This is a genomic window from Actinomadura formosensis (assembly GCF_050948385.1).
Taxonomy (GTDB): domain Bacteria; phylum Actinomycetota; class Actinomycetes; order Streptosporangiales; family Streptosporangiaceae; genus Spirillospora; species Spirillospora formosensis.
On the sequence record NZ_CP192011.1, the window covers coordinates 6432534 to 6547876 of the forward strand.

The 115343-nt window shown below is 71.8% G+C and carries 67 protein-coding genes (1 of these 67 only partly in view); 11 read left to right on the forward strand and 56 right to left on the reverse strand.

Annotated features, from left to right (window positions below):
* Window positions 1-57: 57 nt before the first annotated feature.
* From ACQP1N_RS30225 to ACQP1N_RS30350, 26 genes are all read right to left on the reverse strand, one after another.
* Window positions 58-243 carry a type Z 30S ribosomal protein S14 gene (locus tag ACQP1N_RS30225; RefSeq protein WP_018657585.1) on the reverse strand — a complete coding sequence of 62 codons (186 nt, stop codon included), beginning with the start codon at window positions 241-243 and terminating at the stop codon, window positions 58-60.
* Window positions 244-257: 14 nt separating this feature from the next.
* Window positions 258-833, reverse strand: coding sequence for a 50S ribosomal protein L5 (gene rplE, locus ACQP1N_RS30230; protein ID WP_067806129.1), 576 nt, complete (start codon window positions 831-833; stop codon window positions 258-260).
* A 5-nt stretch (window positions 834-838) separates the two neighbouring features.
* Window positions 839-1147 carry a 50S ribosomal protein L24 gene (gene rplX / locus ACQP1N_RS30235; protein WP_067806126.1) on the reverse strand — a complete coding sequence of 103 codons (309 nt, stop codon included), beginning with the start codon at window positions 1145-1147 and terminating at the stop codon, window positions 839-841.
* A complete protein-coding gene (gene rplN, locus ACQP1N_RS30240) occupies window positions 1147-1515 on the reverse strand; it encodes a 50S ribosomal protein L14 (protein WP_021596728.1) in 369 nt (122 codons plus the stop codon). The genes rplX and rplN overlap by 1 nt, the downstream gene beginning before the upstream one ends.
* Window positions 1516-1579: 64 nt before the next feature.
* Window positions 1580-1852 carry a 30S ribosomal protein S17 gene (rpsQ, locus tag ACQP1N_RS30245; protein WP_021596729.1) on the reverse strand — a complete coding sequence of 91 codons (273 nt, stop codon included), beginning with the start codon at window positions 1850-1852 and terminating at the stop codon, window positions 1580-1582.
* Window positions 1849-2088 carry a 50S ribosomal protein L29 gene (rpmC, locus tag ACQP1N_RS30250; RefSeq protein WP_067806123.1) on the reverse strand — a complete coding sequence of 80 codons (240 nt, stop codon included), beginning with the start codon at window positions 2086-2088 and terminating at the stop codon, window positions 1849-1851. Before rpmC ends, rpsQ begins: the two co-directional genes overlap by 4 nt.
* Complete coding sequence (gene rplP, locus ACQP1N_RS30255) at window positions 2088-2507, reverse strand: 50S ribosomal protein L16 (protein WP_067806120.1); 420 nt, start codon at window positions 2505-2507, stop codon at window positions 2088-2090. The genes rpmC and rplP overlap by 1 nt, the downstream gene beginning before the upstream one ends.
* Window positions 2508-2514: 7 nt before the next feature.
* Window positions 2515-3360, reverse strand: coding sequence for a 30S ribosomal protein S3 (gene rpsC, locus ACQP1N_RS30260; protein ID WP_433227772.1), 846 nt, complete (start codon window positions 3358-3360; stop codon window positions 2515-2517).
* Window positions 3360-3746, reverse strand: a complete 387-nt coding sequence (gene rplV, locus ACQP1N_RS30265; RefSeq protein ID WP_067807022.1) for a 50S ribosomal protein L22 — start codon at window positions 3744-3746, stop codon at window positions 3360-3362. The genes rpsC and rplV overlap by 1 nt, the downstream gene beginning before the upstream one ends.
* A gap of 40 nt (window positions 3747-3786) precedes the next feature.
* Window positions 3787-4068, reverse strand: coding sequence for a 30S ribosomal protein S19 (gene rpsS / locus ACQP1N_RS30270; protein WP_067807019.1), 282 nt, complete (start codon window positions 4066-4068; stop codon window positions 3787-3789).
* Between the two features lie 12 nt (window positions 4069-4080).
* Window positions 4081-4914, reverse strand: a complete 834-nt coding sequence (gene rplB / locus ACQP1N_RS30275) for a 50S ribosomal protein L2 (RefSeq protein WP_067807016.1) — start codon at window positions 4912-4914, stop codon at window positions 4081-4083.
* A gap of 46 nt (window positions 4915-4960) precedes the next feature.
* Window positions 4961-5260 carry a 50S ribosomal protein L23 gene (gene rplW / locus ACQP1N_RS30280; protein ID WP_067807013.1) on the reverse strand — a complete coding sequence of 100 codons (300 nt, stop codon included), beginning with the start codon at window positions 5258-5260 and terminating at the stop codon, window positions 4961-4963.
* Window positions 5257-5901, reverse strand: a complete 645-nt coding sequence (gene rplD, locus ACQP1N_RS30285) for a 50S ribosomal protein L4 (protein WP_067807010.1) — start codon at window positions 5899-5901, stop codon at window positions 5257-5259. Before rplD ends, rplW begins: the two co-directional genes overlap by 4 nt.
* Window positions 5898-6548: a 50S ribosomal protein L3 gene (gene rplC, locus ACQP1N_RS30290; protein ID WP_067807006.1), complete on the reverse strand. Its 651-nt coding sequence runs from the start codon at window positions 6546-6548 to the stop codon at window positions 5898-5900. The genes rplD and rplC overlap by 4 nt, the downstream gene beginning before the upstream one ends.
* 15 nt (window positions 6549-6563) lie before the next feature.
* A complete protein-coding gene (gene rpsJ / locus ACQP1N_RS30295) occupies window positions 6564-6872 on the reverse strand; it encodes a 30S ribosomal protein S10 (protein ID WP_018657599.1) in 309 nt (102 codons plus the stop codon).
* Between the two features lie 98 nt (window positions 6873-6970).
* Window positions 6971-8164 carry an elongation factor Tu gene (gene tuf / locus ACQP1N_RS30300; protein ID WP_067807002.1) on the reverse strand — a complete coding sequence of 398 codons (1194 nt, stop codon included), beginning with the start codon at window positions 8162-8164 and terminating at the stop codon, window positions 6971-6973.
* A gap of 83 nt (window positions 8165-8247) precedes the next feature.
* Window positions 8248-10308: an elongation factor G gene (fusA, locus tag ACQP1N_RS30305; RefSeq protein WP_433232866.1), complete on the reverse strand. Its 2061-nt coding sequence runs from the start codon at window positions 10306-10308 to the stop codon at window positions 8248-8250.
* A gap of 91 nt (window positions 10309-10399) precedes the next feature.
* Window positions 10400-10870 carry a 30S ribosomal protein S7 gene (gene rpsG, locus ACQP1N_RS30310; RefSeq protein ID WP_067806994.1) on the reverse strand — a complete coding sequence of 157 codons (471 nt, stop codon included), beginning with the start codon at window positions 10868-10870 and terminating at the stop codon, window positions 10400-10402.
* On the reverse strand, window positions 10870-11244 hold the full coding sequence (gene rpsL / locus ACQP1N_RS30315; protein WP_021597495.1) for a 30S ribosomal protein S12: 375 nt from the start codon (window positions 11242-11244) through the stop codon (window positions 10870-10872). The genes rpsG and rpsL overlap by 1 nt, the downstream gene beginning before the upstream one ends.
* Window positions 11245-11825: 581 nt before the next feature.
* The gene (locus ACQP1N_RS30320) at window positions 11826-13388 is read right to left on the reverse strand and encodes a hypothetical protein (RefSeq protein WP_433227773.1); all 1563 of its coding nucleotides are present in this window, start codon (window positions 13386-13388) and stop codon (window positions 11826-11828) included.
* A gap of 923 nt (window positions 13389-14311) precedes the next feature.
* A complete protein-coding gene (locus ACQP1N_RS30325; RefSeq protein ID WP_433227774.1) occupies window positions 14312-15445 on the reverse strand; it encodes a LuxR C-terminal-related transcriptional regulator in 1134 nt (377 codons plus the stop codon).
* Between the two features lie 455 nt (window positions 15446-15900).
* Complete coding sequence (locus ACQP1N_RS30330; RefSeq protein WP_131732789.1) at window positions 15901-16242, reverse strand: hypothetical protein; 342 nt, start codon at window positions 16240-16242, stop codon at window positions 15901-15903.
* A gap of 496 nt (window positions 16243-16738) precedes the next feature.
* Window positions 16739-17740: a dTDP-glucose 4,6-dehydratase gene (gene rfbB / locus ACQP1N_RS30335; RefSeq protein WP_433227775.1), complete on the reverse strand. Its 1002-nt coding sequence runs from the start codon at window positions 17738-17740 to the stop codon at window positions 16739-16741.
* Window positions 17737-18648, reverse strand: coding sequence for a glucose-1-phosphate thymidylyltransferase RfbA (gene rfbA / locus ACQP1N_RS30340; protein WP_433227776.1), 912 nt, complete (start codon window positions 18646-18648; stop codon window positions 17737-17739). Before rfbA ends, rfbB begins: the two co-directional genes overlap by 4 nt.
* Window positions 18649-19214: 566 nt before the next feature.
* The gene (locus tag ACQP1N_RS30345) at window positions 19215-19370 is read right to left on the reverse strand and encodes a hypothetical protein (protein WP_207394121.1); all 156 of its coding nucleotides are present in this window, start codon (window positions 19368-19370) and stop codon (window positions 19215-19217) included.
* A 69-nt stretch (window positions 19371-19439) separates the two neighbouring features.
* Entirely contained in the window at window positions 19440-20150 is a 711-nt protein-coding gene (locus ACQP1N_RS30350; protein ID WP_433227777.1) for a thioesterase II family protein, read from the reverse strand.
* Window positions 20151-20602: 452 nt separating this feature from the next.
* Here ACQP1N_RS30350 and ACQP1N_RS30355 point away from each other — a divergent pair, with 452 nt between their 5' ends.
* Both ACQP1N_RS30355 and ACQP1N_RS30360 read left to right on the forward strand, forming a co-directional pair.
* Window positions 20603-21766, forward strand: a complete 1164-nt coding sequence (locus ACQP1N_RS30355; RefSeq protein ID WP_131732788.1) for a glycosyltransferase — start codon at window positions 20603-20605, stop codon at window positions 21764-21766.
* Window positions 21767-21804: 38 nt separating this feature from the next.
* Window positions 21805-23121 carry an aspartate aminotransferase family protein gene (locus ACQP1N_RS30360; protein ID WP_067800114.1) on the forward strand — a complete coding sequence of 439 codons (1317 nt, stop codon included), beginning with the start codon at window positions 21805-21807 and terminating at the stop codon, window positions 23119-23121.
* A gap of 127 nt (window positions 23122-23248) precedes the next feature.
* Here ACQP1N_RS30360 and rfbH read toward each other — a convergent pair whose 3' ends face one another.
* Both rfbH and ACQP1N_RS30370 read right to left on the reverse strand, forming a co-directional pair.
* Window positions 23249-24553, reverse strand: coding sequence for a lipopolysaccharide biosynthesis protein RfbH (gene rfbH / locus ACQP1N_RS30365; RefSeq protein ID WP_067800112.1), 1305 nt, complete (start codon window positions 24551-24553; stop codon window positions 23249-23251).
* Window positions 24550-25542: a Gfo/Idh/MocA family protein gene (locus ACQP1N_RS30370; protein ID WP_433227778.1), complete on the reverse strand. Its 993-nt coding sequence runs from the start codon at window positions 25540-25542 to the stop codon at window positions 24550-24552. The genes rfbH and ACQP1N_RS30370 overlap by 4 nt, the downstream gene beginning before the upstream one ends.
* Before the next feature lie 283 nt (window positions 25543-25825).
* Here ACQP1N_RS30370 and ACQP1N_RS30375 point away from each other — a divergent pair, with 283 nt between their 5' ends.
* From ACQP1N_RS30375 to ACQP1N_RS30390, 4 genes are all read left to right on the forward strand, one after another.
* Complete coding sequence (locus ACQP1N_RS30375; protein WP_433227779.1) at window positions 25826-26266, forward strand: type II 3-dehydroquinate dehydratase; 441 nt, start codon at window positions 25826-25828, stop codon at window positions 26264-26266.
* 1 nt (window position 26267) lies between these two features.
* Window positions 26268-27641, forward strand: a complete 1374-nt coding sequence (locus ACQP1N_RS30380; protein ID WP_433227780.1) for an NDP-hexose 2,3-dehydratase family protein — start codon at window positions 26268-26270, stop codon at window positions 27639-27641.
* 82 nt (window positions 27642-27723) lie between these two features.
* On the forward strand, window positions 27724-28989 hold the full coding sequence (locus tag ACQP1N_RS30385) for a cytochrome P450 (RefSeq protein ID WP_433227781.1): 1266 nt from the start codon (window positions 27724-27726) through the stop codon (window positions 28987-28989).
* Window positions 28986-29180, forward strand: coding sequence for a ferredoxin (locus ACQP1N_RS30390; RefSeq protein WP_207394119.1), 195 nt, complete (start codon window positions 28986-28988; stop codon window positions 29178-29180). The genes ACQP1N_RS30385 and ACQP1N_RS30390 overlap by 4 nt, the downstream gene beginning before the upstream one ends.
* A gap of 115 nt (window positions 29181-29295) precedes the next feature.
* Here the strand turns inward: ACQP1N_RS30390 and ACQP1N_RS30395 are convergent, their stop codons facing one another.
* The 4 genes from ACQP1N_RS30395 to ACQP1N_RS30410 form a co-directional block, all read right to left on the reverse strand.
* Window positions 29296-29742 (reverse strand): nuclear transport factor 2 family protein, encoded by a 447-nt coding sequence (locus ACQP1N_RS30395; protein WP_067800102.1) that lies wholly within the window; start codon window positions 29740-29742, stop codon window positions 29296-29298.
* 65 nt (window positions 29743-29807) lie between these two features.
* On the reverse strand, window positions 29808-30692 hold the full coding sequence (locus tag ACQP1N_RS30400; RefSeq protein WP_433232868.1) for a transketolase family protein: 885 nt from the start codon (window positions 30690-30692) through the stop codon (window positions 29808-29810).
* Between the two features lie 23 nt (window positions 30693-30715).
* Entirely contained in the window at window positions 30716-31405 is a 690-nt protein-coding gene (locus ACQP1N_RS30405) for a thiamine pyrophosphate-dependent enzyme (protein WP_067800096.1), read from the reverse strand.
* Window positions 31406-31491: 86 nt separating this feature from the next.
* Window positions 31492-32316 carry an SAM-dependent methyltransferase gene (locus ACQP1N_RS30410; protein WP_067800132.1) on the reverse strand — a complete coding sequence of 275 codons (825 nt, stop codon included), beginning with the start codon at window positions 32314-32316 and terminating at the stop codon, window positions 31492-31494.
* 282 nt (window positions 32317-32598) lie between these two features.
* On the opposite strand from ACQP1N_RS30410, the gene ACQP1N_RS30415 reads away from it, so the two are divergent.
* Together ACQP1N_RS30415 and ACQP1N_RS30420 are read left to right on the forward strand one after the other, a co-directional pair.
* Window positions 32599-33852: a cytochrome P450 family protein gene (locus ACQP1N_RS30415; RefSeq protein ID WP_067800093.1), complete on the forward strand. Its 1254-nt coding sequence runs from the start codon at window positions 32599-32601 to the stop codon at window positions 33850-33852.
* Between the two features lie 113 nt (window positions 33853-33965).
* On the forward strand, window positions 33966-35174 hold the full coding sequence (locus ACQP1N_RS30420; protein WP_067800090.1) for a cytochrome P450: 1209 nt from the start codon (window positions 33966-33968) through the stop codon (window positions 35172-35174).
* Window positions 35175-35342: 168 nt separating this feature from the next.
* Here ACQP1N_RS30420 and ACQP1N_RS30425 read toward each other — a convergent pair whose 3' ends face one another.
* A complete protein-coding gene (locus ACQP1N_RS30425; protein ID WP_306303170.1) occupies window positions 35343-35936 on the reverse strand; it encodes a dTDP-4-dehydrorhamnose 3,5-epimerase family protein in 594 nt (197 codons plus the stop codon).
* Window positions 35937-35989: 53 nt separating this feature from the next.
* Window positions 35990-37195: a phthiocerol/phthiodiolone dimycocerosyl transferase family protein gene (locus ACQP1N_RS30430; protein ID WP_433227782.1), complete on the reverse strand. Its 1206-nt coding sequence runs from the start codon at window positions 37193-37195 to the stop codon at window positions 35990-35992.
* A gap of 229 nt (window positions 37196-37424) precedes the next feature.
* On the opposite strand from ACQP1N_RS30430, the gene ACQP1N_RS30435 reads away from it, so the two are divergent.
* Complete coding sequence (locus ACQP1N_RS30435) at window positions 37425-39029, forward strand: bifunctional 3-(3-hydroxy-phenyl)propionate/3-hydroxycinnamic acid hydroxylase (protein WP_433227783.1); 1605 nt, start codon at window positions 37425-37427, stop codon at window positions 39027-39029.
* On the opposite strand, the gene ACQP1N_RS30440 is transcribed toward ACQP1N_RS30435, so the two are convergent.
* The 18 genes from ACQP1N_RS30440 to ACQP1N_RS30525 form a co-directional block, all read right to left on the reverse strand.
* Window positions 38921-39940, reverse strand: a complete 1020-nt coding sequence (locus ACQP1N_RS30440; protein ID WP_433227784.1) for an ROK family protein — start codon at window positions 39938-39940, stop codon at window positions 38921-38923. The genes ACQP1N_RS30435 and ACQP1N_RS30440 overlap by 109 nt on opposite strands.
* Window positions 39941-39945: 5 nt before the next feature.
* Window positions 39946-40641, reverse strand: a complete 696-nt coding sequence (locus ACQP1N_RS30445; RefSeq protein ID WP_067800081.1) for an HAD-IA family hydrolase — start codon at window positions 40639-40641, stop codon at window positions 39946-39948.
* Window positions 40642-40656: 15 nt separating this feature from the next.
* The gene (locus tag ACQP1N_RS30450; protein ID WP_433227785.1) at window positions 40657-41733 is read right to left on the reverse strand and encodes a Gfo/Idh/MocA family protein; all 1077 of its coding nucleotides are present in this window, start codon (window positions 41731-41733) and stop codon (window positions 40657-40659) included.
* Window positions 41730-42890: a 3-amino-5-hydroxybenzoate synthase gene (gene rifK, locus ACQP1N_RS30455; protein WP_433227786.1), complete on the reverse strand. Its 1161-nt coding sequence runs from the start codon at window positions 42888-42890 to the stop codon at window positions 41730-41732. The genes ACQP1N_RS30450 and rifK overlap by 4 nt, the downstream gene beginning before the upstream one ends.
* Before the next feature lie 145 nt (window positions 42891-43035).
* Window positions 43036-43839 carry a shikimate dehydrogenase family protein gene (locus ACQP1N_RS30460; RefSeq protein ID WP_067800073.1) on the reverse strand — a complete coding sequence of 268 codons (804 nt, stop codon included), beginning with the start codon at window positions 43837-43839 and terminating at the stop codon, window positions 43036-43038.
* Window positions 43840-43869: 30 nt separating this feature from the next.
* Window positions 43870-45090, reverse strand: a complete 1221-nt coding sequence (locus tag ACQP1N_RS30465) for a 3-deoxy-7-phosphoheptulonate synthase (protein WP_433227787.1) — start codon at window positions 45088-45090, stop codon at window positions 43870-43872.
* A complete protein-coding gene (locus ACQP1N_RS30470; protein ID WP_433227788.1) occupies window positions 45087-46148 on the reverse strand; it encodes a 3-dehydroquinate synthase family protein in 1062 nt (353 codons plus the stop codon). The genes ACQP1N_RS30465 and ACQP1N_RS30470 overlap by 4 nt, the downstream gene beginning before the upstream one ends.
* Entirely contained in the window at window positions 46145-46315 is a 171-nt protein-coding gene (locus ACQP1N_RS30475) for a hypothetical protein (RefSeq protein ID WP_433227789.1), read from the reverse strand. Before ACQP1N_RS30475 ends, ACQP1N_RS30470 begins: the two co-directional genes overlap by 4 nt.
* 30 nt (window positions 46316-46345) lie before the next feature.
* Window positions 46346-47122 (reverse strand): arylamine N-acetyltransferase, encoded by a 777-nt coding sequence (locus tag ACQP1N_RS30480; RefSeq protein WP_084263055.1) that lies wholly within the window; start codon window positions 47120-47122, stop codon window positions 46346-46348.
* A gap of 14 nt (window positions 47123-47136) precedes the next feature.
* Window positions 47137-57639, reverse strand: coding sequence for a type I polyketide synthase (locus ACQP1N_RS30485; RefSeq protein ID WP_433227790.1), 10503 nt, complete (start codon window positions 57637-57639; stop codon window positions 47137-47139).
* Between the two features lie 48 nt (window positions 57640-57687).
* Entirely contained in the window at window positions 57688-63147 is a 5460-nt protein-coding gene (locus ACQP1N_RS30490) for an SDR family NAD(P)-dependent oxidoreductase (RefSeq protein ID WP_433227791.1), read from the reverse strand.
* A gap of 55 nt (window positions 63148-63202) precedes the next feature.
* Complete coding sequence (locus ACQP1N_RS30495; RefSeq protein ID WP_433227792.1) at window positions 63203-68677, reverse strand: type I polyketide synthase; 5475 nt, start codon at window positions 68675-68677, stop codon at window positions 63203-63205.
* Window positions 68678-68721: 44 nt separating this feature from the next.
* Window positions 68722-84642: a type I polyketide synthase gene (locus ACQP1N_RS30500; RefSeq protein WP_433227793.1), complete on the reverse strand. Its 15921-nt coding sequence runs from the start codon at window positions 84640-84642 to the stop codon at window positions 68722-68724.
* 33 nt (window positions 84643-84675) lie between these two features.
* Window positions 84676-100704 carry a type I polyketide synthase gene (locus ACQP1N_RS30505; protein WP_433227794.1) on the reverse strand — a complete coding sequence of 5343 codons (16029 nt, stop codon included), beginning with the start codon at window positions 100702-100704 and terminating at the stop codon, window positions 84676-84678.
* A gap of 40 nt (window positions 100705-100744) precedes the next feature.
* Window positions 100745-101938 (reverse strand): cytochrome P450, encoded by a 1194-nt coding sequence (locus tag ACQP1N_RS30510; RefSeq protein WP_067794733.1) that lies wholly within the window; start codon window positions 101936-101938, stop codon window positions 100745-100747.
* Between the two features lie 44 nt (window positions 101939-101982).
* The gene (locus tag ACQP1N_RS30515) at window positions 101983-102201 is read right to left on the reverse strand and encodes a DUF5988 family protein (protein WP_067794853.1); all 219 of its coding nucleotides are present in this window, start codon (window positions 102199-102201) and stop codon (window positions 101983-101985) included.
* A 192-nt stretch (window positions 102202-102393) separates the two neighbouring features.
* Window positions 102394-103398, reverse strand: coding sequence for a Gfo/Idh/MocA family protein (locus tag ACQP1N_RS30520; RefSeq protein ID WP_067794736.1), 1005 nt, complete (start codon window positions 103396-103398; stop codon window positions 102394-102396).
* A gap of 82 nt (window positions 103399-103480) precedes the next feature.
* Window positions 103481-104500 carry a Gfo/Idh/MocA family protein gene (locus ACQP1N_RS30525; RefSeq protein WP_433227795.1) on the reverse strand — a complete coding sequence of 340 codons (1020 nt, stop codon included), beginning with the start codon at window positions 104498-104500 and terminating at the stop codon, window positions 103481-103483.
* Window positions 104501-105199: 699 nt separating this feature from the next.
* Here ACQP1N_RS30525 and ACQP1N_RS30530 point away from each other — a divergent pair.
* Window positions 105200-105724: an RNA polymerase sigma factor gene (locus ACQP1N_RS30530; protein ID WP_433227796.1), complete on the forward strand. Its 525-nt coding sequence runs from the start codon at window positions 105200-105202 to the stop codon at window positions 105722-105724.
* Complete coding sequence (locus ACQP1N_RS30535; RefSeq protein WP_067794745.1) at window positions 105721-106203, forward strand: hypothetical protein; 483 nt, start codon at window positions 105721-105723, stop codon at window positions 106201-106203. The genes ACQP1N_RS30530 and ACQP1N_RS30535 overlap by 4 nt, the downstream gene beginning before the upstream one ends.
* A 128-nt stretch (window positions 106204-106331) precedes the next feature.
* Here ACQP1N_RS30535 and ACQP1N_RS30540 read toward each other — a convergent pair whose 3' ends face one another.
* From ACQP1N_RS30540 to ACQP1N_RS30555, 4 genes are all read right to left on the reverse strand, one after another.
* Window positions 106332-106574 carry a hypothetical protein gene (locus ACQP1N_RS30540; protein ID WP_433227797.1) on the reverse strand — a complete coding sequence of 81 codons (243 nt, stop codon included), beginning with the start codon at window positions 106572-106574 and terminating at the stop codon, window positions 106332-106334.
* A 215-nt stretch (window positions 106575-106789) separates the two neighbouring features.
* Entirely contained in the window at window positions 106790-110662 is a 3873-nt protein-coding gene (locus ACQP1N_RS30545) for a DNA-directed RNA polymerase subunit beta' (RefSeq protein WP_067794751.1), read from the reverse strand.
* A gap of 19 nt (window positions 110663-110681) precedes the next feature.
* On the reverse strand, window positions 110682-114158 hold the full coding sequence (gene rpoB / locus ACQP1N_RS30550) for a DNA-directed RNA polymerase subunit beta (protein WP_067794754.1): 3477 nt from the start codon (window positions 114156-114158) through the stop codon (window positions 110682-110684).
* Between the two features lie 398 nt (window positions 114159-114556).
* On the reverse strand, window positions 114557-115343 hold the 3' portion of the coding sequence (locus ACQP1N_RS30555; RefSeq protein ID WP_433227798.1) for a hypothetical protein. 164 nt of this gene lie beyond the right edge of the window; only the last 787 of its 951 coding nucleotides appear in the window; its start codon lies off the right edge, out of view; it ends in the stop codon at window positions 114557-114559.

The window sequence follows — 115343 nt, forward strand, 5'->3', positions numbered from 1 at the left end:
TTGGTCATTCATTACAGGCCGGTGTCCGCCCCCCGGGGCCGCCCCCGGGGGATGCGGTCACCAGCTGGACTTCGTGATGCCGGGCAGCTCGCCGCGGTGGGCCATCTCCCGGAAGCACACGCGGCACAGGCCGAACTTCCGGTAGACGGAACGCGGACGCCCGCAGCGCGAGCATCGAGTGTACGCGCGCACACCGAACTTCGGCTTGCGCGCCGCCTTGGCGATCAGCGACTTCTTCGCCATGCTCTTTTCCTCGCTCAGCTTTCCTTGAAGGGGAAGCCCAGGAGCTTGAGCAGCGCCCGGCCCTCGTCGTCGGTCTTCGCGGTCGTCACGACCGTGATGTCCATGCCCCGCGTCCGGTCGATCTTGTCCGGGTCGACCTCGTGGAACATGACCTGCTCGGTCAGCCCGAAGGTGTAGTTCCCGTTGCCGTCGAACTGCTTCGGCGACAGGCCGCGGAAGTCACGGATGCGGGGCAGCGCCGTCGACAGCAGCCGGTCCAGGAACTCCCACATGCGGTCGCCGCGCAGCGTGGCGTGCGCGCCGATCGGCATCCCCTCGCGCAGCTTGAACTGCGCGATGGACTTGCGGGCCCGGTTCACCGCCGGCTTCTGGCCGGTGATCACCGAAAGGTCGCGGATCGCACCCTCGATCAGCTTGGCGTCCTTCGCCGCGTCGCCGACGCCCATGTTGACCACGATCTTGGTCAGCGTGGGGATCTGCATGACGTTGGGGTAGCCGAACTGCTCGCGCATCTGCCCCGCGATCTCCTCGCGGTAGCGGACCTTGAGCCGCGGCTTCGGGACGGGGCGCTCGGTAACGGTCTCGGTCATCGGTCTCAGATCTCCTTACCGCTACGGCGCGAGATCCGAACCTTCGTGCCGTCCTCGTTGGTGCGGTAACCGACCCGTACCGGCTTGCCGTCCTCGACGATCGCGACGTTGCTGACGTGCAGCGGCGCCTCGACCGTGACGCGACCGCTCTCCTTGCCGGCACGCTGCTGGTCGGCCTTGATGTTCTTGGTGATGAGGTTGACGCCCTCGACGACCACCCGCTCTTCACGCGGGATGACGCGCAGGACCTTGCCCGTCGCGCCCTTGTCCTTGCCGGCGAGGACGATCACCTCGTCGCCCTTGCGGATCTTCATCAGAGCACCTCCGGCGCGAGCGAGATGATGCGCATGAACTTCTTCTCGCGCAGTTCGCGGCCCACCGGGCCGAAGATACGGGTGCCGCGGGGGTCGCCGCCGTCCTTGATCAGCACGGCGGCGTTCTCGTCGAAGCGGATGTAGGAGCCGTCCGGGCGCCGGCGCTCCTTGCGGGTGCGCACGACGACCGCCTTGACGACGTCACCCTTCTTCACGCCCGCGCCGGGAAGGGCGTCCTTCACCGTCGCGACGATGATGTCGCCGACTCCCGCGTAGCGCCGACCCGAGCCGCCGAGAACCCGGATGCAAAGGATCTCCTTCGCACCCGTGTTGTCGGCGACCTTGAGTCGCGACTCCTGCTGGATCACGTCAACTCCTGTTCGTCACACCGGTTCTGCCGCGTCACCCGCGGCAGCCTGGTGGAACCAGTAATTACTTGGCCTTCTCAAGGATCTCCACCACACGCCAGCGCTTGGTGGCCGACAGCGGGCGGGTCTCCATGAGGCGGACGCGGTCGCCGACGCCACACTCGTTGGCCTCGTCGTGCGCCTTGTAGTTCTTCGTGCGGCGGATCACCTTGTGGTACTTGGCGTGCTTCACGCGGTCCTCGACGGACACGACCACGGTCTTGTCCATCTTGTCGCTGACCACGAGCCCCTCAAGGATCTTGCGGCTGCTCCGCTGCTCGGTCTGCTGCTCGGTCATTCGTTGCCCTCCGCGGCGTCCTCGACCGTGGTGATGCCGAGCTTGCGCTCCTGCATCACGGTGTAGATGCGAGCGATCTCGCGCTTCACGGTGCGCAGCCGCCCGTGGCTCTCAAGCTGGCCGGTGGCGGCCTGGAAGCGGAGGTTGAACAGCTCCTCCTTGGCCTCCTTGAGCTTGGTGACCAGGACGTCCTCGGGTTCGGTCCGCAGGTCGTCGGCGGTAAGACCCTTGGCCATCAGGACTCACCCACCTCTCGCTTGACGATCTTGCACTTCATGGGCAGCTTGTGGATCGCGCGGGTGAGCGCCTCCCGAGCGATCTGCTCGTTCGGGTAGGAGATCTCGAACAGCACGCGGCCCGGCTTCACGTTGGCCACCCACCACTCGACCGAACCTTTACCGGAACCCATGCGGGTCTCGGCGGGCTTCTTGGTCAGCGGACGGTCCGGGAAGATGTTGATCCAGACCTTGCCGCCACGCTTGATGTGGCGGGTCATCGCAATACGCGCGGCCTCGATCTGCCGGTTCGTCACATACGCGGCCTCGACGGCCTGGATGCCGTACTCGCCGAACGTCACCTTCGTGCCGCCCTTGGCCATGCCGCGGCGCTTCGGGTGGTGCTGCTTGCGGTGCTTGACCTTACGAGGGATCAGCATCGGTTACTCAGCTCCCCTCACCCTGCGGAGCAGCCTCGGCGGACTGCGCCGGCTGCTCGGAACCCTGCTGCTGCTGCTTCTGCTCGGCGCCGCCGCGTCCGCCGCGCTCGCCGCCGCGTCCGCCCCGGCCGCCGCGGCCGCCGCCACGGCGCTCACCGCGCCGCTCCCGGCCGCCGCCGCCACCGGCGGCGCGCTGCTGCGCGGCCTGCTGCTCGCGCTCGGCGCGGGTCTGCGCGGCCTCGCCCTTGTAGATCCACACCTTGACGCCGATGCGGCCGAACGTCGTCCGGGCCTCGTAGAACCCGTAGTCGATGTCGGCGCGCAGCGTGTGCAGCGGGACCTGGCCCTCGCGGTAGAACTCCGACCGCGACATCTCGGCGCCGCCGAGCCGGCCGCCGCACTGCACCTTGATGCCCTTGGCGCCCGACTTCATCGCCGACTGGATCGCCTTGCGCATGGCCCGGCGGAACGCGACCCGGCTGGACAGCTGCTCGGCCACGCCCTGCGCGACGAGCTGCGCGTCGATCTCGGGGTTCTTCACCTCGAGGATGTTCAGCCGGACCTGCTTGCCGGTCAGCTTCTCCAGGTCGCCGCGCAGCCGCTCGGCCTCCGCGCCGCGGCGGCCGATGACGATGCCCGGCCGGGCGGTGTGGATGTTGACCTCGACGCGGTCACGGGTCCGCTCGATCTCCACCTTGGAGATGCCCGCCCGGTCCATGCCCTTCTGCAGCATGCGCCGGATCTGGACGTCTTCCTTGACGTAGTCCTTGTAGAGCTTGTCGGCGAACCACACGGACTTGTGGTCGGTGGTGACTCCGAGCCGGAACCCGTGCGGGTTGATCTTCTGACCCACTACCGGGCCCTCCTCGTCTTCTTACCGCCGCCGGACGCCCCGCTGGACGCCTCATCCCGCGACTCCACGACCACCGTGATGTGGCTCGTGCGCTTGTTGATGCGGTAGGCCCGGCCCTGGGCGCGGGGGCGGAAACGCTTCAGCGTCGGCCCCTCGTCCACCCACGCACGGCTCACGACGAGCGTGTCCGAGTCGAGCTTGAAGTTGTGCTCGGCGTTGGCGATGGCACTCGCCAGCACCTTGCCCACCGGCTCACTCGCAGCCTGGGGGGCGAACCGCAGCACCGCCTGAGCCTCCGCGGCAGGCAGGCCGCGGATGAGGTCCACCACGCGGCGGGCCTTCCTGGGCGTGACGCGGATGTACCGCGCCTGGGCCCTGGCTTCCATCGCTGTTCCCTCTCTCCTACGTGCGAACTGCTCTGCCTGCTCAGCCGCGACGGCTGCGGCGGTCTTCCTTGACGTGGCTGCGGAACGTGCGCGTCGGCGCGAACTCACCGAGCTTGTGTCCCACCATCGCGTCGGTGATGAACACCGGGACGTGCTTGCGGCCGTCGTGCACGGCGATCGTGTGACCGATCATGTCCGGCACGATCATGGAGCGCCGCGACCACGTCTTGATGACGTTCTTGGTGCCCTTCTCGTTCTGCACGTCCACCTTCTTCATGAGGTGGTCGTCCACGAACGGGCCCTTCTTAAGGCTACGTGGCATGACGAGCGACTCCTACCGCTTCTTCTTGCTGCGACGACGGACGATCAGCCGGTCGCTCGACTTGTTCGCCTGGCGAGTGCGGCCTTCCTTCTTACCTGCCGGGTTCACCGGGTGCCGACCGCCGGAGGTCTTGCCCTCACCACCACCGTGCGGGTGGTCGATCGGGTTCATGGCCACACCGCGGACGGTCGGGCGCTTGCCCTTCCACCGCATCCGGCCGGCCTTGCCCCAGTTGATGTTCGACTGCTCGGCGTTGCCGACCTCGCCGACCGTGGCGCGGCACCGCACGTCCACCATCCGCATCTCGCCGGAGGGCATGCGCAACGTGGCGTACTTGCCCTCCTTGGCCAGCAGCTGGACACCGGCGCCCGCGCTGCGGGCGATCTTGGCGCCGCCGCCGGGACGCAGCTCGATGGCGTGGATGACCGTACCGGTCGGGATGTTGCGCAGCGGCAGGCAGTTGCCCGGCTTGATGTCCGCGCCCGGCCCGTTCTCCACCCGGTCGCCCTGCTTCAGGCCGCGCGGGGCGAGGATGTAGCGCTTCTCGCCGTCCACGTAGTGCAGCAGCGCGATCCGCGCGGTGCGGTTCGGGTCGTACTCGATGTGCGCGACCTTGGCCGGCACACCGTCCTTGTCGTGCCGGCGGAAGTCGATCACGCGGTAGGCGCGCTTGTGCCCGCCGCCCTGGTGCCGGGTCGTGATGCGGCCGTGGTTGTTACGGCCGCCCTTCTTGGGAAGCGGACGCAGCAGCGACTTCTCCGGCTCGCTGCGCGTGATCTCGACGAAGTCGGCCACGCTGGAGCCGCGACGCCCCGGAGTCGTCGGCTTGTAGTTACGGATGCCCATCTTTTTCGTTCATCCCTTGTCTGTCTTCGGGACGACCCTGGCCTGCTTAGGCCGGGCCGCCGAAGATGTCGATCCGCTCGCCCTCGGCGAGGCTGACGATGGCGCGCTTGGTGTCCTTGCGCTTGCCGTAGCCGAACCGGGTGCGCTTGCGCTTGCCCTGCCGGTTGAGCGTGTTCACGTTCGTCACCTTGACGCCGAACACGGCCTCGACGGCCTGCTTGATCTGCGTCTTGTTGGCGTCCGGGCGGACGATGAACGTGTACTTGTTCTCGTCCAGCAGCCCGTAGCTCTTCTCCGAGACGACCGGCGCGATGATGATGTCGCGGGGGTCAGCGATCTTGTTCACTTCGCCGCCTCCTTCTTGGTCTTGGCCGCACGCGCAACGAACTTGTCGTAGGCGCTCCGGGTGAAGACGACATCGTGGTTCACCAGCACGTCGTAGGTGTTGAGCTGCCCCTGGTCGATCAGGTGCACCTCGGGCACGTTGCGCAGGCTCGTCCAGGCGGTGGCGTCCGGGCCGGGCTCGTTCCCCTGGCCGACGACGTCGAGGACGACCAGCACCCGGTCGGCCTCGGTGACACCGCGGAGGTTCGCGAGCGCCGTCTTCGTCTTCGGGGCGTCGCCCTCGAAGAGGGTGTCGACCACGTGCACCCGGCCGAAGCGGGCCCGGTCGGACAGCGCGCCGCGCAGCGCGGCCGCCTTCATCTTCTTGGGCGTCCGCTGCGTGTAGTCCCGCGGCTGCGGGCCGTGGACGATGCCACCGCCGGCGAACTGGGGCGCGCGGGTCGAGCCCTGGCGGGCGCGGCCGGTGCCCTTCTGCCGGTACGGCTTCTTACCGCCGCCGGAGACCTCGCCGCGGGTCTTGGTGGAGTGCGTGCCCTGGCGCGCGGCGGCCTCCTGGGCCACCACGACCTGGTGGATCAGCGGCACGCTCGTCTTCGCGTCGAAGATCTCGGCGGGCAGGTCGATGTCGAGCTTGGAAGTCACTTGCCCGTCCCCTTCACTGCGTCGCGGACCAGCACCACGCCGCCGTTGGGACCGGGAACCGCGCCCTTGATGAGCAGCAGGTTCTTCTCCGCGTCGATGGCGTGGACGGTCAGGTTCTGCACGGTGGTACGGGCGTTGCCGTGCCGTCCCGCCATGCGGAGGCCCTTGAAGACGCGACCGGGGGTCGCGCAGCCGCCGATCGACCCCGGCGAGCGGTGCTTGCGCTGGGTGCCGTGCGAGGCGCCGAGGCCCTTGAAGCCGTGGCGCTTCATGACACCGGCGGTGCCCTTGCCCTTGCTCGTTCCGGTCACGTCGATCTTCTGGCCGGCCTCGAAGACGCTGGCGGTGATCTCCTGGCCGAGTTCGTACCCGGTGGTGTCGTCGGCCCGCAGTTCGACGAGATAGCGGCGCGGTGTGACACCGGCCTTCTCGAAGTGACCCGTGCGCGGCTTGTTCACCTTGCGCGGGTCGATCTGCCCGAACCCGATCTGGACGGCGCTGTAGCCGTCCTTCTCCTGGGTCTTGAGCTGGGTGACGACACACGGCCCGGCCTGGACGACGGTCACCGGGACGATCCGGCCCTCATCGTCGAAGACCTGGGTCATGCCGAGCTTCTCGCCCAGGACGCCCTTCCTCTGCGTACTCATCTCTCGGTGCGTCCCTTAGAGCTTGATCTCGATGTCAACGCCGGCCGGAAGGTCGAGCCGCATCAGCGAGTCGACCGTCTTGGGCGTCGGGTCGATGATGTCGATCAACCGCTTGTGCGTGCGCATCTCGAAGTGCTCGCGGCTGTCCTTGTACTTGTGCGGCGAGCGGATGACGCAGTACACGTTCTTCTCGGTCGGCAGCGGCACCGGGCCCGCGACCTTGGCGCCCGTCCGCGTCACCGTCTCAACGATCTTCTTCGCGGAGGTGTCGATGACCTCGTGGTCGTAGGCCTTGAGCCGGATGCGGATCTTCTGTCCCGCCATGGTGGCCTCGGTGTCCTTTGCTGTAGTGCCGCTGTTTACTTCGGTTCATAGCGCGGCGGCCCGGCCGTGGCGGCTGGGCCGCCGCGCTACGAGGGGTGTTACTTGATGACCTTGGTGACGCGACCGGCGCCGACCGTCCGGCCACCCTCACGGATGGCGAACTTCAGGCCCTCCTCCATGGCGACGGGCTGGATCAGCTCGACGCGCATCTCGGTGTTGTCGCCCGGCATGACCATCTCGGTGCCCTCGGGGAGGTTCACCACGCCGGTGACGTCCGTGGTCCGGAAGTAGAACTGCGGACGGTAGTTGTTGAAGAACGGCGTGTGCCGGCCGCCCTCGTCCTTGGACAGGATGTAGACCTGCGCCTCGAACTCGGTGTGCGGGGTGTTCGTGCCCGGCTTGATGACGCACTGGCCGCGCTCGACGTCCTCGCGCTTGATGCCGCGCAGGAGCAGGCCGACGTTGTCGCCCGCCTGGCCCTGGTCGAGGAGCTTGCGGAACATCTCGACACCGGTGACGGTGGTCGAGGTGGACTCCGGCTTGATGCCGATGATGTCGACGGTCTCGTTGACGTTCACGACACCGCGCTCGATGCGGCCGGTCACGACGGTGCCGCGGCCGGTGATCGAGAAGACGTCCTCGATCGGCATCAGGAACGGCTTGTCGGTGTCACGCACCGGCTCGGGCACGTTCTCGTCGACGGCGTCCATGAGCTCGATGATCGACTGGGCCCACTTCTCGTCGCCCTGCAGCGCCTGGAAGGCGGACACGCGCACGACGGGGAGGTCGTCGCCCGGGAACTCGTACTCGGAGAGCAGCTCGCGGACCTCGAGCTCGACGAGCTCCAGGATCTCCTCGTCGTCCACCATGTCGCACTTGTTCAGCGCGACGACGATGTACGGGACGCCGACCTGGCGGGCCAGGAGCACGTGCTCCTTGGTCTGCGGCATCGGGCCGTCGGTGGCGGCGACCACCAGGATGGCGCCGTCCATCTGCGCCGCACCGGTGATCATGTTCTTGATGTAGTCGGCGTGCCCCGGGCAGTCGACGTGCGCGTAGTGCCGGGCCTCGGTCTGGTACTCGACGTGCGCGATCGAGATGGTGATACCGCGCTCGCGCTCCTCCGGCGCCTTGTCGATGTCCTCGAACGGCGTGAAGGGGTTGAGGTCCGGGTACTTGTCGTGGAGCACCTTGGTGATCGCCGCGGTAAGCGTGGTCTTACCGTGGTCGATGTGTCCAATGGTGCCGATGTTCACGTGCGGCTTCGTCCGCTCGAACTTGGCCTTCGCCACTGGTTGCTCCTTGTTGCGATCCTCGGCCGTCTAGACGACCGCTTCGATGTACGTCCTTGGTGATCTGTGGGCAGGCCCGGTGCTTACTCGCCCCGCGCCTTGGCGATGATCTCCTGCGCGACGTTCGTGGGAACCTCGGCGTAGGAGTCGAACTGCATCGTGAAAACAGCCCGGCCCTGGGTCTTGCTGCGCAGATCACCCACGTAGCCGAACATCTCGGACAGGGGCACGAGCGCCTTGATGACGCGCATGCCGTGCCGCTCGTCCATGGACTGGACCTGACCGCGGCGGCTGTTGAGGTCGCCGATCACGTCGCCCATGTTCTCCTCGGGCGTGCTGACCTCGACCGCCATCATCGGCTCCAGCAGCGTGGGGGACGCCTTGCGGGCGGCCTCCTTGAACGCCATGGAACCGGCGACCTTGAACGCCATCTCCGAGGAGTCGACCTCGTGGTAGGCGCCGTCCTGCAGGGTGACCTTGACCCCCACCATCGGGTAGCCGGCGAGGACACCGAACTCGGCGGCCTCCTGGCAGCCCGCGTCGACCGACGGGATGTACTCCCGCGGGATGCGGCCACCGGTGACCTTGTTCTCGAACTCGTAGCCGTCGGACCCGCCGCCCAGCGGCTCCAGGTCGATGATCACGCGGCCGAACTGGCCGGAGCCACCCGTCTGCTTCTTGTGGGTGTACTCGACCTTCTCGACCTTGCGGGTGATCGTCTCGCGGTAGGCGACCTGCGGCTTGCCGACGTTGGCGTCGACCTTGAACTCGCGCTTCATCCGGTCGACCAGGATCTCCAGGTGCAGCTCGCCCATCCCGGAGATGACCGTCTGACCGGTGTCCTCCTCGGTGCGGACCTGGAACGACGGGTCCTCCTCGGCCAGCCGCTGGATCGCGGTACCCAGCTTCTGCTGGTCGGCCTTGGTCTTGGGCTCGATCGCGACGTGGATGACCGGCGCCGGGAAGTTCATCGACTCCAGGACGATCGGGTCCTTGTCGTCGCACAGCGTCTCACCGGTGGTGGTCTGCTTGAGACCCATCACCGCGACGATGTCGCCGGCGCCCGCGCGCTCGATCTCGGTGCGCTTGTTGGCGTGCATCCGGTAGATCTTGCCGATGCGCTCCTTGCGCTCCTTGACGGAGTTCATCACGCTGGCACCGGACTCCATGACGCCGGAGTAGACGCGCACGAAGGTGAGCTTGCCCAGGTGCGGGTCGCTCATGATCTTGAACGCCAGCGCGGAGAAGGGCTCCTCCTCGCTGGGCTTGCGCGACAGCGTCTTCTCCTCGTCCCGGACAGCGTGGCCCTCGATGGCCTCGACGTCCAGCGGGCACGGCAGGTAGCGGACGATCGCGTCCAGCAGCGGCTGCACGCCCTTGTTCTTGAACGCGGTGCCGCACAGCACCGGGGTGAGCTTGGCGGCGATCGTCGCGCGGCGGATGCCGGCGTGGAGCTGCTCGACGGTGGGCTCGTTGCCCTCCAGGTACAGCTCCATGATCTCGTCGTCGTTCTCGGCGAGGGTCTCGACGAGCTTGTCGTGCCACTCGCGCGCCTGCTCGGCGTGCGTCTCGGGGATGTCGAGCACGTCGTACATCTCGCCGAGCTTGGCCTCCTCGTTCCAGACGAAGGCCTTCATGGTGACCAGGTCGATGACGCCCTTGAAGTCGGCCTCGGCGCCGATCGGCAGCTGGACCGCGAGCGGCGTCGCGCTCAGCCGGTTCTCGATCATGTCGACGCAGCGGTGGAACTCCGCGCCGACCCGGTCCATCTTGTTGACGAAACACATGCGGGGCACGTCGTACCGGTCGGCCTGACGCCACACGGTCTCCGACTGGGGCTCCACACCGGCGACACCGTCGAACACCGCGACCGCACCGTCGAGCACGCGCAGGTTGCGCTCCACCTCGACGGTGAAGTCGACGTGCCCGGGGGTATCGATGATGTTGATCGTGTGATCGGCGTCGTCCACGGCCCAGTGGCAGGTGGTGGCGGCCGAGGTGATGGTGATACCCCGCTCCTGCTCCTGCTCCATCCAGTCCATGGTGGCGGCGCCGTCATGGACCTCGCCGATCTTGTAGCTCATCCCGGTGTAGTACAGGATGCGCTCGGTCGTCGTGGTCTTGCCCGCGTCGATATGGGCCATGATCCCGATGTTGCGGACCTTGGCCAGGTCTACACCGGTTTTGGTAGCCACTGTCGTCCTCGCGTGTCTCGTCGTTGCAGATCCGCCGGGGTTACCAGCGGTAGTGGGCGAAGGCCTTGTTCGACTCCGCCATCTTGTGCGTGTCCTCGCGCTTCTTGACCGACGCGCCAAGGCCGTTGCTGGCGTCGAGCAGCTCGTTCATCAGCCGCTCGGTCATCGTCTTCTCGCGGCGCTGCCGGGCGTAGAGCACCAGCCAGCGCAGGGCGAGCGTGGTGCTGCGCGCGGGCCGCACCTCGACCGGGACCTGGTAGGTCGCGCCACCGACGCGGCGGCTGCGGACCTCCAGGGTGGGCTTCACGTTGTCGAGCGCGCGCTTCAGCGTGACGACCGGGTCGTTGCCGGTCTTCTCACGGGCGCCCTCAAGGGCGTCGTACACGATGCTCTGCGCGATCGAGCGCTTGCCGTCCAGGAGAACCTTGTTGATGAGCGCGGTGACCAGCGGCGAGTTGTACACCGGGTCAGCGATCAGCTGGCGCTTGCCAGCAGGGCCCTTGCGCGGCATCAGCTCTTCTCCTTCTTCGCGCCGTAGTGGCTGCGCCCTTGCTTGCGGTTCCGGACGCCCTGGGTGTCGAGCGAACCGCGGATGATCTTGTACCGAACGCCGGGGAGGTCCTTCACACGGCCGCCGCGCACAAGCACGATCGAGTGCTCCTGCAGGTTGTGGCCGACACCGGGGATGTAGGCCGTGACCTCGATCCCGCTGGTCAGCCGGACACGGGCGACCTTGCGAAGCGCGGAGTTCGGCTTCTTGGGCGTCGTCGTGTAGACACGCGTGCAGACTCCCCGGCGCTGGGGGCTGCCCTTGAGCGCGGGCGTCTTGTTCTTAGTCACCTTGTCCTGGCGGCCCTTTCGGACCAGCTGCTGGATCGTGGGCACCGCGTCTCCGTCTTCCTCGTACCGAGCCGGTAAGTCTTGTTGCTGGAATCACCACCTCTGGCGAGGCTGTGACCTGCCGGTTTCCCGACCTCTCCGACCCACGCGGTCGGGCGTGTCGCCCCCCCACGGAAGTAGACCGCGAGAAACCGACACAGACCGCCCGGCCCCTGAAAAGGGCCGAATCAAGCCGGGGAGTGAGCCTCCCCCATCCGGCACGTCCCGACGACTCGAAACCGTCAAGCCCACCGAGGATGAAAGAGCCTCATCAGATGCGGCGCTGGGGCTGGCCTGCCGGCCTCGCCGACGCGCACGCATAGTGGCCCGCAGAGCAGGCGCAAGTGAAGAGATTACCGACCCGTGCCTCAAAGTGCAAAACAGAGAGCGCACTACCGTGTGCGCCTCTGTGGCGCAAGCCCGCGGGCCGGCGGGAGGGCTCTGCCCTGCCTGGAACGGCACAATGCCGACGGAAGTTCCCGTCCCGTCCGAGGAGGTTCGAGGGGGAACCCGTCGGCATTGTGTCCCACATTCCCCCTGTTGGGGAAGATGTGGACCGGCTTTTACTCCGGCTGGGACGTACCCGGTTACCGGAGGAAGGCGACGTAGACCACGGCGAGGATCACCAAGAGGGCGACGACCCCGGCGACGATCAAGAGCATGTTCTTGTTGCCCTTGCTCTCCTCGGCGCCGTAACCGGACTGCTGCCCGTACTGACCCTGCTGCCCCTGTTGCCCCTGCTGGCCCTGCTGCTGCCCGTACTGGCCGTAGGGCTGCTGGCCGTACTGCTGCTGCTCGCCGGGCTGGCCGAACTGCTGGCCCTGCTGCCCGTGCTGGCCCTGCTGGCCCGGCTGGTCGTACTGCCCCTGCTGGCCCTGCTGGCCCTGCTGGTCGTACTGCCCCTGCTGGCCATAGCCCTGCTGCTGGTACTGCTGGCCGTACTGTTCGGGCTGCCCGAAGCCGCGCTGCTGCTCGCCACCTGGCTGCTGGCCGTACCCCTGCTGCTGGTCACCGGGCTGGCCGTACCCCTGCTGCTGGCCGAACTGCTGACCGGCCGGCTGCTGCGGCTGCTGGCCCCACTGCTGCTGGCCGATGTCCATTCGGGTGGGGTCGGCGGTGCCGGGCGCCTCGGCGGCGTGCCGTCCCTGGGACGGGTTGAACGCCTCGGTCGGACGCGCGTCCTCGACATTGCTCTCGCCGGGTGGACGGTACAGATCGTCCACCGAGGGCAGGGGACCGGACGACTGCGAACCCGCGCCGAAGCCCGGGTCGGGCGGCGGCACCATCATCGTCCGCTCGTGGTCGACCTTGCCCTGGCCCTGCTGGGGCGCCTCCGACGACCACGGCTCGGGGGTGGACGGCGGCGTCGGCGCCTGCCACGGCTCGGCCGGTGGTTCCTGCCTGCGCTCGGGACCGGTGGCGACCGGAACGTCCGTACCGGGCGACCAGTGCAGCGTGGCCTGGTCGTCCACCACGGGCCGCTGCGGCGGCTCGGGCGCGGCGGCGCCGGGGCCGGGGACGATCACCGTGCGGTCGCCCGAGACGTCCCGCGGCTCGGGCTGCGGCGGCGCCTGCTCGGCGGGCACGCCGGGCTCGGGCGGCGGGAACCCGCCGGGCAGGCCGCCGAACGGCGGCTGCCCGTACTGCGGCGGCTCCGGCGGCGCGCCGTGCATCGGCTGCTGCGGGTATCCGGACTGCTGCTGCGGAGGCTGCCCGTACTGGGGCGGCTGGCCGTAGCCGGGCTGCGGCTGGCCGTACTGCGGCGGCTCACCCGGTGGGACGTACTGCTGCGGGTCCTGCGGGGGCGTGCCGTAGGGCAGCTGCCCGGCGGGCGGCTGCCCGTACTGGGGCTGCTGCTCCTGCGGGCCGCCGTAGGGCGGCTGGGGCGGGGCCGGAGGCTGCTCGCCGAACTGCTGCGGCATCGGCTGCTCGACCATCGTGGGGGGCGGCGGAGGCGGCATGGGCCGCTCCTCCCCGCGCGGCTCCGGCGGTGTGGGGCCGGTCTGGCCGCCCAATTGGGGCGCCCCGAACACCACGGTGCGGTCGCCCAGCGGTCGGGCCGGGGGCTCCTGGCCCTCGGGCGGCCTGGGCTGCCCCTCGTCCTCCGGCAACGGCCGCTGCGGTCCCTGCGTGCCGTCGTTCTCGGTCATCGTCGGGCTCCTTCAGCGCCGTCGTCCCGGGGCTCCTCAGCCCCGGGAGCCCGGAGGCGTATGACGCCGCCTCCGAACCTTCGCTCCTATCACCACGTGGCGGTCTCACCATACGTGGGCGTTCTCGTCCACAGCCTGCCCCGATCGCCCGGAGGATCGCAAATCACCACCTCTGAGACGCCGGACGTCCCCGGTCCGTTCCGCCACGGGCCGTCCGAGCAGCCATGCGAGCGCCACCTGCGCTACCCTGCGCCGCCGGCGCGCCGCGCTCCCCCACGACCTCCCCGACGGCGTCGAAGCCGGCTTCGGTGTACAGGCCGTCCCCGAACGGGTCATTGGGGGACCTGGCCGTCTTACGTTCGCCGCCCCTCTCCCGGTTCCCGGTGGCAGCCCGCGCCAGCGGCGTCGTACGCGACGACCCCGAAGCGTTGCTGCCCGCGCTGCGAGGGGCCGTCTCACGGACGGCCCCTATATAGAAGGTGTGGTCACCCGCGCTGAGGATCGCCCAGCGCGTCGGCTGACGCCTGCGAACGGTTCGTGGAGGCGTTCGCCTACGCGAACAGCCGGGTCTTCGCCGGCCGGCGGGCCAGAAAGACCTCTACAGCGAAGACGTAGAGAGCATGGGTCTGTCCGAGCCGGTCATCTCCAAGATGGAGGTGCGCAGGATGCAGCGTCGTATGCGGCGGTCGCCTCGGGCCCGTGTGGAGCAAGGACGGCCAGCCGGCGCCTCGTCCGTTCGGCTGGAAGGACGACCGGCCGAGCCTCGAACCGCGAGGCCGCACCACCGGCACAGGCGGGCGCCGCACTCGTCGTCGGCGGCCGGGTGACCCGGCGCGGCGGACACCGTGTCACGATCCTGCTGCCAGCGGCATGCCCGGCGGCAACCGACCAGGCGACAAGGGGCGGCGCCCGCAAGCCCTCTATCACCGCACTTTCCAAGTCGCCGCCAACTCGACACGCGAGGCGACGTTCACCTTCTGAAACACCTTCTTCAGATGGAATGCCACAGTGTGCCGGGAGATGAACAGCTGCCTGCCGACCTCGTCGTTGCTGTACCCCTGACTCACGAGATCGGCGACGGCGAACTCCGTTTTGGTGAGTCCATGCGGCAAAATGTCCGCGCATTCCACGGTGCGGACCGCTCCACGGCGCACCCCGAATTCTCGGAGCTTGCTCACCACGCGAGAAGCATCTCGCCTGGCACCGACCGCGTTGTACGCCCCCCGGGCTGATTCAAGGACGCGAATTGCCTTGTCCTTTTCGGAGTACCGCTTGGCCAGCAGGCCGGCCATGTCCTCCAGCGCAGATGCCCTGCACCATCGATCAGGGTAGAGATCGGCCGCTTCACGCAATCTGCCGGAGTCTCCCTCCAGCAGGCCGGCGGCGTGCAGGGCCGACCCCCGTATCACTCTGAACCGCGGATGCTCATCAGACGCCGCGAACGCCGCTGCCACCGACATTTCCGCCAGGTCAGGCGCGTCCAACTTGCCGGAGATGCGAACCAGCCAGGACGCCGCCGCCGGCTCTGAGACGAGAAGCTGACGGAGCACGAAGGGGCTCGTGACGATCCCGGACACGAGATCCGCGGCACTTGCCACTCCGCTACGGGACTCTACGGCCTGAGCCGTCACCCATGCCCCCGCGGCCTGCCCGAAATAGCCCAGCAGGGCTTCGACCGCCAGTCTGTCCACAAAGTCGAAACAGACTCTCATATCTGCTCGACGGAGCGCTCCAAGCGCCATCACGGTATAACAAGGGGCCAGCAGGGGCCGGACGCCGGACCGTTCAGCGATCCGCAGTCCCACCTCTATCTCGGCAATGGCGTCATCGATGCCGCCCATGGCGAACAGCAGCTTGCCTCGCACGGCATGTGACGCGGCGGCCACGCGCGGCGACTCGGGTGCGTCCCTTCGTGTCTTGATGGCATCAAGTGCCCGCCAGCCCGCATCGAGTTCCCCGACCTGGACGAGCAGGGCGACGTACCAGAATTGAGCCAGCCGACAAAGATCGTGGGATTCCTGACATTCGACGGCAGTAGCCTTGACGGCATTCCGCATTGCCGCCTCAAGTCGTCCTTCCGTCCAAGCCAGAACGGAGCACCGAAGCAGTTCCGTGGTCGCACACGACCCTTGCGCCAGATCGTCACCGAATCCAGCGAGAGAACATAGAGAAGATTGCATGCCCGATCCACCTAACGACGATTCACCTCGTAGGTCATACGAGATGGAATCGATCTCAGCAGAGAATACTCACGGGGTTACTGAGTCTGGCGTGGAAGTGGGAGGCGACGGCATCGAGGTCTTACCGAGTGCGCCTCACAGGAACGTTCCTAGAGGAATGACCCCATCGTGGGGTGCACTCAGGAACCATTTTCTTCCTGTGACAGGCGAGTACGCGGTCACCCTTCACCTCTTGCCATAGCCATAGCAGGGAATACTCAGACATCATTTGTGAGTACGGCGACTCTGCCAACCACTCACTACTGGCATGACTTTCCGTCAACCACTCACCACTAGCATAACTTGCCTTGATCTAGAGGTGTCAAGGGGCTGGGCTCCGTTTTCCGGTTCACGATCACCGCGCGACGCACTGAGCTGATTCCGACTTCATCCACCCGGGGACCAAGGGGAAGGGCGGCTTGGACGATGGCGGTCATGCGGTTTGGTGAGCTGCGGACTTTCGCAGGATGTGTCAACTCTTGGGCGCGGCGATGCTCTGCTCGCCGATCGCGGCTGGTGAGCGCGTCGATGATGCCGTGCGTGCCGGCCGCGGCCAGGCCGCGCGTCGAGCCCGAAAACGCGGGTGAAGCCCAGATCAGCCCACCATGCGGGCCGACCGGAAACTGAATGTTCACACCGTTCCGGTGATACTTTCCCCAGCGTCAGCAAAATAAGCGGGTTTGGTGGCTTGACATGGCAACCAGACCTCTGGGGCGACTACTTTCACCCATTAGCGTTCGGTCTTGGGGTGTCACCGATCGAGCCGTAACTCACGGGAGTTGGCGTTTGCCGGAGCTGTGCAGCCGCTCTTTCGCACCCTCCGCAGCCGGACAGGCGAAGGTCTCGTCGCAGCGCGGGTTCCCCCGCAACAGAAGCGTTTGGCCGCCGGGCCGCAGCGCGCGCCATCGTGACCGATCCGGTCGCGGTGACCGCCGATCAGCTCGGCCAGGAAGGTGCGGGCAGCGGGCGGCAGATCCAGCGCGGTCTTCGAATGAATCGAATGCCGATAATCCCTATCGGCGCCATTCCATTATCGGGATGCACGGCCCGTCACATGCGAAGGGTTCCCTCTGCCCTCACGCACCCGCAGGCGACCTCCCCGGCGGGGAGTTCAACGGCGGGCGGTCGGCATCAGACGGCTTCTCCGACACTCATCCCGGTCACGCGCCGCTTGAGCGGCTCCCACCAGCGGCGATTACGCCTGTACCACTCCACGGTCTCGGCAAGCCCGGCGGCGAAGTCGCGCCTTGGCCGGTACCCCAGCTCGTCCCGGGCCTTGTCGTCGCAGATCGAATAGCGCCGGTCGTGCCCCTTGCGGTCGGGGACATGGCTCACTCGGCTCCAGTCACCGCCGCACGCGGCCAGCAGCGACCCGGTGAGCCGGAGATTGGTCATCTCCGTACCGCCGCCGAGGTTGTAGACCTCGCCCGGCCTCCCCTTGGTGCGCACCAGGTCCACGCCGAGGCAGTGGTCGTCGACGTGCAGCCAGTCGCGCCGGTTCAGTCCGTCGCCGTACAGCGGGACGTCGCGCCGGTCGAGCAGGTTGGTGATGAACAACGGGATGATCTTCTCCGGGAACTGTCGGGGGCCGTAGTTGTTGGTGCACCGGGTCACCCGTACGTCCAGGCCGTGGGTGCGGTGGTACGCCAGGGCGATCATGTCCGAGGCCGCCTTGGACGCCGCGTACGGCGAGGTGGGGGCCAGCGGGTCGGTTTCGGCCCTCGACCCGGTCCGCACCGATCCGTACACCTCATCGGTCGAGATGTGCACGAAGCGCGTCACGCCGTGCCGGAGGGAAGCGTCCAGGAGCACCTGGGTGCCCAGCACGTTGGTGCGGACGAAGTCCCCGGCGGCGACGATCGAGCGGTCCACATGCGACTCGGCCGCGAAGTGCACCACCTGATCGGCCTCGGCCATCAGCCTGCCGACCAGGGTGGTGTCGCAGACGTCCCCCTGAACGAACCTCAGGCGCGGCTCGGTGAGGTCGAGATTGTCGATCTTCCCGGCGTAGGTGAGCTTGTCCAGCACGGTGATCCGGGTGATCTCGGGCCCCCCGGCCGGGCCGGGGCCGAGCAGCATGCGCACGTACGCCGAGCCGATGAAACCGGCGGCGCCGGTGACCAGGATTCTCACGGCCAGCCTCCGGGCTGCCGTGCGGAGGCGGGGAGCCGGCCACTGATGCGGGCGCAATCCATCAGATACCGCCCGTACGAGGAGTTCGCCATCTCCTCTCCCAGCCGGTAGCAGGCGTCGGCGTCGATGAACCCCATGTGCATGGCGACCTCCTCGACGCACCCGATCCGGATGCCCTGGCGGCGCTGCACGTCCCGCACGAACAGGCCCGCCTCCAGCAGCGACTCGGCGGTGCCGGTGTCCAGCCAGGTCACACCCCGGCCCAGCCACATCAGGTCGGCCCGCCCCGCCTTCAGGTAGGCGCGCAGCACATCGGTGATCTCCAGCTCGCCCCGGGCGGAGGGGGCGAGCCCCTTGGCGATGTCGACGACCTCGCCGTCGAAGAAGTACAGGCCGGGGATCGCCAGGCTGGAACGGGGGCACTCCGGTTTCTCCTCGATCGCCACCAGCCGGCCCGCCTCGTCCACCTCGGCGACGCCGAACCGCTGCGGGTCGGCGACCTGGTGGCCGAACAGCACGCAGCCGTTGAGCCGCCGGGCGCTGCGCCGCAGCAGGGACGGCAGGTTCGCGCCGTGGAAGAGGTTGTCGCCGAGGATCAGCGCGCTGTCCTCGCCCGCGATGTGGTCGGTGCCGATCCGGAACGCGTCGGCGATCCCGCGCGGCTCGTCCTGCGCGGCGTAGCCGATGGAGATGCCGAGCCGGCCACCGTCACCGAGGAGCCGGCGAAACAGCGGCAGCTCGGTGGGCCGGGCGATGACCAGGATGTCGGAGATCCCGGCCAGCATCAGGAGGGACAGCGGGTAGTAGATCATCGGCTTGTCGTAGACCGGGGCCAGCTGTTTTGACCCGACCAGCGACAGGGGACGGAGCCGCGTTCCGTTCCCGCCCGCGAGAATGATCCCCTTCATGGTCGGCCGTTCATCGAAGTATGCTCCTCCAGCAACGCCTCGACCTCCGCATCGGGCCGCAGTGATCCGAGCCCTCTATCAAGATCATGATCGGGGTTCGCAGGCTTCCGGCCTGGTGGCGCGGCCTGCGTTCTCGTTCCGGCGGGATCCCGGACGCCGCGCTCGGTCGTCACCGGCTCGGCCGGCCCGCCGCTTGATGCGAATTTCGTTCAGGTAACACTGGTGATGATCTCCAACTCCCGGCGGTGCCGCCTGCGAAGTCCGCGGGCTCGCTGCACATCTCCCCCTATGTGTCCCAAGCGTGATCAGACTCGCCCACACCGCCCACCGGGGCCATAACCAACTTAAGTAGTCTCACTCGGCCGCCGGGCACGGCCCTACCAGAGCGAGGGATGTCGCGGCACCACCGCGCACTCCGGAGATGTCTCTCGTTCCGAGATTCTTCCCTCTGCCGGCGCCGGATCATGGGTGAGCACCCCAGGGCTCACCTCCTTCTCCAATTCCGTTTGTGACGCCATTCTCAGAACTGATGGCTGATCGGTCGCATCCCGGCGGCTTTAACCGGGTCAGGCGCACGGAACGGTCGCGGTCGTGGCCGCCGGCAGCCAGTCGTCGCCCGAGCCGGGCACCATGCGTTCCACCAGGGCCCGGTTCTCGGGGTAGCCGATGTGGAGGTCGCTGATGGCGAGCAGCCGTCCGCCGCCGCGGCCCGTCCCGGGCATTCCGCGCTCCCTTCAGCGCACGCCGCGAGTCCGCGCCCGCTCAGGGCTCGAAGCCCGGCTCGCACCGCCTCAGATCGCGGCCCCGTGAGGCTCGCCCGCGCCCTGATGGTCCAGCCTCTCCGCCACGATTCCGATCACGCGTTCGCTATGGTCCACGAGGAAGAAGTGGCCTCCCTGGAACACCTGGAGCTCCGTCGGTCCGGTGGTGTGTTCCTTCCAGGCCGCTGCTTCGTCGACCGAGACCTGGGGGTCGCCGTCGCCGGTGAGCACCGTCACCGGGCAGCCCAGCCGGCGGCCGGGTTCGTACCGGTAGGTCTCGACGGCGCGGTAGTCGGCGCGGACCGCCGGGATGATCATTTCCAGTATCTCCGGGTCGGCCAGCATGGCCGCGTCGGTGCCGCTCAGCCTCCGGAGCTCGGCCACGATCCGCGCGTCCGGCTGCTGGTGGAGCCCGCTGGGACGGTGGCGGGACGGGGCACGCCGGCCGGAGGCGAAGAGCCGCACAGGCGGGGGGAGGCCGGCGTCCTGCATGCGCAGCGCGACCTCGTAGGCGAGAACGGCTCCCATGCTGTGCCCCAGCAACGCCATGGGGCGATCGTCGAGATGGCTTATCGCCGCGAAGATCTGGTCGGCCAGGTCGGAGAGGTCGGCGATGTTCGGCTCGTGGCGCCGGTCCTGCCGCCCCGGGTACTGAACCGCCAGCACCTCCACGGCGGGCGCGAGCGCCCTGGACACCGGGAAGAAGAAACTCGCCGACCCGCCGGCGTGGGGCAGGCACACGAGGCGGACTCCGCCGTCCGGCGCCGGGTGAAATCGGCGGACCCATTTTTCGAACTGCTCCGCTGATCGAGGCACAGTCAGAAATTCCCTTCAGAAATCACCCTGGGCACGCTGCCGCCCCATCGCGGATCGGCCGGCGGTCGACGGCGGCACCGTGCCGATCCGGCGACTTGCACGGTCCCCCGTCAGCCTAGGACCGGCGGAACCGGTCGGGCATCCTTCGATCTGATAGGTCATCTCGGCCCCTGACATCTGCGGCCACGACGGCGTCGGCAACCCGCCGGGCCATTCCCGGCGGCCGGGTGGGACTACCTACGTTGGTGATGGCCCCGGCGGGCGGTGTGGGCGAGTCTGATCACACTTACGACCTCATTCGAGCCGCCTCGGGGCCGCACTTTTTCGAACTCGAATGAGGTCCCGCCATCCCGCCGAACCACCGCTAGGAGAACTCCTTGAAGGCTCTCGTTCTCGCCGGAGTCGCCCCGTCCACGATTTTCAGCCACGTCCCGCTCGCCACGGCCCTGCGCAACGCGGGGCACCAGGTCATGGTGACCGCCTCGAACGAGGAGATGATCCAGACCATCGTGGACGTCGGGCTTCCCGCCGTGCGGGTCACGGACCCGGACGTGTCCCTGCAGCAGATCCTCGCGGCCGGCGGCAAGCCGGTGCACGTGCCGACGGATCCGGTCGAGCGCGAGCGCATGTCGGGCGGATGGTACGCGCGGCTGGAGGCCGCGACCCTCGACGCCCTGCTGGCGTTCGCCGAGGACTGGCGCCCCGACGTCGTCATCGGCGGCATGGCCTCCTACGCCGCCCCGCTGCTGGCCACCCGCCTCGGCATCCCCTACGTGCGTCACGCGTGGGACATCCACGATCCTCACCTGATGGACCTCGGGGCGACGGACGACCTGCGCGAGCAGCTGACGGAGCTGGGCCTGGACCGCATCCCCGACCCCGACATGCTGATCGACATCACGCCGCCGAGCCTGCGGCCGCAGGGCGCCGCCCCCGCCCAGATGATGCGGTGGATCCCGGGCAACTCGCAGTGCCGCCTGGAGCCGTGGATGTACACGCGGGGCGCGGGCACGCGGATCGGCGTGACCATCGGGACCGGCGTGGCGAACTACAACCAGTACGACTTCCTGCAGGGCCTCGTCGAGAACATCACGGCCCTGGACGCGGAAGTGGTGGTGCCGGTGACGGAGGACGCCGCCCCCGCCCTGCGCGAACGGCTGAAGGACGTCCGGGCGGGCTGGATTCCCCTGGACGTCCTCGCGCCCACCTGCGATGTCCTCGTCCACCAGACCGGCGGCAGCACCATGATGACGGCGCTGAGCTTCGGGGTGCCCCAGATCCTGATCCCCGACCCCGCGATGCACCGGGTGAACGAGATGGCCCGCCGCCTCGTCGAGTCCGGCGCGGCGCTCGCGCTCTCCCCGCAGGAGGCCACGAGCGAGGCCGTCGCGAAGACCTGCCAGAAGATCATTTCCGATCCGGGGTACGCCGAGGCGGCGGCCGGGCTGGCGGGGGAGATCGCCGCCCAGCCGCTGCCGTCGGAGGTGGCCCGCCGCGTCGAGCGGCTGGTCTGCGGAGCGTCCGCGGGACGCCGTGACTGAGCCGTCCGTCCGCCGGGAGCCGGGAGGGGACTTCCATCGTGACCAAGATTGAGGCTGCGGGGACGTCGCACCTGCTGGCCGCGCGGTTGCAGATTCCACCGGTCCCCTACAGCCATGCCAGCGGATCCTGGGTGTACTCCTCCGACGGGCGGCGCTATCTCGACGCGTCCAGCGGGATCATCAACGTGAACATCGGCCACGCCCATCCCGTGGTGGTCGAGGCGCTGAGGGACCAGGCGGGGATCTGCACGTACGCCAGCGCCGGATCGCTGGCGGCCACCCACATGGAGCAGCTGGCCTCCGCCACGGCGAGGGCCGTGCACAGGCCGGACGACCGGGTCATGTTCACCCCCACCGGCACGTCGGCCGTGGAGGCCGCCATCACGCTGGCGCGGCTGGCGCAGCGGTCCCGGGGCGAGATGGGCCGCCACAAGGTGCTGACGGCGTCGCTCGGCTACCACGGCAACAGCGCGTTCGTGCTCGCGCTGTCCGGCCACCGCTCCCGGCGTCCGCACGAGGACGACGGCTTCGGCATCGGCCCCGCCTTCGACCCGCCCTACCCCGGCCAGCATCTCGGCTGCCCCTTCCCCGCCTGCCGGCCCGAATGCGCGCAGGTCGTGCGCGAGGCCATCGTCGAAGCCGGTCCGGAGAGCGTCGCCGCGGTGCTGGTGGAGACCGTCAACGGCACGACCGGAGGCGGCTACGTGCCGCCGGCCGGATATCTGCGGGCGGTCCGCGAGATCTGCGACGAGTACGGCGTCTACGTCATCCACGACGAGGTGCTCACCGGGCTGGGCCGCACCGGGCTCCCGCTGGGCTCGCACCACACGCCGGGCGCGGAAGCGCACATCGTGACGCTCGCGAAGGGGCTCGGCGCGGGGTACCTCCCCCTCGCCGCCACGGTGATCGCGCCGGACCTGGCCGAGGACATCCTGTCGAGCGGCAGATGGCTGCCCCTCATGGGGACGATGTCGGCGACCCCGCTGCAGGCGCGGGTCGGGCTCGCGGTGCTGTCGGTGCTGGACGAGTTCGGTGCCCTCGACCGCGGCGAGGTGCGCGGCGCGGCCGTGGGCCGGCTCGTGGCGGAGTCGGCCCGGGAGCTGCCGGCGGTCCGGGATGTGCGCGGCATCGGCTACTTCTACGGCATCGAGCTGGCCCCCGGCACCATCCGCGACGCCCTGGAGATCACCAGGAGCAACGGCCTGCTGCTGTACCCGTTCGTCGGCTGGCATCCCGACGGCAGCGGTGAGGGGCTGCTGGTGGCGCCGCCGCTGAACGCCACGGACACCGAACTGGACTTTCTCGGCGAGGCGCTGCGCGCGTCGCTGGTCCGGCTCGGCGAGCACGTGAACTGACCGGGCCAGGGGTGCCCGCCGCGGCCGTAGGCCCGGTGCCTGCGGAACCGGGCCGGCGACCGTGCTCCACTCGGTGCCGCTCCCGTGAGGTCCGAAGTCCCGCTCGGATGGTTCGCGCGGGCGGCCGTCAGCTCCCGGCCGCCCGCACGTACTCCTGGATGGACTCGATCACGTAGTCGATCATCGGCGTGGTCAGCCCCGGGTACACCCCCACCCAGAAGGTCCGCTCGGTGATCAGGTCGGAGTTGGTCAGCTCGCCGGACACGCGGAACGGCCGGTCCTCGTACGCGGGGTGCCGGGTGAGGTTGCCGGCGAAGAGCCGCCGGGTGCCGATCCGGCGTGACCCGAGGAAGCTCTCCAGCCCGGCCCGGGTGAACGAGGCGTCCGGCAGCACCGTGATGATGAAGCCGAACCAGCTCGGGTCGGAGTCCGGCGTCGGGTCGGGCGGCAGCAGGCCGGGCACGTCCGCGAGGCCGTCGCGCAGCCGCCGCCAGTTGCGGCGCCGGGCGGCGCCGAAGTCCTCCAGCTTGGCCAGCTGGGTGAGCCCGAGCGCGGCCTGCACGTCGGTCGCCTTCAGGTTGTACCCCACGTGCGAGAAGATGTACTTGTGGTCGTAGCCGTACGGCAGCGTTCCCATCTGCTGCTCGAACCGCTTGCGGCAGGTGTTGTCCTCGCCCGGCTCGCACCAGCAGTCCCGGCCCCAGTCGCGCAGCTGCTCCACGATCCGGGCGAGCGCCAGGTTGGACGTCAGCACACAGCCGCCCTCGCCGGTGGTGAGGTGGTGTGCCGGGTAGAAGCTGACCGTGGAAAGGTCACCGAACGTCCCCGTCAGCCGTCCACGGTAGGTGGAGCCGACCGCGTCGCAGTTGTCCTCGATCAGGAACAGTTCGTGCCGGTCGGCGATCTCGGCGATCTCGGCCACGGCGTACGGGTTGCCCAGGGTGTGCGCAACCATGATCGCCTTCGTGCGCGGGCCGATGGCGGCCTCGATACGCTCCGGCGTCGGGTTGTAGGTGCCCAGTTCGACGTCGACGAACACCGGCACGAGTCCGTTCTGGATGATCGGGTTCACCGTGGTCGGCCACCCCGCCGCCACGGTGACCACCTCGTCGCCGGGGACCAGCCGGCGGTCCTCCAGCGTCGGCGAGGTCAGCGCGGACAGCGCGAGCAGGTTCGCCGACGAGCCGGAGTTGGTCATGTGCGCCTTGCGCAGCCCCAGCGTGCGCGCGAACTCGCGCTCGAACCTCCGTGCGCTGACGCCGGAGGCGATCCGCATGTCCAGGGCCGCCTCGACCAGGGCGACGCGGTCCTCCTCGTCCAGTGTGGCCCCGGAGACCTGCACCGGCGTGGTCCCGGGCACGAACTCCCCAGGCGCGTTCTCCCGATGGTATTTGCGCACGAGTTCCAGGAGAAACGCCTTACTCTCCGTCATACCCGCGACCTCCTCGCGTGTTCCCGGATCTCGTCGATCAGCATCGCCTGGCGCAGCATCGCCCGGACGTCCGGGCCGGCGCCCGTCCGGATCGCGGCGGCGAACGCGGCGACGGTCCTGGCGCACTGGTCCTCGGCGGGCAGCGTCATGCGGTCGACCCGGCCCTGCCGCGCCACGGTGATCTCCGTCGCCAGGCCGGCGGGCGGGGTGAACGCCCGGTCGACGCTGAGCCGTCCGCCGCTGCCGTGTACGTGGTAGTCGTTGACGTAGTGGTGGTCCATGCCGAACGTGAGCTGCGCGGTGACGCCGTCGGAGCGGTACAGCAGCGCGGAACCGCCGATGTCGACGCCGTGCCGCGGGTCGGTCGTCAGATGCGCGCCCGCCACCTCGAGTTCCTCTCCCAGCAGCAGTTGCGCCGCCCGGACCGGGTAGGCGCCGTTGTCCAGCAGCGCGCCGCCGCCCAGGCCCGCCGACAGCCGGATGTCACCGGCCGGCCGGGCGGGAATGGTGAACGTGCTGTGAAAGCCCCTGATCCGCCCCGCCTCCCCGTCGGCCAGCAGCCGCCGGACCCGGTCGTGGCGGGAGTGGTGGAGGAACATGAAGTTCTCCATCAGCACCAGCCTCCCGGCCCTGGCCAGCGCGATCATCTCCGCGGTGTCCTCGGCGGACGTGGTGGCCGGTTTCTCGGTCAGCACGTGCCTGCCGGTTTGGAGCGCCCGCCTGATCCACTCGGCGTGCAGGCCGGGCGGCAGCGGCAGGTAGACGGCCTCGACGTCGGCGCGGTCCAGCAGATTCCGGTAGCCCACGACGGCGTCGCAGCCGAACTCGGCGGCGAACTTCGCCGCCCGTTCCCCGGTCCGGCTGGCCACGGCGACGACCCGCAGGTTCCGGTCCGCCAGGAAGGCCGGCAGCATCCGGCGGCGGGCGATGTCCGCGCAGCCGAGGACGCCGATGCCGATCGTGCCGTTCGTCGCGGCGTGTGCGGGCACATCGCCCCTTCCGTGTCGAGAAAGGTGATCTTGCCTCTTGGCACTTTAGGGAAGGGGCACCCGGCCGGGCATCCCTCGACCTGATAGGACTTCGCGTCCCTGTCCCCGTACGCGCCCGGCCCGCCCGGAGCTATCAGGTCGAGGGATACCGGCCCGGTCACGCCTCTTCTAGCCTGCGAACGGATCACGCGGATCGCTGCCCGCCGGACGGCGGTCGCGCACGCCGCGGCGCCGGGCGGCGAGACGACGGCGGCAGGCCCCGCGCCGGACTGAGAGGTGCCCTTTGAGTGTCGTGCTGTTGCTGAACGGTCCCAACCTGGGTGCGCTGGGTCGCCGCGAGCCGGAGATCTATGGCACCGGCACGCTCGCCGACATCGAGAAGGCGGTCGCCGAGGAGGTCGGCGCCCGGGGCTGGGAGGTCGTCTCGATCCAGCGGGACGGGGAGGGCGAGCTGGTCGGCGCGGTCCACGAGCATCGCGACACCACGGCCGGCGCCATCGTCAACCCCGGCGCGCTGATGATCGCCGGCTGGAGCCTGCGGGACGCGCTGGCGAGCTACGAACCGCCGTGGATCGAGGTGCATCTCAGCAACGTCTGGGCCCGCGAACGGTTCCGCCACGAATCGGTGATCGCCCCGCTGGCGTCCGGCGCCGTGGTCGGCCTGGGCGCGTACGGGTACCGGCTGGCGGCCCGGGCGTTGCTGCACCTGTGCCCGGACGCCTGACGTGGCCGACGGCGACGACGCGGTCATGTCCATGGCGGACTTCCACACCTGGTTCGACGCGCGGGCGCGCGCGCACAGCTTCCAGGTGGAGCGGATCCCGTTCGCCGACCTGACCGGGTGGGACTTCGAACCGGACACGGGCAACCTCGTCCACGAGAGCGGGCGGTTCTTCTCGGTCGAGGGCCTGCGGGTGCGGACCGACCGGGCGTGGGCGGCCCGGTGGACCCAGCCGATCATCGTGCAACCGGAGATCGGCATGCTCGGCATCCTGGTCAAACGGTTCGACGGCGTCCCGCACTGCCTGATGCAGGCCAAGATGGAACCGGGCAACATCAACGGCCTCCAGCTCTCCCCGACCGTGCAGGCCACCCGGAGCAACTACACCAAGGTCCACGGCGGCGCCGGTACCAAGTACCTGGAGTACTTCCGGCCGGGCTCGCGCGGCCGGGTGCTGTTCGACGGGTTGCAGTCCGAGCAGGGGACGTGGTTCCTGCACAAGCGCAACCGCAACATCGTCGTCGAGACCGAGGACGACGTACCGCTCGACGACAACTTCTGCTGGCTGACGCTGGACCAGCTCCACCGCCTGCTGCGCCTGGACCACATGGTGAACATGGACTCCAGGACCGTCCTGGCGTGCATCCCGCATGGGCCGGCGGGGCCGGGCGGGCGGGACGCCGCTGACGGCTCGTTCGCCGAGGCGGTCCGCAGCTCGCTGTCGGGACACGGCAGGGCCGTCCACGACCTGGGCGAGGTCCTCGGCCGGCTCACCGAGGTACGCGCCCGGCGGGAGCTGGTGCAGCGCCTGGTGCCGCTCCGGGACGTCACCGAGGGCGGCTGGCGGCTCGGTGCCGAGGCCATCGACCACCGGGACGGCAAGTACTTCGACATCGTCGCGGTGGACGTACGCGCGACCAACCGCGAGGTCACCGCGTGGCCCCAGCCCCTGCTGGCCCCCAAACGGCCCGGGCTGGTCGCGTTGCTGGTCAGGCGGATCGGCGGCACGCTGCACGCGCTGGTCCAGGCCCGCAGCGACGCGGGCATGCTCAACGTCGCCGAGTTGACCGCCACCGTGCACTGCCAGCCGGACAACTACGCCGACGCCCCGCCCGAACACCGTCCGGCCTACCTGGACCACGTGCTCGCCGCGCCACCGGACCGGGTCCGGCTGGACGTCATGTACTCCGAGGAGGGCGGCCGCTTCCACCACGCGCAGAACCGCTACCTGGTCATCGAGGTCGAGGACGACGCCGCCGCCGAGCCCGACGACCGGTACCTGTGGACCACGCTCAACCAGCTCACCTCGCTGCTGCGGCACAGCAACTACCTGACCGTCGAGCTCCGCAGCCTCATGGCCGGCCTGCGCGGCCTGTGACCGCGGCCGTCCGCATTCCCGGCGGCCGGAAGGCCGCGCCGCCCAGAAGGCCCACGACAGTGAGATGAAGGAGTCCTCCGCCGTGACGACCAAGCCGACCGAGAAGCCGCCCGCCGGGGGCGTGCTCGGTTCACCGATCCCCCGAGAACTCATCAAGCGCGCCGACCCGTTCACGCTGCCGCCCGCCCTGGCGGCGATGGCCGAGCGGTCCCCGGTCACCAGGTCGACGCTGCCCACCGGCGACCCGTTCTGGCTGTTGTCCGGGCACCGGGAGTGCCGCGCGGTGCTGGCGGACCCGCGGTTCTCCTCCGACCGGTTCCGCTACCACCCCAGGTTCAAGAACCTGTCCGAGGAGGAGCGGGAGCAGTTCCGGAACGCGCGGGCGCAGGCCGGGTCGTTCATCAACATGGACCCGCCGGAGCACACCCGCTACCGCAGGCTGCTCGCCGGGCATTTCACCGTCCGCCGGATCAACCGGCTCGGCGAACGGATCGAACAGATCGTCACCGAGCGGCTCGACGCCATGCTGGCCCGGGGTGACACCGCCGACCTCATGGCCGAGTTCGCGTTCCCGGTGCCCTCGCTGGTGATCTGCGAGCTGCTCGGGGTGCCGTACGAGGACCGGGCCGAGTTCCGGCGGCGCGCGACGACCCTGCTGCAGGCGAACCTGCCGGTCAAGGACGCGATGGAGAACGCCGAGGCCCAGCGCGCGTTCATGCAGCGGCTGGTCGCCGGCAGGCGGGAGGACCCCGCCGACGACCTGATCTCCGGCCTGATCCACCATGCCGGGGCCGACCCCGCGCTGACCGACGACGAACTGGTCAACATCGCCAACCTGCTGCTGCTCGCGGGCTACGAGACCACCGCGGGCATGCTGGGGCTGGGCGCCCTCGTGCTGCTGCAGCGCCCCGACCAGCTCGCCGCGCTGCGCGAGGACCCGTCCCGCATGGGCGACGCCGTCGAGGAACTGCTGCGCTACCTGTCCATCGTGCACATCGGGCTCTTCCGGTTCCCCACCGTGGACGTGGAGGTCGGCGGCGAGCACATCCCGGCCGGCTCGACCGTGGTGCTCTCCGTGGTGGCCGCCAACCGGGACGAGAAGCACTGGCCGGACCCGGACGTGCTGGACGTGACCCGCCCCCGCGGCCCGCATCTGGCCTTCGGCCACGGCGTGCACCAGTGCCTGGGCCAGCAGCTGGCCCGGGTCGAGATGAAGATCGCCTTCACCGAGCTGCTGCGCCGCCTGCCCGGCCTCCGCCTCGCCGTGCCGCCCGAGGAGGTCCCCCTGCGCGACGAGATGCTGCACTACGGCGTCGACGCGCTGCCGGTCGCCTGGGAGGCGTCGTGAAACTTCACGCCGACCGGAAGACCTGCATCGGCGCGGGGCTGTGCGTGCTGCGCCTGCCCGACGTGTTCGACCAGAACGAGGACGACGGCACCGTGATGCTCCTGCGGACCCGGCCCGACCCCGACCAGGAGGCCACCGTGCTCAACGCGGTCAAGGCATGCCCGACCGGCGCGTTGCGGGTCGACCCCTGAAGCTCCCCGTGCTGATCGGCTCGGCCGACTGAGCGGCCCGAACAACGGCACCGCCGCGCGGACGTCCGCGCGGCGGTGCCGTTCTGGATAACAATCGGGGGGCGGCCCGCGGCTCCTACGCCGGAGCGGCCTGAGGCTGCTTGTGACTCGCCCACACGAGGTCGCCGTCGATGCTCGACACGCGCCACCCCTCCGGGGAACGGACCGCCTCGTAACGGAGGCACGAACTGATCGTGAGCTTGGGCTCCGGGGCGATCGCCCCCTCCGGCGCGGCGTCGTCACTGAGGATCACGACCACGTTCGCCCGTATGCCGGCGCGGTCGCCGTCGACGTCGATGAGGACGCTGTGGACGAGATGCTGGGACCGTTCGCCGGGCGAGTGCGCGGCCGCCGCGTTGGCGATCACCGCGTCCCGTCCCGCCACGGGCGCGCCGCCGGGGTCCTTGGCGGTGACCCCCTCGGCGAGCACCGACCGCAGGTCCGCGAACCTGCCGTCGTCCATGAGGGCGCAGAACCGGTAGATCAGCTGGGTGAGTTCCACGCGGTCGTCGGTCAGGCTCATCAATGCTCCCTGTACGGCTTGGCTGTACGGCTGTGAGGTCACTTCGTCCGGGTCGCCGGGAGGGGCTACCGGAGGAAGCCGGTGATCGACTCGGCAAGGCTCGCGGGGTCCAGCCCGTGCAGCCGGTCGTGGTCGGCGGCCGTGCCGTAGGCGCGCACCTCCCGGTCCCGCCGCACCCCGTGCGAGCGCAGCCGGTGCGGGACGTCGGCGAGCGCCTCGGCCACCTCGTGCGCCGAGGTCCCGGCCAGGTACGGCTCGACCAGCACCACGTTCGGCGCCGCGGAGTCCACCGCGTGGCGCAGGCCGGAGCGGTCGAACGGCCGGATCGTGGAGGCGTACAGCACCGTCACGTCCATGCCGGCGGTGGCTTCGAGCACCTGCCGCAGCGTCGGGCCGATCGCGACCACCACGCCGGCGGCGCCCTCGCGCAGCACGGTGAACTCGTCCGAGAGCGGCACCGCCTCGCTGTGGACCTGGTCGGACAGCCGCAGGTAGACCCGCCCGTCGCCGGACAGCGCGTCCTTCAGCAGCGCCTCGACCTCGTCCTCGTGCCCCGGCACGTGCACGGTCCAGCCCGGCAGCGTGTCGAGCAGCGCCACGTCGCCGGGGGCCTGGTGGGTCCGGCCCCGCGCCAGGTCGTCGTAGGAGCCGCCGATGCTGACCAGGACCGCGCCGACGTCCTGGTGCCCGAGGCTGATCTTGATCTGCTCGAACGGCCGCTCGACCAGGAACGGCGTGTAGGTGTGCACCACCGGCCGGAACCCGGTCAGTGCCAGGCCGCCGGCCATGCTCACCATCGCCTGCTCGCGGATCCCGACGTTGATGACCCGGTCCGGGTACCGTTCCCGTGCCTCGTCGAAGGACCACGAGGAGATGTCCGCGGTCAGCATGACCACCCTCGGGTCGGTGGCCAGCGACTCGATCACGGTGTCGATGAAGACGGTCCGCATCAGTTTCCTGTCCGCCTGGGTCGTCATCCCGCGACCCCTTCCTTCGCGCGGACGTTCGCCACCACGGCCTGGGGCCGCCCGTCGGGTTCCAGGGTCAGCGCCTTGTACAGCTCGTCGTGGTCGTGACCGTCCACCGTGGTCGCCCGCCACCCCTCCACCTCGAAGCGCCGGCCGATGCCGCCCGGCCAGCCGAGGCTGGCCGACCTGTTGTCGATCACGATCGCGGTGAGGCGGTCGAGCCCGAGGCGCCCGGCGATCTCGATCGCCTCGTTGTTGCTGCCCTCGTCGAGCTCGCCGTCGCCGATCAGCACCACCACCCGGGCGGTGCGCCCGCCGGCGCGCAGCCCGAGCGCGGTCCCCACGCCGAGCGGCAGCCCGTGGCCGAGGGAGCCGCTGCTGATCTCCACGCCGGGCACCAGCACGCGGTCCGGGTGCAGGCCGAGCGGCGAGCCGAGCTGCGTCCAGGTGTCCAGCTCCGCCGGCTCGAAGAAGCCCTTCGCCGCGAGCATCGCGTAGTAGGCCATCGGCCCGTGGCCCTTGGAGAGATAGAACCGGTCCCGGTCGGGATCCTGGATGTTCTCCGGCGAGACGTTCAGCACGCGGTCGTAGAGCACCCAGATCGTGTCCGTCGTGGACACGGCGGCCCAGATGTGCTTCTCGTCTCCGATCATCCTGCGGAAAAGGCCGCGTATCGTCTCTTCTGTCGTCTGCATGGCTCCACCTGCAACGTTTCTGATGGACGGGAAGGCACCGCGGACCCGTCGTCTCCGCTCCGCGGAACTCCGCTACGGCAAACGGGTCAGGCGGGCTTTCGGGCGGTCAGCAGGACGTATCCCACCATCGGCGCGTCGCTGAGCTGGCGGAAGTTCGAGAGCGTGCGCTCGAACTGCCGCGCCCCGATGTACTGCTCGGCCCGGTCCCGCACCGCCGCGAAGATCTCCGCGGACTTGCTCCACGACGGGCGGGTGTGGTCGCTGACGTCCTCGGCGGTCTCGGGCACGAGGCCGGCCTCCCGGATGCGGGACAGGTACTCGTCGAGATCGACGATCTTCAGCACGCCCTCGCGGACCAGGTCGACCCGGGCGGCGGCGTCGGCCCCGCTCCCGTGGTCGCTCCGGAGCAGGAAGTCGCCGATCGCCAGCCGCCCCCCGGGCCGCAGGACCCGGGCCGCCTGACGGATCACATGCCACCTGTCCGGCATGTGGTGCAGGGACTCCAGCGCCCAGACGATGTCGAAGGACTCGTCCGGGAACGGCAGGGCCATCGCGTCGGCGTACTGGAAGGACAGCCGGTCGGCCAGGCCGGCGGCCGCGGCGCGGTCGCCGGCCCGCTCCACCTGCCGCTTGCTGATCGAGACCCCCACCCCGGTGATCTCATGCGTCCTGCCCAGCCTGATGACCGGCTCGCCGACGCCGCAGCCGATGTCGAGCAGGCGATCACCCGGCTCGATGGCCAGCATTCCGGCCAGCTCGCCGGTCAGCCGGTTCGTGGCCTCGTCGAGCGACGCGCCGTCGGACGCGTCGTCCCAGTAGCCGTGGTGCAGATTGTCGCCCCAGAGCTGGTCGAGCAGATCCGCGAAATCGTCGTATCCCTGCCCGATCTCGGTCGGCGTCGGCTTTGTCACCAGCACCCCTCAAGGTTCGCTACTTTCCGGCGGTTTCCTGACGTGATCGACCACACGCAGGCTAAGGCGGGTGCGACCGGCCGGGTATCCCTCGCATTGATAGCCGTGCGGGCGGGGCCGGCGGCCTGCCCGGACGCGGGCGCCGGGTTCTATCAGGTTGGGGGATGTCCGGCCGTCCTCGCCTTCTTATCGTTCCGAATCGGGACTTCCGCGCGCCCGCCCATATCGGCGGACCGCACGTAATTCCCGCGGCGCACGCTTTCCACACGGAAGGAAATCGCTATGACCGCCACCACCGAGAATCAGGCCGACCCGGTCGACCTGTTCTCACCAGAAGTGGTCGCCGATCCGTTCGGCGCGCACGCCAGGGTGCGCGAGGCACCGACGTTGCAGATCGGCGGATTCATGGGCGGGCCGCCGATGTACCTGGCCGCCCGGTACGAGGACGTGCGCCAAGTCCTCACCGACCGGCGGTTCCTCACCAACCCGCTGGACGACTCGCCCGCCGAGGACATCCGGAACGGGGTGTTCAAGTACCTGGACGTCCCCGAGGACCTGATCCCCTGGCTGAAGAACCTCATCAACGCCTCCGACGGCGCCGACCACGCCCGGCTGCGCAAGCTGGTCTCCTACGCGCTCACCGCGCACCGGGTGGGCAAGTTCCGGCCCAGGGTCGAGGAGCTCACCGCGAACCTGCTCGACGAACTGGCCGAGATGGGCGGGGACGGCACGCCGATCGACCTGGTCCAGACGTTCTGCTACCCGCTGCCGGTCACCGTGATCTGCGAGCTGGTCGGCGTCGACGAGGCCGACCGCCCGTACTGGCGGGAGTGGAGCGACGCGATGGCCACGCTCGACGGCGAGCGGCTCCCGGGCAGCGTGCGCAAGACCCTCCAGGTCGCCCGGGACATGATCGAGCGCCGGCGGGCCGAGCCGAAGGACGACCTGGTCACCGCGCTCGTGCAGGCGCAGACGCAGGACCCGGGCCGGGTCTCCGACGACGAGCTGGTCGGGATCCTGTTCAGCCTGGTGACCGCCGGGCACCAGACGACGACGTACCTGATCGGGAACTCGGTGCTCGCCCTGCTGGAGCACCCGGACCAGCTCGACCGGCTGAAGGCCGACCCGTCGCTGTGGCCGCAGGCGGTCCGCGAACTGCAGCGCCTGGGACCGATCCAGTTCGGGCAGCCGCGGTTCGCCACCGAGGACATCGAGGTGGGCGGAGTGATGATTCCGCGGGGGATGCCCGTGGTGCCGCTGATCATGGCCGCGAACACCGACCCGCGCAAGTTCCCGGAGCCGGACAAGCTGATCGTCGACCGGCTGGCCGTGGGCAGCGAGAGCCACCTCGGGTTCGGCAAGGGCATCCACCGCTGCCTCGGGCAGCACGTCGCCTACCTTGAGGCGGAGGTGGCGCTGCGCGGGCTGTTCACCCGGTTCCCGAACCTGCACCTCACGGTGCCCCGCGAAGAGGTCCCGTGGATCCTGCGGCCCGGGTTCACCCGGACCAAGGACCTCCCGGTGCGGCTCGTCTGAGCCCGGGAATCCACGACACACCGACAGAGGCCGCGTCCGGCCGGCTCCCGTCCACCGCGGCGGACGGGAGCCGGTCCCGGTGGCCCGGCTCGTTGCCCAGGGAGTGCTTCCACATGACCGAAACCGTTCCCTTCCCGCAGGACCGCACCTGCCCCTACCAGCCGGCGCCGGGCTACCGGCCGTTGGCCGAGCGGCGCCCGATCTCCCAGATCACGCTCTACGACGGCCGGAGGGCCTGGGCCGTCACCGGCCATGAGCTGACCCGCCGGCTCCTGACCGACCCCCGCATCTCCAGCGACCGCACCGACCCCGGCTGGCCCATGGTCTCCGCGGCCGCGGCCGTCGAGTTCAACGACGTCCAGCAGAAGGTCGTCAAACTGCTCACCGCGCTGGTGGGCGTCGACGGCCCGAAGCACCGCGCCCGGCGCAAGCTGGCGCAGGCGGGCTTCACGGTGCGGCGGATCGACTCCCTGCGCCCGAAGATCCAGGAGATCGTCGACCAGCGGCTGGACGCCATGCTGGAGCACGGCGCCCCCGCGGACCTGGCCGCCATGTTCGCCTCGCCCGTGCCCCTGATGGCGTTGTGCGAGACGCTGGGCATCCCGCACGAGGACCAGGAGTACTTCGAGCGGAAGGCGCACCAGATCCTGTTCGGCCCGGACGCCGCGGCGGCCTACGACGAGCTGATGGCCTACCTGGGCAAGCTGATCGAGAAGGCCAGGCGGCACCCGGGCGAGGGGTTCCTCGAAGCCCTCCTCGCCGAGCGCGGCGACAGCACCGAGGTGGACCACGAGGAAATCCTCCAGATGTTCCTGATCGTGCTGGTGACCGGGCACGACACCACCTCCAGCTCGATCGCGCTGGGCGCCTACACCCTGCTCCAGCACCCCGAACGGCTCGCCGAGCTGCGCGCCGACCCGTCGCTGTGGCCCGCCGCCGTGGACGAGCTGACGCGGCTGGTGGCCGTTCCCGACGGGCTCCAGCGCGTGGCCGCCGAGGACATCGAGGTGGACGAGGAGACCACCATCCACGAGGGCGACGGCGTGTTCTTCCTGTTCTCCCTCATCAACCGCGACAAGGACGCCTACGAGCGGCCGGACTCCCTGGACTGGCACCGCCCCGCGTTCCGCGACCACCTGACGTACGGGTTCGGCCCGCACCAGTGCGTGGGGATGAACCTGGCGCGCGTCATCATGGAGATCGCCTTCCGCACGCTGTTCGAACGGCTGCCCGGCCTGCGCCTGGCGGTTCCCGCGAAGGAGGTTCCGGTCAAGCCCGGAGAGGCATTCCAGGGGCTGGTCGAACTACCTGTCACCTGGTAGCCGGCCCACTTTGTGATCACGGCGGGGCCCCGGACGCGCGCCGTGGCGCCGCGGCGGACATGGACCGATCGAAACGACCGGCACCGCGCCGGCCCGCATTCCGCCGGCGCACCCGCGGACGGCCCGGCCGGCGCCGCCGGCGACCAGCGGCGGCCGGGGCCCGCGGCCCTATTCCGCTCCGGCGCAGTCCTCGTAGCGCGGCAGCAGGCCCGCCGCGAGTGCTTCGGCGAGAGTCGGGGCCGCCTGGTCGCGGGGGGACAGGATCGGGGCGACGTCCCGGGGCCAGGGCAGGGCCAGCTCCGGGTCCAGCGGGTGGACGGCCATTTCCAGCTCGGCGACGTAGCTGCTGCTGACCATGTAGACCATCACGGTGTCGTCCTCCAGCGCCACGAAGCCGTGGGAGACACCCAGCGGGAAGTACACGGCCTGGAAGGACCCGCCCCCGAGTTCGACGAAGTCCCACTTACCGAAGGTCGGGGAGCCGACCCGGGTGTCGAGAACGACGTCCAGCGCGCGTCCGCCGGCGCAGTACACGTACTTGCTCTGCCCGGGAGGCGTCCGGGTGAAGTGCAGGCCCCGGATCGTCCCCCGCGCCGACCGGCTGTAGCTGCTCTGGGCGGTGGAGAACGGTCGCCCCACCGCCGCGACGAACGCCGGTTCCTGGTAAGGCGCGACGAACAGGCCCCGCGGGTCGGGGTGGACGTCAGGGGTGAACTCGAAAGTGCCGGCGACCGCCAGCTCACGCACCTGCACGCCGCTCACCCCTCCCCGGGTTCCGGCGGGTCCGCTCGACGGGGGAACGCGAACACCGGCGATCACGGCCGCCGCGTCAGGTGGCTCAGCTGTTCGCGCAGGCGCTCGATGCGTTCCGGCAGCTCCAGATCCCCCGCGGGCCAGGCCAGGTCGATACCGATGCGTCCGCCGAAGGTGCTCACCACGTAGCCGCCCATGGCCGAGGACTCCCTGATCCGGGAGGCGGAGTGCAGGTCGGTCAGCCGCAGGCCGGCCGGCGTGCGCATGGGGGGCGCCTGCCCCCAGTTCATCACGCTGACCACGGCGGGACCCCGGCTCGGCTCCCACGGCCTGGCGTCCCGTGCCGGCCCGCTGACCAGGTCCAGGAGGCTGCGCTGGATGGAGCCGTCCGCCAGTCCGGCCCGCAACCGTTCACCGATGGCCCGGCCGATCGCGACGGGCTCGGGTTTGGTCCCGGCGGCGACCGTGAACCCGACGCCGCCGAGCACGTTCGTGCCCTCGGTGGCGCCGACCCTCGGGGTGAGGCGGTCGCGCAGGTTCACCGTGAACCTCAGCAGCAGTTCGGTCAGCGGCAGGTCGCGGACCTCGGCCTCGACGACGAGCAGGGCGCCCGACAGCAGGCCGTTGATCGTCACGTGTTCGCGGTGGCCGAGTTCCACGAGCGCCGTCGTCCCGGCCTCCGTCAGGCGGTGCCGGACCACGTGCCGGACGACCGCCGGGGGCGGTTCGGGCATCGGCCCCGAGGGGGCCGCTCCGGTGGAGGCGTCCGCGTGGATGCCGCGCTCGGCCAGCAGATCCTCAAGCGACCTGGGGAACGGGTGGCGCGGCGGGTCCACGGGCATGCCGTGTACGGCGTCGGTGTAGCAGGACCACAGCGTCGCGAGCATCTCAAGGGAGTGGCGGGCGTCGGCGATGCTGTGATGGGTCAGCAGGCACACGCTCGCGTCGTCGCCGTCGCGGACGACGCTGAGCGCGCTCAGCGCGCGGCCCTGGTCCAGCTCCACGCCGGTCAACGGGTGTTCGAGGTCCCCCTCGCGGACCCGGACCTGCGGCCGGGCGGCGGACTCGACGAAGACGGGTCCGGCGTCGCCGGTCTCCAGCCGGGCCGCGAGCTGGGGATAGGCGCGGCACACCGCCGCGTAGGCCGTCTCCAGGGCGTCCGGATCCAGCCGGCCGGTGGCGCGCACCGTGTACCCGATGTAAGCCTCTCTCCCGGCGTGGGGTTTCTCGGTGGGTGCCAGCGCACGCCAAAATCCAGCTCGTGTCACGAATTGCTCCCCACGCAATCAATTTTCCCCAATTCTGCCCATGCGGGGCGCCGGTGCCATCACCAGATCGGGTAGTTGCGGGGCGGCCGAGGAACACGGCTCTATAAGGCTGAGGGATGCCGTGCCGGCACGGCCTGCCTAGCATGACGCCCGGACTGTCACGTGCGCTCTGGATTGTTCCGGCATTTTCTGGTGTGGCCGAATTCAGCCTGTCGATAAGCGTGGACCTGTGAGGTTTTCCTTGACGGACGCGGACGTCATCATCGTGGGCAACGGGCCGATCGGCGCGACACTTTCGGTGCTGCTCGCCCAGCGCGGCCGGCGGGTGACCGTGCTGGAACGCCGCCCCCGGCCGTACCGGCTGCCCCGGGCGACCAGTTTCGACGGGGAGACCGCCCGGCTGCTGGCCGGGACGGGGATCGGGCCGGACCTCGGCCGGATCACCGAGCCCGCCAACGGCTACCAGTGGCGCACCGCCGGCGGCGACACGCTGCTGGACATCGCGTTCACCACGGCCGGCCCCTACGGCTGGCCGGACGCCAGCACGATGCACCAGCCGGCTCTGGAGGAACTCCTCGCGGCCAGGGCGGCCGCGCTTCCCGGCGTCACGGTGCTGCGCGGGCACGAAGTCGTGGACATCGCCGACGGCGCGCAGCGGGTGAAGGTGACCGCCGCGACCGGCGACGGCGCGACGCGCGTCCTCTCCGCACGGTGGGTCGTGGGATGCGACGGCGCCAACAGCTTCGTACGCGACCGCCTCGACGTGCCGGTGACCGATCTCGGTTTCTCCTACGAGTGGCTGCTCTGCGACGTCGAACTCCGCGAGCCGCGCGAGTTCGTCCCCACGAACGTGCAGATCTGCGATCCGGCCAGGCCCACGACGCTGGTGGGCAGCGGCCCCGGGCGGCGGCGCTGGGAGTTCATGCGGCTGCCGGGCGAGAGCACGGCCGAACTGAACAGGGACGAGACGGCGTGGCGGCTGCTGGCGCCGTCCGGCGTCACCCCCGGCAACGCCACGCTGCTGCGCAGCACCACCTACATCTTCCAGGCCAGGTGGGCCGACCGGTGGCGGGTGGGCCACGTCCTGCTGGCCGGCGACGCGGCCCACCTCATGCCGCCGTTCGCCGGGCAGGGCATGTGCTCGGGCATCCGCGACGTCGCCAACCTGGCGTGGCGGCTCGACCTGGCGCTCCGCGGGCCGGCCCCCGAATCCCTCCTGGACGGCTACACCGAGGAGCGCCGTGCGCAGGCCGAGGAGGCGATCCTGGCGTCGGTCCAGCTGGGCCGGGTGATCTGCGTGACGGACCCGGTGGCCGCCGCCGAGCGGGACGCCACGGTGCTGGCCGGCCGGCGCGGCAGGCCGCCGACCCGCCCGGAACCGGCGAAGCCGCTCTCCGGCGGGCTGCTGCACCGGCGGCCGGGAGCACGGGAGGCCGAGCCGCCCGCCGGTGCGGTCATCCCGCAGGGACGGGTGAGCCGGCAGGGGGTCTCCGGGCTGTTCGACGACGTGGTGGGCCGCGGGTTCGTCCTGCTGACCACCGAGGATCCGCGTACCGCGCTCGGCGGGGACCGGCTCGCGTTCCTCAGCGAACTGGGCACCCGCGTGGTGCGGCTGCTGCCGCCCGGCGCCGAACCCGGCACGGCCCACGACGTGGTGGACGTGGACGAGGTCTACCGGCCGTACCTGGCGCGGTTCGGGGCCACGTCCCTGCTCGTCCGGCCGGACTACCACGTCTTCGGCGCCGCCGGCGGCGCGGACGGCGCCGAGCTGCTGGTGGACGACCTGCGCGACCGGTTGGGCGGCATCGCACCGGCGGGCGCGCGGAGACCGTGATCATCGGGCCGTCCCGGGCGGGGTGCGATCAGCCGGGCGAGCGACACCGCGCCGTGCAGCGACGACAGGCCGCCCAGCCTGGCCGGCTCCACCGGCAGCGGGTCGTGGACCGCGCGCGTCAGCCCGGCCAGATGGACGGCCACCCGGTCGATGATCCCGGGGATGCCCGCCGCGAAGCCGCCGCCGATCAGCGCGCGGCGCGGATGGACCAGTTCCCGCACCCCCGCCACCGCCGCGGCCAGTGCCCGGCAGCTCCGGTCGACCGCGGTGACGGCCCACGGCCGCTCGTCGCTCAGCGCGTACCGCAGCTCGTCGAACGTGACGGCCGCGCCCCGCAGCAGCTCCGCGCGGCGCAGCGTGGCCGGTCCGGAGGCGATCGCCTGCAGGCAGCCCCGCCGGCCGCAGACGCACCGCGCGCCGCCCAGCTCGACGATGAGGTGCCCGATCTCGAACGAGCCGCGGCCGAGCCCGGGGCACGGCTCGCCGCGCAGGACGAGACCGCCGCCGACACCGGTGCCCACGCCGACGTAGAGGAGGTCGTCGCAGCCGGCCTCCCGCGCTTCGGCGAGCGCGCCGAGGTCGCCGTCGTCCGCCCAGGCGACGGCGACCTCGGGGAACAGCGCCCGGAGTGACGCGGCCAGGTCCAGGCCGGTCCACTCCGGCCGGCTGGGCCACGAGGTGACCCGGCCCGCCGGGCCGACCGTCGCGGGCATCGCGACGCCCACCGCCCGCGGTGCCGTTCCGATCCTCGCCCGCAGCTCCGCCACATGGCCGGTGAGCTGGGCGAGATCCCGGGCGGCGCTGTGCCGGGGCGCCCAGGGGAACGCGGTCTCCTCGACGCTCCCGGTGTCGGACTCGGCCCGGAAGGCGACCTTGGTGCCGCCGACGTCGATGCCGAGGTAGTGGGCCACGCGCGTCAGCGGCCGGGCACCGGCGGGCAGAGGGCGAGGAGGTCCGCCGGGCGCCGCAGAACCACGTCGGGACCGGTGGCGAGCAGTTCCGCCTCGTCGGGGCCGGCCCACAGCGCGGCGGCCGCGGCGACGTCGGCGCCTTGGGCGCTGGTCATGTCGGTCGGTGCGTCGCCCACCATGATGGCCCGCTCGGCGGGCACGTCGAGCAGGCTCAGCGCGTGCCGCACGATGTCCGGGGCGGGCTTGGGCCGGGCGACCTCATCGGAGCCGATCACGTGCTCGAAGAACGGGAGCAGGCCCAGCCGGTCGAGCAGCGAGCGCGCCCGCGGGCCGCTCTTGCCGGTGGCGACGGCGAGCCGCAGCCCGCGGACCCGCAGTGTCAGCAGCAGCCCGACGACTCCGTCGAACACCGTCACCCGGTCGGCGAGGCGGTAGCTCTCGCGGACGAACGGCTCCTCCAGCGCGGGCGGCAGGTTCATGATCCGCATGATGTCCGGGAAGTAGCGGCCCAGGTGGCGCCGGTACTCCTCGAAGGGCGCGGGGCCGTCGCCGACGACCTCGGCGTAGGCGATGGCGAATGCCTCGCGCATCACCGCGAAGCTGTCGACGATGACCCCGTCCAGGTCGAAGACGACGGCGTGCCGGACCGGTGCGGACGTGTCGGCCGCGGCGGCCGGCCGCTCGCCCAGGGGGACTGCCATGGGGCACCTCCGGATCTACTGGAACGCGGGCTCCGCTCGCCGGGCACGCGCCGAGCGGGCGGACGCGTAGAAGTTCTCGATCACGTGGACGATCGGCCGGGCCGCGGCGACGGCCCGGCCGCGGTTGCCCGGGTCCGCCAGCATCGCGGCGAGGGCGTCCAGCTGCCGCCGGTACTCGACACCGATCTCCTCGGCGGGCACGGCGAGCCGGGTCATGGTGCCCTCGCGGGTCACCGTCAGCACGGGTTCGGGCTCCCGGTTGGGGCTGAAGCCGAACGTGCACCTCAGCTCCGCGGTGCCGGCACTGCCCTCGACCCGGATCAGGGAGACGTCCCGTGCCTCGTGCGACGCCCAGCCGGTCCGCAGGGAGACCGAGACGCCGTCGTCGCGGACCAGGAAGCCGCGTGCGGTGTCCTCGACGTCGGCGGCGACGGCGCCGGACCGGTCCCGCCGCCACGCCGCACGCCACGCGTCGAGGTTGACGAAGTCGTCCGAGGTCACGCCGGCCACCTGCGTGACCCGGGCCGGGCCGAGCAGGAACGCGAGGGTGTCGAGCAGGTGCCACCCGAGGTCGAGCAGCGCCCCGCCGCCGGCCCTGTCGCGCCGGGTGAACCAGCCGCCGGGCCGCGGTACACCGCGTGCCCGTACCCAGGCCAGGTCGACATGCCGGACGTCGCCCAGGTCCGGCACGACCCGTCCCAGCGCCTGGACGTCACCGCGGTAACGGGCGGCGCTGCCGGCCAGCAGCATCCCGCCGCCGCGCTCGGCCGCCGCGAGGATGTCGGCCTCGGCCGAGGTCAGGCACACCGGTTTCTCCAGGAAGACCGGGATCCCGGCGGCGAGCAGGGCACCGGCCACCTCGACGTGCAGGTGGTTGGGCACCGCGACGACGGCCAGGTCGACCGCTCCCGCGGTGAGCGCGTCCACCGCGGGATGCACGGCGATGCCCGTCGCCTCCCCGAACGCCGCGCGCGCGACCGGGTCGGCGTCGACGGCGGCGACCACCTCGAAGCCGCCGTGCTCGCGCAGCAGGGGAAGCCACAGCTCCCGTCCCGCCCAGCCGAGCCCGGCCAAGGCCACCCGGACGCTCATACGGCGGCCACGGCGTCGGCGATGATCTCGGCGGTGGCGTGCATCTCCCGCTCCCCCGCCAGCAGGACGCGGTGGTGCAGCCAGACGCAGTCCCGGCTGATGGCGTCGGTGTTGGGGCAGCGCTCCGCGATCGCGTCCGGGGTCTCGTCCGGCGCGCCGATCTCCCAGAACGCCTCGGTGCGGTAGATCGCGCGGAACGCGGCGAACGCGGGCAGGCCGGCGTCGGCGAGCCGGTCGACAAGGGCGTTGCGCTTCTCCTCCGCGATCCCGGGGAGGCGGAACATCGCCATGTAGTGCGAGTGGCGGTCGGCGCGCACGTCGCCGCCCTGGGGGACGACGCCGTCGATCGCCCCGAGCAGCCGGGACAGCAGGGTCCAGCGCTTGCCGCGGAGCGCGATCTGCTCGTCGAGGCGGCGCAGCTGCGCCCGCAGCACCGCCGCCGAGAACTCGTTCATGCGCAGGTTGGAGCCGGCGATCCGGTGGAGGTACCGGCGGTCGTCCCGGGGGCGGCCGCAGCTGTGCCGCAGGAACGCCGTCTCGTACATCTCGGTGTCGGGGAACAGCACGGCGCCGCCTTCGCCCGCGGTCATCAGCTTGCCGTTCTGGAAGCTGAACGCCGCGACGCTGCCCAGTTCACCGACGCGCTTGCCCTGCCAGCGCGCGCCGTGGGCGTGCGCGGCGTCCTGGAGCAGCGGCACACCGGCCTCGGCGGAGATCTTCGCCAGCGCGTCCATGTCCGCCATGAGCCCGGCCATGTGCACCGGCATGATCAGGCGGGTGCGCGGTGTGATGGCGGCGGCCACCGCCGCCGCGTCGATGCAGTAGGTGTCCGGGCGGACGTCGACCGGGACCGCGACCGCGCCGAGCCGCTGGGCCGCCTGGGAGGAGGAGATGAAGGTGAAGGCCGGCACGATGACCTCGGTGCCCGGCCCGGCGCCCATGCACTGCAGAGCGAGTTCCAGCGCGTGCGTCCCGTTCGTGACCGCCAGCGCGTGCTCGGCGCCGTGCTGGGCGGCGAACTCGCGTTCGAAGGAGTTCACCTCGTCCCCGCCCATGCGCCACCACTGGCCCTGCTCCAGCGCACGGATCAGGCTGTCCCGCTCGGTCTCGTCGTACTGGGGCCAACGGGGGAATTCCGGTCCCTGTCGCGCGTGCATACCTCTCCGAATCTCCACTGGGCCAATTGAGGAAATGATCGAACGACGGCCCGATTTTCGGGAATTGAGCGAATCAGCCGCTGCTCGTCAGAATATGACGGCGTATGGTGCCCCACATCCCTCGCTCTGGTAGTCGCCGGACTCTTCAGCCCAGGCCAAAAAACGCACGATATGAGGCCAGTTGCCCGTCGAGCATGTGGATTCCGTAATGGACGCGGTGGCCAAGTGCCGCCGCTTCGCGAAGAAGCCGGGTCTCCCGGGGCCGCATAATGATGTCGGCCACCACACTGCCCGATGGCAGGAGGTCCGGGCGGAATGGCAGCGGGTCGCCGGGATTCAGCCCGAGCGGTGTGGCGTTCACGGCGATGCCGGCGCCGTCCAGCAGCGGTTCGGCCGAGACGGCGGTCCTGCCCGGCCAGTGCGCGTCCAGGCGCGAGCGGAGCCCGTCCAGTTTCGCGGTGTCCGGGTCGCACACCGACAGCCGTTCCACGCCCGCCGCCAGCAGCGCGGCGGCGATGGCGCTTCCCGCGCCGCCCGCGCCGACGAGCGCCACCCGGCTGCCTCTCGGGTCGTGGCCGGCGCCCACGAGGCCCGTCACGAAACCGAGGCCGTCGAAGTTCTCCGCGTACCAGCCGCCGTCGGCCTCCCGCCTGAGCGCGTTGGCGCTCCCGGTGATCTCCACCATCGGGCCGCGGCGGTCGGCGAGCCCGGCGGCCGCCGCCTTGTGCGGCACCGTGACGAAGATGCCGTCGACGTTGCCGGCGCACTGCAACCCGCCGACGATCCGCTCAAGGTGTTCGGGCCTCGCGTGCACCGGGACCAGCACCGCGTCGATTCCCAGCCGTGCGAAGAGCGGGTTCATCAGCGCGGGCGACTGGACCTGGGCGACGGGATCGCCCACCACGACGTACAGGCGGGTGGTGCCGCCGATGGGCGGGTTTCCGGTCATCACAGCCTTCTTTCCTGGACGTCCGTCCTGTCAGCCGCGCAGCATCCGCGCGACGGCGGAGGCGAGTTCGCCCGCCTGCCCGGCGTTGAGCCGCGGGTCGCAGGCGGTCCGGTAGCGGGCGGGAAGGTCGGTCTCGGCGATTCCGGAGGACCCGCCGAGGCATTCGGTCACGTCGTCGCCGGTCACCTCGACGTGGATGCCGCCGGGATGGGTGCCGAGCCGCCGGTGCACCTCGAAGAAACCGGCGATCTCGTCGACCACGTGGTCGAAGTGCCGGGTCTTGTACCCGTTCCCCGACGTCCGGGTGTTGCCGTGCATCGGATCGCACTGCCAGATCACTTCGTGCCCGGAGGCGTTGACCTTCTCCACGATCGGCGGGAGGACGTCGCGGACGAGGGTGTGCCCCATGCGGCTCACCAGTGTCAGCCTCCCCGGTGTGCGGTGCGGGTCGAGGCGCCGCACGTACTCGACGGCCTGCTCCGGGGTGACACTCGGACCGATCTTGAGACCGATCGGGTTGGCCAGGAGCTCCGCGAACGCGACATGCGCCCCGTCGAGCTGGCGGGTGCGGTCGCCGATCCACGGGAAGTGCGCCAGGCCGCTCGACAGCAGGGGCTCCGGGCCGGCGGCGTCCACCCACAGCACGGCCCGTTCGTAGTCGAGCAGGAGCATCTCGTGGCTGATGTAGACCTCGCCCGCGCAGAGCCCGCGGACCAGCTCCATCGCGCCGGCCGCGTTGGCGTGGGCGCGCGCCATCCGGTGCGGGTCGGGTGTTCTCGCGGCGGGGGTGCGTTCCGCGGAGTTGACGATGTCGCCGCGGTAGACCGGCAGCCCCAGCGTGTCGACGGCGTTGGACCGGGGTTTGGCGTACTGCCCGGCCATGCGCGCGATCTTGACCACCGGCATGCCGGCCGCCCGGCCGAGCACGGCGGCCATCCGCTCCAGGACCCGCAGGTTGGCCCGCAGATGCGACTCGGTGTTGCCGGCGAAGGTCTCGGCGCAGTCGCCGCCCTGCAGCAGGAACGCCGCACCGCGGGCGACCGACGCGAGCCGGCCGGACAGCCGCGCCGTCTCCTCCGGCGCCACGATCGGGTCCGCGTGGTGCAGCCGTCCGATGACGGCGCTCGCCTGTTCCGGTTCCGGCCAGCGCGGCTGCTGGGCGGCGGGCCGGGCCAGCGCCTCGTCCAGCCTGCGGGCCAGGAGCCGGTCCACCGGGCGGGCCGGGCTTCCGGCGGGCGGGAACCGCCTCATGCCGGCGCCGCATCGGCCGCGGCGTCCCCGACGAGCTCGTCCAGGCGCGCACGCGGCATCTCGTCGAGGACACGGGCGACCACGTCCTCCGGCACATCGCTCACCAGCTCCGCGCCCGCGGGCCCGTCCAGGACGAAGGCGAGCCCGGTGATCGCCTTCTTGTCCCGGCGCATCTGGCGGACGAGGGCCGCCGGGTCCACGCCGGAGGGCAGGGCGGCGGGCAGGCCGTAGTGGCGGACGACCGCCAGGTGCTCGTCCACCCTGGCCCGGTCGACGCGGCCCAGCGCGCCCGCCAGCCGGCCCGCGAAGACCGTGCCGATGGCGACCGCCTCACCGTGGCGCAGCGCGAATCCGGTGGCCACTTCGAGCGCGTGGCCCAGCGTATGGCCGTAGTTGAGCAGGTGCCGTATCCCGGTGTCGCGTTCGTCCACCTCCACGATGCCCGCCTTGAGAGTCACACTGGCGGCGATCTGCTCCGTGAGCGACAGCCCGCGCAGGTCCCCCGCGCCGATGAAGTGGCAGCGGGCGATCTCACCGAAACCGTTCCGCAGCTCCCGCCGCGGCAGGGTCGACAGGTGGTCGGTGTCGCACAGCACCGCGCTGGGCTGCCAGAACGCACCGACCAGGTTCTTGCCTTCCGGCAGGTTCACCCCCGTCTTCCCGCCGACGCTGGCGTCCACCTGGGCGAGCAGCGACGTGGGCAGGTGAACCACGGCCACACCCCGGTGGTACAGCGCGGCCGCCAGCCCGACGACGTCGGTGGTCGTCCCGCCCCCGCAGGAGACGACGACGTCCGACCTGGTGAGCCCGAACCGCACGAACTCACCGCACAGCGCCTCCACGGTGGACAGCGTCTTGTGCCGTTCACCGTCCCGGGCGGGCAGCAGCAGGGTCTCCACACCGGTGTCGGGCACCCATTCCTCCGGGCGTGCCGACACGACGACGGCCCGTTCCGCGCCCAGCCGCCGAAGCACCCCGGCAAGCGACGCGCGCACCCCCGGGCCGACGAGCACCTCGTAGGAACGATCTCCGAGGCGCACCGGAACCGTCCTTCTCACGGCGCCTCCTCCTGGGCGTCCCCCGAGGTGCGGTGCGCCGGGTCCGCGGCCTTCGCCGCCCCCGGCTGACCGGTGTAGAAGACGCACAGGAACCGGACGTACGCCTCGTACCCGGCCCGGTAGAAGTTGACGAGCCACGCGAACGGACGGGCCTCGTTCTCCATCATTTCCCCTTCTGGTTGCGATCGGGCGCGAGCTCAGCCGAGGTCGCCGGAGAGGACGCGGGACAGCAGCATCCGGTGCTCGTCGTCGTCGGTGATCGTGCGGACCTGCTCACGGCCGTTCCGGACGGTGAGATAGCGGCGCTGCCGCATGAAGACCTGACCGTCCTCGAAGGCCCGGCCGCACAGGATCTCCTGGGCGTCGTCCCGCTCCGCGTCCGACAGGAGCTTCCGGAAACCGTCCTCCAGTTCCTTCCAGTCGCTCCACTGCCGGGGTTTCAGCGTGAAGGTGTAGACGAGGCCCCAGCGGGTGGCCGCTCCCCGGCGTTGCAGCACGGTCCCGGATTCGTGGCCGACCAGCCGGAACTGGCTTCCGTACTGGGTCTGCACCGTGTCGGAGACCAGCAGCGGCTCGACGTAGGTCGGGCCCGGATAGCCGACGTCCACGAGCCATTCGCCGCCGTCCAGGGAGACGCGGTTGAACATGTGCTCGATGTCGGTCCCGAAGTTGTCCCGGCCTTCGGCGGTGGTGCCCGCCACCAGCGTGACGTCGTAGCCCAGCTCCCGGAGAAGCCGGTGGAACAGGCGGTTCAGGTGGTAGCAGGCGCCGCCGCGCCCGTCGGCGATGCTCGTCTCGAAGATGGCGCCGTCGTCGAGGTCGACGATGCGCACTCCGTCAGCGAGGTCGTAGGCGGCACTGTTGTAGGGAATCGCCATGAGGTGGTTTCTCTGCAGCTTCCGCAGCGTCGTGATGTCCACACCGGTCTCTCCGGCGCAGCCGATCCGCCGCAGGTAGCGGTCCACGTCGAACACGTCATCACCCTCTTTCAGACGGAGATCGCCACTGGGGCCGCGGCCTGCTCGCCGCACATCAGCTCGTGCAGGTGCGCGGCGATGCGCTCTGGTGTCGGGTAAGCGAAAACGAGATTGGGAACGATCTTCCGTTCGGTGATGTCGCGGAGCCGGTTGCGGAGCTCGATGGCGGTGAGGGAGTCGAAACCGATCTCGAAGAGTCCCTGGTCCGCGTCGATGTGGTGGGACGCGCCGTAGCCGAGGACCGCGGCCACCTGAGCCCGCACCAGGTCGAGCAGGACCTTCGCCTGTTCGGCGGCGGGCAGCCCGGCCAGCCGCTCCGGCAGCCGCCCGCGCTCGTCGCCGGCGCCCGCGGTGCGCGCCTGCTGCCGGCCCGCACGGACCAGGCCGCGCAACATGTGCGGCACGCCGGCGCCCGCCGCCGCGGCCGCGCGCACCCCGCGCAGGTCCAGTTTGGCGGGCACCAGCATCGCCTGCCCGGACCCGACGGCGGCATCGAAGAGTTCCATGCCCTCCGCGGGCGTCATCGGCAGCAGTCCCCCGCGCCGGTTCATCCGGGAGCGGGTGAGGTCGTCGGCGCCGGCCGCCATGCCGGTGCTCTGCTCCCACAGGCCCCACGCCAGCGACAGCCCCGGAAGACCGGCCGCCCGGCGGCTCGCCATCAACCCGTCCAGGTACGCGTTCGCGGCCGCGTAGCCACCGCTGCCCGCGCCCATGAACACGCCGGAGACCGAGGAATAGACGACGAACGCGTCCAGGTCCATGCCGCGGGTCAGTTCGTCGAGATGCCGGACCGCGTCCACCTTCGGCGCGAACACCTCCGCCAGCCGGTCCGGCGTCACCGTTCCGATCACCCCGGCATCCGACACGCCGGCCGCGTGCACCACACCCACCAGGGGCTGCTCGGCGGGCACGGACGCCAGCAGGCTCGCCACCTGGTCGCGATCCGACACATCGCAGGCCACGACCGACACGGCCGCGCCCCGCCCGGTGAGGTCCGCGACCAGGTCCGCCACGCCCTCGGCGGCCGGACCCCGCCGGCCGGCCAGCACCAGACGCCGCACCCCGTGCCGGGCGACCAGATGCCGGGCCACGAGACCACCCAGCGATCCGGTACCGCCCGTGACCAGGACCGTCCCTTCCGGACCGAACACCGCCGGGGCGTCCGGCACGGCACCGCCGGCACGGGTGAGCCGGGGCACCGACAGGGCCGTGCCGCGGACGGCGACCTGCGGTTCCCCACCGGCCAGCACCGGACCCAGCACCGATTCCGCCCCGTCCCCGGAAGCCGGGTCGAGGTCGATCAGCACGATCCGGCCGGGGTTCTCGGCCTGGGCGGCCCGGACCAGACCCCACACCGCCGCGGCGGCCGGGTCGGTCACCGCGCCGTCACCGGCGGGCACCGCGCCCCGGGTCGCGACCACCAGCCGCGACTCCTCCAGCCCGCCCCCGGCCAGCCAGCACTGCACCGCGTCCAGCACCCGGGTCGTCAGCTCCAGCACGGCGCCGTCGCCGTCAGCGCCGTCGGCGACGGCTTCCAGGACTGCCGCCGCCGGGGCGTCCGCACCCGACAGCACGTCGTCGGCCAGGGTCGCCACCTGTTCCGCGTCGGCCACCGGCACCCACGACGGCGAAGGCCCGCCCGGCAGCGAAGGCAGCCCCACCCACGCCACGTGGAACAACGAGTCGGCGCGCGCGGTGCCCGCCGCCGTCGCCAACTGCTGGTCGGTGACCGGCCGGCCCATCAGCGAGTCCAACGTGACGACAAGGCCGCCCGCCTCGTCCGCGGCCTCCAGGGACATCGCGTCGGGTCCGGGTTTCGCGACGCGAACCCGCAGCACCGCGGCACCGGCCGCGTGCAGTCGCAGCCTGTTCCACGCGAACGGCAACCGCAGTTCCCGCCCATCCGGTTCGCCCTCGTCCGCCGCGGCGCTCAGCATGGTCGAGTGCAGGGCCGCGTCCAGCAGCGCCGGGTGGATGCCGAACCCGCCCGCCTCCTTGCGCTGGTCCTCGGGCAGGGCGACCTCGGCGAAGGTCTCCTCGCCGCGCCGCCACACGGCCCGCACGGCCTGGAACGTCGTCCCGTACTCGTAGCCCACCTGCGCGAGCAGCCCGTAGCCACCGCTGGTGTCGACCGGCCGCGCGCCGGGCGGCGGCCAGGCGGTGAAGTCGAATCCGGTGCCGCCCCGATCCGGCCGGCCCGTGGCCGCCAGCACACCGGTGGCGTGCCGGGTCCACGTATCCGCACCGGCGTCTTCGCGGAGGGAGTACACCTCGACGGTGCGTGAGCCGTCCTCGCCCGGCCCGCTGAGTGCCACCTGTACGCAGACCCCGCCGTGCCGGGGCACCACCAGCGGCGCCTCGATCACGAGCTCGTCGAGAACCGGGCACCCGGCTTCGTCCCCGGCACGCACGGCCAGCTCGACCAACCCGGTGCCGGGGACGATGACGACGCCCCTGACCGCATGGTCTGCCAGCCAGGGATGCGTCCGCAGCGACAGGCGTGAGGTGAACACCAGGCCGTCCGACTGCGGCAGTTGCACGACCGCGCCGAGCATCGGGTGGTCGGCTCCGGCCAATCCCAGTGAGACGGCATCGGTGGCGGGCTCGGTCGCGTGCAGCCAGTAGTGCCGGTGGTCGAAGGCGTAGGTCGGCAGTTCCACCCGTCCGGGCGGGACGGTCGGCAGCATGGTGGTCCAGTCGACGGGGACGCCCCGGACGAACAGCTCGGCCATCGAGGTCAGCAGCCGCCGCATCCCGCCGTCCTCACGCCGCAGCGACCCCGTCACCACGGCATCGGCGTCGGTCTCGTCCACAACCTCGCTGATCGGCTGCACCAGCACCGGATGCGCACTGACCTCCACGAACACCGTGTGACCCTGGTCGATCAGGTCGGCCACCGCCGGGCCGAACCGCACCTGCTGCCGCAGGTTCCGGTACCAGTACGCGCCATCGACAACCCCGGCGTCCCGGATCCACCCACCGGTCACCGTCGAATAGAACGGAATGGCCGGTGCTTGCGCATCGATCCCGGCCAGCGCATCGGCCAGAGACTCACGGATGTCGGCCACATGCCGACTGTGCGAGGCGTAGTCCACCGCGATCCGCCGCCCGCCGAGCGCATCGACCGCTTCGGCCAGCGCCTCGGCATCACCCGCGATCACCACCGAAGACGGCCCGTTCACCGCCGCCACCTCGACCCGGCCCGCCCACGGCTCCAACCGCGCCGCGGCCTCGACCTCGCCCAGCGCCACCGACGCCATACCGCCACGCCCCGACAACCGGGCGGCGATGGCCTGACTGCGCAACACCACCACCCGCACCGCGTCCTCCAGCGACAGCGCACCCGCCACACAGGCGGCGGCGATCTCCCCCTGGGAGTGGCCCACCACCGCGTCCAGCCGCAGTCCACACGACCCCCACACCGCCGCCAACCCCACCATCACCGCAAAACTCGCCGGCTGAAGGACATCAACCCGCTCCAGCAGCCCAGGATCGGCCTGGCCCCGCAGCACCTCGATCAGCGACCAGTCGACCCACCGCTCCAACACGGCCGCGCACTCGGAGAGCCGCTCGGCGAACACCGGCGAGGAATCCAGCAACTCCCGGCCCATGCCAACCCACTGCGTCCCCTGACCGGGGAACACCCACACGACCTTGCCCGGCGTGCCCGCTCGGCCGGTGACCACGCCGGCCACGGTCTCACCGCGCGCCAACGCACCCAGCCCAGCCCGCGCCTCCTCACGGGAGTCCGCCACCACCACGGCACGCTCACCGAACACAGCCCGGCCCGTCACCAACGCACCCGCCACCGCGGACAGGGGCACATCACCCTTTCCGAGGAACCCAGCCAGCCGCTCGGCCTGACCCGCCAGAGAAACAGTGCTGCGCGCGGACACCACCAGCGGCACCACACCATCCGGCACCGTCTCGGCCACGGCGGGCAGCGTCTCCTCGGCCGGTGCTTCTTCGATGATCAGGTGCGCATTGGTCCCGCTGACCCCGAACGAGGACACACCCGCCCGGCGCGGACGACCATTGCGCGGCCACTCCCGCACCTCGGTCAGCAACTCGACCGCACCAGCCGACCAATCGACCTGAGTGGTGGGCTCGTCCACGTGCAAGGTGGGCGGCATGACACCATGCCGCAACGCCTGCACCATCTTGATCACACTCGCCACACCGGCCGCAGCCTGCGCGTGCCCAATGTTCGACTTCAACGAACCCAGCCACAACGGACGCTCCGGATCCCGGTCCTGCCCGTAGGTGGCCAGCAGCGCTTGCGCCTCGATCGGATCACCCAGTGCCGTCCCGGTCCCGTGACCCTCGACCACATCCACATCGGACGGTGCGATCCCAGCGTTGGCGAGCGCTGCGCGGATCACCCGCTGCTGCGACGGACCATTCGGCGCCGTCAACCCATTCGACGCACCATCCTGATTCACCGCGCTGCCCCGCAACACCGCCAGCACCCGATGCCCACGCTCCCGCGCCACCGACAACCGCTCCAACACGACGATCCCGACGCCCTCGGCCCAGCCCGTGCCATCGGCACCGTCCGCGTACGCCTTGCAGCGACCGTCCACGGCCAGCCCGCGCTGACGCGAGAACTCCACGAAGGTGCCGGGCGTCCCCATCACCGTCACGCCGCCGGCCAGCGCCATCGAGCACTCACCCGACCGCAGCGCCTGCCCGGCCAGATGCATCGCCACCAGCGACGACGAACACGCCGTGTCCACCGTGACCGCCGGGCCCTCGAAACCGAACACATAGGACACCCGGCCCGACGCCACGCTCGACGCCGCCGCCGTGCTCGCGTAGCCCTCCAGTTCCGGCGCGGCCACGCCCATCCCGTAGCCCTGGCTGGACACGCCGGTGAACACCCCGACATCGGTGCCCTTCAACGACACCGGGTCGATGCCCGCTTGTTCCACCGCCTCCCAGGAGGTCTCCAGCAGCAACCGCTGCTGCGGGTCCATCGCCAGCGCCTCACGCGGCGAAATCCCGAAGAACCCCGCGTCGAACTGGCCCGCCTCGCCCAGGAAACCGCCCTGGCTCGTGTACGAGGTGCCCGAACGGTCCGGGTCGGGATCGAACAGGCCCTCCAGGTCCCAGCCCCGGTCGCCGGGGAATGGCGACATGCCCTCGCGGCCTTCGAAGACCATGCGCCACAGGTCCTCGGGATCCGCCACGGCGCCCGGCAACCGGCACGCCATCCCCACGATCGCGATCGGCTCGCCGGGATCCGCGGCGGCCACGGTCGCGGCGGGCGCGGCGGACGCCGTCCCGCCCAGTTCGTCCCGCAGGTGGCGGGCGAGCGCCAGCGGGGTCGGGTAGTCGAAGACCAGCGTGGCCGGGAGCTTCGACCCGGTCGCCTCGCGCAGGCGGTTGCGCAGCTCCACCGAGGTCAGCGAGTCGAATCCCGCGTCCTTGAACACCGCGTCCGCCGCGACGCCTTCTGGTCCGGTGTGTCCGAGCACGACCGCGGCCTGACCGCGGACCATGTCCAGCAGCAGCGCCTCCTGCTCGGCCGCGGGAAGCCCGGCCAGCCGGCGGACCAGCCCGCCGTCATCGCCGGACGCCGCCCGCGCCTGCCGCCGCCCGGCCCGGACCAGGCCGCGCAGCAGGTGCGGCACCGCACCGCCGGCCGCCGCGCCCGCACGCGTCCCCCGCAGGTCCAGCTTGACCGGGACGAGTAGCGCCTGCCGGGCTCCCAGGGCGGCGTCGAACAGGTCCATGCCCTCCTGCGGCGTTATCGCGAGGACACCGCCGCGGCTCATGCGCGCCTGGTCCGCCCCGCCCAGGTGGGCGGTCATGCCGCTGGTCTGCTCCCACAGGCCCCAGGCCAGCGACACCCCGGGCAGGCCCGCCGCCCGGCGACCGGCCACCGCCGCGTCAAGGAACGCGTTCGCGGCCGCGTAGTTGCCCTGACCGGCGGCCCCGAAGGTCCCGGACGCGGAGGAGAAGACGACGAACGCGTCGAGGTCCATGTCCCGGGTCAGCTCGTCCAGGTGCCGCACCGCGTCGACCTTCGGCGCGAACACGGCGGCGAGCCGGTCCGGGGTCAACGCCTCGATCACACCGTCGTCCAGCACGCCCGCCGTGTGCACCACGCCGGTCAGCCGGCCGGGCACCGATGCCAGCAGCGCCGCCGCCTGCTCCCGGTCGGACACATCGCAGGCCACCACCGAGACCTCCGCGCCCTCCCCGGTGAGGTCGGCGACCAGTTCCTCCGCACCCTCGGCGGCCGGACCCCGCCTGCTGGCCAGGACGAGACGCCGCACGCCGTGGCGGGACACCAGATGCCGGGCGACCAAGGCGCCCAGCGACCCGGTGCCACCCGTGACCAGGACCGTCCCCTCCGGGCCGAACACGGCGGGCGAATCCGGGGCCTGATCGGTGACGCGGGCGAGCCGGGGGGCCGACAGGGCGGTGTCCCGGACGGCGACCTGGGGTTCACCGCAGGCCAGCACGGAACCCAGCACCGGCTCCACGCCACCGCCGGCGGCCGGATCGAGGTCCAGCAGGACGATCCGGTCCGGGTTCTCGGCCTGCGCGGCACGCACGAGTCCCCACACCGCCGCACCCGCGGGATCCGTCACCGTGCCCGCACCGGCGGGCACCGCGCCGCGGGTCACGACCACCAGGCGTGACTCCTCCGCCCCGGCGGCGGTCAGCCACGCCTGCACGACCTCCAGCACCCGGCACGTCAGCACCAGCGCCGCGTGCGAGCCGTCCCCGCCCACCGCCTCCAGGACCGCCACCGCGGGCACGTCCCCGCCCAGGGCCGCCACGTCGCCCGCGGTGGCCACCGGCGCCCACGGCGGCGAGGTCTCTCCCTGAACCGGCGGCAGTTCGGTCCAGTCCACCCTGAACAGCGCATCGCGGGTCGCCGCCGCGTCCAGTTGCTCAGCGGACACCGGCCGGGACACCAGTGATTCCACCGTCACCACGGGGCCACCGGTCTCGTCCGCCGCCTCCAGGGACAAGGCGGCGGGTCCGCCGGGCACCAGGCGCACCCGCAGCGCCGATGCGCCCGCGGCATGCAGCACCAGCCCGTTCCAGGCGAACGGCAGCACCGGCCGCCCGGGCTCCTCCTCCGGCGTGGCAGCGGCGCCGAGCATGCCCGCGTGCAGGCCGGCGTCCAGCAGCGCGGGGTGCAGGCCGAACCCGGCGGCGTCCGCGCGGTCGTCCTCGGGCAGCGCGACCTCGGCGAAGATCTCCTCGCCGCGCCGCCACACCGCCCGCAGCCCCTGGAATACCGGCCCGTACGCGTAGCCGCGGTCGACCAGTCCGGTGTAGAAGTCCCCCACCTCGACCCGCTGTCCACCGGGCGGCGGCCACGCGGTGAAGTCGTACCCGAGGCCCCGCGCCGGCGGCGTGGCCGACAGGAGTCCGGTGGCGTGCCGCGTCCACGCCTCCGTCTCGTCGTCGGGCTGGGAGTACACGTCCACGGTCCGGGAACCGTTCTGCCCCGGGCCGCCCACCGCGACCTGCACCCGCACCCCGCCATGCTCGGGTACGACCAGCGGCGCCTCGATCACCAGCTCGTCCAGCACCGGGCAGCCGGCCTCGTCACCGGCGCGCACGGCCAGTTCCACCAGCCCGGTGCCGGCGACGAGCACCACCCCGCCGATGGCGTGGTCGGCGAGCCAGGGGTGCGTGCGCAACGACAGGCGGGACGTGAACACCAGCCCGGCGGAGTCCGGCAGCCGCACCACCGCCCCCAGCAGCGGGTGGTCGGCGGCCGCCTGCCCGAGCGACGCCGCGTCGGCCGGGGCGCCGGTGGCGTGGAGCCAGTAGTTCCGGTGGTCGAAGGCGTACGTCGGCAGGTCCACCCAGCCTGTCACGGCCGGCAGGGCGGCGCCCCAGTCCACGGCCGCACCGCGCACGAACAGTTCGGCGACCGAAGCGATCAGGGTCTGTTCTTCCGGGCGGCCGTCGCGCAGGGCCGCGAAACAGGTCGCCTCGGCGCCGGCGGCGGTGGCGGTCTCCTCGACCAGGGCGGTCAGGGCGGCACCGGGGCCCAGTTCCAGGAACAGCGCGGCGCCGTGCTGCACCGCGGCCGCGATCCCGTCGGCGAACCGGACCGGCCGCCGCACATGCTCGGCCCAGTACCGCGGGTCGGCGAGCGCACCGGGTTCGGCCGGCCGCCCGGTCACGTTGGAGATCACCGGGATTTCCGGCCGCCGCCATGTCACGCCGGTCAGCTCCGCGGCGAAGCCGGCCAGCATCGCCTCCATCTGGACCGAATGGAAGGCGTGCGAGACCGCCAGCCGCTTCGTCTTGCGGCCCCGTTCCCGCAGCCGGCCGGCCGCCGCGAGGACGGCGTCGTGGTCGCCGGAGAGCACCACGGCGGCCGGGCCGTTGACCGCGGCGAGCTCCACGCCCTCGCCCAGCAGCCCGGCGACCTCCTCCTCGTCGGCGGCCACCGCGACCATCGCCCCGCCCGGCGGCAGCGCCTGCATCAGCCGGCCGCGGGCCGCGACGATCCGCGCCGCATCCCGCAACGACAGCGCCCCCGCGGCGTAGGCGGCGGTGATCTCGCCGACCGAGTGGCCGATCACCACGTCCGGCCGCACGCCCCAGGACGCCACCAGCCGGAACAGCGCGCTCTCCACCGCGAACAGCCCCGCCTGCGTGAACACGGTCTGGTCGAGCAGTACGGCGCTACCGCCCACCCTGCCCAGCACCACGTCCCGGACGGGGTGGTCGACCCGGCCGGCGAGGCAGGCGTCCAGCTCCGCGCAGGCCTCATCGAACGCCTCCGCGAACAGCGGGTACCGGTCGTACAGCTCCCGGCCCATCCCGACCCGCTGCGCGCCCTGGCCGGGGAACACCATCGCGACCGAGCCCGGTGCGTCCGCGCCGCCGGTCACGACACCGGGCGCGGTCTCGCCCCGCGCGAGCGCACGCAACCCGGTGAGCGCCTCCTCGCCCGTGCCGGCCACGACGACCGCACGCTCGGCCAGCACCGCACGGTGTGCGACCAGGGCGGCGGCCACGCGCGCCGGCGGCGCCTCACCGGACTCGACGAACGAGGCGAGCCGATCCGCCTGGGCCGCGAGGGAGGCGGCGCTCGCGGCCGACACGACCAGCGGCACGGTACCCGCGGGCGCCGGCTCGCCGGGGTCCTGCTCCGTGTCCGCCGGCGGCGCCTCCTCAAGGATCAGGTGCGCGTTGGTTCCGCTGATGCCGAACGCGGAAACGCCGGCCCGGCGCGGACGTCCGTCGGCCGGCCAGTCGCGGGACTCGGTCAGCAGCTCGACCGCGCCCGCCGACCAGTCCACCTGCGGTGTCGGCTCCCGCACGTGCAGGGTGGGCGGCATGACGCCGTGCCGCAGCGCCTGCACCATCTTGATCACACCGGCCACCCCGGCCGCGGCCTGCGCGTGCCCGATGTTCGACTTGACCGACCCCAGCCACAACGGCTTCCCGGGGTCCCGCTGCCCATAGGTGGCCAGCAGCGCCTGCGCCTCGATCGGGTCACCGAGAGCCGTGCCGGTCCCGTGGGCCTCCACAACGTCCACATCGGACGGAACCAGCCCGGCACCGGCCAGCGCCTTGCGGATCACCCGCTGCTGCGACGGACCGTTCGGCGCCGTCAGGCCGTTGGACGCGCCGTCCTGGTTCACCGCGCTGCCGCGCAGCACCGCCAAGATCCGGTGCCCGCGCTCCCGCGCCACCGACAGCCGCTCAAGGACCACCACACCGACGCCCTCGGCCCAGCCGGTTCCGTCGGCCGTCGAGGAAAACGCCTTGGACCTTCCGTCGGGGGCCAGAACACGCTGCCGTGAGAACGCCACGAAGGTGCCGGGCGTCGGCATCACCGTCGCGCCACCGGCCAGCGCCATCGAGCACTCGCCCTGCCGCAGCGCCTGCGCGGCGAGGTGAATGGCCACCAGCGACGACGAGCACGCCGTGTCCACCGTGACCGCCGGGCCCTCGAAACCGAACACATAGGACACCCGGCCCGACGCCACGCTCGACGCCGACCCTATGCCCGCGAACCCCTCCAGCTCCGGCGTGATCGCATCGGCGCCGTACCCCTGGGTGAACACCCCGGAGAACACGCCGACATCGGTGCCCTTCAACGACACCGGGTCGACACCGGCGTCCTCCAGGGCCTCCCACGACGTTTCCAGCAGCAACCGCTGCTGCGGGTCCATCGCCAGCGCCTCACGCGGCGAAATACCGAAGAACCCCGCGTCGAACAGCCCCGCGCCACGCAGGAAACCGCCCTGGTCGGTGTACGAGGTGCCCGAGCGATCGGGATCGGGGTCGAACAGGCCCTCCAGGTCCCAGCCCCGGTCGTCGGGGAACCCGGAAAGGGCGTCGCCCCCGGCGGCCACCAGCCGCCACAGGTCTTCTGGTGAGGACACGCCTCCCGGCAGGCGGCACGCCGCTCCCACGATGGCGAGCGGCTCGTCAGCGTGCCGAGCGCCCTGCTTGCGCAGGGTGTGCAGCTCGGCCGTGACGCGCTTGAGGTACTTGAGGAGTTTCTCGTCCGTGGCCATTTTCCTGTCCTCACGAAGTTCGCTGGAACGTGGCGTCTCAGACCGGTGTCAGACGAGACCGAGCTCGTCGTCGATGAAGCCGAGGACCTCCTCGGCGGACGCGGACTCAAGCTGGTCCGCCACCGTGGCGGCGTCCCCCTGCCCGGGGACCCCGTTGCACCGGGCCATCAGCCCCTGAAGGCGGAGCGTGATACCGGACCTCATGGACTCGTCGAGGCGCAGCCCGCTGATCAGCGCCTCGACGTCCTCGATCTTCGCGTGCACACGGGACAGCGCGTCGTCGCTTATGCCGAGCTCGGCACGCAGGTGGCGGGCGAGGGCCAGCGGCGTGGGGTGGTCGAAGACCAGCGTGGCGGGCAGCTTCAGCCCGGTCTGCTCACGGAGCCGGTTGCGCAGCTCCACCGACGTCAGCGAATCGAACCCGGCGTCCTTGAACGCCGTGTCCGCCCGCACCGCGCCGGACCCGTCGTGCCCGAGCACGACGGCGGTCTGGCCGCGGACCAGGTCGAGCAGGAGTGCCTCCTGCTCGACCTCGGCAAGGCCCGCCAGCCTGCCGACCAGGCCGCCGCCGGGGGACGCGGCCCGCGCCTGCCGCCGTCCGGCGCGGACCAGACCGCGCAGCAGGTGCGGCACCGCATCACCCGCGCGCACCTCCCGCAGGTCCAGCTTGACCGGCACCAGCAGCGCCCGCTCGGATCCCACGGCGGCGTCGAACAGCGCCATGCCCTCGGCCGCCGTCATCGCCACCGCACCGCCGCGGCCCATGCGTGCCCGGTCGGCCCCGCCGAGGTGCGCGGTCAGGCCGGTGGCCTGCTCCCACAAGCCCCACGCCAGCGACAGGCCCGGCAGGCCGGCCGCCCGGCGGTTCGACATCGTCGCGTCCAGGAACGCGTTGGCCGCCGCGTAGTTGCCCTGGCCCGCGGCCCCGAAGACGCCGGCCCCGGACGAGAACACGACGAACGCGCCGAGGCCGAGCCCGCGGGTCAGCTCGTCGAGATGCCGTACCGCGTCGACCTTGGGCGCGAACACCCTGGCCAGGTGTTCCGGGGTGAGCGTCCCGATCACGCCGTCGTCCAGGACACCCGCCGTGTGCACCACGGTGGTCAGGGGGTGCTCGGCGGGCACGGATGCCAGCAGGGCGGCCACCCGGTCCCGGTCGGACATGTCGCAGGCGACGGCCGACACCTCGGCGCCCTGCCCGGTGAGGTCGGCGACCAGGTCCGCCATGCCGTCGGCGTCGGGGCCCCGCCTGCTGGCCAGGACGAGACGCCGCACGCCGTGGCGGGCGACGAGATGCCGCGCCACGAGGCCGCCCAGCGTGCCCGCGCCCGAGACGAGCACCGTCCCGCCCGGACCGAACACCGCGGGACCGTCCGCGGTCCGGTCACCGGCGCGGGCGAGGCGCGGGACGGACAACGCCGTGCCGCGCACCGCGACCTGCGGCTCACCGGCGGCCAGCACCGCACCGAGCACGCGGCCGACACCGTCACCGGAAAGGGGGTCGAGGTCGAGCAGGACGATCCGGCCGGGGTTCTCGGCCTGTGCGGAGCGGACCAGCCCCCACACCGCCGCGGCGGCCGGGTCGGTCACCGCGCCGTCACCGGCGGGCACCGCGCCCCGCGTCACGACCACGAGCCGGGATTCCTCCGGCCCGGCCGCGGTCAGCCACGCCTGCAGCACGCCCAGCACCCGGGAGGTCAACGCCAGGGGCGTGTCCCCGCCGCCACCGCCGCCGGCCTCCAGCACCGCCACGGACGGCACGCCCCCGGCCTGCGCCACCACGTCGTCCGCGGTGGCCACCGCCGTCCACGACGGTGACGGCTCGCCCTGGGGCGGGGGCAGCTCGGCCCAGTCCACCCGGAACAACGAGTCGCGGTTCCCCACCGACACGGCACCGGGCCCTTCGGGGGACACCGCGCGAAATGCCAGCGAGTCCACCGACACCACCGGGCCGCCGGCGCCGTCCGCCGCCTCCAGCGACACCGAATCAGGCCCGTGGGGTACCAGCCGCACCCGCAGCACCGAGGCACCCGCGGCGTGCAGCACGAGCCCGCGCCAGTCCAGCGGTTGCCGCGGCTCGTCGTGGGCGGCGCTCAGCAGGGCCGGGTGCAGCGCCGCGTCCAGCAACGCCGGGTGAACACCGAACCGCCCCGCGCTCTCCCGCTGGTCTTCGGGCAGGGCGACCTCGGCGAAGACCTCCTCGCCGCGCCGCCACACCGCGCGCACACCCTGGAACACCTGTCCGTAACCGAACCCGAGATCGGCCAGGTCGTCGTAGCAGCCCTCGACCTCGATCCGCTCGGCGTCCGGCGGCGGCCAGGCGGTGAAGTCGAATCCCGTGCCCGGAGTCGTCGCCGCCGTTGACAGGAGTCCGGTGGCGTGCCGCGTCCAGGCGTCGCCGTCACGCAGGGAGTACACCTCCACGGTGCGTGAACCGTCGTCGGCCGGGCCGCCCAGCACCACCTGCACACGGATCCCGCCGTGCTCGGGCACCACCAGGGGCGACGCGATCACCAGCTCGTCGAGCACCGAGCAGCCGGCCTCGTCGCCGGCGCGCACGGCCAGCTCGACCAACCCACTGCCGGGAACGAGCACCGCACCGCCGACAACATGATCGGCCAGCCAGGGGTGCGACGCGAGCGACAATCGCGAGGTGTACACCGACCCGTCCGACCACGGCAGCGGCACCACCGCCCCCAGCATCGGATGATCGGCCGGCACCTGCCCCAACGACGCCGCATCCGTCGCCGCCCCGGCCGACTGGAGCCAGTAGTGCCGGTGGTCGAAGGCGTAGGTCGGCAGTTCCACCCGTCCGGACGGGACGGTCGGCAGCATGGTGGTCCAGTCGACGGGGACGCCCCGGACGAACAGCTCGGCCATCGAGGTCAGCAGCCGCCGCATCCCGCCGTCCTCACGCCGCAGCGACCCCGTCACCACGGCATCGGCGTCGGTCTCGTCCACAATCTCGCTGATCGGCTGCACCAGCACCGGATGCGCGCTCACCTCCACGAAGACGCCGTGACCCTGGTCGATCAGGTCGGCCACCGCCGGGCCGAACCGCACCTGCTGCCGCAGGTTCTGGTACCAGTACGCGCCGTCGACAACCCCGGCGTCCCGGACCCACCCTCCGGTCACCGTCGAATAGAACGGAATGGCCGGTGCTTGCGCGTCGATCCCGGCCAGTGCATCGGCCATCAGGTCCTGGATGTCCTCGACCTGATTGGTGTGCGATCCGTAGTCCACGGCCACTCGCCGCACCCGGACACCCCGGCCTTCGAGTGCCTCCAGAGCCTCGGACAGGGCCTGAGCCTCACCCGCGACCACCACCGAAGACGGCCCGTTGACCGCGGCCACCTGCACCCGGCCCGCCCACGGCTCCAGCAACTCGGTCGCATCGTCCTCGCCCAGCGCCACCGAGGCCATACCGCCACGCCCCGACAGGCCGGCGGCGATGGCCTGACTGCGCAACGCCACCACCCGCACCGCATCCTCCAGCGACAACGCACCCGCCACACAGGCGGCCGCGATCTCCCCCTGGGAGTGGCCCACCACCGCATCGGGAACCACACCCGCCGCCCCCCACACCGCCGCCAGACCCACCATCACCGCAAAACTCGCCGGCTGAACGACGTCAACCCGGTCCAGCAAGGCAGGGTCAGCCTGGCCGCGCAGCACCTCGATCAGCGGCCAGTCGACCCAGCCCGCCAACACAGCCGCGCACTCGAAGACCCGCTCGGCGAACACCGGCGAGGCATCCAGCAACTCCCGGCCCATACCAACCCACTGCGCACCCTGACCCGGAAACACCCACACGACCTTGCCGGGCCCATCAGCAGAGACACCGCCAGTCACCACACCGGACGCCGCCTCACCACGCGCCAACACACCCAACCCAGCCCGCGCCTCCTCACAAGACCCCGCCACCACCACAGCACGCTCACCGAACACAGCCCGGCCCGTCACCAACGCACCCGCCACGCGCGGCAACAACGGCTCATCAGCCCCATCGAGGAACGCCGCCAGCCGCCCGGCCTGACCCGCCAGGGAAACGGTGCTGCGCGCAGACACCGGCAGTGGCACGACGCCCGTGGACTCCCCGTCGCCAAGGTCCGGCTCCGGTTCCTCGGGGGCCTCCTCCAGGATCAGATGCACGTTGGTCCCGCTGATCCCGAACGCCGAGACCCCGGCCCGGCGCGGACGACCGTTGCGCGGCCACTCCCGCGCCTCGGTCAAGAGCTCGACCGCTCCCGCCGACCAGTCCACCTCGGTCGTCGGCTTCCGTACGTGCAGCGTCGGGGGCAGCACACCGTGCCGCAGCGCCTGCACCATCTTGATCACGCTGCCTACGCCCGCGGCGGCCTGCGTGTGCCCGATGTTGGACTTCAACGACCCCAGCCACAACGGCTTCCCGGGATCCCGGTCCTTCCCATAAGTGGCGAGCAGCGCCTGCGCCTCGATCGGGTCGCCCAGTGCCGTCCCGGTCCCGTGGCCCTCGACCACGTCCACATCGGACGGTGCGATCCCGGCGTCGGCGAGCGCTGCGCGGATCACCCGCTGCTGCGACGGGCCGTTCGGCGCCGTCAGCCCGTTGGAGGCACCGTCCTGATTCACCGCGCCGCCGCGGATCACCGCGAGAATCCGGTGCCCGCGCTCCCGCGCCACCGACAACCGCTCCAGCACCACCACACCGACGCCCTCGGACAGGCCCATCCCGTCGGCGCCGTCCGCGTACGCCTTGCAGCGACCGTCCTCGGCCAGCGCGCGCTGCCGTGAGAACGACAGGAACGAACCGGGCGTCGCCATCACCATCGCGCCACCGGCCAGCGCCATCGAGCATCCCCCTTGCCGCAACGACTGCGCGGCGAGGTGAATGGCCACCAGCGACGACGAGCACGCGGTATCGATCGTGACCGCGGGGCCCTCGAACCCGAACACGTAGGACACCCGGCCCGACGCCACGCAGGGCGCCGCTCCCGTGCCGGCGAAGCCCTCCGACTCCGGTGTGACGACACCACCGCCGGCCCCGTAGCCCTGGCTGGACAGCCCGGTGAACACCCCGACGTCGGCGCCCTTCAACGACACCGGGTCGATGCCCGTCCGTTCCACCGCCTCCCAGGAGGTCTCCAGCAGCAGCCGCTGCTGCGGGTCCATCGCCAGCGCCTCACGCGGCGAGATACCGAAGAACCCCGCATCGAACTGGCCCGCACCACGCAGGAAACCGCCCTGGTCGGTGTACGAGGTGCCCGAACGGTCCGGATCCGGATCGAACAGGCCGTCCAGGTCCCAGCCCCGGTCGTCGGGGAAGCCCGCAACGGCGTCGCCCTCTTCGGCCACCAGCCGCCACAGGTCGTCGGGCGAGGACACGCCGCCCGGGTAGCGGCATGCCATGGCGACTACGGCGATCGGCTCCCGCGCCCGCTCCTCGACCTCGCGCAGCCGGTTGCGGGCATCGCGGGCATCGGCGATGGCCCTCTTGAGGTAGTCGCGAAGTTGTACCTCGTCAGCCACTGAACTCAGCTCCCATGAGATGTCCGTGGGGGATTGCGGTGGTGGTGGTGCGGTGTCATCCGAACCGGTCGACGAGCGCGAACAGCTCCTCGTCGGTGGCGGTGTCGAGGTCGTCGTCGGTGGTGTCCGTGGCGTCCGGATCCCGGCCGGCCGCCTCGGCGGCGGCCAGCAGTTCCCTCAGGCGCACGGTGATCCGGTCGCGGGCGGCCTCATCGGACGCGGCCGTCGCGATGGCCGTCTCCAGCCCGGCGAGCCCGGTCAGCACCGGGTCGGCGGGCGATCCCTCGTCGGCGGCGAGCTCGTCGCGCAGGTGGCGGGCGAGGGCCTGCGGGTTGGGGTGGTCGAACACCAGCGTGGCGGGCAGCTTCAGGCCGGTGGCCTCACGCAGCCGGTTGCGCAGCTCCACGGAGGTGAGCGAGTCGAACCCCGCGTCCTTGAACGCCGCGTCCGCCCGGACACCGCCGGGGCCGGCATGGCCGAGCACGACCGCGACCTGCGTGCGCACCAGGTCAAGCAGCAGCGCCTCCTGCTCGGCCGCGGGCAGTCCGGTCAGCCGGCGGACCAGCCCGCCGGCGTCACCGGCGGCCGCTCGCGCCGACTGCCGGCCCGCGCGGACCAGCCCGCGCAGCAGGGGTGGCACCCCGCCGCCGGGCGCCGCATCGGCACGCACCTCGCGCAGGTCCAGCTCGACCGGCACCAGCAGCGCGTGCCCGGATCCCACGGCGGCGTCGAACAGCGCCATGCCCTCGGCGGACCCGAGCGCGCCGACTCCGCCACGTCCTTCACGGCGGGACATCCGGGTCCTGGTGAGGTCGTCGATGGTGTCCCCCATGCCGGTGGCCTGCCGCCACGGACCCCAGGCGATCGACAGTCCCGGCAGGCCCGCCGCGCGCCGGTGGGCCATCAGCCCGTCCAGGTACGCGTTCGCGGCCGCGTAGCCGCCGCTGCCCGCGCCCATGAACACCGACGACGCGGACGAGTAGACGACGAACGCGTCGAGGTCCATGCCGCGGGTCAGCTCGTCCAGGTGCCGGACCGCGTCGACCTTCGGCGCGAACACGGCGGCCAGCCCGTCGCGGGTCAGCGTCCCGACCACGCCTGCGTTGAACACGCCCGCCGTGTGGACCACACCGGTCAGGGCGTGCTCACTGGGGATGGATGCCAGCAGGGCCGCCGTCTGCTCGCGGTCGGAGAGGTCGCAGGCGGCCACGGACACCTCGGCGCCCTGCTCGGTCAGCTCGGCGACCAGGTCATCGACGCCGTCGGCGGCCGGGCCCCGGCGGCTGGCCAGCACCAGACGCCGCACCCCGTGCCGGGCGACCAGGTGGCGGGCCACGAGGCCGCCCAGCGTCCCCCCGCCCGAGACCAGCACCGTCCCGTCCGGGCCGAACGCCGCGGGAGCGTCGGTGGCGCGATCGGTGACGCGCGCGAGTCGCGGCACGGAGAACACCGTGCCGCGCACCGCGACCTGCGGCTCACCGGTGGCCAGCACCGCACCCAGCACGGAACCGACCTCACCATCGGATGCCGGGTCAAGGTCCAGCAGGACGATCCGGTCCGGGTTCTCCGCCTGCGCGGCACGAACCAGACCCCACACCGCCGACGCCGCCGGGTCGGCCACCGCACCGTCACCGGCCGGCACCGCACCACGCGTCACCACCACGAGCCGCGCCTCCGCGATCTCGGCGAGCCACACCTGCACGACGTCCAGCACCCGGCACGTCAGCGCCAGCGCCGCGTGCGAGTCGTCCCCGCCCACCGCCTCCAGGACCGCCACCGCGGGCACGTCCCCGTCCAGGGCCGCCACGTCGTCGGCGGTGGCCACCGCCACCCACGCGGGCGCGGGCTCCTCCCGCGCCGGAGGCAGTTCGGTCCAGTCCACCCGGAACAGCGCATCGCCGGCCGCCGTGTCCGCCGCCGTCTCCAGCCGCGCGGCGGACACGGCCCGCAGCACCAGAGAATCCATCGTCAGGACCGGGCCGCCGGTCTGGTCGGATGCCTCGACGGTCATCATGTCCGGACCGCACCGCGCGACCCGGACCCGCAACGCCGACGCACCGACGGCATGCAGCGTCAACCCGTTCCAGGCGAACGGCATCACCGACTGCCCGGATCGCTCCTCCGCGGCCGCGGCTGCGATCGTTCCGGTCTGCAGGGCCGCGTCCAGCAACGCTGGATGGATGCCGAACCCGGCGGCGCCCTCCCGGTGCTCGTCGGGCAGGGCGACCTCGGCGAAGACCTCCTCGCCGCGCCGCCACACCGTGCGCACGCCCTGGAACAGCGGCCCGTAGGCGTAGCCGCGCTCAATCAGGTCGGCGTAGAAGGTCCCGGCCTCGACCTCCCACGCCCCCGGCGGCGGCCACGAGGTGAAGTCGAACCCGGCGCCGCTACCCGGGGTCGCCGACAGCACACCGGTAGCGTGCCGGGTCCACACGTCCGCGCCGTCCTCGCGCTGCGAGTACACGTCCACTGTGCGCGCCCCGGTGTCGTCAGGCCCGCTCACCGCGACCTGCAGCCGAACCCCGCCGTGCTCAGGTACCACCAGCGGCGCCTCGGTCACGAGCTCGTCCAGCACGGGGCACCCGGCCTCGTCGCCGGCACGCAGGGCCAGCTCGACCAGCCCGGTGCCGGGGAAGAGCACCATGCCGCCGATCGCGTGGTCGGCCAGCCAGGGATGCGTCCGCAACGAGAGACGTGAGGTGAACACCAGGCCGTCGGACCGCGGCAGCCGCACGACCGCACCGAGCAGCGGGTGGCCCGCCGCCGCCTGCCCCAGCGACGCGACGTCGGCCCGCTCGTCCGACTGGAGCCAGTAGTGCCGGTGGTCGAAGGCGTAGGTCGGCAGGTCCACATGCCGGGAGGTCGCACCACTCGGCAGAATCCCGGCCCAGTCCAGGGGGACGCCGCGGACGAACAGTTCGGCCATCGAGGTCAGCAGGCGCCGCATCCCGCCGTCGTCACGCCGCAGCGACCCCGTCACCACGGCATCGGCGTCGGTCTCGTCCACAACCTCGCTGATCGGCTGCACCAGCACCGGGTGGGCACTGACCTCCACGAAGACGCTGTGGCCCTGGTCGATCAGGTCGGCCACCGCCGGGCCGAACCGCACCTGCTGCCGCAGGTTCCGGTACCAGTACGCGCCGTCGACAACCCCGGCATCCCGGACCCACCCGCCGGTCACCGTCGAATAGAACGGAATGGCCGGTGCTTGCGCGTCGATCCCGGCCAGCGCTTCGGCGAGCCGGTCGCGGATGTCGGCCACATGCAGACTGTGCGAGGCGTAGTCCACCGCGATCCGCCGCCCGCCGAGCGCATCGACCGCTTCGGCCAGCGCCTCGGCATCACCCGCAACCACCACCGAAGACGGCCCGTTCACCGCCGCCACCTCGACCCGGCCCGCCCACGGCTCCAACCGCGCGACCACGTCCTCCTCGCTCAGCGCCACCGAGGCCATGCCGCCGCGTCCCGACAACCGGGCGGCGATGGCCTGACTGCGCAACGCCACCACCCGCACCGCGTCCTCCAACGACAGCGCACCCGCCACACAGGCGGCGGCGATCTCCCCCTGCGAGTGGCCCACCACCGCATCGGGAACCACACCCGCCGCCCCCCACACCGCCGCCAGACCCACCATCACCGCAAAACTCGCCGGCTGCACCACATCAACCCGGTCCAGCAAGGCAGGATCGGACTCGCCGCGCAGCACCTCCACCAAAGACCAGTCCACCCACCGCCCCAACGCGGCAGCGCACTCCGCGATCCGCTCAGCGAACACCGGCGAGCCATCCAGCAACTCCCGGCCCATGCCAACCCACTGTGTCCCCTGACCCGGAAACACCCACACCAGCTTCCCCGGCACGTCCACGCTGCCGGTCACCACACCAGACGCCGTCTCACCACGCGCCAACGCACCCAGCCCGGCCCGCGCCTCCTCACAAGACCCCGCCACCACCACGGCACGCTCACCGAACACAGCCCGGCCCGTCACCAACGCACCCGCCACACGCGGCAACAACGGCTCATCAGCCCCATCGAGGAACACCGCCAGCCGCCCGGCCTGTCCTGCCAGGGAAACGGCACTGCGCGCGGACACCACCAGCGGCACCACACCGGCAGGCGGCGCCTCGGCCCCGGCGGGCGTCTCCTCGGCCGGTGCTTCCTCCAGGATCAGGTGCGCGTTGGTCCCGCTGACCCCGAACGAGGACACGCCCGCCCGGCGCGGACGACCGTTGCGCGGCCACTCCCGCGCCTCGGTCAAAAGCTCGACCGCACCGGCCGACCAGTCGACCTGGGTGGTGGGCTCGTCCACGTGCAAGGTGGGCGGCATGACGCCGTGCCGCAACGCCTGCACCATCTTGATCACACTCGCCACACCGGCCGCAGCCTGCGCGTGCCCAATGTTCGACTTCAACGAACCCAGCCACAACGGACGCTCCGGATCCCGGTCCTGCCCGTAGGTGGCCAGCAGCGCTTGCGCCTCGATCGGATCACCCAGCACCGTCCCCGTGCCGTGGCCCTCGACCACGTCCACATCGGACGGTGCGATCCCAGCGTTGGCGAGCGCTGCGCGGATCACCCGCTGCTGCGACGGACCATTCGGCGCCGTCAGCCCATTCGACGCACCATCCTGATTCACCGCCGAACCGCGCAACACAGCGAGAACCCGGTGCCCGCGCTCCCGCGCCACCGACAACCGCTCCAACAGCAGCACACCGACGCCCTCAGACAGCCCCATTCCGTCCGCGCCCGACGCGAACGCCTTGCAGCGGCCGTCCACGGCCAGCCCGCGCTGCCGGGAGAACACGATGAACGAGTTGGGGCTCGACATCACCATCGCGCCGCCGGCCAGCGCCATCGAGCACTCACCCGACCGCAGCGCCTGCCCGGCCAGATGCATCGCCACCAGCGACGACGAACACGCCGTGTCCACCGTGACCGCCGGGCCCTCGAAACCGAACACATAGGACACCCGGCCCGACGCCACGCTCGACGCCAAGCCGGTGCCCGCGAAGCTCTGCATCTCCGGTCCGGCGGCACCGGCGCCGTAGCCCTGGCTGGACACGCCGGTGAACACCCCGACATCGGTGCCCTTCAACGACACCGGGTCGATGCCGGCCCCTTCCAGGGCCTCCCAGGAGGTCTCCAGCAGCAACCGCTGCTGCGGGTCCATCGCCAGCGCCTCACGCGGCGAAATCCCGAAGAACCCCGCGTCGAACTGGCCCGCCTCGCCCAGGAAACCGCCCTGGTCGGTGTACGAGGTGCCCGAACGGTCCGGGTCGGGATCGAACAGGCCCTCCAGGTCCCAGCCCCGGTCCTGGGGGAACCCCGACACCGCGTCCCGGCCCTCGGACACCAGCCGCCACAGGTCATCCGGGCCGGTGACACCGCCGGGCAACCGGCACGCCATGCCGACGACGGCGATCGGCTCGCGGGATGCGCCGAGGAGCCGGCGGTTGCGCTTCTTCAGCGTGCCGACTTCTTCCAGCGACTTCCGCAGGGCCTCGACGACCTTCTCGTACGACGCACTCACAACCGCCCCAATCACTCGGGTACCAGATGCCGGGTCTCGCGGGACTACTCTTCGCCGAACGCCAGTTGCACGAGGTCGTCGACGTCCAGCTCGGCGATCGACCGCTCCCCGGCGTCCTCCTCGACCACGCCGGGCGCATCACCCGCACCGGCGAGATCCGGCTCGCCCAGCGCGGCCAGAGTGGTCAGGACGTCGATCAGCCCCGCCTCGCGCAGGCGGGACAGCGGGACCGACGCGAGCGCGTGCCGCAACCGTTCCTCGTCCGCACCGGCCGCGCCGCCGTCCGCGCCGCCGTCCGGGAGCAGTTCCGCCCGCAGGTGGCGGGCGAGCACCAGCGGGGTCGGATAGTCGAACACCAGCGTGGCCGGCAGTTTCAGTCCGGTCTGCTCACGGAGCCGGTTGCGCAGCTCGACCGAGGTCAGCGAGTCGAACCCGGTGTCCTGGAACGCCGTGTCCGCCCGCACCGCCTCCGGGCCGGCGTGCCCGAGCACGGCGGCGACCTGACCGCGCACAAGGTCCAGGAGCAGGGCCTCCTGCTCGTCTGCGGCGAGTCCGGCCAGCCGGCGCGGCAGCGCGCTGTCCGTCGCGGCGGCCGCCCGCGCCTGCCGCCGCCCGGCCCGGACCAGGCCGTGCAGCACGTGCGGCACCGACCCGCCGGCCGCGACGTCCGCCCGCAACGCCGCCAGGTCCAGCTTGATCGGCACCAGCAGCGACGCGTCCATGCGCAGCGCGACGTCGAACATGTCCAGGCCCTCGGCCCGCGTCAGCTCCAGGACGCCGCCGCGGCCGGCGCGTGCGTGGTCGACGACGCTGAGGTGGGCGGCCATGCCGATGCCGCGCTCCCACAGGCCCCAGGCCAGCGACAGTCCCGGCAGGCCCGCGGCCCGGCGGTGGGCCATCGCCGCGTCCAGGAAGGCGTTCGCCGCCGCGTAGTTGCCCTGACCGCCGCCGCCGACCACGCCCGCGACGGAGGAGAACACGACGAATGCATCGAGGTCCATGCCGCGGGTCAGCTCGTCCAGGTGCCGCACCGCGTCGACCTTCGGCGCGAACACGGTGGCGAGCCGGTCCGGGGTCAGCGTCCCGATCACCCCGTCGTCGAAGACGCCGGCCGTGTGCACGACACCGGTCAGGCGGTGCTCGTCCCGGATGGACGCCAGCAGCGCCGCCACCTGCTCGCGGTCGGAGACGTCGCAGGCCACTGCGGACACCTCCGCGCCCTGCTCGGTGAGGTCGGCGACCAGATCCGCCATGCCGTCGGCGCCGCGGCCCCGGCGGCTGGCCAGCACCAGGCGCCGCACCCCGTGCCGGGACACCAGGTGCCGGGCCACCAGACCGCCCAGGGCGCCCGCGCCCGAGACCAGCACCGTCCCGTCCGGACCGAACACGGCGGGCGCGTCCGAGAGCCGGCCGGTGGCGCAGGCGAGCCGAGGCACCGAGAAGGTCGTGCCGCGCAGGGCGAGCTGTGGTTCACCGCTGGCCAGCGCGGTCCCGAGTACCGAGCCCGGCACGGTTTCCGCACCGGTTCCGGTGGCGGGATCGAGGTCGAGCAGGACGATCCGGCCGGGGTTCTCGGCCTGTGCGGAGCGGACCAGCCCCCACGCCGCCGCGGCGGCCGGGTCGGTCACCGCGCCGTCGCCGGCGGGGACCGCGCCGCGGGTCACGACCACAAGCCGCGACTCCTCGAACGCGGGCGCGGCCAGCCACGCCTGCAGGACCCGCAGTACCCGGGACGTTACCGCCAGCACAGCGCTGTCGCCGCCGTCGCTCATGGCGTCCAGCACGGCCACCGGCGGCACGCTCGCACCCTCGGCCAGCGCCGCCACGTCACGCGCGGCGCCCACCGGTGCCCAGGACGGTGACGGCTCTGCGTGCGTCAGGGGCAGTCCGGCCCACTCCACCCGGAACAGCGAGTCACGGCTCTCGCCCGCCGCGACGCCCAGCCGCTCGGCGGACACGGGCCGGGACACCAGCGAATCCATCGTCACGACAGGCCCGCCGGTCTCGTCGGCGGCCTCGACCGACAGCGCGTCCGAGCCGGAGGGCGCGAGCCGCACACGCAACGCCGTGGCGCCGGCCGCGTGCAGCACCACCCCGTTCCACGCGAACGCCAGCACCGGTTCTTCCGGCTCCTGCGCACCACCGGCCGTGGCGGCCTGCAGGGCGGCGTCGAGCAGCGCCGGGTGCACGCCGAACCGCGCGGCGTCCTTGCGCAGGCCGTCGGGCAGGGTGACCTCGGCGAACACCTCGTCACCGCGCCGCCACACCGCCCGAAGGCCCTGGAACGCCGGACCGTAGGCGTAGCCGCGCTCGGCAAGGCCGGTGTAGAAGTCCGCGACGTCGACCTCCACCGCGCCCGGCGGCGGCCACGCCACGAAGTCGAATCCGGCGCCACTGCCCGGCACGGCCGACAGCACGCCGGTGGCATGCCGTGTCCACGGGCCCGCGCCGCCATCGCGCAGCGAGTACACGTCCACGGTGCGGGCACCGTTGCCGTCCGGGCCGCTCACGGCAACCTGCACCCGGACCCCGCCGTGCTCGGGCAGCACCAGCGGCGCCTCGATCACCAACTCGTCCAGGACGGGGCAGCCGGCCTCGTCACCGGCGCGCACGGCCAACTCGACGAGCCCACTGCCCGGCACGATCACGACTCCGCCGACCGCGTGGTCGGCCAGCCACGGGTGTGACCGCACCGACAGCCGCGAGGTGAACACCAGCCCGCCGGACTGCGGCAGCGGCACCACCGCCCCCAGCATCGGATGGTCGGCCGCCGCCTGGCCCAGCGACGCCGCGTCGGTGACCGACTCGGCGGGCCGGAGCCAGTAGTGCCGGTGGTCGAAGGCGTAGGTCGGAAGTTCCACCCGTCCGGACGGGACGGTCGGCAGCATGGTGGTCCAGTCGACGGGGACGCCGTGGACGAACAGCTCGGCCATCGAGGTCAGCAGGCGCCGCATCCCGCCGTCGTCACGCCGCAGCGACCCCACCACCACGGCGTCGTCCACATCGGTGTCGTCGATGACGTCCGTGATCGGCTGCACCAGCACCGGGTGGGCACTGACCTCCACGAAGACGCCGTGACCTTGGTCGAACAGGTCGGCCACCGCCGGGCCGAACCGCACCTGCTGCCGCAGGTTCCGGTACCAGTACGCGCCGTCGACAACCCCGGCGTCCCGCACCCACCCTCCGGTGACGGTCGAGTAGAACGGAATGGCCGGTGCTTGCGTGTCGATCCCGGCCAGTGCATCGGCCATCAGGTCCTGGATGTCCTCGACCTGATTGGTGTGCGATCCATAGTCCACGGCCACTCGCCGCACCCGGACACCCCGGCCTTCGAGCGCCTCCAGAGCCTCGGACAAGGCCTGAGCCTCACCCGCGACCACCACCGAAGACGGCCCGTTGACCGCGGCCACCTGCACCCGGTCCGCCCACGGCTCCAGCAACTCGGTCGCATCGTCCACGCCCAGCGCCACCGAGGCCATACCGCCACGCCCCGACAGGCCGGCGGCGATGGCCTGACTGCGCAACGCCACCACCCGCACCGCGTCCTCCAGGGAGAGCGCACCCGCCACACAGGCGGCCGCGATCTCGCCCTGGGAGTGGCCCACCACCGCATCGGGAACCACACCCGCCGCCCCCCACACCGCCGCCAGACCCACCATCACCGCAAAACTCGCCGGCTGAAGGACGTCAACCCGCTCCAGCAGCCCAGGGTCGGCCTGGCCGCGCAGCACCTCGATCAGCGGCCAGTCGACCCAGCCCGCCAACACAGCCGCGCACTCGAAGACCCGCTCGGCGAACACCGGCGAGGCATCCAGCAACTCCCGGCCCATACCAGCCCACTGCGTACCCTGACCCGGAAATACCCACACGACCTTGCCCGGCGTGCCCGCCCGGCCGGTGACCACGCCGGACGCCGCCTCACCACGCGCCAACACACCCAGCCCCGCCGCCGCCTCGTCGCGGGAGCCGGCGACCACCACCGCACGTTCGGTCAGTGCCGCGCGGTCGGACACCAAGGCCCCGGCGACGGCCGCGAGCGGCGCCTCGCCGTTGAGGAACCCGGCCAGCCGCCCGGCCTGGGCCGCCAGCGAGCCGGGGCTCCGGGCGGACACCACCACCGGGAGCGCCTCCGGAGTCGCGGCGTCCCCGGCGTCGGGCGCGGCGGCGCTGGGCAGGTCCTCCGGCGGCGCCTCCTCCAGGATCAGGTGCGCGTTCGTCCCGCTGACACCGAACGCGGACACCCCGGCCCGGCGCGGACGACCGGTGCGGGGCCAGCCGCGGGCCTCGGTCAGCAGCTCGACGGCACCGGCGGACCAGTCCACCTCGGGGGTGGGCGCGTCCACGTGCAGGGTCGCCGGGAGCACCTCGTGCCGCATGGCCTGCACCATCTTGATCACGCTCGCCGCACCGGCGGCGGCCTGCGCGTGGCCGATGTTCGACTTCAGCGACCCCAGCCACAGCGGCTTCTCCAGGTCGCGGTTCTGGCCGTAGGTGGCGAGCAGAGCCTGCGCCTCGATCGGGTCGCCCAGTGCCGTCCCGGTCCCGTGGCCCTCGACCACGTCCACATCGGACGGTGCGATCCCGGCGTTGGCGAGCGCTGCGCGGATCACCCGCTGCTGCGACGGGCCGTTCGGCGCCGTCAGCCCGTTGGAGGCACCGTCCTGATTCACCGCGCTGCCCCGCAACACCGCCAGCACCCGGTGCCCGCGCTCCCGCGCCACCGACAACCGTTCGAGGACGATCACGCCGACGCCCTCGGCCCAGCCGGTGCCGTCGGCCGCCGCGGCGAACGCCTTGCAGCGCCCGTCGACGGCGAGGCCCCGCTGCCGGGAGAACTCCACGAAGGCGCCCGGGTTCGCCATGATCGTCGCGCCGCCCGCCAGTGCCATCGAGCACTCGCCCGACCGCAGTGCCTGCCCGGCCAGATGCATGGCTACCAGCGAGGACGAGCAGGCGGTGTCGATCGTGACGGCCGGGCCCTCGAATCCGAACACGTAGGACACCCGGCCCGACGCGACGCTCGACGACCCGCCCGTGCCTGCGAAGCCTTCCAGTTCCGGCGTGACAACGCTGGCGCCCGGTGCGACGTACCCCTGGCCGAAGGCACCGGTGAACACGCCGACGTCGGTGCCCTTCAACGCGGTCGCGTCGATGCCCGCGGCCTCCAGTGCCTCCCACGAGGTCTCCAGGAGCAGCCGCTGCTGCGGGTCCATCGCCAGCGCCTCACGCGGCGAGATACCGAAGAAACCTGCGTCGAACAGCCCGGCCTCGTGCAGGAAACCGCCCTGGGCGGTGTACGAGGTGCCCGAACGGTCCGGGTCGGGGTCGAACAGGCCCTCCAGGTCCCAGCCCCGGTCGGTGGGGAACCCGGACACCGCGTCCCGGCGGTCGGCCACCAGCCGCCAAAGGTCGTCCGGGCCGGCCACGCCGCCGGGCAGCCGGCACGCCATGCCGACGATGGCGATCGGCTCCTCCGCGTCGGCCACGACGGCCGTCGGCGTCACGGGGGCGGGTGTCACGCCACCGAGCTCGTCGCGCAGGTGGCGGGCGAGGGCCTGCGGGTTGGGGTGGTCGAACACCAGCGTGGCGGGCAGCTTCAGCCCGGTGGCCTCACGCAGCCGGTTGCGCAGCTCCACGGCCGTGAGCGAGTCGAACCCCGCCTCCTTGAACGCCGCGTCCGCCCGGATGGCACCTGCTTCGGCGTGCCCGAGCACGGCCGCGATCTGGCCGCGCACCAGGTCGAGGAGCAGGGTCAGCTGGTCGGCCGGGGCGAGGCCGGCCAGCCGCTCGGACAGCCGGCCGCGTTCGCCGCCGGCCGAGCGCGCCTGCCGCCGGCCGGCCCGGACCAGGCCGCGCAGCAGGTGCGGCACCGTACCGCCCGCCGCCGCATCGGCACGCACCCCGCGCAGGTCGAGCTTGGCGGGCACCAGCAGCGACCGGTCGGAGCCGATCGCGGCGTCGAACAGGTCCATGCCTTCGGCCTGCGTCATCAGCCGCAGGCCGCCGCGCCGGTTCATCCGGGCCCGGGTGAGGTCGTCGGTGCCGGCGGCCATGCCGGTGGTCTGGCCCCACAGACCCCACGCCAGGGACAGCCCCGGCAGGCCCGCCGCCCGACGGTTGGCCATCAACCCGTCCAGGTACGCGTTCGCGGCCGCGTAGCCGCCGCTGCCCGCGCCCATGAAGACCGACGAGACCGAGGAGTAGACGACGAACGCGTCGAGGTCCATGCCGCGGGTCAGCTCGTCCAGGTGCCGTACCGCGTCGACCTTCGGCGCGAACACGGTGGCGAGCCGGTCCGGGGTCAGTGTCCCGATCACCCCGGCGTCGAGGACGCCGGCCGTGTGCACGACACCGGTCAGGCGGTGCTCGTCCCGGACGGACGCCAGCAGCGCCGCCACCTGCTCGCGGTCGGAGAGGTCGCAAGCCACCGCGGACACCTCGGCACCCTGCCCGGTCAGCTCGGCGACCAGGTCATCGACGCCGTCGGCGGCCGGCCCCCGCCGGCTGGCCAGCACCAGCCGCCGCACCCCGTGCCGGGCCACCAGGTGCCGGGCCACCAGCCCACCCAGGGCGCCCGCGCCCGAGACCAGCACCGTCCCGTCCGGACCGAACACGGCGGGCGCATCCGTGGGCTGCGCCGCGCGGGCGAGCCGGGGCACCGAGAGGACCGTGCCGCGCACTGCGACCTGCGGCTCACCGGTCGCCAGCACCGCACCCAGCACGGAACCGACCTCACCATCGGACGCCGGGTCGAGATCCACCAGCACAACCCGGTCCGGGTTCTCCGCCTGCGCGGCACGAACCAGACCCCACACCGCCGACGCCGCCGGGTCGGCCACCGCACCGTCACCGGCCGGCACCGCACCACGCGTCACCACCACCAGACGGGATTCCTCCAGCCCGGCACCCGCCAGCCACGCCTGGACGGCGGCCAGCACCCGCGAAGTCAGGGGCAGGGCCGCGTCCGCACCCCCGGCGGTCGCCTGGAGCACCGCCGCCGCGGGCACGTCCCCGCCCAGGGCCGCCACGTCGTCGGCGGTGGCCACCGCCGCCCACGCGGGCGCGGGCTCCTCCGCCGCGGCCAGCTCCGTCCAGTCCACCTGGAACAGCGAGGTGGCGCGCACGGTGCTCGCCACCACGGTGCCCGGCCGCCCGGCGGACACCGGCCGCGACACCACCGAGTCCACGGTCACGACCGGGCCGCCGGCCTCGTCCGCCGCCGCCAGCGACACGGCGTCGGGCCCGTTGGGCGCCAGCCGCACCCGCAGCACCGACGCACCCGCGGCGTGCAGCACGAGCCCGCGCCAGTCCAGCGGTTGCCGCGGCTCACCGTCGGCGGCACTCAGCAGGGCCGGGTGCAGCGCCGCGTCCAGCAGCGCCGGATGGAGACCGAAACGGCCGGCGTCCGCGACCAGTTCCTCGGGCAGGGCGATCTCGGCGAACAGCTCCTCGCCGCGCCGCCACACCGCCCGCACGCACCGCAGTGCCCGCCCGTAGGCGAACCCTCGCCGGGCCAGGTCGCCGTAGAGGTCGTCGGCATCCATGGCGAGCTCCCGCGCACCGGGCGGCGGCCATGCGGCCGCGTCGAACGGCTCCCGGTTCGCAGGCGTGGTCAGCAGCTGCCCGGTGGCGTGCCGGGTCCAGACGTCCGCGCCGTCCTCGCTCAGGGAGTACACGTCCACCGTGCGCGAGCCGTCGTCGGCCGGGCCGCTCAGCACGACCTGCACCCGCACACCGCCGTGCTCGGGCAGCACGAGCAGGTTCTCGACCACCAGCTCGCCGAGGACGGCGCACCCGGCCTCGTCACCGGCGCGCACGGCCAGCTCCACGAGCCCGGCGCTCGGCACGACCACGACACCGCCGATGGTGTGGTCCGCGAGCCACGGATGCGATCGCACCGACAGCCGCGAGGTGAACACCAGCCCGCCGGACCGCGGCAGCGGCACCACCGCGCCCAGCATCGGGTGGTCGGCGCCGGCCAGCCCGAGCGACGGCGCGTCCGTCGCCGCACCGGCCGGGTGGAGCCAGTAGTGCCGGTGGTCGAACGCGTACGTCGGCAGATCCACCGGCCCCGGGACCCGCGGGAGCACACCGCTCCAGTCGAGCGTGACACCCCGGACGAACAGCTCGGCCATCGACGTCAGCAGGCGCCGCATCCCGCCGTCCTCCCGCCGCAGCGACCCCACCACCACGGCGTCGTCCACATCGGTGTCGTCGATGACGTCCGTGATCGGCTGCACCAGCACCGGGTGGGCACTGACCTCCACGAAGACGCTGTGACCCTGGTCGAGCAGGTCGGCCACCGCCGGGCCGAACCGCACCTGCTGCCGCAGGTTCCGGTACCAGTACGCACCGTCCACAACCCCGGCATCCCGGACCCACCCGCCGGTCACCGTCGAATAGAACGGAATGGCCGGTGCTTGCGCGTCGATCCCGGCCAGCGCTTCGGCGAGCCGGTCGCGGATGTCGGCCACATGCCGACTGTGCGAGGCGTAGTCCACCGCGATCCGCCGCCCGCCGAGCGCATCGACCGCTTCGGCCAGCGCCTCGGCATCACCCGCGATCACCACCGAAGACGGCCCGTTCACCGCCGCCACCTCAACCCGGCCCGCCCACGGCTCCAACCGCGCGACCACGTCCTCCTCGCTCAGCGCCACCGAGGCCATACCGCCACGCCCCGACAACCGGGCGGCGATGGCCTGACTGCGCAGCACCACCACCCGCACCGCATCCTCCAACGACAACGCACCCGCCACACACGCCGCCGCGATCTCCCCCTGGGAATGGCCCACCACCGCATCGGGAACCACACCCGCCGACCCCCACACCGCCGCCAACCCCACCATCACCGCAAAACTCGCCGGCTGCACCACATCAACCCGCTCCAGCAAGGCAGGGTCGCTCTCGCCGCGCAGCACCTCCACCAGCGACCAGTCCACCCACCGCCCCAACACGGCAGCGCACTCCGCGATCCGCTCAGCGAACACCGGCGAGCCATCCAGCAACTCCCGGCCCATACCAACCCACTGCGCGCCCTGACCGGGGAACACCCACACGACCTTGCCCGGCGTGCCCGCTCGGCCGGTGACCACGCCGGCCACGGTCTCACCACGCGCCAACGCACCCAGCCCAGCCCGCGCCTCCTCACGGGAGTCCGCCACCACCACGGCACGGTCGCCGTGCACCGCCCGGGTCGACAGCAGTGCACCCGCCACGCGCGGCAGCGACGGCTCGTCGGCCCCATCGAGGAACGCCGCCAGCCGCTCGGCCTGACCCGCCAGGGAAACGGCACTGCGCGCGGACACCACCAGCGGCACCGCGCCGTCCGGCACCGTCTCGTCGGCGGCGGGCGGCGTCTCCTCGGCCGGTGCTTCTTCGATGATCAGGTGCGCGTTGGTCCCGCTGATGCCGAAGGACGAGACACCCGCCCGGCGTGGACGGCCGTTCGGTGACCAGTCCCGCGTCTCGGTCAGCAGCTCGACCGCACCGGCCGACCAATCGACCTGAGTGGTGGGCTCGTCCACGTGCAAGGTGGGCGGCATGACACCATGCCGCAACGCCTGCACCATCTTGATCACACTCGCCACACCGGCCGCAGCCTGCGCGTGCCCAATGTTCGACTTCAACGAACCCAGCCACAACGGGCGCTCCGGATCCCGATCCTTCCCATAAGTCGCCAGTAGCGCCTGCGCCTCGATCGGATCACCCAGTGCCGTCCCGGTCCCGTGGCCCTCGACCACGTCCACATCGGACGGTGCGATCCCAGCGTTGGCGAGCGCTGCGCGGATCACCCGCTGCTGCGACGGACCATTCGGCGCCGTCAACCCATTCGACGCACCATCCTGATTCACCGCGCTGCCCCGCAACACCGCCAGCACCCGATGCCCACGCTCCCGCGCCACCGACAACCGCTCCAACACCACGACGCCCACGCCCTCGGACAGCACCGTGCCGTCCGCGCCCGACGCGTACGCCTTACAGCGACCGTCCACAGCCAGGCCCCGCTGCCGCGACATGCCCAGCAAGCCGATCGGCGAGCCCATCACGGCGACGCCGCCGGCCAGTGCCGCAGAGCACTCGCCCCGCCGCAGCGCCTGCGCGGCGAGGTGGATCGCCACCAGCGACGATGAACACGCCGTGTCGACGGTGAGCGCGGGACCCTCGAACCCGAACACGTAGGACACGCGGCCGGACGCGACACTGCCCGCCGTGGCGGTCGTGACAAAGCCTTCCAGTTCCGCGGGCATGTTGCTCAGGGACTCCAGGTAGTCGTGGATGGAGACGCCGGAGAACACGCCGATGTCGTCGCCGCGCGCCGCGGTCGGATCGATGCCCGCCCGTTCCAGCGCCTCCCACGACGTCTCCAGCAGCAACCGCTGCTGCGGGTCCATCGCCAGCGCCTCACGCGGCGAAATCCCGAAGAACCCCGCGTCGAACTGGCCCGCCTCGCCCAGGAAACCGCCCTGGCTCGTGTACGAGGTGCCCGAACGGTCCGGGTCCGGGTCGAACAGATCGTCCAGATCCCAGCCCCGGTCGCCGGGGAACGGCGACATGCCCTCGCGGCCCTCACACACCAGCCGCCACAGGTCGTCCGGGCCGGTGACACCGCCTGGCAGCCGGCACGCCATGCCGACGACGGCGATCGGCTCGCCGGGGTCGGCGGCGACCGGGGCGGCCGGGGTGAAGGCGCCGGTGACGCCCGGCTCGTCGCCTGCTTCGTCGCCCAGCTCGTCGCACAGGTGGCGGGTGAGCGCCACCGGGGTCGGGTAGTCGAAGATCAGCGTGGCGGGCAGCTTCACGCCGGTCGCCACGCTCAGCCGGTTCCGCAGCTCGACCGCGGTCAGGGAGTCGAACCCGATGTCGCCGAACCCGCGGGTGCCCTGCACCGGCTCCGGCCCGCTGAAACCCAGCACGCCGGCCGCCTCGGTCTGGACGAGGGACAGCAGGACGCTCTCCCGCTCGTCCCGCGGCAGCCCGGCCAGCCTGCGGAGCAGCCCGCTGCCGCCGTCGGCGCCGGCCCGCGCCACACGCCGGCCGGCCCGGACCAGGCCGCGCAGCAGGTGCGGGACCTCCCCGCCCGCCGCGGCCTGGCCGCGCAGCGTCCGCAGGTCCAGCTTGATCGGCACCAGCAGCGCCTGGTCGGCGTGCAGGCCGATGTCGAACATCTCCAGGCCCTCGGCGGGCGTCATCGCCAGGACACCGCCGCGGCTCATCCGTGCCCGGTCGGTGGCGCCGAGGTGGGCGGTCAGACCGGTGTTCTGCTCCCAGAGACCCCACGCCAGTGAGAGTCCCGGCAGACCCGCCGCACGACGGTTGGTCATCAGGCCGTCCAGGTACGCGTTCGCCGCCGCGTAGTTGCCCTGGCCGGCGGACCCCATGAGCGCGGCGGCCGACGAGAAGACGACGAACGCGTCGAGGTCCATGTCGCGGGTCAGCTCGTCCAGGTGCCGGACCGCGTCGACCTTCGGCGCGAACACGGCGGCGAGCCGGTCCGGGGTCAGCGCCCCGATCACACCGTCGTCCAGGACACCCGCCAGGTGCACGACACCGGTCAAAGGGTGCTCGGCGGGCACCGACGCCAGCAGGGCGGCCACCTGCTCCCGGTCGGCGACGTCGCAGGCCACCACGGACACCTCCGCGCCCTGCCCGGTGAGGTCCGCGACCAGATCCGCGACACCGGCGGCGGCCGGACCCCGCCGGCCGGCCAGCACCAGGTGCCGCACACCGTGCCGGGACACCAGGTGCCGAGCGACCGCACCGCCCAACGAGCCGGTGCCGCCGGTGACGAGGACCATCCCTTCCGGACGGAACACGGCGGGCGCGTGCGGAGCCTGCCCTCCGGCACGGGCCAGGCGGGGTACGAACAAGGTCGTGCCGCGCACCGCGAGCTGCGGCTCGCCGCCGGCCAGCGCCGCGCCCAGCCCCGACGCCGCGTCACCGTCCTCGGCGGAGTCGAGGTCCAGCAGGACGATCCGGTCGGGGTTCTCGGCCTGTGCGGCGCGAACCAGACCCCACACCGCCGCACCGGCGGGGTCGGAGACCGCACCGTCACCGGCGGGCGTCGCGCCGCGGGTCAGCACCACGAGCCGCGTGTCCGCCGGCGCGGCGGCGCCCAGCCAGCTCTGCAGGACGCCGAGCACCCGCGAGGTCAGCGCCAGGGGCGTGTCCTCACCGCCCACGGCACGCAGAACCGCCACCGGGGGCGCGTCCCGCGTCAGGGCGGCCACGTCGTCCGCCGTGTCGACCGCCACCCACGACGGTGCGTCCGCCTGCCGGGCCGGGGGCAGCTCGGTCCACTCCACGCGGAACAGCGCGTCGCGGCTCTCCTCCGCGCCCGTCTCCAGCCGCTCGGTGGACACCGGCAGCGACACCAGCGAGTCCATGGTCACCACCAGGCCGCCGGTCTCGTCGGCGGCCTGGAACGACAGCGCGTCCGGCCCGCACGGCACGACCCGCACCCGCAGCGCGGAGGCTCCGACGGCGTGCAGCAGCAGCCCGTTCCACGCGAACGGCAGCACCCTGCGGTCGTCGTCCGGGTTGGCGAAGGCGTTGGTGTGAAGGGCGGCGTCCAGGAGGGCGGGGTGGATGCCGAACCTGCCGACGTCCTCCCGGTGCTCGTCGGGCAGGGCGACCTCGGCGAAGACCTCGTCACCGCGCCGCCACACCGCCCGAAGGCCCTGGAACGCGGGACCGTAGGCGTAACCACGCTCCACCAGGTCGGGATAGAAGTCGGTGATCTCGACCGGCTGCGCGCCCGGCGGTGGCCAGGCCGTGAAGTCGAACGCCGTGTCCTGGGCGGATGGCGTGGCCGACAGGAGGCCGGTGGCGTGCCGCGTCCACGCGTTCTCGCCGGCGTCCTCACGCAGGGAGTACACGTCCACCGTGCGCGTGCCTGTCTCCGCCGGTCCGCCGACCGCGACCTGGAGCCGCACTCCGCCCTGCTCGGGCAGCATCAGCGGCGCCTCGATCACCAACTCGTCCAGGACGCCGTAACCGAACTCGTCGCCGGCCCGCATCGCGAGGTCGACGTACACCGTGCCGGGAACGATCACGGCACCGCCGATGGCGTGGTCGGCCAGCCAGGGATGCGTCCGCAGCGACAGGCGTGAGGTGAACACCAGGCCGTCGGACCGTGGCAGCGGCACCACGGCACCCAGCAGCGGATGGTCGGCTCCGGTCAACCCCAGTGACGCCGCGTCGGTCGCCGATTCGCCGAGCCGGAGCCAGTAGTGCCGGTGGTCGAAGGCGTAGGTCGGCAGGTCCACATGCTGGGACGTCGCACCACTCGGCAGAATCCCGGTCCAGTCGACGGGGACGCCGCGGACGAACAGTTCGGCCATCGAGGTCAGCAGCCGCCGCATCCCGCCGTCCTCACGCCGCAGCGACCCCGTCACCACGGCATCGGCGTCGGTCTCGTCCACAACCTCGCTGATCGGCTGCACCAGCACCGGATGCGCACTGACCTCCACGAACACCGTGTGCCCCTGGTCGATCAGATCCGCCACCGCCGGGCCGAACCGCACCTGCTGCCGCAGGTTCCGGTACCAGTACGCGCCGTCGACAACCCCGGCGTCCCGGACCCACCCACCGGTCACCGTCGAATAGAACGGAATGGCCGGCGCCTGCGCTGTGATCCCCGCCAGCGCATCCGCCAGAGACTCACGGATGTCGGCCACATGCAGACTGTGCGAGGCGTAATCGACGGCCACCCGCCGCACCCGGACACCCTGCTCGTCCAGGACCTCCAGCACCTCATCCAGCGCCTCGGCATCACCCGCGACCACCACCGAAGACGGCCCGTTCACCGCCGCCACCTCAACCCGGTCCGCCCACGGCTCCAACCGCGCCGCGGCCTCGACCTCGCTCAGCGCCACCGACGCCATACCGCCACGCCCCGACAACCGGGCGGCGATGGCCTGACTGCGCAACGCCACCACCCGCACCGCATCCTCCAACGACAACGCACCCGCCACACACGCCGCCGCGATCTCCCCCTGGGAATGACCCACCACCGCATCGGGAACCACACCCGCCGACCCCCACACCGCCGCCAACCCCACCATCACCGCAAAACTCGCCGGCTGAACGACATCAACCCGCTCCAGCAAGGCAGGATCGGACTCGCCGCGCAGCACCTCCACCAGGGACCAGTCCACCCACCGCCCCAACGCGGCAGCGCACTCCGCGATCCGCTCGGCGAACACCGGCGAGCCATCCAGCAACTCCCGGCCCATACCAACCCACTGCGCACCCTGACCCGGAAACACCCACACGACCTTGCCCGGCACGTCCACGCTGCCGGTCACCACACCAGCCGCGCTCTCACCACGCGCCAACGCACCCAACCCAGCCCGCGCCTGCTCCTCCGTGCTCGCCACAACGACGGCACGCTCACCGAACACAGCCCGGCCCGTCACCAACGCACCCGCCACAGCCGCCAGCGGCACGTCGTCGGCGTCCGCAAGGAATGTCGCCAGGCGCTCCGCCTGCGCCGTGAGGGAAGCGGCGGTGCCGGCCGACACGACCAGCGGCACCACGCCGTCCGGCAGCGTCTCCGCCGCGGGCGGGGCATCGTCGGCGGGCGCCTCCTCGACGATGAGGTGCGCGTTGGTCCCGCTGGCGCCGAACGAGGACACGCCCGCCCGGCGCGGACGACCGTTGCGCGGCCACTCCCGCGCCTCGGTCAGGAGCTCGACCGCACCGGCCGACCAGTCGACCTGCGGGCTTGGCGCGTCCACGTGCAGGGTCGCGGGCAGCACCCCGTGCCGCAGCGCCTGCACCATCTTGATCACACCGGCCACACCGGACGCCGCCTGCGTGTGCCCGACGACGGACTTCACGGAACCGAGCCACAGCGGCCGGTCCGGGTCCCGCCCCTGCCCGTAGGTGGCCAGCAGCGCCTGCGCCTCGATCGGATCACCCAGCACCGTGCCCGTGCCGTGACCGTCGACCGCGTCCACATCGGACGGAGACAGTCCCGCCCCGGCCAACGCTCTGCGGATCACCCGCTGCTGCGACGGACCATTCGGCGCCGTCAACCCATTCGACGCACCGTCCTGGTTCACCGCGCTACCGCGGATCACCGCCAGCACGCGGTGCCCGCGCTCCCGCGCCACCGACAACCGCTCCAACAGCAGCACACCGACGCCCTCGGCCCACCCGGAGCCGTCGGCGCACGCGGCGTAGGACTTGCAGCGCCCGTCGAAGGCGAGTGCCCGCTGGCGCGCGAAGCCGACGAACCCGCCCGGCGTCGCCATCACCGTCGAGCCGCCCGCGAGCGCCATCGAACATTCGCCCCGGCGCAGCGCCTGGGCGGCGAGGTGGACGGCCACCAGGGAGGAGGAGCACATGGTGTCGACGGTCACCGCGGGGCCCTCAAGCCCGAGGACGTACGCGACCCGGCCGGACGCGACGCCGCCGGCGGTGCCCAGTGCGCGCTCCAGGCTCATGAACCCCTCGAACCCGCTGAGGTCGGGTGCGTAGTCCTGGTGCACGATCCCTGCGAACACCCCGACGTCGCCGCCCCGCATCGAGTGGGGGTCGATGCCGGCGCGTTCGAAGGTCTCCCAGGACACCTCAAGCAGTTGCCGCTGCTGGGGGTCCATCGCCAGGGCCTCGCGGGGCGAGATGCCGAAGAACCCGGCGTCGAACTGGGCTGCTTCGTGCAGGAACGCGCCCTCCCGCACGTAGGTCGTACCGGGGTTGTCAGGGTCCGGGTGGTAGAGACCTTCGAGGTCCCAGCCGCGGTCGGCGGGGAAGCCGGTGTAGACGTCGGTGCCTTCGGACACCACCCGCCAGAAGTCCTCCGGGCTGCGGATGCCGCCCGCGTACCGGCAGGCCATGGAGACGATCGCGATGGGCTCCGCGGCCGCGGCGGCGAGTGCGCCGTTCTCCTGCCGAAGCCGGGCGTTCTCCTTCAGCGAGGCACGCAGTGCCTGGACGATCTCCTCGTCTGGCGCCGACATAACCCTCCTCCACGGTTGGTTCACCATCGGTGGTCAGCTCGTCCTGCCCAGGGCCCGTTGCACGAGACCGGTGACATCGAGTTCGTCGATCAGATCCACGTCGTCCGCACTGGCGGGCGCCTCGGCGGCCGGCGGGTCCGCGGCACGGTCCGCCTCGGCGAGGCCGAGCAGTGTGTCGAGCACGCCCGCCTCCTTGAACCGGGCGAACGGCACGGACGCCAGGACCTTCCGCAGGTCGTCCTCTCGGCCTTCCATGCCGTCGTCGGCCTCCCGGAGGAGCTCGGCGCGCAGATAGCCGACCAGCGCCTCCGGAGTGGGGTAGTCGAAGATCAGCGTCGCCGGCAGGCGCAGCCCGGTGGCGGCGTGCAGGCTGTTGCGCAGGTTGACGGCGGCCAGCGAGTCGAAGCCGACCTCCTGGAACGCCTGGCGCGGGCCGATGCCCTCCGCCCCGCCGTGGCCGAGGACCGTCGAGGCGTGGCCGCGGACCAGCCGGAGCAGGATGCGGTTCTGCTCGCCGTCCGGCACCGCCCGCAGGGAGTCCGCGAGGGACGCGGCGGTGTCGCTGTTCTCCGTATCGGGTTGCGACGCCTGGAGTGCCGCCTTCGCCTCCGGCAGGTCGGCGAACAGCGGGCTGGGACGGACGGACGTGAACGCGGGGATGAAGGCGCCCCAGTCCATGTCGGCCACGGTCACGGACTTCTCGTTGTCCTGCGCCGCCTGCACGAACGCGGTGACCGCCAGCCGGGGCGCCATGGGCAGGACGCCGCGGCGGCGGAGCTGGGAGAGCGTGGCCTCGTCCATGCCGACACCGATCTGGTCGAGGGCGCCCCAGGCGATCGATGTGGCCCGCAGTCCCCTGGCGCGGCGCCGTTCGACGATGGCGTCGAGGACGGCGTTCGCCGCGCCGGACGGGCCCTGGCCGCCACCGCCCCACACGCCGGCGATCGAGGAGAACACGACGAACGCGTCGAGCGGCCTGTCCCTGAACAGCTCGTCCAGGCGGCGGGCGGTGTCCACCTTGGCCGCGAACACCTCGGCGAGGTCGCGCTCGCCGGTGTCGTCGACGGTGCTGGTCTGCGTGATGTCGGCGGCGTGCACGACGGCCGTGAGCGGCTGGTCGCAAGAAGCCGCGGCGACCAGCCCCGCGACCGCGTCATGGTCGGCGTCGGCGCAGGACTCGACGGCGGTGTCGAGGCCCAGGCCGGCCAGTTCGGCGCGCAGTTCCGGCACGCACTGGTCGGGCGCGTACGCGGTGGTGGTGACGATGAGCCGGTCGGCGCCGGCCAGCGCGAGCCAGACGGCGGCGTGCCTGCCGAGCCCTTCCGCGCCGCCGGTGACGAGGACCGTGCCGTGTGGCCGCCAGCGATGGTCCCCCGCGGACTCCGGCACGGGCTTGCGGACCAGCCGCCGGCAGTAGACACCGGATCGTCGTACCGCGAGCTGGTCTTCACCGGCGGCACCGTTGAGCACGCCGAGCAGAGCTCGCGTAGTGCGCCGGTCGGTCGTGGCGGGCAGGTCGACCAGGCCGCCCCACCGGTCGAGGCGTTCCAGCGCGACGGCCCGGCCGAGGCCCCACAGCGATGCCTGGGCCGGTGCGGTGAGGGTGTCCTGGATGCCGATGTTCACCGCGCCCCGGGTCACGCACCACAGCGGCGCGGTGGCGGTGGTGTCGCCCAGGGCCTGGACGAGCGCGAGCGTCGTCGCGGCGAGCGCCGCCGGATCCTGTGTCCCCTGGTCGAGGGCGAGCAGGGACAGCACGCCGGTGATGTCGTGCTGGGCCAGGACGTCGGCGAGGCGCTCGGCGAGCCGTTCGCGGGTGCGGTCATGGTCGCCGGCCTCCAGCAGGACCATGCCGAGTCCCTGCCCGGTCAGCTCGGCGAGGAGGGCGTCGGTCGCGCCGTCGTCCCGGCGGGTGGACGGGACGACGACCAGCCATCGGCCGCGGGGCACGCCGGAGGCGTCGCGTTCGAGCGGATGCCAGGTGACGTGGTAGCGCAGCTTCTCCACGGCCGACCGCTCGCGGCGCTTCTCCCTCCAGTCCGCGAGCACGGGAGCGACGGCGCGCAGGGCGCTGCGCTGGTCCGGGGACGCCAGCTCCAGCAGCTCGGCCAGGGAGTCGGTGTCGGCTTCCTCGACCGCGGACCAGAAGTCGGCGTCGGAGCCCTCGGCGGTGTCGGTCCTCCCGGTCACTGCGTCCGCCTCGTGCAGCCAGTAGTGCCGGTGGTCGAAGGCGTAGGTCGGCAGATCGACCCGTCCGGACGGGACGGTCGGCAGCATGGTGGTCCAGTCGACGGGGACGCCCCGGACGAACAGTTCGGCCATCGAGGTCAGCAGCCGCCGCATCCCGCCGTCCTCACGCCGCAGCGACCCCGTCACCACGGCATCGGCGTCGGTCTCGTCCACAACCTCGCTGATCGGCTGCACCAGCACCGGATGCGCACTGACCTCCACGAACACCGTGTGACCCTGGTCGATCAGGTCGGCCACCGCCGGGCCGAACCGCACCTGCTGCCGCAGGTTCCGGTACCAGTACGCGCCATCGACAACCCCGGCATCCCGGACCCACCCGCCGGTCACCGTCGAATAGAACGGAATGGCCGGTGCTTGCGCGTCGATCCCGGCCAGCGCTTCGGTGAGCCGGTCGCGGATGTCGGCCACATGCCGACTGTGTGAGGCGTAGTCGACGGCCACCCGCCGCACCCGGACTCCTTGACCGGACAGGACCTCCAGTGCCTCATCCAGCGCCTCGGTATCGCCCGCGATCACCACCGAAGACGGCCCGTTGACCGCGGCCACCTCGACCCGGCCCGCCCACGGCTCCAACCGCGCCGCGGCCTCGACCTCGCTCAGCGCCACCGACGCCATACCGCCACGCCCCGACAACCGGGCGGCGATGGCCTGACTGCGCAACGCCACCACCCGCACCGCATCCTCCAACGACAACGCACCCGCCACACACGCCGCCGCGATCTCCCCCTGGGAATGGCCCACCACCGCGTCCGGCCGCAGTCCACACGACCCCCACAGCGCCGCCAACCCCACCATCACCGCAAAACTCGCCGGCTGAACGACGTCAACCCGCTCCAGCAAGGCGGGGTCACTCTCGCCGCGCAGGACATCCACCAGGGACCAGTCCACCCACCGCTCCAGCGCGGCCGCGCACTCGGAGAGCCGCTCGGCGAACACCGGCGAGGAATCCAGCAACTCCCGGCCCATACCAACCCACTGCGCACCCTGACCCGGAAACACCCACACGACCTTGCCCAGCACGTCCACGCTGCCGGTCACCACACCAGACGCCGTCTCACCACGCGCCAACACACCCAACCCAGCCCGCGCCTCTTCACGGGACCCCGCCACCACGACGGCACGCTGCCCCAGCAGCGCCCGGCTCGACAGCAAGGACCCCGCCAGAGCGGCCAGCGGCACGTCACCGGAGCCTTCAAGGAAGGTCGCCAGCCGACTGGCCTGTCCCGCCAGCGAACCGGCGGTCCCGGCCGACACCACCAGCGGCACCACACCGTCCGGCGGCGCCTCGGCTACGGCGGGCGTCTCCTCGGCCGGTGCTTCCTCCAGGATCAGGTGCGCGTTGGTCCCGCTGGCCCCGAACGAGGACACACCCGCCCGGCGCGGACGACCGTTGCGCGGCCACTCCCGGGCCTCCGTCAGCACCTCGACCGCACCGGCCGACCAGTCGACCTGGGGCGTGGGCGTGTCCACGTGCAGGGTCGCCGGGAGCACCTCGTGCCGCATGGCCTGCACCATCTTGATCACGCCGGCCACACCGGCCGCGGCCTGCGCGTGCCCGATGTTCGACTTCAACGACCCCAGCCACAACGGCCGGTCCGCGTCGCGCCCCTGCCCATAAGTCGCCAGCAGCGCCTGCGCCTCGATCGGATCACCCAGTGCCGTCCCGGTCCCGTGGCCCTCGACCACGTCCACATCGGACGGTGCGATCCCAGCGTTGGCGAGCGCTGCGCGGATCACCCGCTGCTGCGACGGACCATTCGGCGCCGTCAACCCATTCGACGCACCATCCTGATTCACCGCGCTACCGCGCAACACCGCCAGCACCCGATGCCCGCGCTCCCGCGCCACCGACAACCGCTCCAGCACCACCACACCGACGCCCTCGGCCCAGCCCGTGCCGTCCGCGCCGTCCGCGTACGCCTTGCAGCGACCGTCGGCGGACAGCCCCCGCTGACGTGAGAACTCCAGGAACGCGTCCGGACTGGCCATGACCGTCGCGCCGCCGGCCAGCGCCATCGAGCACTCACCCGACCGCAGCGCCTGCCCGGCCAGATGCATCGCCACCAGCGACGACGAACACGCCGTGTCCACCGTGACCGCCGGGCCCTCGAAACCGAACACATAGGACACCCGGCCCGACGCCACGCTCGACGCCGTGCCGGTCATGAGATAGCCCTGGACGTCCTCGGGCACGTTGCGGAGCCGGGTGACGTAGTCGTGGTGGACGATGCCGGTGAACACTCCGACGTCGGCGCCCTTCAACGACAGCGGGTCGATGCCCGCCCGTTCCAGCGCCTCCCACGACGTCTCCAGCAGCAGCCGCTGCTGCGGATCCATCGCCAGCGCCTCACGCGGCGAGATGCCGAACAGGCCGGCGTCGAACTGCGCGGCCTCGTGCAGGAACCCGCCCGAGCGGGTGTAGCTGGTGCCGGGGTGGCCGGGGTCCGGGTGGTACAGCCCCTCGACGTCCCAGCCGCGGTCGAGTGGGAAGCCGGACACGGCGTCCCGCTGCTCCACCACCAGCCTCCACAGCTCCTCGGGACTGTCCGCGCCGCCCGGCAGCCGCGTGCTCATCCCGACGATCGCGATCGGCTCGCCGGAGACCGCCGCCGGCGCCACCACGGCCGGTGGTGCCGCTCGCTCGCCGATCAGCCCGGCCCGCAGGTGGGCCGCGAGGAGCGCGGGGGTCGGGTAGTCGAAGATCAGGGTGCTGGGCAGGTCCACGCCGGTGAAGTCGCGCAGCCGGTTGCGCAGCTTGACCGCGCTGAGGGAGTCGAAGCCGAGGCTCTTGAAGGACCGCTCCTCGCCGAACCCGTCCGAGTCGCGGTGCCCGAGCACGACCGCGGTGCTCTCCCGGACCAGGTCCATCACGATCTGGAGCTGTTCGGTGGCTGCCAGCCCGGCCAGCCGGTCCGCCATCGCCCCGCCCGGCCCGTCGCCGCGCGCCACCGCGCGCCGGGCGAGCGGCACCGGTGGTGCGCCGGTGCCGGGCTCCTCGGCCACCGTGCCGGGCAGCGGGTGCCGGGCGCTGAGCGCCTCCGCGCCGCCCGCCGCCGTATCGGTCTCCACCCAGTACCGCCGGTGCTGGAACGCGTAGGTGGGCAGGTCGGTCCCGACCGCCGCGGCCGGCCGGCCGAGCACGGCCGCCCAGTCGACGGCCACGCCGCGCACGTGCAGTTCCGCGAGCGCGGTCATGACGTCGGTGGCCTCCGCACCGTTCCTGCGGAGGGTGGCGACGCAGCTCTGCTCCTCCGCGCCCAGCGTGCCGAGCGCCATCGCGGCGAGGACCCCGCCGGGGCCCAGTTCGAGGAACGTCGTCGCGCCCCTGTCGCGCAGCGCGGTGACGGCGTCGCCGAACCGCACCGCGTTCCGCGCCTGATCGACCCAGTAGTCGGGGGTGCCGAACCGGCCGTCCTCGGCGGGACGGCCGGTCAGCGTGGACACGATCGGCAGGTCGCCGGGCCGGCGCGGCAGGCCGGCCGCGACGGCGCGGAACTCGTCGAGCACGGGTGCCATGAGCGGCGAGTGGAAGGCGTGGCCGACCGGCAGCCTCCGCGTCTTACGGCCACGGCCGGCCAGCTCGCCGGCGGCGGCCAGCACCGCGTCCTCCGCCCCGGACAGCACCACCGAGTCGGGGCCGTTCACCGCCGCGACGCAGACCACACCGCCCACCTGGCCGAGCAGCGGCACCACCTCGGCCTCGGCCGCCTGGACCGCGACCATCGCGCCGCCTTCGGGCAGGCCCTGCATCAACCGGCCGCGTGCCGCGACCAACGTCGCCGCCTCGTCCAGGGCGAGCACCCCGGAGACGTGGGCGGCGGTGATCTCACCGATCGAGTGGCCCGCCAGGAGGTCCGGTCGCACGCCCCACGACTCGAACAGCCGGAACAGCGCGGTCTCCAGGGCGAACAGGGCGCCCTGTGTGTACATGGTCTGGTCGAGCAGGTCGCCGTCCGGCGCGGACACCACATCGCGCAACGGATGTGCCGCGTACCCCCGCAGGTGCTCGTCCACGGCCGCGCACGCGGCGGCGAACGCGTCCCGGAAGACCGGGAACGTCTCGGCGAGTTCGCGGCCCATGCCGGCCCACTGGCTGCCCTGACCGGTGAAGAGAATCGCCAGCTTGCCCGGCACCGGAGTGCCGGACACGACCGAAGGGCTCGCCTCCCCGCTCTCGAAGGCGGCCAGGTCCGCACGGGCCCGGCGCCGGTCGGACGCCACGACCACGGCGCGGTCGTCGAGGTGGGCCCGCTCGGTGGCGAGCGCGTGGGCGGCGTCGGCGAGGCGCACGTCGGGCCGGTCGCCGAGGAAGCGTGCGAGCCGGCCGGCCTGGCCGCGCAGTCCGGCCGGCGTCCGCCCCGACACGAGCACCGGGACGGGGACACCCGCCGGCTCCGGCGCGGGCTCCGGCGTGGGGGCCGGCGTGGGGGCCGGCGGGGGGGCCGGCGTGGGGGCCGCCGGCTCGTCGGGAGCCGCTTCCAGGATGACGTGCGCGTTGGTACCGCCGATGCCGAAGGACGACACGGCCGCCCGGCGGGGCCGGCCCGTCTCCGGCCAGTCGCGGGCCTCGGTCAGTAGCGCCACGGCGCCCGCCGACCAGTCCACCTTGGACGACGGGCGGTCCACGTGCAGCGTCCGGGGCAGCACGCCGTGCCGCATGGCCATGACCATCTTGATCACGCCCGCCGCGCCCGCCGCCGCCTGCGTGTGCCCGATGTTCGACTTCACCGACCCCAGCCACATCGGCCGGTCGGCCGGCCGCCCCTGGCCGTAGGTCGCCAGGAGCGCCTGCGCCTCGATCGGGTCGCCGAGCGTCGTGCCGGTGCCGTGTGCCTCCACGGCGTCCACGTCCGCCGCGCGCAGGCCGGCGTCGGCCAGTGCCCTGCGGATCACCCGCTGCTGCGCCGGGCCGTTCGGCGCCGTCAGGCCGTTGGACGCACCGTCCTGGTTCACCGCCGACCCGCGGACCACCGCCAGCACCCGGTGGCCCCGGCGGCGGGCGTCGGACAGCCGCTCCACCAGCAGCAGCCCCACGCCCTCGGACCAGCCGGTGCCGTCGGCGCCGTCCGCGAACGCCTTGCACCGGCCGTCGGGCGCGAGCCCGCGCTGCCGGGAGAACTCCACGAAGGTCTCCACGGTGCCCATCACCATCACGCCGCCCGCCAGCGCCATGGAGCACTCGCCCCGGTTCAGCGCCTGCGCCGCCATGTGCAGCGCCACCAGCGAGGAGGAGCAGGCGGTGTCGACCGTGATGGCGGGGCCCTCGAAGCCGAAGTGGTAGGCGACGCGCCCGGAGATGACGCTGCCCGAGCCGCCGGTGAGCCGGAAGCCCTCGACGCCGGACGCCCGGTGCATCCGCATGCTGTAGTCGTGGCTGTTGACGCCGGCGAAGACGCCGACGTCCTGTCCGGCGAGCGTGGTCGGGTCGATCGCCGCCCGTTCGAACGCCTCCCAGGACGTCTCCAGCAGCAGCCGCTGCTGCGGGTCCATCGCGAGCGCCTCGTTCGGCGAGATGCCGAAGAAGGCGGCGTCGAACCCGGCGGCGTCGTCGAGGAAGGCGCCGTGCCGCACGTAGGTGGTGCCCTCGTGGTCGGGGTCGGGGTGGAAGAGCCCGCCGGTGTCCCAGCCGCGGTCGGCCGGGAACTCGGTGACGGCGTCGACCCCGTCGGCCACCACCCGCCACAGGTCCTCCGGGCTGTGCACGCCGGCCGGGAAGCGGCACGCCATCGCCACGATCGCGATCGGCTCGCCGGCCGGCGCGGCGGGGGCGCCGGGGCCGGCCGGACGGTGCGCCGTGCCGCCGGCGAGCACGGCGCGCAGGTGCTCGGCGAGCGCCGACGGCTTCGGATAGTCGAAGATCATTGTCGGGGAGAGGGGGAGCCCGGTCGCGGCGGCCAGCCGGTTGCGCAGCTCCAGGGCGGTCAGCGAGTCGAACCCGGCGTCCTTGAAGGTCCGGCCGGGGTGGACGGCGTCGGCGGTGTGCCCGAGCACCTCGGCGGCGTGCCGCCGCACCAGGGCGAGTACGGCCTCGGCCTGCTCGGGGCCGGTGAGGCCGGCGAGGCGGTCCGCCAGGGGCGCGGACACGGCCGCCCGTGCCGCGGGTCGCGGCGCCGGGACGAGACCGCGCAGCAGCGGCGGGACCGGTTCGCCGGCGGCCGCGGTCGCGCGCAGGGCGAGCAGGTCGAGCTTCGCCGCCACGAACGTGCCGGAGGCGCCGAGGGCGGCGTCCAGGATGGCCATGCCTTCGGCGGTGGAGAGACCGGCCATGCCCGTCCGCTGGTTGCGCCGCAGGTCCGCGGCGCCCAGGTGCCGGGTCATGGCGCTGGCCGTCGACCAGTGGCCCCAGGCGAGCGAGACGGCCGGCAGCCCGAGACGGTGCCGCCGGCGGGCCACCGCGTCGAGCGCGGTGTTGGCCGCGGCGTAGCCGGCCTGCCCCGGGTTGCCCAGCACGCCTGCCGCCGAGGAGAACAGCACGAACGCGGCGAGGTCCAGGTCGCGGGTGAGTTCGTCCAGGTGGAGCGCCGCGTCCACCTTCGGCCGCAGCACGGTGTCGACACGTTCCGGGCTCAGCTCGGTGAGCACCCCGTCGTCGAGGACACCGGCGGTGTGCACCACGGCGGTGAGCGGGTGCTCGGCCGGGACGGCGGCCAGGACGGCCTCCAGCCGGATCCGGTCCGCCGTGTCGCAGGCGGCGATGGTGACGGACGCTCCCATGGCGGTCAGCTCGTCGTGGAGGTCCGGGGCATGGCCGCGGCGGCTGACCAGGACCAGGTGCCTGATGCCGTGCGCGGTGACGAGATGCCGGGCCGTGGCCGCGCCGAGTGTTCCGGTGCCACCGGTGATCAGCACGGTGCCACGGGGGTCGAGCGGGCGGCGGTCCCCCGCGTCCTCGGGCGAGACGCGTGCCAGGCGCGGCACCGCCGCGGCGCCGCCGCGCACCCTCAGCTGCGGTTCGCCGCTCAGCAGCACGGCGGGCAGCACGGGCCGGGAGGCGTCGTCGAGGTCGGCCAGCACTATCCGGCCCGGGTGCTCCGACTGCGCCGAGCGCACCAGGCCCCACACCGCGGCCGCGTCGAGTTCGGCGCAGTCCCCGGTGACGACGGCCAGCCGGGTGTCCGCCAGGGCCGGTTCCGCGAGCCACGCCTGGAGCAGTGCCAGCGCGGCGTTGACCGACGCGCGGGGATCCCCGGCGATGGCCTCGTACAGCAGGAAGTCGGGAGCCGCCGCGGCCGACGCGGCGACGTCCGCGCCGGTCGCGACGGGCACGATGTCGAGGGCGCGGTCCGCGGCGGGGAGCGGCAGTTCCGTCCAGTCGACACGGAACAGGGCATCGTGCGGCGACGCGCCGGCGATCCCCGCCTGTTCGGGGGAGAACGGTGTGCCGAGGACCGCGTCGACGGTCATGACGGGTCGCCCCGCGGTGTCGGTCAGCGCCAGCCCGGTCCCCCGCTCCGACGTCGCGCCCGGTCGCACGCGCAGCGCGGTGGCGCCCGATGCCAGAAGGGTCACCCCGGTCCACACGGACGGGAGCATGTCGCCGGGGACGACGGTGCGGACGGCGGCGTCGAGCAGGGCGGGGTGCATCCCGTAGCGGTCGGCGTCGCGGAGAGCGGCGCCGTCCAGGCCGACTTCGGTGGCGGCCCCGGCGCCCGGACGTGTCACCTGCGAGGCGGCGGGCGCCAGCGTGCCGTGCGCGTGGCTCGTCCATGGTGCGTCCAGAGGGGCGTCCGCGGCGCGGGAGTAGATCTCCACGGACCGCCGCCGCGCGTCGTCGGGCTCGCCGACGACGGCCTGGATGTCGCGGCCGCCTCGCTGTGGCAGCACCACGGGCGCCTCGACGGTCAGTTCGTCGAGGACGGGGGTGGCGGCCAGGTCGCCGAGCCGGACGGCCACCTCGACCAGGGCCGCGTTCGGTACCGGGACGGCATCGGCCACGAGGTGGTCCGCGAGCCAGGGCTGCGACTGCGGTGACCACCTCGACGTGGCCGTGAATCCGGCCGAGCCGGGCAGGCTGACGACCGCGCCCAGCAACGGGTGGTCAGCCGCCGCCTGTCCCAGCGACGCGGCATCCGCCGCCGGCCGGGCCGGCTGGAGCCAGTAGTGCCGGTGGTCGAAGGCGTAGGTCGGCAGATCCACCCACCCGGACGCGGGCGGCAGCACCTCGGCCCAGTCGACGGTGACGCCCCGCACGAACAGCTCGGCGATCGAGGTCAGCAGCCGCCGCATACCGCCGTCGTCACGCCGCAGCGAGCCGGTCACCACCACGTCGGCGGTCCCGATGATCTCGGTGATCGGCTGGACCAGCACCGGGTGGGCACTGATCTCCACGAACACCGTGTGCCCCTGGTCGATCAGGTCCGCGACCGCGGGGCCGAAACCCACCTGGTTGCGCAGGTTCCGGTACCAGTACCCGCCGTCGACGGCACCGGCGTCCCGGATCCAGTCACCGGTGACGGTGGAGTAGAACGGCACCGCAGGCGCCAGCGCACTGATCCCGGCCAGTGATTCGGCAAGCGTGTCGTGGACGTCTTCCACGTGCCGGGTGTGCGAGGCGTAGTCCACCGCCACCCGCCGCACCCGGACACCCTGGCCCGACAACGCCTCCAGAGCCTCGTCCAGCGCCTGCGCGTCCCCGGCGATCACCACCGAGGACGGCCCGTTGACCGCGGCGACCTCCACCCGGCCCGCCCAGGGCGTCAACCGGGCGACCGCGTCTTCTTCCGCGAGCGCGACGGAGGCCATGCCGCCGCGGCCGGACAACCGGGCCGCGATGGCCTGGCTGCGCAACGCCACCACCCGCGCCGCGTCCTCCAGCGACAACGCACCGGCCGCACACGCCGCCGCGATCTCACCCTGGGAATGGCCCACCACGGCGTCGGGCCGCACACCCACCGACGACCACACCGCCGCGAGACCGACCATGACCGCGAAGGTGGCGGGCTGCAGCACGTCGACCCGGTCCATCAGCTCGGGCTCGGCGTCGCCGCGCAACACGTCCACCAGGGACCAGTCGACCCACCGGTCCAACGCGGCGGCGCACTCCGCGATCCGTTCGGCGAACACCGGGGACGAGCCGAGCAGTTCCCGGCCCATCCCGGCCCACTGCGTCCCCTGGCCCGGGAACACCCACACCAGCTTGCCCGGCACGTCCGCACCGCCCGCGACGAGACCGGGCGCGGGCTCACCGCGCGCCAGGGCGCCCAGGCCGGTCAGCGCCTCCTCGCGGGAACCCGCCACCACGACGGCCCGCTCGTCCATCACCGCCCGGCGCGCCACCAGCGCCCCGGCCACATCCGCCGGCGGGGTCTCACCGGAATCCCCGATGGACGCCGCCAGCCGACCGGCCTGTCCCGCCAGCGACCCGGCGCTCCGCGCCGACACCACCAGCGGCACCACACCCGCCGGCGCCACACCCGCCGGCGCCACACCCGCGGGCGCCGCCTCTTCGGCGGCCGGCTCCTCGGGCGCCTCCTCCAGGATCACATGCGCGTTCGTGCCGCTGACCCCGAACGAGGACACACCGGCCCGGCGCGGACGGCCGTTCCGGGGCCACTCACGGGCCTCCGTCAGCAACTCCACGGCGCCCGCGGACCAATCCACCTCGGTCGTGGGCCCGTCCACGTGCAGCGTCGCCGGAAGTACGCCGTGCCGCAGCGCCTGCACCATCTTGATCACACCGGCCACACCGGCCGCGGCCTGCGCGTGCCCGATGTTCGACTTCAGCGACCCCAGCCACAACGGCTTCCCGGGGTCCCGCTGCCCATAGGTGGCGAGCAGCGCCCGCGCCTCGATCGGATCGCCCAGCGGTGTCCCCGTTCCGTGCGCCTCCACCGCGTCCACATCGGACGGCGCCAGGCCCGCGGCGCCGAGTGCCCTGCGGATCACCCGCTGCTGCGACAGACCGTTCGGCGCCGTCAGCCCGTTGGACGCGCCGTCCTGGTTCACCGCGCTGCCGCGCAACACCGCCAAGATCCGGTGCCCGCGCTCCCGCGCCACCGACAGCCGCTCCAGCACGACCACGCCCGCGCCCTCGGCCCAGCCGGTCCCGTCGGCCGTCGCCGAAAACGCCTTGCACCGACCGTCGGGGGCAAGAGCCCGCTGCCGGGAGAACTCCACGAAGGTGCCGGGTGTCGCCATGACCGTCGCGCCGCCGGCCAGCGCCATCGAGCACTCGCCCTGCCGCAGCGCCTGCGCGGCGAGGTGAATGGCCACCAGCGACGACGAGCACGCCGTGTCCACCGTGACCGCCGGGCCCTCGAAACCGAACACGTAGGACACCCGGCCCGACGCCACGCTCGACGCCGACCCGGTGGTCGCGAAACCTTCCAGTTCCGGCGCGACCACGCCGCCCCCGTAGCCGTGACCGAACACGCCGGAGAACACCCCGACCTCGGTTCCCTTCAACGAGAGCGGGTCGATGCCGGATCGTTCCAGCGCTTCCCAGGAGGTCTCCAGCAGCAACCGCTGCTGCGGGTCCATCGCCAGCGCCTCACGCGGCGAGATACCGAAGAACCCCGCGTCGAACAGCCCGGCCCCGCGCAGGAAGCCGCCCTGACGCGTGTACGAGGTGCCCGCGCGATCGGGATCGGGGTCGAACAGGCCCTCCAGGTCCCAGCCCCGGTCGTCGGGGAACCCGGAGACGGCGTCGACCCCGCCGGCCACCAGCTTCCACAGGTCCTCCGGTCCCGCCACCCCGCCGGGCAGCCGGCAGGCCATGCCCACGATCGCGATCGGTTCGCCGGGGTCGGCCGCCGTGACCGGCCCGGTCACCGATCCGGTGACACCGAGGACCTCGGTCCGCAGGCAGGACGCCAGCGCCGCCGGAGTGGGGTGGTCGAAGACGGCGGTGGTGGGCAGCCGCAGCCCGGTGCTCTCCGTCAGCCGGTCGCGCAGTTCGACGACGGCCATCGAGCTGAAGCCCAGGTCGTGGAAGGCGCGGTCGGCCGGGACCGCCTCGGGTCCCGGCTGCCGCAGCACAACGGCGGCCTGCGTGCGGACCAGGTCTTCCAGCAGTGTCCGCTGCGCGCGCTCCTCCAGACCGGCCAGCCGGTCACGCAGGGCCGCCGTGACGGCCGCGTCCGGCCTGCTCTGCCGGGACGGCGTCCCGGCCAGGGCTTTGAGGATCGCGGGAACGGGGGTGCCCGGGGCCGGTGTACCCGCCCTCAGGGCCAGCAGCGGCGAGCGGTCCGTCGTGACGGCGAGGTCGAGCGCGGCGAGCAGGTCGCTCAGCCGGCCGGTGGCGCGGGGCCAGCCGAGGAAGGAGGCCGGCAGGTTCCGCAGCCGGCGGTTCCGCACCACCGCTTCGGACAGGACGCCGTTGACGGCCGCATGGTGGTCGCCGGGTGACCCCAGCAGCCCCGCGGCATCGGACACCACGACGAAGGTGGAAGGCCCGTCGCCGGCGGTCATCTCATCCAGGTGCAGGGCCAGTCCGGGATCGTCGGCGGCGTGCACCACCGCGGTCACCGGGAGCCGCGGGCCGGCCAACGCGGCCCGCAGCGGCTCCGGGTCCCGGCCGTCCGCGGTCACCCAGGCGGCGTCCGCCCCGGTGAAGGCGGGTTCGGTGCCGGGCGGACCGACGAGGACCAGGTGCGCCGCGTTGTGGACCGTGGCCAGCCGGCGTGCGATCGCCGCGCCGTGCCCGGTGTCCGCTCCGGTGACCACCACCGTGCCGGCGGCACCCGGCCACGACTCCGCCCGCGGCGCGCCGGTGACGGGCAGGCGGGTCAGCCGGGGCGCCAGCAGTGCCCCCGACCGCACCGCGACCTGCGGCTCGTTCGACGCGATCGCGGCCATCAGGGTGCCGGGGCCCGGTTCGGCGCCGCCGTCGAGATCGAGGACGGTGAGCGGAGCGTCCGGGAAGGACCGGGCGACGGCCCAGAGCGGAGCGTCGGCCAGGTTCTGGGCGCCGTCCGTCGCGGTGGCCGCGACCGCGGCGCGGGTGAGGACGACCAGCCGGGAAGCCGCCGGTTCCGGCCGCGCCGCCGAGGCGCGCACGTGCTCCGCCAGGAGACGGGCGTTGTCGCGTCCCGCGGCGACCGGGTCGTGCGCGGGTCCGGGCGGCCGGACCAGGACCGTCACGTCCGCAACCGCCTCGGCCCCGGCCGCCGCCGCCAGGTCCGGGTACTGCCGTACCTCGGCGCCGCCCGCGCGCAGCGCGGTGACGAGTCCGGCCGCGGAACCGACCACCGCCCAGCTCCGGACCGGGGGCGCGGGGTCCGCCGGTGCCGTCACCGGAACCCAATCCACGGTCATCAGCGCGTCGTGGTGCCCGCTCGCCGCGTACCGCAGCCGGCTCGGCCGGTCCGCCAGGAGACGCCGCTGGACCTTGCCCGACGTGGTCCGGGGGATGCTCGCGACCTCGTGGACCTGCTCGGGCGCCTTGTAGGCGGAGAGTTCCTCGCGGCACCGGGTCATCAGGGCCTGGACGTCGAACCCGGAGGGGCCGGGGATCACATACGCGACCGGCACTTCGCCGAGCATGTCGTGCGGCGCACCGGCCACCGCCACATCGGCGACGCCCGGGACCGTGCGCAGGACCGCCTCCACCTCCGTGGGGTGGATGTTCTCCCCACCGCGGATGATGAGCTCGTTGATCCGGCCGCGAATGGTGAAGTAGCCGGCGTCGTCGCACCGGGCCAGGTCGCCGGTCCGGTACCAGCCGTCCCGCAGCGCCGCGGCGGTCGCCTCCGGGCTGTTGTGGTAGCCGACCATCACGTTCGGCCCGCTGACCCAGACCTCCCCCTCCTCGCCGGCGGGAACGTCGAGCCCGGTGCCCGGATCGACGACGCGCACCCCGACACCCGGCACGGGCAGGCCGCAGGACCCGTCGACCCGGGCACCGTCCGGCGGGTTCATGGTGATGGCCCCGCACGTCTCGGTGCTGCCATAGGCATCGACCAGCGGGACCCCGAAGGTCTCCTCGAACTCCCGGCGCAGCCCGGGCCCGGTGACCGCTCCCCCGACCAGGCCGATCCGCAGGCGGGGCGCGGAGAAACCGTTCCGCCGGGCGGCCGCCACCAGGCGGTGGTACGTCGTGGGAACACCGGCCAGGAAGGTCGGCTCGTCCTCGCGGAGCGCCCTGATCACGTCCTCCGCTGAACTCCCGTCCATGATCCGGGCGGTGGCGCCGACCACGGTGACGGAGAGGACGCACGCGATGTGCGAGAGGCTGTGGAACAGCGGGAGAGGCCAGAGCACCCGGTCCCGGTCCGTCAGCCCCGGAATCGGCACATAGCTGGAGGCGACGGACCAGAGGCAGTTGCGCTGCGTCGACAGGACGCCCTTGGGCCGGCCGGTCGTCCCCGACGTGTAGAACATCCAGGCCACGTCGTCGAGGCCGAGGTCGTCCCTGGCCGGCGTGTCCGGCTCACCGGCGGCGAGTTCGTCGTAGGAGTGGGCTCCCACCCGCACCGGGGCATCGCCCGTCACCACCAGCGTGAGGTGCGGCGCGGGCTGGAGCCGCTCCGCCTGCGCGGCATCGGTGATGACCACCGTGGCGCCGCTGTCGGCCAGCAGGTACTCCAGCTCGGCACGGGCCGAGGCGGGGTTGAGCGGCACCCCGACACCGCCCGCGCGCACGATCGCGAGATAAGCCTCTACGGTGGACACCGTGTTGCCCAGGCAGATGGCCACCCGGTCTCCGTGCCGGACGCCGAGGCCCGCCAGATGCCCGGCCAGCCTGCGCGTCCGCGCCTCCAGGTCCGCATAGGTGACCGCCCGCCGGTCGTCCGCGAAAGCCACCTTGCCGGGAAAGCGGGCCGCGTTCTCCTGGAGTACGGCAGGCAGCGGCTTGATGAGGTCGGTGCGCACTATGCCGCGGATCCTTTCGGGGACTCGGTGGGGAGAGCGCTCACCACGAGACGGGCAGGTTCTTCACCGCGAAGACGGATCCTCTGAGCAGCAGCGGCACCGCATCGGCCGCGACGGCCAGCCGGAGGCCGGGGAACGCGCGGAAGAGAGCCGACAGCCCGGCGCGCAGCTCGATGCGCGCCAGGTTCTGGCCGAGGCACTGGTGGACACCGAAGCCGAACGCCACGTGGCCCGAGGTGTCGCGAGCGATGTCCAGCCTGTCGGGGCACTCGAACTTGGCCGGGTCACGGTTGGCCGCGGGCAGCGACACCGTGACGCTGTCCCCCTTTTTGATCACCTCACCGTCCAGTTCGAGGTCCTCCAACGCGGTGCGGTAGGTGTGGTACTGGTTGACGGTGAGGTAGCGGAGTAGTTCCTCGACCGCGGCGTTGAGTTTCGCCGGGTCCGCGCGGAGCGCCGCCAGCTGGTCCGCGTGGTGCAGCAGCGCGAAGACACCCACGGCCAGCGCGCTCTCCGTGGTCTCGTAGCCCGCGAACAGCAGAAGGGTGACGATGTTGCGCAGCTCTTCGGTGGTCAGTTGCCCGTCGGCGGCGAGGCGGCTGACGAGGTCGTCCTCAGGTTGCTTCCGCCTCCTCTCGATGACCTCGTCGAAGAAGGCGCCTGCCTGCTCGTAAGCGGCGGCGGCCTCTTCCGGGGACGCGTCCGGGTCGTGCAGGAGAGCCACTGCGTGTACGTACCGGTCACGTTCGGCGTAGGGCAGGCCGACCATCTCGGACAGCACCCTCAGGACGAGCGGTTTGGCGAAGGTCGCCACCAGATCCACCGGAGCCCCGTGCTCACGCATGACGCCGATCTGCTCGGCGGCCACGGCCTCGACGCGCGATGTCAGCCGGCTCGCCCGGCGGACGGTGAACTCACCCGCCAGCAGACGGCGGTACCGGGTGTGATCGGGCGGGTCCATATGGATGAACATCCCGGGAATCTTCGGATGGGTCGGTATCACCTCCCCCTGGTGCGTCACCGGAAAATGACCGATTTCGCAGCTGTGGCTGAACCGCGGGTCACTGAGGACCTCGCGCACCAACGCGTAGCTGGAGACGATCCAGCCCACGTGTCCGTCCGGGTAAACCATCCTCGCGAGGGGGCGTTCTTCGCGCAGCGAAGCGAATACCGAAGGAGGGTCGAACTTGTCGGTCCGCGCCCACGGCACCTCGAAGGAAATGGCGTCGTTCATGGAATCCTTCTCACTCGGGACAACGGGCGGGCGGGCGAAGGGAATCACTCGGCGATCTTCGTGCGATTCGTCCAGTGGAAGACCGCGACCTCGCATCCGTCTATCGTCTGGTATTCCCCGTCGTGAACGAAATGCTCGTACCCGGCTCGGTAGCAGATCTTGAGCGTTCGGCCCAACTCCGCCACCGGGACCCTGCGGTCCACCGTAGCCAGCTCGACCGGACCGCCGCTCAGCATGATTTTCACTTGCGCGACACTCACCATGATCCTCAACTCTCGCCGGGCCATTCCGCCCGGTGCACAGGCGCGGCATGACCATTCCGGAATAGTTGGCTTCACATGCAGGAGATACGATCAGCCGGTTTGCGAATCGCTTATTCATAAACCAGGCTAGACGAGCCGCGACTACCCGGCATCCCTCAGGCTGGTAGGACTAAGACCGAGCCGGGATCATCATCAGATATCGACGGGACGGCTGGTGCGCGCCGATTTTCGGGCCGCCTGGATGACCCGCAGCGCACGCACCCCGGCTGCACCATCCGGGCCTACTTCGTGCCCATTACCGACCGCGGCGATGAACTCATTGAGCATGACCGAATACAGGTCGGCCCCGCCCGGTTCCCACCGTTCACCGGCGGTGGCGGAGTCGAATCCGCCGAGCAGCCGCGGGCAGGAATTGAACTCCGCACTCGCCCGCTCGCCGATGAAGGTCATGGTCGGTCCGCCCGCTGCCGGCCGGCTCGCTGACGGGCTCCAGCTGCAGTCGATGGCCGCGACCACCCCGCTCGGATAACGCACGGTGACCAGTGCCGCGCTCGCAACGCCCGGCTCCGCGCCAAGGACGCCGTTGGACTGTGCGTACACCTGCTCCGCCGGCTCCCCGCCGAGCACCGCGTCCACCATGTCCAGCAGGAACGCCGCGTTGGCGTCCAGCGCGCCGTCCGCCGCCGCCTCCCCGGTCGCCGGCGGGGAACCCGGCCGGGCCCGCCCCGGGTTGTTGCAGGCCCCGTGGATGGTCGTCAGCCTGCCGATGACATCACCGGCGGCGATCGCTTCGCGCACAGCGGTGAACGCCGGGCTGAAGCAGACCGGGGACGCCGCGGTCAGCCGCACCCCCGCATCCGCACAGGCGCCCGCCATCGCCTGAGCGTCCGCTTCCGTGGCCGCCAGCGGCGGCTCGCACAACACCTGTGCCCCGACCTGGGCCGCCCGCTCGGCCAACTCCCGCCGGCGGGCGATCTCGCTGGTGACCACCACGGCCTGGAGACCTGGCGCGAACACCTCGTCCCAGCCGCCCGCATATGCCGCGCCGAGCCGCCGGGCCACGGCCTGGCCCCGCGCCGGATCATCCGGCGAACCATCGGGGTCGGCAATGACCACCTCCACCCCGGGCATGTCGCGCAGCAACCGAGCGTAGGTCGCGGCACGCTCGTGGGCGAACGACAACACGGCGACCTTCATGCGGCCCCGCCTTTCTGAAGGTGTCCCGAGGGTCCCGTGCGAGCGGGACCACCGGGTGGTGCGGGTGAGGCAGGGACGGAACTCATGCCGGCTGCCCTCGATGGCTCAGGAGGCCGGCCTCCTCGACCGGCAACTCCACCGCACGCCCCGTCCATGCGGACTCCGCCGCGGCCTGGGTGATGCGCACGGCGGCCAGCGCGTCCCGGGGCCCCAGACGCGGCTCGGGGCCACCCGAAAACGCCTGAGCGAACTCCCGGATCTCGGAGACGAACGGCAATTCCCCCACGTATCCGAATCTCCCGATGCTCCCGGCCGCGTCACCGGTGACCTGGACCTCCTGAGGCCACTCAGAGTCATGGCGCACCGTCCCGCCCGTACCCGAGACATGAAAGGCGATGCGAACGGGCGGGTGCGGCGTCGCCGTCCATCGGCTCACGATCTGACTGAGCGCACCGGTGGCATGCGTGAGAAGGGCGGTCCCGACCGCGACGGTCCCCTCCGGGGCCGGTGCGGCGATTTCCCCCTGGTAATAGGCGTGCACCCGCACCACATCCCCGAAGATCCAATAAGCAAGGTCAACGCCGTGCAGCATCTGATCGGTCAGAATTCCGCCCGACCGCGCGGACATATGCCCCGTCCAGGGCCGCGGATGATAACCGCTCACGGCGAACCGGGCGACCGCGCCCGCACCCAGCCGACCCGCCGCCACCAACTCGTGAAGCCGGGCGAACGCCGGGCCGTAACGCACATCATGGGCCGGATAAAGCCGCACACCAGCCCGCTCCGCGGCGGCAACGATCTCCTCGGCCTCCGCGGTGCTCGCGGCCAGCGGCTTCTCGCACACCACCCCCGCACCCGCGGCAATGGCGGCCATGGCTATTTCATGATGGCTGTTCGTCGGGGTGCAGATATCCACCGCGTCCGCACCGTCCAGCGCATCATCCAGAGAAACGACTGCCTTAACACCGAACTCATGCGCCAGATCCGCAGCCCGGCCATCATCGGAGTACACCCGAACGGACGCCCCGGCGCCGATCCACGCCTCCACATGCAAACGCGCTATCAGTCCCGCACCGATCAGCGCCACCTCAAGCCGCCGCATGGCACTCCACCCCTCCCCAGACCCGCAAAGCACGCAGGCTCTTGAACATTTCCTCACCTACTACGACTGTGAATAGCCGACAGGGAGTGTCAGTCCCGGCATGGCCGCCGACGCCCTACACGTCCGAAGCCTGATCAGTTTCACCCGCACCGCTCGTCGCTGCCATCACTAACATGGGTAATCTCCGCCAGGTGCTGAGCCTGGTGCGCCTCGGGTCGCGTCCATGGCGGTGCTGGACGAGATCCGGCAGGTCACAGGATGTCTTCATGAACGCGCGGCGGACGGGCGCAACCGGGGTGCGGGCTTCGGGATAGAGGAGGGTGTCAGCACCCCCTGGTCACGGAGAACGCGCTTCATGAAGAGACGCCCATGGGCACGGTGAGTCATGCCGGCGAAGAGTTGGACGATTCGAGGATCGTCGCCGGCCCCTCCTCCTCCGGCGACGGCCGCTGCGATCCCTGCGCACCGTCGTTCTCGGTCATCGCCGGGCTCCTCAGCGCCCGGAAGCCCGGAGTCGCGCGGTGCTGGACGCCCCCTGACCGTTCCTGGAGGCGTCTCCCCCATCACCCGTCAGGAACATCCGGAACAGGCTGCGGCGGTACAGGTCTCCAGCGACCTGCTTCTCGTCCGGTTCCAGATCCGCGGCGGTGTGAACCCGATGGCCCTGTTCCGCGACTGTGCAGAGGACGGGAGGACGACATGAACGATGAGTTGCTGGTGGTTCGCTGCCAGCTCGGAGAGCGGGAGGCCTTCACCGAATTGGTGGGCCTCTGGCACGTCCCAGTGTGGACGTTCGTCCGGCGGATGCTGGATGCCGAGCGAGCGGACGACGTGGTCCAGGAAATCTGGGTGGCGGTGCTTCGCAGCCTGCCCCGGCTGGCCGATCCCAGCCGGTTCGCGCCATGGCTGTTCACCATCGCCCGGCGTACCGTGCTGGACCGCCTCTGCCGCGAGTACACGGTCACCGAAACACCCGGCGGGGCCACTGAGACGCCCACCGAGGATCTGGCCGAGGAAGTCGCGGACCGGACCGACCTGATCGCCGCACTGGCGAGCCTGCCGACGCTGGAGCGGGAGATTCTCATCCTGTTCTACCTGGAGGATCTGTCGATCGCGGACTGCGCGCAGATCTGCGAGGTCCCGGCCGGCACGGTCAAGTCCCGCCTGTATCGCGCGCGCCGCCTGCTGCGCGAGCACCTAGCCGAGAAGGGATGTCAGCCATGAACGACGAACCGCGCATGTCCGCGGAGGAGATGCTGGAGCGACTGGCCCCGATGCTGTCGCGCAGGCGGCGGCTGCGCGGCATCGGGGCGTTGCTGGCCGGGCTGACCGGAGCGGTCTTCACCACGGTGTTGTGGGTCACCGAGCCGGGATCGCTTCCAGACCGCACCCGGCTGTCGTTCGCTCTGCTCATCCTGGTGTGCCTGGCCTGGACCGGCTACGGCATCTGGTTGACCGCACGGCGCGCCCCGCTGTTCGCACTGGACCGGGTGGTCGGCGCGTGGCTCGGCCTGACCGCCGCGCTGCTCACCGGAACCATCACGATCACGCTGGCAGCCGTCCGGGAACGGGGCCTGATCACCGCCCTGGTGGTGAGCGCGATCATCGTCGCCGTCGCCGTGCTGCTCACCGTCCGGGCCCACTCGCACCGCGCCGCCCTGCTGCGCCGGAAGGCGGAGCTCACCGGATCCGGCCCGCGATAACGGCGACCCGGCATCCGCACTCCCCGCCGACCCTCCGAGACCTTGTGGCGACGCCGCCTCGAAACAGCCGGAAACGCACCGCAAGGGGCCCGTTCCGGGTGGAACGGGCCCCTTGCGTGCGCGGCGGGTCAGGCGAACGCCTTGCACTCCACCACGGCGCGTCGCTCGGTCATGCCCTGCTGGACCGACGAGGTCACGCACGCGCGCTGCTTCTCGTTGAGCTGCGGCTGACCGCACTCGGTGACGCTTGAGTAGGTGCGGCAGTCCCGGCGCGTGTTCTGCTCGTGGGACGGCTGGGCGGCGGTGGCGCTGCCGACTCCGGCGATACCCACGAACCCGGCGATCAGCGCACCGGTCATGACCCTCTTCATCTGCTCTCTCCCCCGTCGCGTACTTGGGCAACGAGGATGTTCCTCCCCGGGCACGGAAGCATAAAAACACCCCCAAAGGTCAAGAAATCGGGCACATGTCCGGGTCAAGCCACCGCCGAGGATCCCGGTCTCCCCGATAGACCGGTCCCGGCTCCGCAGACGCGGAAGGCCGCCCCCGCGAACGCGGGAGGCGGCCTTCTGCGTGCCCTGCGGCCTTACCGGTTGTACTGGCCGAAGTCGTACTCCTCCAGCGGGACGGCTTCGCCGGAGCCCTGCCCGAAGGCGTACTCGGCGCCCTCGTCGTAGGAGCCGACGGAGTACACCGCCGCCTTCGCCTCCTCGGTCGGCTCGACCCGGACGTTGCGGTACTGCGGCATGCCGGTACCGGCCGGGATGAGCTTACCGATGATGACGTTCTCCTTGAGGCCGAGCAGCGGGTCGCTCTTGGCGTGCATCGCGGCCTCGGTGAGCACCCGGGTCGTCTCCTGGAAGGACGCCGCCGACAGCCACGACTCGGTCGCGAGCGAGGCCTTGGTGATGCCCATCAGGACGGGGCGGCCGGCGGCGGGGGTGCCGCCCTCGGCCACGACGTTCCGGTTCGTCTCCTCGAAGATCGGACGCTCCACCAGGTCGCCCGGCAGCAGCTCGGTGTCGCCCGACTCGAGGATGTTCACCCGCTTCAGCATCTGGCGGACGATGATCTCGATGTGCTTGTCGTGGATCGACACACCCTGCGACCGGTACACCTCCTGCACCTCCTGCACGAGGTGGAGCTGCACGGCGCGGGGACCGAGGATGCGCAGCACCTCGTGCGGGTTGATCGCACCCGCGATGAGCTGCTGGCCGACGTCGACGTGCTCGCCCTCCTTGACCAGGAGCCGCGAGCGCATCGGCACCGAGTAGGCGATCTCGTCGGAGCCGTCGTCCGGGACGATGACGACCTTGCGGGCCTTCTCCGTCTCGTCGATCTTCGCCCGGCCGGCGACCTCGCTGATCGGGGCCACACCCTTGGGGATGCGGGCCTCGAACAGCTCGGTGACACGCGGCAGACCGTGCGTGATGTCACCGCCGGCGACACCGCCGGTGTGGAAGGTCCGCATGGTCAGCTGGGTGCCGGGCTCGCCGATGGACTGCGCGGCGATGATCCCGACGGCCTCGCCGACGTCCACCCGGTTGCCGGTGGCCAGCGAGCGGCCGTAGCAGGCGGCGCAGACACCGATCTTGGCCTCGCAGACCAGGGCGCTGCGAGTGCGGACGGTCTCCACCCCGGCCTCGACGAGCCGCGTCACGACCGCGTCCGACAGGTCGGTACCGGCCGGGAAGATGACCGTGCCGTCCACGACGACGTCCTCGGCGATGGTGCGGCCGATCAGCGAGGTCTCGCTCGTGGCCGGCTTGACCAGCGTGCCGTCCGCCAGCTTCTCGGCGACCTCGAACGGGATCGTGCGGTCGGTGCCGCAGTCGGTCTCGCGGACGATGACGTCCTGCGCGACGTCCACCAGGCGCCGGGTCAGGTAGCCCGAGTCGGCGGTGCGCAGCGCGGTGTCGGCGAGACCCTTGCGGGCGCCGTGCGTCGAGATGAAGTACTCGACGACCGACAGGCCCTCGCGGAACGACGACTTGATCGGACGCGGGATGGTCTCGCCCTTCGGGTTGGAGACCAGGCCGCGCATACCGGCGATCTGGCGGAGCTGCAGCGGGTTGCCGCGGGCACCCGACTGGATCATCATCCAGATCGGGTTGGCCTTCGGGAACGCCTTCTCCATGTCCACCGCGACGTCCGCGGTGGCCTTGTTCCAGATCTCGATGAGCTCCTGCTTGCGCTCATCGTCGGTGATCAGGCCGCGGTTGAACTCCCGCTGCACCTTCTCGGCGCGCTGCTCGTAGCCGCCCAGGATCTCCTGCTTGTTCGGCGGCGTGATGACGTCGTCGATCGCGATCGTGACCCCGGACCTGGTCGCCCAGTGGAACCCGGTGCTCTTCAGCGCGTCGAGCGCGTTGGCGACGGCGACCTTCGGGTACGTCTCCGCCAGCTCGTTGACGATCGCCGAGAGCTGCTTCTTGCCGATCTCGTCGTCGACGAACGGGAAGTCGTCCGGCAGCGCCTCGTTGAACATGGCGCGGCCGAGCGTGGTCTCCAGCCGGTACGGCTGACCGGGCTCGTAGCCCTCGGGCGCCTTCCAGCCGCGCGGCGGCGGGATGTCCTTCAGCCGAACCTGGATCTTGGCCTGCAGGTCCAGCTCACCGCGGTCGTAGGCCATGATCGCCTCGGCGACCGAACCGAACGCGCGGCCCTCGCCGGTGGCGCCGTCCTTCTGCGTCGTCAGCCAGTACAGGCCGATGACCATGTCCTGGGTGGGCATGGTGACGGGCTTGCCGTCCGACGGCTTCAGGATGTTGTTGGTCGACAGCATCAGGATCCGCGCCTCGGCCTGCGCCTCGGCGGACAGCGGCAGGTGCACCGCCATCTGGTCGCCGTCGAAGTCCGCGTTGAACGCGGTGCAGACGAGCGGGTGGATCTGGATGGCCTTGCCCTCGACCAGCTGCGGCTCGAACGCCTGGATGCCGAGCCGGTGCAGGGTCGGCGCGCGGTTCAGCAGCACCGGGTGCTCGGTGATGACCTCTTCCAGCACGTCCCACACGACCGGGCGGGCCCGCTCGACCATCCGCTTGGCGGACTTGATGTTCTGCGCGTGGTTGAGGTCGACCAGCCGCTTCATGACGAACGGCTTGAACAGCTCCAGCGCCATCTGCTTGGGCAGGCCGCACTGGTGCAGCTTCAGCTGCGGGCCGACGACGATGACCGAACGGCCGGAGTAGTCGACGCGCTTGCCGAGCAGGTTCTGCCGGAACCGGCCCTGCTTGCCCTTGAGCATGTCGGACAGCGACTTCAGCGGACGGTTGCCGGGCCCGGTGACCGGGCGGCCGCGGCGGCCGTTGTCGAACAGCGCGTCGACGGCCTCCTGCAGCATCCGCTTCTCGTTGTTGACGATGATCTCGGGCGCGCCCAGGTCGAGCAGGCGCTTGAGCCGGTTGTTCCGGTTGATGACCCGGCGGTACAGGTCGTTCAGGTCGGACGTGGCGAACCGGCCGCCGTCCAGCTGGACCATCGGACGCAGGTCCGGCGGGATGACGGGGATGCAGTCCAGCACCATGCCGAGCGGGCTGTTGCGGGTGTTGAGGAACGCCGAGACGACCTTCAGCCGCTTCAGGGCGCGGGCCTTCTTCTGGCCCTTGCCGGTGCGGATGATGTCGCGCAGCTTCTCGGCCTCGGCCTCGAGGTCGAAGTTCTGCAGCCGCGCCTGGATGGCCGCGGCGCCCATGCCGCCCTCGAAGTACTTGCCGAACCGGTCGCGCATCTCGCGGTAGAGCAGCTCGTCGCCCTCCAGGTCCTGGACCTTGAGGTTCTTGAAGCGGCTCCACACCTCGTCGAGACGGTCGAGCTCGCGCTGCGCGCGGTCGCGCAGCTGCTTCATCTCCCGCTCGGCGCCGTCGCGCACCTTGCGCTTCTGGTCGGCCTTCGCGCCGGCCTCCTCCAGCTCCGCGAGGTCGGCCTCCAGCTTCTGCTGGCGGGCCTCGACCTGCGCGTCGCGGGCCTGCTCGATCTGCTGGCGCTCCACCGAGATGTGCGCCTCCAGCGTGGGCAGGTCGCGGTCACGCCGCTCCGCGTCCACGCTGGTGATCATGTAGGCCGCGAAGTAGATGATCTTTTCGAGATCCTTCGGGGCCAGGTCCAGCAGGTAGCCGAGGCGCGACGGGACGCCCTTGAAGTACCAGATGTGCGTGACCGGCGCGGCCAGCTCGATGTGGCCCATCCGCTCGCGGCGCACCTTGGCACGGGTCACCTCGACGCCGCAGCGCTCACAGATGATGCCCTTGAAGCGGACGCGCTTGTACTTGCCGCAGTAGCACTCCCAGTCCCGGGTGGGGCCGAAGATCTTCTCGCAGAAGAGCCCGTCCTTCTCCGGCTTGAGGGTCCGGTAGTTGATCGTCTCCGGCTTCTTCACCTCGCCGTGCGACCACTGGCGGATGTCGTCGGCGGTCGCCAGACCGATGCGAAGCTCGTCGAAGAAGTTGACGTCAAGCAACTGTTTTCCCCTTGAGTTCTCAGACCTCGTCGACGCTCATCGCGCCCTCGTTCGGGCGGCGGGAGAGGTCGATGCCGAGCTCCTCCGCGGCGCGGAAGACGTCCTCGTCGGTGTCGCGCATCTCGATGGACATGCCGTCGCTGGAGAGCACCTCGACGTTGAGGCACAGCGACTGCATCTCCTTGATGAGCACCTTGAAGGACTCGGGAATGCCGGGCTCGGGGATGTTCTCGCCCTTGACGATGGCCTCGTAGACCTTCACGCGGCCGAGCACGTCGTCGGACTTGATGGTCAGCAGCTCCTGGAGGGCGTAGGCGGCGCCGTAGGCCTCCAGTGCCCACACCTCCATCTCACCGAAGCGCTGGCCGCCGAACTGGGCCTTACCGCCGAGCGGCTGCTGGGTGATCATGGAGTACGGGCCGGTCGAACGCGCGTGGATCTTGTCGTCGACCAGGTGGAGCAGCTTGAGGATGTAGATGTAGCCGACCGAGATCGGGTCCTTGTACGGCTCGCCGGTGCGGCCGTCGAACAGCCGCGCCTTGCCGCCCGGGCCGACCATGCGGCGGCCGTCGCGGTTCGGCAGGGTGCTCTCGATCAGGCCGGTGACGTCGTTCTCGCGGGCACCGTCGAAGACCGGCGTCGCGGTGTTGGTCCACGCCGGGGCCTCGTCGGCGCCGATCTCCTGGAGGGCGCGCTTCCACTCGGTGTCGTCGCCCTCGACCTTCCAGCCGCGGGAGGCGACCCAGCCGAGGTGGGTCTCCAGGACCTGGCCGACGTTCATGCGGCCGGGGACGCCCAGCGGGTTGAGCACGATGTCGACCGGGGTGCCGTCCTCCAGGAACGGCATGTCCTCCACCGGCAGCACCTTGGAGATGACACCCTTGTTGCCGTGCCGGCCGGCCAGCTTGTCCCCATCGGTGATCTTGCGCTTCTGCGCCACGTACACCCGGACCAGCTCGTTGACCCCCGGCGGCAGCTCGTCACCGTCGTCGCGGGAGAACACCCGCACCCCGATGACCTTGCCCTGCTCACCGTGCGGCACCTTCAGCGAGGTGTCGCGCACCTCCCGCGCCTTCTCCCCGAAGATCGCCCGCAGCAGCCGCTCCTCGGGCGTCAGCTCGGTCTCCCCCTTCGGGGTGACCTTGCCGACCAGGATGTCGCCGGGGACGACGTCGGCGCCGATCCGGATGATGCCGCGCTCGTCCAGGTCGGCCAGGACCTCTTCGGAGACGTTGGGGATGTCGCGGGTGATCTCCTCGGGGCCCAGCTTGGTGTCGCGGGCGTCGACCTCGTGCTCCTCGATGTGGATCGAGGACAGCACATCGTCCTGCACCAGGCGCTGGGACAGGATGATGGCGTCCTCGTAGTTGTGGCCCTCCCACGGCATGAACGCCACCAGCAGGTTCTTGCCCAGCGCCATCTCACCATCGTCGGTGCACGGCCCATCGGCGATGACCTGCCCCGCCTCGACCCGCCGCCCCTCGTCCACGATGGGCTTCTGGTTGTAGCAGGTGCCCTGGTTGGAGCGCTTGAACTTGGTGACCCGGTAGGTGGTGCGGGTGCCGTCGTCGTTCATCACCGTGATGTAGTCGGCCGAGACCTCCTCGACCACACCGGCCTTCTCGGCGACGATGACATCACCGGCGTCGACCGCGGCGCGGTACTCCATGCCGGTGCCCACCAGCGGCGCCTCGCTGCGCAGCAGCGGCACCGCCTGGCGCTGCATGTTGGAACCCATCAGCGCCCGGTTGGCGTCGTCGTGCTCCAGGAACGGGATCATCGCGGTGGCGACCGAGGCCATCTGCCGCGCCGAGACGTCCATGTACTGGACCTCGTTCGGCGGCACCAGCTCGACCTCGCCGCCCTTCTTGCGGACCAGGACGCGCGCCTCGGCGAACGAGCCGTCCTCGTTGAGCGCCGAGTCGGCCTGGGCGATGACGTAGCGGTCCTCGACGTCGGCGGTCAGGTAGTCGATCTCCTCGGTGACCACGCCGTCCACGACCTTGCGGTACGGGGTCTCCACGAACCCGAACGGGTTGACCCGCCCGAACGCCGCCAGCGACCCGATCAGCCCGATGTTGGGGCCTTCGGGCGTCTCGATCGGGCACATCCGGCCGTAGTGCGAGGGGTGAACGTCACGGACCTCCATGCCCGCCCGCTCCCGCGACAGACCACCCGGGCCCAGCGCCGACAGCCGCCGCTTGTGGGTCAGACCGTCCAGCGGGTTGGTCTGCTGCATGAACTGGGAGAGCTGGCTGGTGCCGAAGAACTCCTTGATGGAGGCCACCACCGGCCGGATGTTGATCAGGGTCTGCGGCGTGATCGCCTCAACGTCCTGGGTGGTCATCCGCTCCCGGACCACCCGCTCCATCCGCGCCAGCCCCAGCCGCACCTGGTTCTGGATCAGCTCGCCCACCGTGCGCAGCCGCCGGTTGCCGAAGTGGTCGATGTCATCGACCTCGATCGGCACCGGGGCACCGCCGACAGAACCTTCTTCTTCGCCGGCGTGCAGCCGGACCAGGTACTCGATGGTGGCGACGATGTCGTCCTCGGTCAGCGTCCCCTGGTTCATGTCCAGGTCCAGACCGAGCTTCTTGTTGATCTTGTAGCGGCCGACCTTGGCCACGTCGTACCGCTTGGGGTTGAAGTACAGGTTCTCCAGCAGCGTCTGCGCCGACTCCCGCGTCGGCGGCTCTCCCGGCCGCAGCTTGCGGTAGATGTCCAGCAGCGCGTCATCCTGACCGGAGGTGTGGTCCTTCTCCAGCGTCACATTGATCGACTCATACGACCCGAAACGCTCCCGGATCCGCGCCTCGTCCCATCCCAGCGCCTTCAGCAGCACCGTCACCGGCTGCTTGCGCTTGCGGTCGATGCGCACCCCGACGTTGTCGCGCTTGTCGATCTCGAACTCCAGCCACGCCCCCCGCGAGGGAATGACCCGGCATCCGTAGATGTCCTTGTCGGACGCCTTGTCCAGAGCGCGATCGAAGTACACCCCGGGCGAGCGCACCAGCTGCGACACCACCACCCGCTCGGTGCCGTTGATGATGAAGGTCCCCTTGGGCGTCATGAGCGGGAAGTCACCCATGAACACCGTCTGGCTCTTGATCTCACCGGTGGTGTTGTTGATGAACTCCGCCGTGACGAACATCGGGGCGGAGTAGGTCATGTCCTTGTCCTTGCACTCCTCCACCGAGTACTTGGGCGGCTCGAACCGGTGGTCCCGGAACGACAAGGACATCGTCCCCGAGAAGTCCTCGATCGGACTGATCTCCTCGAAGATTTCCTCAAGCCCCGACTGAGTCGGGACGCTCTTACTACCGGCCTTCTGGGCCGCCTCGACCCGGGCCTTCCACCTCTCGTTGCCCAGCAGCCAGTCAAACGAGTTGGTCTGTAGAGCAAGAAGGTCCGGGACTTCGAGCGGCTCCTTGATGCGCGCGAAGGAGACGCGGTACGGACCGGTTGTGGTATTCGAGGCGTTGCGCGAGGCTGCCAAGAGTGGTCCTTCCGAGGGCTCGCGGCGTAACTGACGACACGCACGCCAGACGATCCACGTCCGAGACCTGCTTTTTTCGGGTCTACGACAGACCCCTGCAGGGGTGCTCTCACACGCGGATAGTCAGAGGGCAGCGCAAAGGGGCAGTGTAGCCGACCGGTACACCGCTCGCAACTCTAGCGCCGCAGTATGCATCACGTTGCCATGGAGCATCGCCCCTCAGCGCCTCTCAGTCAAGAGCGGACTTGGACTTTTCGGGCCCTGACCTGCAGTGAGGAAGACCATAGTTTAGAGGACGCAGACCCCGGTGTTCGCCGGCGTCGCCCGTGGTGAAGGCCACCTTCCGGCCGAGTGGGCGCCGGGGTCGCGGGGGTCGTTCGCCGGCCGGGCGGGCGGGGTCAGGAGATGACGGTCAGTTCGGACGCCAGCCATCTGCCGTCCTTCTTCTCCATCGTCATCTTGATGCGGAGCGGCTCGGGGAGGCGCTGCCGCTCGTCGTTCTTGGTGGCGGACGAGCGGTTGGCGTAGACGAGGGTGACGACCTTGTCAGGTGCCGCGCTCACGACACCGACCTTCATCACGGTCGTGTTGGAGACGGCCTGCTGCTGGACGGCGACGGTCCTGAGTTCCTGGGCGAGCTTGTCGTACTGGGTGCGGAGCTTGCCCGTCGTCGTGGCGGACGCGGCCTTCAGGTCGGCGTCGAGCGTCTGGTAGTCGTACGACGAGAGCTTCTGGGCCGCGCGGGACGAGGCGAACGACGCCTCCTTGCTCGCCTGCTCGGTCGCCTTCTGCTCGCGGACCTTGAGGTACAGCACGGTGGTGCCGGCGCCGAGCGCGAGCACCAGGACGGCCAGGACCGCGATCACCGTCGAGAGACCGCCCATGCGGGCCCGGCGCGGCTCGTCGTCCTCGTCGTCTTCTTCCTCGTCGTCCTCGACCGGCTTCTTGAGGTTCAGGCGCCTGGTCTTCGTCGCCTTGGTCGTCGCCGGCTTCTCGTCCTCGCCGGCCTCGGCTTCGGACTCCGCCTCAACGGCGTCGTCGGCGTCGTCGTCAGCGTCGTCGCCGGCGGTGTCGGCGTCCTCGGGGGTTTCCGCGGCGGCAGAAACCGGCTCCGGAGCCTCTGAGTCGCCTTCTGGCGCGTCATCGTCCTTGGAAGCGACTTCGGATACCCCTTCGCCCTTTCGG

Excerpts from the sequence above, each read along its gene's own strand:
- rplX (WP_067806126.1), bottom strand. The coding sequence starts at position 1,147 with ATGAAGATCCGCAAGGGCGACGAGGTGATCGTCCTCGCCGGCAAGGAC.
- ACQP1N_RS30400 (WP_433232868.1), bottom strand. The coding sequence starts at position 30,692 with ATGCGGACCGTCTTCATCGACACCGTGATCGAGTCGCTGGCCACCGAC.
- ACQP1N_RS30510 (WP_067794733.1), bottom strand. The coding sequence starts at position 101,938 with ATGAACGACGCCATTTCCTTCGAGGTGCCGTGGGCGCGGACCGACAAG.
- ACQP1N_RS30225 (WP_018657585.1), bottom strand. The coding sequence starts at position 243 with ATGGCGAAGAAGTCGCTGATCGCCAAGGCGGCGCGCAAGCCGAAGTTC.
- rfbH (WP_067800112.1), bottom strand. The coding sequence starts at position 24,553 with ATGACGGAGAGTAAGGCGTTTCTCCTGGAACTCGTGCGCAAATACCAT.
- rplV (WP_067807022.1), bottom strand. The coding sequence starts at position 3,746 with ATGGAAGCCAGGGCCCAGGCGCGGTACATCCGCGTCACGCCCAGGAAG.
- ACQP1N_RS30345 (WP_207394121.1), bottom strand. The coding sequence starts at position 19,370 with ATGCCCGGGACGGGCCGCGGCGGCGGACGGCTGCTCGCCATCAGCGAC.
- ACQP1N_RS30395 (WP_067800102.1), bottom strand. The coding sequence starts at position 29,742 with ATGAGCCTGACCGACGACCGCGTGGAACTCACCCAGCTGATCTACCGG.
- rifK (WP_433227786.1), bottom strand. The coding sequence starts at position 42,890 with ATGCACGCGCGACAGGGACCGGAATTCCCCCGTTGGCCCCAGTACGAC.
- ACQP1N_RS30405 (WP_067800096.1), bottom strand. The coding sequence starts at position 31,405 with ATGCAGACGACAGAAGAGACGATACGCGGCCTTTTCCGCAGGATGATC.
- ACQP1N_RS30475 (WP_433227789.1), bottom strand. The coding sequence starts at position 46,315 with ATGATGGAGAACGAGGCCCGTCCGTTCGCGTGGCTCGTCAACTTCTAC.
- ACQP1N_RS30535 (WP_067794745.1), top strand. The coding sequence starts at position 105,721 with ATGAACGACGAACCGCGCATGTCCGCGGAGGAGATGCTGGAGCGACTG.
- rpsS (WP_067807019.1), bottom strand. The coding sequence starts at position 4,068 with ATGCCACGTAGCCTTAAGAAGGGCCCGTTCGTGGACGACCACCTCATG.
- rplB (WP_067807016.1), bottom strand. The coding sequence starts at position 4,914 with ATGGGCATCCGTAACTACAAGCCGACGACTCCGGGGCGTCGCGGCTCC.
- rplP (WP_067806120.1), bottom strand. The coding sequence starts at position 2,507 with ATGCTGATCCCTCGTAAGGTCAAGCACCGCAAGCAGCACCACCCGAAG.
- rpsJ (WP_018657599.1), bottom strand. The coding sequence starts at position 6,872 with ATGGCGGGACAGAAGATCCGCATCCGGCTCAAGGCCTACGACCACGAG.
- ACQP1N_RS30500 (WP_433227793.1), bottom strand. The coding sequence starts at position 84,642 with ATGTCGGCGCCAGACGAGGAGATCGTCCAGGCACTGCGTGCCTCGCTG.
- rpsQ (WP_021596729.1), bottom strand. The coding sequence starts at position 1,852 with ATGACCGAGCAGCAGACCGAGCAGCGGAGCAGCCGCAAGATCCTTGAG.
- ACQP1N_RS30445 (WP_067800081.1), bottom strand. The coding sequence starts at position 40,641 with ATGGCAGTCCCCCTGGGCGAGCGGCCGGCCGCCGCGGCCGACACGTCC.
- rpmC (WP_067806123.1), bottom strand. The coding sequence starts at position 2,088 with ATGGCCAAGGGTCTTACCGCCGACGACCTGCGGACCGAACCCGAGGAC.
- ACQP1N_RS30320 (WP_433227773.1), bottom strand. The coding sequence starts at position 13,388 with ATGACCGAGAACGACGGCACGCAGGGACCGCAGCGGCCGTTGCCGGAG.
- ACQP1N_RS30465 (WP_433227787.1), bottom strand. The coding sequence starts at position 45,090 with ATGAGGCGGTTCCCGCCCGCCGGAAGCCCGGCCCGCCCGGTGGACCGG.
- ACQP1N_RS30520 (WP_067794736.1), bottom strand. The coding sequence starts at position 103,398 with ATGAAGGTCGCCGTGTTGTCGTTCGCCCACGAGCGTGCCGCGACCTAC.
- ACQP1N_RS30460 (WP_067800073.1), bottom strand. The coding sequence starts at position 43,839 with ATGACCGGAAACCCGCCCATCGGCGGCACCACCCGCCTGTACGTCGTG.
- ACQP1N_RS30515 (WP_067794853.1), bottom strand. The coding sequence starts at position 102,201 with ATGGTGAGTGTCGCGCAAGTGAAAATCATGCTGAGCGGCGGTCCGGTC.
- rfbA (WP_433227776.1), bottom strand. The coding sequence starts at position 18,648 with ATGAAGGGGATCATTCTCGCGGGCGGGAACGGAACGCGGCTCCGTCCC.
- rplC (WP_067807006.1), bottom strand. The coding sequence starts at position 6,548 with ATGAGTACGCAGAGGAAGGGCGTCCTGGGCGAGAAGCTCGGCATGACC.
- rplE (WP_067806129.1), bottom strand. The coding sequence starts at position 833 with ATGACCGAGACCGTTACCGAGCGCCCCGTCCCGAAGCCGCGGCTCAAG.
- ACQP1N_RS30530 (WP_433227796.1), top strand. The coding sequence starts at position 105,200 with ATGAACGATGAGTTGCTGGTGGTTCGCTGCCAGCTCGGAGAGCGGGAG.
- ACQP1N_RS30420 (WP_067800090.1), top strand. The coding sequence starts at position 33,966 with ATGACCGAAACCGTTCCCTTCCCGCAGGACCGCACCTGCCCCTACCAG.
- ACQP1N_RS30325 (WP_433227774.1), bottom strand. The coding sequence starts at position 15,445 with ATGCGGAATGCCGTCAAGGCTACTGCCGTCGAATGTCAGGAATCCCAC.
- ACQP1N_RS30540 (WP_433227797.1), bottom strand. The coding sequence starts at position 106,574 with ATGAAGAGGGTCATGACCGGTGCGCTGATCGCCGGGTTCGTGGGTATC.
- ACQP1N_RS30485 (WP_433227790.1), bottom strand. The coding sequence starts at position 57,639 with ATGGCCACGGACGAGAAACTCCTCAAGTACCTCAAGCGCGTCACGGCC.
- ACQP1N_RS30415 (WP_067800093.1), top strand. The coding sequence starts at position 32,599 with ATGACCGCCACCACCGAGAATCAGGCCGACCCGGTCGACCTGTTCTCA.
- ACQP1N_RS30525 (WP_433227795.1), bottom strand. The coding sequence starts at position 104,500 with ATGCGGCGGCTTGAGGTGGCGCTGATCGGTGCGGGACTGATAGCGCGT.
- rpsG (WP_067806994.1), bottom strand. The coding sequence starts at position 10,870 with ATGCCGCGCAAGGGCCCTGCTGGCAAGCGCCAGCTGATCGCTGACCCG.
- fusA (WP_433232866.1), bottom strand. The coding sequence starts at position 10,308 with ATGGCCCATATCGACGCGGGCAAGACCACGACGACCGAGCGCATCCTG.
- ACQP1N_RS30450 (WP_433227785.1), bottom strand. The coding sequence starts at position 41,733 with ATGAGCGTCCGGGTGGCCTTGGCCGGGCTCGGCTGGGCGGGACGGGAG.